Genomic DNA, 110,546 nt, shown 5'->3' on the forward strand with positions numbered 1-110,546 from the left:
GTGACCTCGACGAACTTGGTGGCCATGCCGAGCAGGCCGCACAGGATCATCCAGAAGGTGGCGCCGGGGCCGCCGATGGAGACGGCGACGGCCACACCGGCGATGTTGCCGAGGCCGACGGTGCCGGAGACGGCGGCGGTCAGGGCCTGGAAGTGGTTGACCTCGCCGGCCGACCCCTTCTCGTCGTACTTGCCCCGCACGACGTCGACGGCGAGTTTGAACTTGCGGAGCTGGAGGAATCCGAACCAGCCGGTGAAGACCAGACCGGCGACGACGAGCCAGGCGACGATGAGGGGCAGGTCGGTTCCGCCGACGGGGACGGCGTAGAAGACCACCTCCCCCAGCCACTTGGCTATGGGCTCGAAGAATCCGCTGACTGCTTCGTCGACGGACTGGGTGACGGAGTCGAGTGACACTTGGCTACCTCGATGACGCGGGGCTGGCGGGCTGGGGAGTCTCGCCGGGTGAGCGGTCTCTGAGCGAACGTCGTTGTCCGGTGATCGAACCCGAGCGCACGGGCCGGTTTCGGACCGTGATCGTCCCGGGCTGTGGTGCGCGTATGCGGGCTGACCCTCCGCAGCACGGCCATCAGTCGATCCACCTGCGGAGTTGCGCAGTTCTACCATGCCTTTGCCGAACTTTTAGTGACGCAAATCACGTGACGGTTCGTGACCAGCGAAAGTCCCAGCAGGTGAGACCGGACCGTTATCCGGACGGCGGGATACGTGGTGTGGGCACGAATATGTGGGCGCGATTACGTGGGCGCGAACCTGTGGAAAAAGCTCGGAAACGCGAGAACTCGCGGCAAAGCGGACCCTGGGCACAGGTGGCTCTCGCGGAATCGGAGCGGCCATCGTCCGCGGGCTCCTCGACGCGGGCTCCTCGACGCGGGCTCCTCGACGCGGGCGCCGAGGTGCTCACGACCACCCGGTCGGCGACGAGCACGGTGCCGGACGGAGCCACCCTCGTGGCCGCCGACGCACGGACACGGGCCGGAGCGGAGGCGCTCGCCGCGGTGGCGCCGGAGGTGTACGGCGGGGTGGACCTCCTGGTCCACAACGCGGGCGGGGCGCGACCGCACGAGAGCGCCTCGGTCATCCCGGACGACGCGTGGGCAGGACGCGCTGGACCTGAACTGCCTGGCGCCGGTGTGGCTGGACTCGCTGCCGGCACCGGGGATGCGGGAACGGCGGTCGGGGGTGATCGTGCACGCCTCCTCGGCCGCGGTCCCCCTCGCGCCGGCCCCGTTCCTGCACCACACGGCGGCGAAGGCGGCGCTGGAGAACTACAGCCGGGGACTGGCCTCGGAGCTGGCCCCCTTCGGAGTCCGGGTCAACACCGTGACTCCCGGCAGGGTCGCCACCCCAGCGGCGAACTGACGCGGGAGCAGTGGGCGCGACAGCCGGAGGCCCGACCTTGTGTCCCCCTTCGCAGTGGACTTGTTCGCGGACCCGCTCAGATCGGTCAACGACGCACCCGATAGCGCAGGTGAAGCACCCGGTTGCCCTGCACCACCACGTCAGGATCCTCCAACAGGCGCTGCGCGTCGACCGAACCGAAGTAGCGCTTGCCAGACCCGAACACCACGGGTACGATGTCCATGCGCACCTCGTCGACCAGACCCGCGGCAAGTACCTGGCCACCGACCTCGCCAGCGGCGACCTCGACCGTGCGGTCGCCCGCAAGCCCCTGCGCCTTGGCCATGGCTGCCTCGACCCCGTCGACAAAGTGAAACGGTGCCTTGAGGTCCCAGCCCTCGGGCTCCGGCCGGTGCGTCACGACGACCACGTGGTCGATCCCGCTCGGGGGCTTCCCGTCCCAGCCGTCCGTCATGTCGAAGACGTGGCGGCCGACGACTGTCACCCCGATCTGGTCCCAGTACGGCCGGGTGTAGTCGTAGGACGTCTGCGACACCTTCACCTGGCCGCTCTCGTCCAACGGGACCTCACCGCTGGACAACCAGTCGAACAGCGGTCCGGGCTGGTCATTCTCATCCGCGATGAAGCCGTCCACCGACACCGAGCTGTACATGACCACCTTGCCCACAGGGCTCTCCTCTGCTTCGGGGTGACCCAAATTAGCGTGTCGTGAGTTGTCGCTCTTGTAAGAAATCAATCGGCCGGCAGCGGCCAGCCGTCCATCACGTGGCCGGGATGTTCGCGCAGGAACCGCCGTCGGACTTCGACGTACCGGGTAGGCGTGAGCCCGGTGAACGCCCGGAATTCGTGGCCGAAGTGGGCCTGGTCGAAGTAGCCCGCGCCACCGGCGAGGTCGCCCCAGTCGATCGGTCCGGCGGGGTTGATCGCGAACACGGCGGTGGCGAAGCGGTAGGTGCGGGCCAGCCGCTTCGGCGTGACGCCGATGACCTCCTTGAACCGCTGCGTCAGATGAGTGCTGCTGACACCGGCTGCCACGCTCAGATCGCCGATCGCCACCGCCCCACTGGTCGCCGCGATGACGCTGCTCGTATGACGGACCAGCCCCAGACCGGTGGTCTCGCACAGCCGTCGCATCAGCTCTTCCTCGAGCAGCGTCAGCATCTCGTGCGGCTCGGCCGCTGTGGCCAGGCGGTCTCGCAGCTCAGCAATGGCGGCCCGGCCCCACACCTGCTCCACTGTCACCGGCCGGTCACACAGCTCGGCCGCGGGCATGGGCAGGAACGGCGCCAGCCCCCACGGCTTGAAGTGCACGCCGACGGATCGGGTCCCCGGCGGATAGCCGAACTCGAAGGCGCGGGTGGGCATGGTGACCACGCAGCCGTCGGCGTACTCGGCCGTCTCGATGTCGGTGCCGGCGCGGATGCGGAAGGGCGCCCCGAGGTTGACGATGAGCAACGCCGCTGGCATCGGCGGCAGCGTCAGCCTGGCGTACGGCGGCGCACCCTCCAGGTAGTAAAGGTCGTCGATCAGCCCGTCCAGCGGCGGTCGCGGCACTCTGGACACGTACTCCACGCCCATAGCATCGCAGACGCCATCAACGCCACCGAAGACACCATTGTGAAGAGCACTGTTGTCCATCGACAGGCTGGGGCACGGCTTTTGCTCCTACCTCCTGCGTAGGCCCAATGATTGTTTCGGAATACTTCCGCGCTTCGTACTCGGGGCCGGAGATCCGCAGGGCGGGTCGGTTGCGCTGGTGGCCGGCGTTGAGCAGGCCGCGAATTCCTCGTTCGTCTCGGCGGCCTTGACGCTGCCGAAGATGGTGTCGGCCTCGTCCACGAGCAGGGTGGGCGAAGTCGTTGCCGATGGCCCGGAAGACGACGGCCGGGCTGGTGTTCACGGTGATCAGCGGGTCGTGCGCCGTCTCCGTGATCACGTCCAGCAGGCGGGACTTGCCGCACCGCTTCGTCGGCCCGGCCACCGCCAGGCCGTCCCATCCGCTCGGCCTGGCGATCACCAGGGGAGCCGCGCCCGAGTCGGCCAGCGGATGCGCTCGCGGTCGCCCCGGCCACCTTCAACACGGTCAACAAGTGGGCCGCCGGCATCTCCGGCAATCTCGTGCCGGGGGCCCTGTGCGAAGCGCCCGCCATGGGCGACCCGTCCGCCGTACTCCCGTACCTGAATTCCGCCCAAGCCGTCCCCCGGCATACCGCCAGAGCCTGGAACGGCTGCGCGAGACGAGTGTCCTGATCGGCTCCTACGAGCTCACCGGGCGAAGGCGGGCGCCGGGGCCGACCGCCACCGCTGGGAGGAAGTGCTGGAGCGGCTTGCCCCGAGGCTGTCCGTGCGGTCGTGATCAACGCCGCCACCCGCTGGCGGCGGGCGCGGGGGCCGCCCGCACATGACGAGGGCGGAGCCCGGAAGCCCTCGCCCGAACCCCACGAAACTCCAGGTCAGGCTCCGGCTCAGGGCCACACCAGGCAGTACGCCTGATGTCCCGCGTCGTGCAGCCGGTGCGAGAAGTCCTGCCACTCGTGCAGCGAATGGGAGGGGCCGGGTGTTGACCTGGGGTTTCCTGGCGATACGGGCGCCGACCAGCGAAAACTACTCTCGGTAGTTCTCGCTGTTCGGCGTCATTTCCCAGGCTCATGTGCCCTGGATGTGCCCTCGCGCGGGTAGTCCACCAGCCGCAACTGCTGAAGCGCCGCCCACTCCGTGGGACACGGCCGGTCACTGAGGCGGCTTGACCAGGAAGGTGGTGCTGGGGTCGACGTCAGGGGCACATTCGAGGGTCGGCAGTTCGTGGTCCGGCAAACCAGCTAGTTCCACGGCCGCTCGGCCCAGGTTATGCGCTGCCCGGACCGACTGGCCGTCGGCGACAGCGGCGTAGAACCGAGCGGCATACGTGATCGCGTCGCCGTCGCCGATTTCGTCCGCCATACCGATGGCGAAGGGCACCGTTTCGACCAAGTTCTTGATCTGGGCGGCGGAGTGGCAGGAGTTCAAGAGGACCAGCAGCGGTGGATCGTCGGTGGCCTTGATGGCGCTTGCGAAGGCCCGATCTGTAACGATCGCGCCCTCGTGCGGCTCGTCGAGGTCTTGCTCGAAGACGATCAGATCGGTGTCACTGTGGCCAGAGAAGTGCACCACGTGAGGGCGGAACCTGGTGAGGCCGTCGAGTAGATGCTCTGTCGTAGCGGCGGGGTGGACGTCCAACTCGACGAGGTCGCGGTGCAGGGCTCTTTCGACCGCTGTCCGGATACGCGCCTGCTCGCGACTTACCCGCAAGTCGCCTTCCGACGCGGCACCCAGCATCAGAACGCGCAGCTTCTCGGGCTTCGGCTCCCGCAGTTGCCGCAGCACGATGCCGACCTGTTCTTCGGTCGTGGCCAGACGGCTTTGGATCTTCTTATGTTCTGCCGTGGCCCGGCGCTCGGCCTCCTTCTGCTCACGCTGATGCGCCCGCTCGGCCGCTTTCTGCTCGGCCTGCTCTGCCTTCGCCAGCTTGACCTGCAGGTCTGCTGCTTCCTTTCCGTACTTCGCGGCCTTGGCGGTCCAGGAGGCAGCGTCACGAGCCGCAGTGTTCGCCTGGTCCTCGTACCTGTCCGCCTCCCGGAGCTTGCTCCGCACCGTCCCAGCGTTCTTCGACTTCGCGGCAGAGGCGCGAGCTTTCGCAGCGGCGGCGCGCTTGTCGGCCTCCTTACGGCGATACTCGCCGGCCTTCTTCTCCGCGTCAGTGCGTGCCTTGTTCTTGCGTTCCAGCTGACTGCGGTAGTAGCTCGCATTCATGCCCGTAGCCTCCCGAGGTTCTGGTACCACCACGCTACGGACGACCACTGACAGCGCCCTCCGCAACCACCTCTTCGTTCCACACGCGAGCATGGTGCGGTCGGGATCACGAACGCTGTGGTGCCGTGCTGCCTCGGATGACGAGCTGAGTAGGTACGACGACGTCCTGTCGGTCTCCTTGCTGCGGAGGATGTCCAGGAGCACGCGTCTAGCCAGTTCGCCCTGCTCGCGGACGGCAGCCTCTCCTGTCCGTCGGACGAATGGCCCCTAAGCCCGACGACACCAAGGAGCCCCCATCCTCGGCGGCCGTCCCGGCGGGCGACGAGTAGCCGCCCTTCGCCGCGTGCGAGTCGCCGTAACCCCGTCGGGTCAACCCGACTGAGACGGGGCTAACTTATGCCATTTCGGAGTTGTCCTAGCACGGCCGTCGTCTCTGCCCGGGACTGCTGCATGATCGGGTGACAGCGGGGTTTATGCAGCCAGGGCTGTGGGTGAGGTCATGATGGTCTCGTACTCGACGGGGGTCAATCGGGCCAGGCGTCTTTGACGCCGGCGTTGGTGGTAGGTGCGCTCGATCCAGGTGACGATCGCGATCCGCAGGTCCTGGCGGGTGGCCCAGGTACGGCGGTCGAGGACGTTCTTCTGCAGCAGCGCGAAGAAACTCTCCATGGCCGCGTTGTCGCCGGCCGCACCGACCCGGCCCATGGAGCCGACCAGGCCGTGACGTGCGAGAACGGACACGAACTTCCGTGAGCGGAACTGCGACCCGCGATCGGAATGAACCGTGCATCCGGCGACCTGGCCGCGGCGGGCCACCGCGGATTCAAGGGCTCTCACCGCGAGGCTGGACTTCATCCGGGCGTCGATGGAATAGCCCACGATGCGGCCGGAGTAGACGTCCTTGACTGCGCACAGGTACAGCTTGCCCTCGCCGGTTGCGTGCTCGGTGATGTCCGTCAGCCACAGCCGGTTCGGCCCGGCTGCGGTGAAGTCCCGCCGCACCAGATCATCATGGACAGGCGGCCCGGCCTTGGCGTTCTTCCCACGGCCCCTGCGCTTGCCGAAGGCACTCCACCAGCCGTTGTCCCTGCAGATCCGCCAGGCGGTCCGCTCAGCCATCGGCTCACCGGCGGCCCGGGCCTCGTCGAGAAGGAAGCGGTGACCGAACTCGGGATCGTCGCGGTGCGCGTCGAACAAGGCGTTGGCCCGGTATGCCTCGGCGTGCTCGGCATCGGTGACCGGTGAGGCCAGCCACCGGTAATAGGGCTGGCGGGCCAGCCCAAGCACCCGGCACGTCACCGCCACCGGCACCCGGCGAGGGGCAGCGGCGGCGGCCAGCTCGCGGACGAGCGGGTACATCATTTTGACGGCAGGTTCGCCTGCGACAGATACGCCGCCGCCCTCCGCAGAACCTCGTTCTCCTGCTCCAGCAGCCGGATGCGCCTGCGGGCCTCGCGCAGCTCGGCCGACTCACCCGACGCCGTCGCGGGCCTGGCGTCCTCGTCGGTTTCGGCACGGCGCAGCCACTTCGACAGCGTGATCGGGTGGACGCCGAAGTCGGCGGCGATCTGTTCCAGCGTGATGCCGGGCTCGCGGTTGCGCGCGACCCGTACGACGTCCTCGCGGAACTCCTTCGGATACGGCTTGGGCACTGCGACATCCTTCCAGGCCGCCTCTCAGCAAGCCAGGTCAGGTGTCACCTATCCGTGCAGCAGTCCCCCCTAATATCAAGGTGGCGTGCGAGGTAGCTGCGAACTCCATGCACGCCGGTTGAAGGGCCTATGTGTTGCCCGGGCTTGCGCAGTGCGCAGGATTCCAACGGGCGTGGCTGGGGTTTGCCTAACGGGTTAGTGAACGTGCGGCAGATCCAATCGATGCCGGTCGCATAGACACTGGGGGTGCCTGCAACCACCATGACGAGGAATACCTAAGGCCGGGCTCCACACCCGGCCACTGAGACACCCGACGTTGCGTCGAGCGTGGGGCTTCTCAGTTCGAGCCACTCAACCAGTGGCCGAGCTGACGAATGCCCTGCGCATGAGCCACGGCTCGGTCACCCGATTGGAAGGTACCGAGACCGTTGGACGGGGCCATGACGCTCTCCATCCTCGCCATTTTCGGCGTTATGTCGATCCTCCTCTACGCCCTCAAGGGCTTCATTGATCAGCTGCCCGAATTCTTCGCGTCCATCCGGCGCGCCTGGGAGGCGTGGCAGGAGCTTAAACGGGCCCGGAGGGAAGCAGCCCAGCGGGAGGGATCACAGTCCCACCCGTCCGCGTAGGCCCGCCCGGGGCACGGGATCCATGATCACCGCTTCGACTGCGGCCCGGCCAGTCCAGGCTAGGAGCGAGTATAGGAGCGAGTAGAGGACCCACCTGGCTCCCAAGCGGTCATTGGCGCTCCGGACGGGAGATGGCGTCGCTGGCCTACTTCGGACCGCGGTCGAAGGTGCCGTACCAATTCCACGGGCTACCTGTTGCCGGGCAGGGCATGCAGGTGGGCATGGAAGGCGACCGCGTGGCCGGCCATCGAAGCCTTCCAGGGCGCGGCATCGGCGTGGGCGATCTCCTGCCACGCTGCAGCGTTGGTGGCGGCGAACGCCTCCTTGGCCGCCGCTGGTGCGGTGCGCCAGGAGGAGAATCGGCGGGCGAAGGCGTCCGCCTCAACGAGCGTGTGTCCGGCTTCGAGCAGGCGCAGGATGAGGATGGCGGGATCGATCCAGGCTGCACCGCGTGTGGGCCAGGCCCAGTCGATGATGTGGGCACGGTCGTCCACGATCAGGTTGTGCGGGGCGAGGTCGGTGTGCAGGAGGGCGTCGCCGGAGAAGAGGGCGGCGGATCCTGGCGGGGCGTAGGCGGCCCAGCGCTGTTCGGCGGCCTTGATGGGAACGTCCGTGGGAGCGGTGGTCTCCTGGAGTTCCGCAAGAGCGGCAGCAACGAGGGGCAGGTCTGGGGAGCCCGGGCTGTAGTCGGCGTGCCGCCCCGGGAGGACCTCGTATCCGAGGAGGTCCCAGCCGGCCACCTCAATGTGCCAGTACAGGCGGGGGCAGGCACGGGGGAGGTGTGGGTTGATCGCGGCCTCTCGACGCTGGGCCGGGGCCTGTGGGTGGTCGGTGGGGATGCCCTTGACGAAGACCGGGCCGTGATCGGTCTCGAGGAACGCGGCGATGCCCGAGTTCAGCCCTCCGTCGGCGGTGCGGGCGGCGTGGACGGGGCCCGCCTTGTCGGCGATGGCCTGGCGTGCCTCCACGGGAAGGTCGTGGAAGTGGCGGCGGATCATGGACACGGCGCGGTTCCTCGGAGAAGACGATGGGCTGCCCCGGCCAGCGTACGGCCGGGGCAGCGCGCCGGAGCGGGGCCCCGGTCTAGTAGGGCTGGTCGTCGCCGGCCGAGCAGCTGCACCCGGCGGACTCGGCGACGTCGACGTCCAGGTCGCCGATGATCCGGAACGTGCCCTCAGGGACCGGGGGCGCGGAGATGGGCACGGGCAGGGTGCCGGTGGCCTCTGTGGGCGGGCGCAGGCCGATGGTGACCGGGACCGGTGCGGGCCGGGTCAGGGTGGCGCTGGTGGGAGTCATGCTCCGTAACCTCCGTGTTGGCAGTAGAGCGATCGGTTGTCCCCCGCCTCCTGGTGGAGCTTGGCCAGCGGTCGGCATGTCCTGCAGGTGCCGACCTTCGAGCAGCCGGAGCATCCACCGGTGCGGAGCTGGAGGGACTCGGCGATGCCGCCGAGTCGGGGGAGGGCGGTCAGGCCCTCCGTCATGAGGTTCACGCTGGGGTCGCGGCCGATCTTGCAGACCGAGGCGATGCCGTGCGGGTCGACGTGGAAGAAGGTGTGACCGGCGTTGCAGCCGGTGAAGACACGGCGGGCGCGGACGTACTTCTGAGCCTGTGAGGCGAGCGGCTTCGCCTCTCCGTCGATCGTCGGGGACATGTTCGTGAAGACCTGGAACGGGAAGCCCCAGCGGTCTTCCACCAGGCAGACCATGTCGTCCACCTCGTGGGCGTTTTCCTCGGCGACGATGATGTTGATCCGCACGGGCAGTCCCGCCGCGCGAGAGGCGTCCAGGCCGCGGGTGAACCGGTCGAAGGCGCCGCGGTTGCGGGTGACGGCGTCGTAGGTCTCTCCGGTCGCTCCGTAGAGGCTCACCGTCAGTCGGTAGGGCCGCAGGCGGGCGAACAGCTCCTGCATCCTCACTTTGTGAAGCTGGCTGCCGTTCGTCGAGACCTGGATCATCATCCCGAGGCCGGTGGCGTACTCGTACGCGGCGGCGAACTGCGGGTCGATCAGGGCCTCGCCGCCGGTGATCTGAAGCCACAGGACGCCGGCATCGCGCAGCATGGTGAGCAGGCGCGTTTTGTCGTCCCAGTCCAGGCCCTCGAACCGCTTCTCGCCGAGGTAGCAGAAGCCGCAGTCGTGGTCACAGCCGAGGTTGATCTCCCATGACGCCTTCGCGTACCCGTAGGTGGAGCGTTCCCGGACAAGGAGGGCCTCCCCCAGGGGCCCGGTGGGCATGGGCATCTGCCATGCGGCCGTGGTCGCCTCGGCGAGCCAGACCGGGGCCGACCGGTCTTCGGTGACCGCCGTACGCAGTTCCTCGAATCGGGACTCGGGAATGGCTACTCCCGTGGCGTGACCGGGTCGGAGGAGGAGGTACTGGCCCAGGAACGGGCTCGCGATCAGTTGGTGCACGTTGCCTCCATGTCGTCTGGCAGGGGGTGGGGCGGGTCCGTGCAGAGGTGGAGTCGGGGGAACTCCTCGGACCCGCCCCGCTCACCGGCCCCCTGTCCTTCGGTTGGCCGGCCGGTGAGGCTGGAGGGCCCCGACGCGGGGAGCTACGAGGCAGTGGCCAGATCGTTGAGCAGCTCGTCGAGGCCGACGACGCGGAACGACTGGAGGCGGCGAACCAACTGAGAGGCGAGGAACGTCCCGAGGTTCGGATGGCCGTACCGCAAGGGCGCATCCGGCTGCGCGACGACCTTCACACCGCCCGCGTCCCGGCCGTACAGAGTGCCGTGCACGCCGTACAGGGGTGCGCTCCTGGCCAGGAACACCGTCGGGTCGTCCTCCAGGTGTGGACAAAGCCTCGCGGTGCCACAGGTGTGCTTGCGGCACACCGGAGGCTGATTGGTGAGGGTGCTCGGCTGACTTGGGTCGTGATCCCGGGGGCCGGCGAGGAAGATGAAGCCGAGGGGCGTGCGGGCGGGACGTGTGCGGACCTGGCAGGTGAGCGTCTGCATGCACACCATCTGCCGGTGGGGATGCATCAGCTTCCACTGCGGCTCACCGGTGATCCGGCCTTCGGCGTCGATGGGGTTCCACCCGCACCGGGCCCAGAGCACGCCTCGTGGGTCTCGGTCCCGTGGGTCTTCGTCCGCGTAGTAGAGCCGCGGGCCGGAGGGGTGATACGTGATGACGAGGTTGTCCGGCGCCGCCTCCTCCCCGGCCCTCTGGGTGATGTACGGGACCAGGGAGAGGCTCTTGTCTCTCGACTCGACGGCCCGCGGGTTGTACGTGAGGCGGAGAGGCGGGAAGGTCACGGCGCCTCCGTAAGGCACTGGTGGGCCACCAAGCGTTCGAGGAGTTCGTGGAGCGTCCACGCCATGCGCCGGAGGTGTCCGACGGCCCGGCGGTGGTCGGTGGGTACTTCGTCGGTCCCGATGGTGCGCCCGCGCTCGATGAGGTCGGCCACCTGCCCGTCCTGCTCGGCCACCTTGGAGCACACGGCGAGGTGGACGAGTCGCATCAGGTGACCACGAAGGCGCTGCGCGTGCTCGTCGACTTCGTGTTCGGTGGGCGTGTAGTCGTCCAGGACGGCTGCCACGTCATCGAGCAGCAAGCCGTCGACATACGGGGCCCAGCGCTGCACCTTCTCCAGCACCCTTCTCAAGCCGACCTCGGTGAAGGGCGGTACGGCGGCTCGCACGGGATGGGACCAACCGGGGCGGAGGGTGGTGGCCGTCATCGCCCCGACTCCTCTGGCACAGCGAGGCGGAGCCGGTTGGTAGCTCGTACGGGGGCGGGCACGGTGATCTCCTCTACTCGAAGTCGGCGATGTGGACGCCCTGGAGAGGGCCGACCATCGGATTCGAGGCTCCCGTTGCGGTAGTGGCGTTTCCACGCCGTCGCTACGCCTTTTCCCCGCCGTCTGGACGGTGGAGAAGCGTCGGTCGAGCGGCGTGGAGACGCGCTGGAGACAAGCGGAACCTGTGGGTCACACCTGTTCGTACGACCGGAGGAGCGACCGTGATGCTGAACGACTCACGCCCGGCAGTCCACAGTTCTCCCACACACTGGGTGGCCCTGGCCGGTCGGCGCGAGCCGCTTGCCTCCGCCCGTGACCACGCTCGTACAGTGCTGGCCGGTGTCGTGCCTTGCGTGGACGACGCGGTGCTGGTCGTATCCGAGCTGGTGGGTAACGCAGTGCGTCACACGACGGCCGGCCCCGACTGTCTGACTATCGAGATTGACGGGGATCAGGTCGTTGTCGCGGTTCACGACCCGGAGCCTGACGGTGGTGGTGTGCAACTGTCGCAGACGGCTGCCGATCCCCTTGCTGAGTCCGGCCGTGGGCTGTGGCTGGTGCAGGCGCTGGCACGGCGGTGGTACGTGGAGGCCACCGCCGTCGGCAAGGCGGTTGTTGCCGTCCTGCCGCGCGGGAGGGCGGCGGTCAGCCGAGCGGCAGGCTCTTGACGACGTCCCACCGATAGGCGCGGTCCTCGCGTCGCAGCTCCACCAACTGCACCTCACGGACGTCCAGATCAACTGGTGCAAGCCCGCGAAGCGGGGACGAAACGGCCACGGTCACCGAGGCCGGTACTCAACGCTGCCCGCGTCGTCACCCGTCCGACTGGAAGACGGGGCCGTTCGGCCTGCGATCGGCTGGGTGCGGGCGCGGTCCCGTATCGGAGCGAACTACTTTCCACGAGGGCTGGACACACCCTGCCCGAGACGCAGGGCCGGAGAGGCGGACCGTCGCCGTCCAACGGCCGGCCACCAAGCGCTCCGCCGAGTGATGAACGTGATGGCGACCCATACCGAGCCGGTGGCTCCCGTCCCCGTGGCCGAGCGCCGTGGCCGGGGCCACGTCGTGGTCACCTGGCTGACCACGACCGACCACAAGAAGATCGGCCACCTCTACCTGATCACGTCGTTCGCGTTCTTCCTGATCGGGGGAGCGCTGGCCATGGTGGTGCGGGCGGAGCTGGCGCGGCCCGGTCTCCAGATCGTGTCGGCGGAGCAGTACAACCAGTCCTTCACGATGCACGGCACGATCATGCTCCTGCTGTTCGCCACCCCGACGTTCGCCGGGTTCGCCAACGCGATCATGCCGTTGCAGATCGGGTCCCCGGACGTCGCCTTCCCCCGGCTGAACATGCTGTCGTACTGGCTGTTCGCCTTCGGTGGCCTGATCGTGCTCGGCAGTTTCCTCACCACGCAGGGCGCCGCCGACTTCGGCTGGACCGCCTATCCACCGCTCAGCGGCGGTGAGCGCACCCCGTACACCGGCGGTGACCTGTGGATCATGGGGCTGGCGCTCTCCGGCTTCGGCACCATCCTCGGCGCGGTCAACTTCATCACCACGATCATCTGTATGCGGGCGCCCGGCGTGACCATGTTCCGCATGCCGATCTTCACGTGGAACGTGCTGCTGACCTCGGTGCTCGTCCTGCTGGCCTTCCCCGTGCTGGCCGCCGCCCTGCTGGTGCTGGAGGCGGACCGCCAGTTCGGTGCTCACGTCTTCGATCCGGAGAACGGCGGAGCGATTCTGTGGCAGCACCTCTTCTGGTTCTTCGGCCATCCCGAGGTCTACATTCTCGCCCTGCCCTTCTTCGGGGTGATCACCGAGATCATCCCCGTCTTCTCGCGGAAGCCGATCTTCGGCTACATGGGGCTGGTCGGTGCCACCATCGCCATCACCGGCCTGTCGGTGACGGTGTGGGCGCACCACATGTTCGCCACCGGTGCGGTGCTGCTGCCGTTCTTCTCGTTCATGAGCTTCCTCATCGCCGTGCCCACCGGGGTGAAGTTCTTCAACTGGATCGGCACCATGTGGCGGGGCTCGCTGTCGTTCGAGCCGCCGATGCTGTGGGCGGCCGGCTTCCTGGTCACGTTCCTGTTCGGCGGACTGACCGGCGTGCTGCTGGCCTCGCCGCCGATCGACTTCCACGTCACCGACAGCTACTTCGTCGTGGCGCACTTCCACTACGTACTCTTCGGCACGATCGTCTTCGCGATGTTCGCCGGCTTCAGCTTCTGGTGGCCGAAGATGACGGGCACCATGCTCGACAGCCGGCTGGAGAAGGTGCACTTCTGGACGCTGTTCGTGGGCTTCCACACCACGTTCCTGGTCCAGCACTGGCTCGGCGCCGAGGGCATGCCCCGCCGCTATGCCGACTACCTGGCCGCCGACGGCTTCACCGCCCTCAACACCATCTCCTCCATCGGTGCCTTCCTCCTGGGTCTGTCCACACTGCCCTTCCTCTACAACGTCTGGAAGACCGCTCAGCGCGGCGAGCGGATCGACGTCGACGACCCCTGGGGTTACGGACGCTCGCTGGAATGGGCGACCTCCTGCCCGCCGCCCCGCCACAACTTCGTCACCCTGCCCAGGGTCCGCTCCGAGTCCCCCGCCTTCGACCTGCACCACCCTGGCCTCGCCGGCCTCGACCAGGCGGAGAACACCGGGCAACGCGACGCGTTCGACACGAGTGGCCACAAGGGCGACCGGAGATGACGGACGGGCACCTCCACGGTCCGGTCCCCGGTGTCGCCCCGGGCATCGCGGCGGAGGCGGAAGGCTTCCTCCTGGCGCGAGAACACCAGCAAGACGCACACCGGGAGGCGCAGGCGCTCTGCGACGCCCTCCCCTGGCTGACCACCGCGCAGGCGGAGGAACTCACCCGGCACTATGTCGCCCACCGTCTCCGCCTGTCCCGGCAGATGTTCGAGGCGACCCTGCGCCGTGCCGACGAGCTGGGCCGGGAGTACGAGGCCCGGTATCTGCGGCTGCGACGCGACCTGCTGAGGCGCCAGGGCGTCTGGGCGTCGTGCCTGCTGGTCTGCACGGCCGTTGCCAGCGGCGCGCTGTGTACGGTGGCCCGCTGAGCGGACCCGGACGGGCCCGTCCGGGTCCGCCCGAGGCCGGGGAGCCGGTGAGCCGGGGCGCGCTGGGTACTCGCCGCCGCATGATGAAGCGCGCACTGTGGCAGGGACTGCTGGCCGGTACGACCGGAGTGCTGGTGATGACGCTGGGCGAGAAGGCGGAGCAACGGCTGACCGGCCGGCCCGACTCCCACGTCCCCGCCCGCACACTGGAACGCCTGACCGGGATGCGGGAGTACTCCGGGCGTCAGCCGGTGCCGGTGAACCTGGCCATGCACGTGGGGCAGGGCGCCCTCCTCGGGGTTCTGCGGTCGGTGATGGCGCAGGCCGGGCTGCGCGGGCCCTGGTCGTCGGGGAAGTTCGCCGTCGTCCGGGTCACCTCCGACCAGATCCTGGAGAACGCCACCGGCGTCGGCGCCCCGCCCCAGACCTGGCCCCGCCGAGAACTCGCCGTCGACCTGCTGCACAAGACGGTGTACGCCTTCGTCACCGGCGCGGTCGCCGACGCCCTGGCCGCCCGGTCGGGCCCCGGCCCCGGGCAGCGGCACGCGGCGATGCGTCCCGGCCGCCGATCCGACGTGGGACCTCTGCCCCGGGGGCGGTGACCGCCACGTGCGCCCGCGCGGCCGCGAGGCGGTCGGGCGGGCGCGGTGTGGCGTGGTCAGTCGCCGGTCGTCCTGGCCACCAGCGCGCTGTACGTCAGTTGCAGGGCGTCCGCGCCGGCCAGCGCGGTGAGTGCGCCCATGGCGGTGCGGGTGGCGCGTGGCCAGAGCAGCTGTCCGGCGGTGAGGGTCGAAGCCACCCAGACGCTCATGCAGAACGGGCACGTCACCAGCTCGCCGGCCGTGTCCTTGGCCCCCTCGGACCGCGCCTCCTCGTGCAGCTCGGCCGGTCCCTCAGGGCCCTGGAACGTGGTGAAGGGAGCCCTCAGCGGACTCGTCACCGACGCCTTGCTCAGCAACCGGCTCAGCCGGAACGTCGCCACCGCCGTCAGTGCCACGTCCCAGGGCTCGGGCCGGTCCGGCAGCGGACGACCGCGCATCCTGACCACCGCCGCCCACCCCGCCGTGTAGACACCGAAAGCCGCCATGGCCGCCGCGTAGCCGCGCAGCGGGCGGTCCTCTCCCGCCGAGTAGGTGCGTTCGGTGCGTCGCAGCCGTCGCCTCAGTCGCTCCGTGAGACGGCCATCAGATGCCGTGTCCATGACCTTCGTTCTCTCCTGTCCGCTCCTGCGCCACGGCCGCTCGATCCGGGTCCGGTCCCTCCGTCTCACCCTCACGGCGCAGCCTGATCTCCACGCGTCCTCCGACGACGCGGGTGTCGAAGGCGGGCTGGGGCGCGGTGGCGGGGCCCCAGACGTTCCAACCGTCCGAGAGCCGGAAGACGCTGCCGTGCCAGGGACATTCGACACACCCGTCGGCGACCGTGCCCTCGGACAGCGGGCCCGCCAGATGACTGCACCGGTCGGCCAGTGCGTGGAAGGTGCCGCCGGTCTCGCGCACCACCAGGACCGGCACGTCGTCCACGGCACGCCGCACGGGCCGCCCGGCGGGGAACTCGTCCACCGTGCCGACCCGGTGCCAGCCTTCGCCGACGACGTGCGGTACCTCTTCGGCGTGGTTGGCTCCGGAAGCCTGCCGGTAGGCGAGGTGGCCGCCCAGCATGCCGCCCAGGCCGACCGCAGTCAGCCCGAGGAAGCCGTAGGCGCGGCCCGCTGTGGCCCGTCCGGTGAGGCGGCACAGGAGCGAGGCGCCGTACAGTCCCACGGCCGCCGTGTTGGCCACGGCGTGCACCAGCCCCACCCGGGTCTGCTGCCGGTGCAGCTCGGCCCAGTCGACCGCGCCCGCCAACGCGGCCGGACCGGCCGCCGCCAGCCCGACCCCCACCAGGAGGCCGGCCTCCCGGGTGCGGCCGGGCCACAGGTCGAGCACGGCGGCGGACATCCAGCTGCCGACCGGCACCTGGACCATCAGGGGGTGCACGGGATGGCCGAGCCACCTGCCGCACAACGCGTCTCGGGCCCGGCCCAGCGGAAGCGCCCGCACGCCCTTGGTGAGCTTGTCGATCGCCGCGTCCGCCCTGGGATCACGCTCCAGGGCGTCGAGCAGCCACAGCATCCGGTTCTGGCCCATACGGTGACGACCTGGCTTCTGGCTCATGGGCGCAGGGTCCCCCGGGGGGCAGGGGGCAAACAGCGGCCGGGCCGGGACGCCGGCTCCGCCCTCCCGGCCGCCCGGGCGGATGCCCCGGCCGGCCAGAAGGACGCGGAGTCAGCCCTTGCCCATGGCCTGGCGCACGGCGTCCTTGGTGCGGTCCATCAGCGCGGCGACCGGTCCGAGGGCCATGTTCTTCGCCCCGGACTCGACACCAGGGTGGGGCCGAGTCGGTGCCATCGCCTCGGCGGCCTTGATCGCCTTGGCCATCGCGGCCAGGTTGGCGGTGTCGGTGCTGCGGCGGATGTGGGTGAACTCGTAGCGTTCCTCGGCCCGCGCGTGCTCCTGGACATCCCTGCGCAACTTGAGCAGCTGGGGCATGAACTTCGGGTCGTCGGTGTCCATCTCGTCCAGCGCGGACAGGGTCTCCTTGGCCGCCTTCTCCTCGGCGAGGCGGTCCTTCACGACCTGCTCGCCACCGGGGAAGCCCTTGCGGGCGAAGGGGTGCACCACCTCCTCCTCCGCCGTCTCGTGCACCGCCAGCAGGCGCACCAGGCGGCGGAAGGCGTCCCGGCGTTCCTCGCCCTTGGCGGCCTCGACCTCGTCGAAGAGGTTGCGGATGTCGCCGTGCTGGCGCATCAGCAGGGAGACGACATCGTCGTCCTTGGCCATGTCGTCCCCGGCATGCGGGGTCTTCAGCTCGGACATCGCGGCCTCCCTACTTCTCGCGCTGGGAGGCGTCGGGGTGCTCGCCCTCGGTCTGGACGCGGTACTCGCGGCCGAACATCTCCTGGTGCTCGGTCATCACCCGGTCGCTCGGCGGGGCCTCGCCGCCGTGGATCTGCTCCTGCATCTGCTCGAACCGCTCGTGCGCCTCACGCACGTAACCGGCGCCGAGCGTCGTGAGGTCCATCTGGGTGTCGAGCAACTCGCGCAGGTAGCCCTTGTTCGGCTCGAAGGTGAGCACGTTGGGCAGCGCGGGCGCGAGCACGGAGGCGGGGTCGCGGCCGTCGTGGCGGCGCATCAGGTCGCAGGCGGCGTGCAGGTGCTCCAGCTCCATGTTCAGGTGCAGCTCCCAGATGGCCTTGACCTTGGGGTCGCTCTCCTGCTCCATGAAGGAGTAGTACAGGTAGCACTCGTTGTACTCGTGGTTGACCAGCTGCTCCCACCACGTCTCACCCGGGTCCACCAGGGACTCGTAGTGGGTGACGTGCTCCTCCTCGATCAGCCCGATCTCCTGGTAGAGCTGGCGGGCGATCGGCTCCATGTAGGTGGGGCCGGTGTTCATGTAGAAGTTCATGGTCTGCTGCTCCGCCGACATGATCGTCAGCGCGTGCAGCTTCGACAGCGGGTTCGTCTCGTCCTTGGCGTAGGGGTCGCGGACGTTGTCCACCGGGTCGCGGTGGTGGAACCGGGTGGGCCGGCCGGGCATGACCTCGGTCAGGTTGTCGACGATCGACTCCGCCTTGCGGTGCTCGATCATCTCGTACAGGTTCGCGTACCGGTACAGGTGATCGAAGTCCTCCAGCACACCGAACTGGTACGCCTGCTTCAGGTACGGGTCCGGCTCCATCCGCGCCACCCACGCCGTCAGATCCACCGCCACCTGCTCATAGGCGATCGTCGTCTCCAGCACCGACGAGACACCCGGCAGCAGCCAGTTCACGACCTTCTGCTGCTGCGCCTCGATGTAGCGGACCCGCGCCAGCTGCCGCTTGACCTCCGGGTCGACCGTGTTCCGGGCGAGCTGGTGGCTGAACAGGATCGCCTCCACCTCGATCCCGTTCATCGTGATGATCCGGCACCGGGTGTACGGGTCGCAGTGGTCCGGGTCGATCGGATCCACGTTCAGCTCGCGCCAGCTGCGCAGCTGCCGGTCCAGCGGGATACCCCGCTGCTCCAACGGATTGAACGTCATGGGCCGTGCCTCCTGATGACGAGGGGGATCCGCGCGCCGCCGGAGTACCCCGTTTCAGGCGACGAGCACAGACGTGGTCCTCAGTCTGTTCACCACGGGCGACTTCCAGCCACCGCACGCGCCCGCAGGCGGCAGGGTCCCCTCTGGTGGGCCAACCGAGCGGGTGATGCCGAGCTCATCGGCGAGCGACCGGCGACAGGCGATGGCGCCGCCCGGCCACCCGGGGCACATCATCACCGCCCCCCGGCGAAACCAATGTGCCCTCAATGTGCCCTGGCCGCTTGACGGCCCCTCACCGGCAAGCAAAAGGGCGAGGCCCGAAGACCCCGCCCAACCCCTACGAAACCCCAGCTCAGGGCCACACCAGGCAATACGGCTGATGCCCGGCTTCATGCAACCGGCGCGAGAAGTCCTGCCACTCGTGCAGCAACTGGTACACATTGAACGCGTCCCGCGGACCGCCCCGGTCCGGGACCGTCGACCAGATGAAGGCCGCCGCGCCGACCGACTCCTCGCCGATGCCGCGCAGGGGGTCGACGACGGTCATCGGGAGTTTCACGACGGCGTAGTCGGGGTGCAGGACGACCAGTTCCAGCGGGGGGACCTTGTGCAGGGGGACGCCCTCGATGCCGGTGAGGACCATGGCGGCCATGGTCTCCGGCTTGATCTTGGTGAACATGCCGTTCATCCCGAGCTCGTCGCCGCCGAGTTCCTCGGGGCGCATCGAGATCGGGACGCGGGCCGCGGTCGCGCCGTCGGGCGCGCCGAAGTACTTGTAGGTCACCCCCACCCGACCACCATTCCTGCTCCCCGCCCCCACCCGGTCGGCCCGCTCCCCGAACCGGTCGGGTTCGCTCGGCGTGCCGTGTGCCTGACGTGCTTCGGTCGATCCCTCCGCCTCGCGTCGGTGCCTTCCCCGCCGGGCACGTCGAGGACCCAGGTCGTCGGTCCCCTCGCCCAGTCCGCCACCGCGATGCATATCTCCACCCGACTGCTTTTCTAGGACGCGTGGCCCCCGCCGCGCAACCCGATCATCGTGTCAGTGACCTCCCCCACGGCCGCTCGCCGAAACGTGCGGCCGGACATATGCCCGTCGTATGTCCGTCACACGTCCGCGGAACGGTCGGCAGCCCCTCTCCGCGCCGCTCGCGTGAGCTGCGTGGATGGACTCCAGTCTGGCAGACGGCACGGCGGTCGGGCGGGTTGTCTACCCTGAATGAGGTCACCCAGGGCAACCAGGGGCCGAGCGGGAGCCGAGCAGGGGCCGAGCAAGGTCCACGCCGGGTCCGAGAAGTCGGAGAAGGTCGAGAAGGTCGGAGAAGTCGCAGGTCATGAGCGAACTGGCATATCCATACGAAGCACCGGCCTCGCAGGCTCTGTTCGACCGCGCGGCGGCCGTCACGCCCGGCGGCGTGAACTCCCCGGTGCGGGCCTTCCGCGCCGTGGGCGGCACGCCCCGGTTCATGGTGTCCGGCACCGGGCCGTACCTGACCGACGCCGACGGCCGGGAGTACGTGGACCTCGTCTGCTCCTGGGGGCCGATGATCCTCGGGCACGCCCACCCCGAGGTGATCGCCGCCGTGCAGGACGCGGTCGCGCGCGGAACGTCGTTCGGCACGCCCGCCGAGGGCGAGGTCGCCCTCGCGGAGGCGATGGTCGAGCGGGTCGCTCCGCTGGAGCAGGTGCGGCTGGTGTCCAGCGGGACCGAGGCCACCATGTCGGCCATCCGGCTCGCCCGCGGGTTCACGCGGCGCACCAAGGTGATCAAGTTCGCCGGGTGTTACCACGGCCACGTCGACTCGCTCCTCGCCGCGGCCGGCTCCGGCCTCGCCACCTTCGCGCTGCCCGACACCCCCGGTGTCACCGGCGCCCAGGCGAGCGACACGATCGTGCTCCCGTACAACGACATCGACGCGGTGCACGCCGCCTTCGCCGCCCACCCCGGCGAGATCGCCTGCGTGATCACGGAGGCCTCGCCCGGCAACATGGGCGTCGTGCCGCCGCTGCCCGGGTTCAACCAGGGGCTGAAGGACGCGTGCGCGGCCAACGGCGCGCTGTTCGTCTCCGACGAGGTGATGACCGGGTTCCGGACCAGCCGGGCCGGGTGGTACGGGGTGGAAGGGGTCGTTCCCGACCTCATGACCTTCGGGAAGGTCATGGGCGGCGGGTTCCCCGCCGCCGCGTTCGGCGGGCGTGCCGACGTCATGGCGCACCTCGCCCCGGCCGGGCCCGTCTACCAGGCCGGCACCCTCTCCGGGAACCCGGTCGCCACCGCCGCCGGGCTCGCCCAGCTGCGGCTCCTCGACGACGCGGCGTACGCCAAGGTCAACGCCGTGTCGGAGCAGATCCAGGGCCTCGTCACCGAGGCGCTCGGCAAGGAGGGCGTCGCGCACACGCTGCAGACCGCCTCCAACATGTTCTCCGTCTTCTTCACCGACCGGCCGGTGCGGAACTACGAGGACGCCAAGGCGCAGGAGTCCTTCCGGTTCACCGCCTTCTTCCACTCGCTGCTGGAGAACGGCGTCTATCTGCCGCCGTCCTCCTTCGAGTCCTGGTTCGTGTCCACCGCGCACGACGAGCGGGCCGTCCAGCGCATCGCCGACGCCCTCCCGGCGGCGGCCCGCGCGGCTGCGGAGGCGACCGCGTGAGCGCCGGGGACGAGAAGGACGACCTCACCGTCGTCCACGTGATGCGGCACGGCGAGGTCGAGAACCCCACCGGCGTCCTCTACGGCCGGCTGCCCGGTTACCACCTCTCCGAGCTGGGCCGGCGCATGGCCGACCGGGTCGCCGAGCACCTCGCCCCGCGCGACGTCACCTACGTCGTGGCCTCCCCGCTGGAGCGGGCGCAGGAGACGGCGACGCCGATCGCCAAGGCGCACGGACTCGACCTCGCCACCGACGCGCGGCTCATCGAGGCCGACAACGTCTTCCAGGGCAAGACCTTCGGCATCGGCGACGGCGCGCTGCGCCGGCCCGCCAACTGGAAGCACGTGGTCAACCCGTTCAAGCCGTCCTGGGGCGAGCCGTACGTCGACCAGGTCGTGCGCATGATGGGCGCGCTGGACGCGGCCCGGGACCGGGCCCGCGGGCACGAGGCCGTGGTCGTCAGCCACCAGCTGCCGATCTGGACGCTGCGGTCGTACGTCGAACGGCGGCGGCTGTGGCACGACCCGCGCAAGCGGCAGTGCACGCTGGCGTCCCTGACGACGTTCACGTACCGGGGCGACCGGATCGTGTCCGTCGGCTACACCGAGCCCGCCCGTGACCTCGTCCCGGCCCACCTCCTCGCCGGGGCCAAGCCGGTCAAGGGGCAGGGCAAGGCGTACGGGGCCTGACGGCCGGTCCGACCCCCACTCGCGCAACTGCCCGTACGTGACCCTCGTTACGGAATCCGCACAAATATCCGGAACCCGCACGTTCGTCACGTCCTCTGACTGGGTGACCACCAGAGGACGTGACGAACGAGGTTGCGATGCGCACTTCCACCCGCACTCTCACCCGTAGGGGGATGCTCGGACTCGGCGCGGGCGCCGCGGCCGCGGTCGGGCTCGCGGGCTGCGGTTCCGGCTCCGGATCCGGCTCCCACACATCGTCGGACGGCTCGCACGAGGCCGGCGGTTCCGGGAAGCCCTCGCCTTCCGGCAGCAGCGAGGCCCCGGCCCGGCCCATCGGCGACGGTTCCACGTCGTACACCGGCAAGCAGCCGCACCAGCCGGACGCGCCCGTGCCGCTGGAGCCCGGCCAGACCCCGCCGCAGTTCGTCGTCTTCTCCTGGGACGGGGCGGGGGAGGTCGGCAACGGGCTCTTCCCGCGCTTCCTCGACCTCGCCCAGGAGCACGGCGCGCACATGACCTTCTTCCTCTCGGGCCTGTATCTGCTGCCCGAGTCGAAGAAGCGCCTCTACGAGCCGCCGAACAACCCGCGCGGCGCCTCCGACATCGGCTATCTCACCGACGCCCACATCAAGGACACCCTCGAGAACGTCCGCCGGGCCTGGCTGGACGGGCACGAGATCGGCACCCACTTCAACGGCCACTTCTGCGCCGGCGGCGGCTCCGTCGGCAACTGGACCCCGGCGCAGTGGCGCAGCGAGATCGACCAGGCGAAGTCCTTCGTGAAGGAGTGGCGGACCAACACCGGCTGGACCGACCTGCCGTCCCTGCCCTTCGACTACGACAAGGAACTCGTCGGCGGCCGCACGCCCTGCCTGCTCGGCCAGGACAACCTGCTGCCCACCGCCCGCGAGCTGGGCTGGCGCTACGACGCCTCCTCGCCCGGCGGCCGTCAGGTGTGGCCGGCGAAGAAGGACGGGATCTGGGACCTGCCGTTGCAGCAGATACCTTTCCCCGGACACTCCTTCGAGGTGCTGTCCATGGACTACAACATCCTCGCCAACCAGTCGGTCAACTCGACCAAGGCGCCCGCCCACAACTACCCGGGCTGGCGCGAACAGGCCACGAAATCATATATATCGGGCTTCAGGCGGGCGTACGAGTCAAACCGGGCGCCCTTCTTCGTCGGCAACCACTTCGAGGAGTGGAACGGCGGCATCTACATGGACGCCGTCGAGAACGCCCTCAAGCACATTGCGCGGGAGAAGGAGAAGGGCGAGGACATCCGGCTCGTCTCCTTCCGCCAGTTCACCGACTGGCTGGACGTGCAGAAGCCGGAGGTGCTGGCCAAGCTCCGCACCGTCGAGGTGGGGCAGCGGCCGGCCGGCGGCTGGACGGCCTTCCTCAAGGAGACACCGGCTTCCGAGGAGGCACCGGCTTCCTCCGGAAACGCCGCCTGAAATGCGGGTTTCCGCCCGTGAGGGGGGTGCGCAAGATCCCCGGAACGGACATGCGAAACTTTTCACATGAGTGCCGCCAGCCGCGCCCCCCTGCGCTCGAACCGCACCGCCGCCCGCGCCCGTCGCCGCGTCGCCCTGACCACCGGCGCCGCCGCGTTCGCGCTGCTCGCCACCGCCTGCGGCTCCGGCGGCACCTCGGGCGGCGGCGGCAACACCGGCTTCGTCACCGGCGCGGACGGTATCTCCACCGTCGACAAGGGTGAGCGGGCCGACGCCCCCGACCTGTCCGGTGAGACGGTCGACGGGGGGCAGCTGGACGTCGACGACTACAAGGGCAAGGTCGTCGTGCTCAACGTGTGGGGCTCCTGGTGCCCGCCCTGCCGCGCCGAGGCCAAGAACTTCGAGAAGGTCTACCAGGACGTCAAGGACCAGGGCGTCCAGTTCGTCGGCATCAACACCCGCGACACGTCCACCGGCCCGGCCCGCGCCTTCGAGGAGGAGTTCGGGGTCAGCTACCCGAGCCTGTACGACCCGGCCGGCAAGCTGATGCTCCGCTTCGAGAAGGGCACCCTCAACCCGCAGGCCATCCCCTCCACGCTCATCATCGACCGGGAGGGCAAGGTCGCGGCCCGCACCCTCCAGGCGCTCAGCGAGGAGAAGCTCCGCAAGATGCTGGAGCCGTACCTCACGGACGGGTCCGACGGGTCCGACGGATCCGGCGGATCCGGCGAGTCCGCCGGGGCCGCCGAGTCCGGTGAGTCGGGGAAGTGACGTGAGCGCACTGTCCACGCTCGCCGTGGCGGGCACCAACGGCACCGTGCTCAACGGCGCCCTGCTGGTGGCCCTGCCCATCGCGCTGCTCGGCGGCCTCGTCTCCTTCTTCTCGCCCTGCGTCCTGCCGCTCGTCCCCGGCTACCTCTCCTACGTGACCGGCGTCACCGGCACCGACCTGGCCGAGGCCCGGCGCGGCCGGATGGTCGCGGGCGCCTCGCTCTTCGTCCTCGGCTTCACCGTCGTGTTCGTCTCCAGCGGTGCGCTGTTCGGCTTCTTCGGCGAGACACTCCAGGAGAACAGAGGCGTCCTGACCAAGGTGCTGGGCGTCTTCATGATCCTCATGGGTGTCTTCTTCATGGGCCTGATGCCCTGGCTCACCCAGCGCGAGTTCCGCTTCCACAAGAAGCCCGTGAACGGCCTGATCGGCGCCCCCGTGCTGGGCGCGCTGTTCGGTATCGGCTGGACGCCCTGCATCGGCCCGACCCTCTCGTCCGTGCTGGTGCTCTCCGCCAGCCAGGGCACCGCCGGCCGCGGCGCGATATTGACCGTCGCCTATTGCGTGGGCCTCGGCCTGCCCTTCGTGCTCGCCGCGGTCGCCTTCCGCAAGGCGCTCGGCGCCTTCGGCTGGATCAAGCGCCACTATGTCTGGGTGATGCGGGCCGGCGGCATCATGATGATCGCGACCGGACTGCTGCTCCTCACCGGCGTGTGGGACAGCATCGTGCAGGACATGCAGACCTGGTCCAACGGCTTCACTGTAGGGATCTGACCGATGAGCAAGACCACCACGGGCAAGACCCCGACGGACGCCCCGACGGACGCCTCGACGGACGCCCCGGAGGGCACCCCGGAGGACATCCCGACGGCCGGCGAGGACCAGGACCTCGGCGCCGCCGGATCCCAGCTCTCCACCGCCCCCAAGGAGGAGGCGCCGGGCCTGCCCTCCCTCGGGGTCATCGGCTGGGCCCGCTGGTTCTGGCGGCAGCTCACGTCGATGCGGGTGGCGCTGCTGCTGCTCCTGCTGCTGTCGCTGGGCGCGATCCCCGGCTCGCTGATCCCGCAGGAGGGCGTCGACGCCCTGAAGGTCGAGGACTTCCGCGAGAAGCACGAGATCCTCGGGCCCCTCTATGACGCGCTCGGCCTCTTCCACGTCTACAGCTCGGTGTGGTTCTCCGCGATCTACATCCTGCTGTTCGTCTCCCTCATCGGCTGCATCGTCCCGCGCACCTGGCAGTTCGTCGGCCAGCTCCGCGGCCGCCCGCCCGGCGCCCCCCGGCGCCTGACCCGGCTCCCGGCGTACACCACCTGGCGCACCGACGCCGAGCCCGAGCAGGTCCGCGAGGCCGCGCTCACGCTGCTGAAGAAGCGCCGCTTCCGCGCCCACACCGTCGGTGACGCCGTCGCCGCCGAGAAGGGCTACGCGCGCGAGGTGGGCAACCTGGCCTTCCACATCGCGCTGATCGTGATGCTGATCGCGTTCGCCTGGGGCCAGCTGTTCAAGTACGAGGGCAACAAGCTGATCCTGGAGGGCGACGGCTTCTCCAACACCCTCACCCAGTACGACGACTTCAAGTCCGGCAACCTCTTCGACCCGGACCACGACCTCGCCCCCTTCAGCTTCTCCCTGAAGAACTTCCGCGGCACCTACGAGGCGACGGGCCCCAACCGCGGCACCCCGCGCGTCTACGAGGCCAAGATCGACTACAGCGAAGGCGCCTACGGCGAGGAGAAGACGACCACCATCAAGGTCAACGAGCCGCTGGAGATCGACGGCTCGAAGGTCTACCTCGTCAGCCACGGCTACGCGCCCATCCTCACCGTGAAGGACGCCAAGGGCAACGTCGTCATGGACAAGGAGGCGACCGCCCTGCTGCCGCTGGACTCCAACGTCACCTCCTCCGGCGCCGTCATGGTCCGCGACGGCTACCGCAACGCCGAGGGCGAGAAGGAACAGCTCGGCTTCAACGCCTTCTTCCTGCCCACCTACGGCGGCGAGGGCAGCACGATGCTCTCGACCTTCCCCGCGCTGATCAACCCGATGCTGGCGCTCTCCGCCTACCACGGCGACCTCGGTGTCGACGCGGGCTTCGCGAAGAGCATCTACCAGCTCGACAAGAAGAACCTGAAGGAGTTCAAGGACTCCGACGGTGAGCTGTTCAAGAAGCAGCTCAAGATCGGCGAGACCATGACGCTCCCGAACGGTGCCGGCACGGTCACCTTCGACGGCGTCAAGGAGTGGGCCGGCTTCCAGGTCACCCAGCAGCCCGCCAGCGGCTGGGCGCTCGCCGGCGCGGTCGCCGCCATCTTCGGCCTCGCCGCTTCCCTGTTCATCCAGCGCCGCCGCGTCTGGGTGCGGGCCGTCAGGGGCGCCGACGGCGTGACGGTCGTCGAGATGGCCGGCCTCGGGCGCAGCGAGTCCGCGAAGGTCCCGGAGGAGCTCGGCGACCTCGCCGCGGTCCTGTACGAGCAGGCGCCCGACACCCCCGGCACACCGGACACGCCCGGAACACCGGACACCGCCGGCGCACCCGGCGCACCGAAGAACGACGACGACACCCCCGATTCCCCTGACACCCACGTCGTACCTGCCGAAGGGGCTGAGAAGTGACTCTCGCCACCGCAACCCAACTGGCCGCCGCGGCCAACGAGGACCTCGCGAACCTCAGCAACACGCTGATCTACTCCGCGATGGCGGTCTACACCCTCGCGTTCTTCGCCCACATCGCCGAGTGGCTCTTCGGCAGCCGCAGCAAGGTCGGCCGCACCGCCGCCGCGCTCACCGCGAACGGCGAGGGGAAGGCGAACGCGAAGGGTGCCCCGGCCGTCACCGTGAAGAAGGCCGGCGGCACCGCCGTGCTGGAGCGGCCGAAGGTCGTCGTCCGCGCCGCGGCCGGCACCCGCGACGTGCCCGACGGGCCCGGCGCGCACGGCGGCACCGAGAAGGGCGACCTCTACGGCCGTATCGCCATCTCGCTCACCGTGCTCGCCTTCGCCATCGAGGCGGGCGGCGTGCTCACCCGCGCCCTGTCCGTGAAGCGGGCGCCGTGGGGCAACATGTACGAGTTCAACATCACGTTCACGACGGTCGCCGCCGGCGTGTACCTCGTACTGCTCGCCCTGAAGAAGAACGTCCGCTGGCTGGGCCTGCCGCTGACCACCACCGTCCTGCTCGACCTCGGCCTCGCGGTGACGGTCCTCTACACCGCCAGCGACCAGCTGGTCCCGGCCCTGCACTCGTACTGGCTGTACATCCACGTCTCCACGGCGATCTTCTGCGGCGCGGTCTTCTACGTCGGCGCGGTCGGCACGATCCTGTACCTCTTCAAGGACAGCTTCGAGAACAAGCTCGCCACCGGCGGCGAGCCCGGCCGCTTCGCCAGCTCCGTCCTGGACCGGCTGCCCGCCGCAGCCTCCCTCGACAAGTTCGCCTACCGCGTCAACGCCGCCGTCTTCCCGCTGTGGACGTTCACGATCATCGCGGGCGCGATCTGGGCGGGCGACGCCTGGGGCCGCTACTGGGGCTGGGACCCCAAGGAGGTCTGGTCCTTCATCACCTGGGTCGCCTACGCCTGCTACCTGCACGCCCGCGCCACTGCCGGCTGGAAGGGCCGCAAGGCCGCCTACCTGGCCCTGGCCGCCTTCGGCTGCTGGCTGTTCAACTACTACGGCGTCAACATCTTCGTCTCCGGCAAGCACTCCTACGCGGACGTGGGCCTGGGCGCCCTCCAGTCCGTCGGGTTCTGACGTACCGGACAGGAGGGCCGGCCGGCCCTAGGGCCTGGGACGGGCGACGCTCGTCACGATGTCCCGCAGCCGCTCCACGTAGAGGCTCAGGTTCTTGTGGGCCACGTCGGTGTCCGGGTACCGGGCGGCGAACCACAGGCCCTCCGGGAGCCGGGTGATCCACGCGCACACCTGGTCGCCGTACGACACCCTCAGCAGCGCGTACGCCGACAGGTCCGGCCAGCGGCCGGCGCCGGGGACGTCGCGGGCGTCGACGTAGGACACGATCGAGTACAGGTCGGGTGAGGTGGGGCGGAAGTCCGCACCGAGCAGGCGCAGCACCCGGTCGATCGGCATGCGGGACAGCCGCCGGTTGGCCTGGAGTTCGGCGCGGACGGTGCGCAGGGCGCCCGGGAAGTCCTGGGCGTCCGACGCGGGGACCTCGATCGGAGCGCCGCCCACGTACCAGCCCACCGACTCCGTCCACTGGGACCGCGACCTGGTGTGGAACGGCACGATGGTGCGGTAGACGGGCTCCCCGCCGATCTCGTGGACCACCAGCGCGGTGGCGGCCAGGACACCGACCAGGCTGCCGCCGTAGGGACGGCAGTACGCCTCGAACGCGGCGGCGTCGGCCGCGTCCACCAGCGGTTCGCGCATCAGCTTCTGCTCGGGCAGCGCCCCGCCGGGCTCCACGCCCAGGTCGACGGGGAAGGACGGCAGCCGCCCGTCGCACCGCCGGATGAACTCCCGCCAGCGGGACACGACGTCGTGGTCGCCGTCGATCCGGTCCGCGTCCGCCCGCTCGGCCTCGCAGAAGTCGACGTAGCTGCCGACCCGCGGACGCGGCACGATCCGGCCCGCGACGCCGGCCGTGTACAACTCGTGGATCTCGGCGGGGATGCGGTAGATGGAGTAGGCGTCGACGTTGCTGTGGTCGAAGGCCATGTACACGCTGACGCCGTCGTCGCGGACGACCGCCGTGTAGATGAGGTTGGGCCAGCGCAGCGCGTCCGCGACGCCGTCGAAGCGGTCCCGGAGGTGGCGGGCCAGTTCGGTCGCGTCCGGGAAGTCGCCGACGTCCTCGCGGTGCAGGGACACCGCGTCCGCCGCCAGCGTGAACCGGCGCATCGCGTCCCCGGTCCCGCCGCTCCAGCGGAAGCCGCTGCGCAGCGTCTCGTGCCGCAGCGTCCAGGCGCGCAGCGCCTCCTGGAGCGCGTCCAGGTCGACCGGGCCCGGGATGTCGAAGGCCGCGCCGAGCCAGGTCGGCACGAACAGGCCGCCGTCGCGGACCGACCGGGCCGTCCGGATGTGCGACTCCTGGATGTACGCCGGTGGCCGCGCGTCCTCGGGCAGCGCTGCCGCGACCTCGACGGTGGCCGGACTGAGCGTCCACTCGACGAGGCGCCCGGGCCGGATCTCGCAGCGGTGGATGTCGGTCAGTCGCACGAGGGGTCTCCGTTCGCAGATGTACAGACCCGACCAAGGGAATGCCGAGCCCGCGCCCCCGCACCTGGTGTGTCGGCACGTTTCAACGGAACGGATGGCCCCTCGAACGGCGGTACGCCCCCGCTACCGGGCCGCCGTTACCTCCAGGTAGGCGTGGAGTGCACCCGCGCCCGCCAGCATCGCCCGGGTCCGCGCGGTGAGGAGGTGCCCGCGCGCCGCGACCGCCTCCCGCAGCGCCTCGCTGTTCCCTTCCCGCCGCAGCCCGTCCAGGACGGGCCGGATCTGGTCGAACAGGTAGTGGCTCCGGCGCAGCGTGCGCACGACCCGCGCGTCGCGCACGTCGGCGGGCCCGTACACGCGGTACTGCGTGCCCCGCTCCCGCCCGGGCGCGAGCAGCCCCGCCGCCTCCCACACCCGCAGCGCGGACGTCCGCACGCCGGTCAGCGCGGCCACCTCACCGATGCGCAGCCCGCCGGAACGGGGCGGCGGCTCGGCCTTCTGCCCGGCGAGCGCGGTCAGCGCCTCCCTCGCCGCCCGCAGCGAGACCCGCTCCTCGTGCAGGGCGGCGTGCGCGGCGTCCACGAGGGCGAGCGCGCCGGGCACGTCGCCGTCGTGCACGGTCCGCATGACGCTCTTCGCCGTCACGGGCCCGTACCCCTCCCGCAGCTCGCGGTAGGTCAGCAGCGCCTGCCGGTGCCGCTCGCCGAAGACCCGGTAACCGGACTCGGTCCGCCCGGCCGGTGGAAGGACGCCGGCGTCCTCGTAGTTGCGGATCTGCTGGGTCGAGAGACCGACGAGGCGGGCGAGGTCGACGGTGCGCAGACGGCGGTCGTTCGTCATCGCGTCGAGGGTAGGGGGCCGTGGGCGGGACTGGTGATTCACGCGATGCGGAGAGGGCGTCGGGACGTCGACACTGCGGTGACCGTGCCACCCGACCCGCACCCGGAGGTGCCGATGTCCGCTCCGCTCACGAGACCCGAGGCAGGAAGGGCGACGCGAGGCCCGTCGTCGTGGAGGCGCCGCTTACGCGGGGCGCTGGCAGGCACACTCCTGCTGTCGGCGGCCGGTCTGGGCGCCGCACCCGCCGCCGCGGCGGGGGACACGACCGTCACCACCCGGTACGGGCAGGTGCGGGGCGAGACGGGCGAGTCCGCGAACGCCTACCTCGGCATCCCCTACGCCGCACCGCCGGTCGGCGACAGGCGGTGGACGCCACCCTCCCCGCCCGCGCGCTGGACAGGCGTCCGCGACGCCACGGCCCCCGGCAACCCCTGCATGCAGGCGAACTCGTCCACCCCCTGGGGCGATCTGGCCGGACCCGGCACCCCCAGCGAGGACTGCCTCTACCTCAACGTCCACACACCCGCCGAGCGCTCCCCGCGCGAGAGGCCCGTGATGGTCTGGATCCACGGCGGCGGCTTCACCATCGGCTCCGGGACCTTCTACGACGGCGGTGAGCTGGCCGCCCGGGGCGACGTGGTCGTCGTCACCCTCAACTACCGCCTCGGCGCCTTCGGCTACCTCGCCCACGCGGGACTGGCCGGAGAGTCGCCGGAGGGCGTCTCCGGCAACTACGGCCTGCTCGATCAACAGGCGGCCCTGCGCTGGGTGCGGCAGAACATCGCCGCGTTCGGCGGCGACCCGGACAACGTGACGATCTTCGGCGAGTCGGCGGGCGGCGGCAGCGTCTGCCAGCACCTCGTCTCGCCCCGCACGCTCGGCCTGTACGACCGCGCCATCGCCCAGTCGGGCTGCGGCTTCCCCCTGCCCACCCAGGAGTCGCAGCAACGCACCGGCGCCTCCTGGGCCGAGTCGCTGGGCTGCGCGGACGCGGCCTGCCTGCGGTCAAGGCCGGCCGGTGAACTGCTCATCGCCTCACTGGACCCCGGCACCCGCTGGGTCCCCAACGTCGACGGCCGCGTCCTGCCCCTCCAGATCCCGGACGCGCTGGAGAGCGGCCGCTTCCACCGCGTCCCCGTCCTCCAGGGCACCACCGCCGACGAGGGCCGCCTCACCGTGGCGACCACGTACGACCTGGCCGGACGGCAACTCACGCCGGCCGGATACCCGGTGGCCGTCCGCGCCCTCTACGGCGACCGGTCCGACGCGATCCTCGCCCGCTACCCGCTGTCCCGGTACGGCACCCCCGCCGAGGCCCTGGGCGCGGTCTTCACCGACTCGCAGTTCGCCTGCCTCCAGTCCCGCACGGCGGAGCTGATGGCCGACCACACCCGCTCGTACCAGTACGAGTTCGCCGACCGCCAGGCCATGGACCACCTGAACCTGCCGATCAGCTTCCCCCTCGGCGCCCCGCACGGCTCCGAGATCCGGTACGTCTTCGGCGGCGTGTCGGGCACCCCCGCCCAGAACGCCCTGGCGGCGAAGATGCTCGGCTACTGGACCAACTTCGCGCACACCGGCGTCCCGTACGCGGCGGACGCCCCGCGCTGGCACCAGTACCCGAAGGTGCAGGTGCTCGCCCCAGAGGCGATCACCCAGTCGACGACCTTCCCCGAGGACCACAGGTGCGACCTGTGGCTCCAGGGGAGCCCGGCCGGCCCATGACCGGCTCGGGCACGGCGTAGTCCATGACCGGCTCGGGCACGGCGCAGTCCGCGAAGAGGCACCGGCAGCCCAGGTGCCGGGTCTCCCGCGGGTGCCCGCGCTGCCGCTCCTCCGCCTCCTCCGGGCCCTGACACGGCCCGGAGGAGGCGCTGCCCGGAGTGTCCGCGGGGCGTCCGGCGGGCACGGCCCCGCTCGCCACGACCTGGCGGTGAGCCGCCGGCACTCCGCCGGAAAGCGGACGCTCGGTGACCTACATCGCTCCTAGCGTGCGGTCACGACAGCCGGCCCCGCCGACCAGGAGCGAAATCCGTGAACCTCGTCTCGATCCGCATCATCACGGGCGACGTCGCCCGCCTCGTCGACTTCTACGAGCGCGCCACCGGAGTCCGCGCCGACCGGGTCACCGAGGACTTCGCCGAACTCCGCACCGCCTCGGGCACCCTCGCGATCGGCAGTACCCGGACCGTTCCGCTCTTCGCGCCGGGCTCCGCCCGCCCGGCCGACAACCGCAGCGTCATCATCGAGTTCCGCGTCGACGACGTGGACGGCGTGCACCGCAACCTGACCGGCCTCGTGGACGACATCGTCAAGGAGCCCACGACGATGCCCTGGGGCAACCGCTCCTTCCTCTTCCGCGACCCCGACGGCAACCTGGTCAACTTCTTCACCCCGGTGACTCCGGAATCCGTGAAGAGGGCCGGGTGACGAGGCATCACCGGACATCTGCGACAACGGCCTCGGGGCTCGCGTACTGAAGACGCGGCTTCCCGTGAGTGGTCATGGCGGCCCCGCGGGGGCTCGCGGCGGGAGGACCGGGGCGCCTCAGGCCCCGTCCCGCTTGCCGCCCCTGCGGTCCTCGTCGTCCTCGGGGCCGCTCCGGCCGGTGTCCCGCGGACCGTCCTCGCCCCGGTCCTCGTCCGCTTTGCCGGGCTGGTCGCCCAGGGACTTCAGGAACTCCGGATTGTCGTCCGGCGCCACGAACTGCCGTCGCCCGCCGCCCTGCCACGGCGAAGCGCCCGCCGCCTGCCGCTTCTTGCCGGCGATGAGCCAGGAGATCGAGCCGACCAGCGGAAAGAGCAGCACGAGGATCGCCCACAGCGGCTTGGGCATGTGGCGGATGTCGGCGTCTTTCGTACTGATGCAGTCGATGAACGCGTAGACGCTCAACGCCAGTGGCACGAGGAACATCAGCACCCGGAGCATGGGCGTCTCCAGCGGAAGCGACGGGGTGGGGACGCGTCACGGCCCCCAGGTACAGGGCCAGGGTAGCCGCTCGGGGATACTGGACGGCATGGCTTACGACGATCTTCGCTCGCTGCTCAGGGCCCTGGACCGCGAGGGTGACCTCAAGCGCATCACGGCCGAGGTGGATCCCCACCTGGAGATCGGGGAGATCGTCGACCGGGTGAACAAGGCCGGCGGCCCCGCCCTGCTCTTCGAGAACGTGAAGGGCTCCGACATGCCCCTCGCGATGAACGTCTTCGGCACCGACCGGCGCCTGCTCAAGGCCCTCGGCCTGAAGTCGTACTCCGACATCTCGGACAAGATCGGCGGGCTGCTCCGCCCCGAGCTGCCGCAGGGCTTCGTCGGCGTGCGCGAGGCCTTCGGCAAGCTCGGCGCGATGACGCACGTACCGCCGAAGAAGGTGAAACCGGGCAGCGCGCCGGTGCAGGAGGTCGTCCTCACCGGCGACGACGTGGACCTCGACCGGCTCCCCGCCCTCTTCACGTGGCCCGACGACGGCGGCTCCTTCTTCAACCTCGGGCTCACCCACACCAAGGACCCCGAGACGGGCATCCGGAACCTGGGCCTCTACCGCCTCCAGCGCCACGACAAGCGCACCATCGGCATGCACTGGCAGATCCACAAGGACAGCCGGAACCACTACCAGGTCGCCGCCCGGCGCGGCGAGCGCCTGCCGGTCGCGGTCGCCTTCGGCTGCCCGCCCGCCGTGACCTACGCCTCCACCGCCCCCCTCCCCGGCGACATCGACGAGTACCTCTTCGCCGGGTTCCTCCAGGGCAAGCGGATCGAGATGGTCGACTGCAAGACGGTCCCGCTCCAGGTCCCGGCGCAGGCCGAGGTCGTCATCGAGGGCTGGCTGGAGCCCGGCGAGATGCTGCCCGAGGGCCCCTTCGGTGACCACACCGGCTTCTACACGCCGCAGGAGCCGTTCCCCGCCCTGAAGATCGACTGCGTGACGATGCGGAAGCGTCCGCTGCTCCAGTCGATCGTGGTCGGCCGCCCGCCGACGGAGGACGGCCCGCTGGGGAAGGCGACGGAGCGTTTCTTCCTTCCGCTCCTCAAGATCATCGTCCCGGACATCGTGGACTACCACCTCCCCGAGGCCGGCGGCTTCCACAACTGCGCGATCGTCTCGATCGACAAGAAGTACCCCAAGCACGCGCAGAAGGTCATGCACGCCATCTGGGGCGCCCACATGATGTCCCTGACCAAGCTGATCGTGGTTGTCGACTCCGACTGCGACGTCCACGACCTGCACGAGGTCGCCTGGCGGGCGCTGGGCAACACGGACTACGCCCGCGACCTCACCGTCGTCGAGGGCCCGGTCGACCATCTCGACCACGCCTCCTACCAGCAGTTCTGGGGCGGCAAGGCGGGCATCGACGCGACGAAGAAGCTGCCCGAGGAGGGGTACACCCGGGACGGGGGCTGGCCGGACATGGTGCTGTCCGACCCGGAGACGGCGGCGAAGGTCGACCGCCGCTGGAAGGAGTACGGACTGTGACGTCGGCTTCCGCTGCGCTGCCGCAGCAGCCGGGGCGTACCAAGGCGTTCCTGCGCCTGGTGATGATCGAGCACTCGGTCTTCGCGCTGCCCTTCGCCTACATCGCCGCCCTGACGGCGATGTACGAGTGGGACGAGAACATCCACTGGGGCCGGCTGCTCCTGGTCACCGTCGCCATGGTCGGCCTGCGCACCTTCGCGATGGCGGTCAACCGGATCATCGACCGCGAGATCGACGCCCGCAACCCGCGCACCGCCCACCGCGAACTGGTCACCGGCGCCATGTCGGTCAGGCACGCCTGGACCGGCGCGCTGATCGCCCTGGTCGTCTTCCTGGGCGCCGCGGCCCTGCTCAACCCGCTCTGCCTGGTCCTCGCCCCCATCGCGGTGATCCCGATGGTGGTCTACCCGTACGGCAAGCGGTTCACGAACTTCCCGCAGGCCATCCTCGGCCTCGCCCAGGCGATGGGCCCGATCGGCGGCTGGCTGGCGATCACCGGCGAGTGGTCCTGGGAGGCCGTGATCCTCGGCCTCGCGGTCGGCATCTGGATCGGCGGCTTCGACCTGATCTACGCCTGCCAGGACGTCGAGACCGACCGGCGGGTCGGCGTGAAGTCGGTCCCGGCCCGCTTCGGCGTCCCGGCGGCCATCTGGGGCGCCCGCGCCTGCCACACCGTCACCACGGCCCTGTTCGCCTGGTACGCCGTCGCCACCGACGCCGGCGTCCTGTTCTGGCTCGGCCTGCTGATCGTCGCGGCCGCCTTCGTCTACGAGCACACCATCGTGCGCCCGCACGACCTGTCCCGCCTGAACAGGGCGTTCTTCTCGGTCAACGGCTTCATCGGCATCGCCCTGTTCGTGTGCGCGCTGCTGGACCTGCTGGTGCGGGGCCTCACTGTCTGAAAACCATGAGCCTGCGACTAGGCTCGGCATCATGAAGCCAGGACAGACGCAGCGCGCGCCTTGGATCGTGGGGGTGTCGGGGGCGTCCGGCACGCCGTACGCCGCGGCGGTGCTGCGGGCGTTGCTCGCGGCGGGCGAGAGCGTCGACCTGGTGGTCAGCCGGGCCTCGCGGCTCACCCTGCTCGACGAGACCGGCATCTCCTTCCGTGACGCCCACTGGCGGACCGACCTGCACACCTGGCTGTCTCGGGGCGCCGACGGCAAGCCCGGCACCTTCGACGCCGACCTGGCCGGCGACCGGGTACGGCACTGGAGCGCGGGCGACCTCGCGGCCGGGCCGTCCTCCGGGTCGTACCCGGCCAAGGGCATGCTGATCGTGCCCGCGTCGACGGCCTCGGTCGCGGGCGTCGCGCTCGGGCTCTCGAAGGACCTGCTGCAGCGGTCGGCGAGCGTGACCCTGAAGGAGGGGCGCAAGCTGGTCGTGGCCGTACGGGAGACCCCGCTGGACGGCCGGACGCTGCGGCACCTGGTGACACTGGACGACGCGGGCGCGTCCGTGGTGCCCGCCTCGCCGGCCTTCTACGCGGGGGCGACGCACATCCAGGACCTGGTGGACTTCGTCGCCGGACGCGTCCTCGACGCGGCGGGTGTCGAGCACGACCTCTACCGCCGCTGGCGCGGTGACCTCGGCGGGGCACGCCCCACCACCTGAGCACCACCTCCCCCCACACGTTTGTTACCCACATCTTCAGAACTCTTCAGCGGAAGGCTTCGATCGCATGGACGCGGTGGACAGGCAGCTCATCCAGGCCCTCAGGGAGAACGGCCGGGCCTCCTACGCGGAGCTGGGGCGCCTCGTCGGACTGTCGGGGCCCAGCGTCACCGACCGCATCAACCGGCTGGAGGCGGCCGGTGTCATCACCGGTTACCGGGCCACCGTGGACGCCGCCTCGCTCGGCCTCGGCGTCACCGCCCTGATCGGCGTCTCGCTCTCCGACGCCGCCGACCACGAGGACGTGGCGCAGCGCCTGCGGGACCTGCGGGAGATCGAGGACTGCTGGTTCATCGCCGGCGACGACTCCTACATGCTCAAGGTGCGCGCGGCCGACGTGGACGGCCTGGAGAGCATCATCCGCCGGCTGTCGGGCACGAAGGGCGTGTCCAGGACCCGTACCACCATCGTGCTCTCCACCAAGTGGGAGAACCGGGTGGGCGAGCTGCCGGAAGAGGTCCAGTAGCCGGGGCGTACGGTTGACGAGTCAGTCTCAGAAAGAGGTATCGCATGGACGCCGGGCTCAAGCGGGAGCTGGAGCAGAAGGTCCGCTCCGGGGAGCGGCTGACCCGCGAGGACGGCATCGCGCTGTACGAGTCGGACGATCTGGCCTGGCTCGGCGGCCTCGCGCACGAGGTGCGGACGCGGAAGAACGGCGACGTCGTCCACTTCAACGTCAACCGCCACCTCAACATGACCAACGTGTGCACCGCCTCCTGCGCGTACTGCTCCTTCCAGCGCAAGCCGGGGGAGAAGGACGCGTACACGATGCGCATCGAGGAGGCGGTGAAGCTCGCCAAGGCGATGGAGGGCGAGAACCTCACCGAGCTGCACATCGTCAACGGCCTGCACCCGAACCTGCCGTGGCGCTACTACCCGCGCTCGCTGCGGGAGCTGAAGGCCGCGCTGCCCGACGTGTCGCTCAAGGCGTTCACGGCCACCGAGATCCACCACTTCGAGACCATCTCCGGGATGTCCGCGTCCGAGATCCTCGACGAGCTGATCGACGCCGGTCTGGAGTCCCTGACCGGCGGCGGCGCCGAGATCTTCGACTGGGAGGTGCGGCAGCACATCGTCGACCACCGCACCCACTGGGAGGACTGGTCGCGCATCCACCGCCTGGCGCACGAGAAGGGTCTGAAGACGCCGTGCACCATGCTCTACGGCCACATCGAGGAGCCGCGCCACCGCGTGGACCACGTACTGCGGCTGCGTGAGCTCCAGGACGAGACGGGCGGCTTCCAGGTCTTCATCCCGCTGCGCTACCAGCACGACTTCGTGGACATGCGGGACGGCAAGGTCCGCAACCGGCTCCAGGCCCGGACGCAGATGGCGACCGGTGCGGAGGCGCTGAAGACCTTCGCGGTCTCGCGCCTGCTCTTCGACAACGTCCCGCACGTCAAGGTCTTCTGGGTCATGCACGGCGTCCAGACGGCCCAGCTGGCCCTCCAGCACGGCGCCGACGACATGGACGGCTCGGTGGTCGAGTACAAGATCACGCACGACGCGGACGACTTCGGCACGCCGAACAAGCTGACCCGCGAGGATCTGCTCGACCTGATCCGCGACGCGGGGTTCCGGCCGGTCGAGCGCAACACGCGGTACGAGATCATCCGGGAGTTCGAGGGGCCCGACGCGGGGCGTCGGGAGTCGCCGCAGCCGATGCGGGTCTGATTTCCGCGGTTGTTGTCCGGCTGCGGGCCGGTGAGGGCTGGTCGCGCAGTTCCCCGCGCCCCTTTCAGGGGCGCGGGGAACTGCGCGAGCAACCACAGACCACCCGCAGTCGACACGGGTCCGACCCCCCGCGGCGGGTAGTCGGACCACATGGCCGGTACCGAGGACGCTTACACCGCCGAACCCTTCGTTCCGAAGCGCGGCGGCCTCCCCGCCCTGCGCAGGGCCGCCGCCGGGTGCAGGGGCTGCCCCCTGCATCGGGACGCCACGCAGACGGTCTTCGGCGCCGGCGGGGCGACCGCCCGCGTGATGCTGATCGGCGAGCAGCCCGGCGACCAGGAGGACCGGCAGGGCAAGCCCTTCGTCGGCCCCGCCGGGGGCCTGCTCGACCGGGCGCTGGCGGACGCCGGCATCGACCCGGCGGACGCCTACGTCACCAACGCCGTCAAGCACTTCAAGTTCACGCGGGCGGAGCCCCGCAAGCGCCGTATCCACAAGGCGCCCACCCTGCGCGAGATGACCGCCTGCGGCCCCTGGCTGGCCGCCGAGCTGGCCCTCGTGGAACCCGAACTGATCGTGGTGCTCGGTGCCACGGCCGGCAAGGCGCTGCTCGGCTCCTCCTTCCGGGTCACGCAGGTGCGCGGCACGCTGCTGGAGGAGGAGATCCACGGGCGTCCGGAACGGCTGGTGCCGACCGTGCATCCGTCGGCGGTGCTGCGGGCCGAGGACCGGGACGGGGCGTACCGGGGACTGGTCTCGGACCTGCGGGTGGCGGCACAGGCACTCGCGTAATGGCTACTATGGACTAGTGTCCCTTACTTTCACCTTCGATCCAGCCGTCACCCCCGACCTCCGCGACGGTGTACTCGACCTGTGGACCGACGTCTCCAACGCGGGCGGCTCCGTGGGCTTCGTGCCGCCGGTGACGCGGGAGGACATCCGCCCCGAGCTGGTCAGGCACCTGGTGGGCATGGCCGAGGGCCGCACCCGCCTGCTCGTCGGCCACGACGAGGAGGGGCGGGTGGCCGCCACCGCGTTCCTCGCCCTCAACACGCACCGGCTGATGACCCACTGGCTGTGGTTCTACACGGTGATGGTCCACCCGCGTCACCAGGGCCGGGGCTACGGCCGGGACCTGATGGCCGCCGCCGCGGACGCGGCCCGCACCGTCCCGGGCATCGAGGCGATCCGGCTCACCTGCCGGGGCGGCCTCGGCCTGGAGCGTTTCTACGAGTCCTGCGGCTACAAGGAGGTCGGCCGGGTGCCCGGCGCGATCCGCGTGGCACCGGGGGACGACCGGGACGACGTCTTCATGCTGCTGCCGCTGACCTGAGCGCGTTCCCGTCGCGGACCGACCCCGCCGAAAGATCGGCGACCCGGCATGTTTCACTGGACAGTGCCTCTTTGTGCCAGAAACGGAAGAGTGGATTGAGATGCTCCGCTACACGCTGATGCGCCTCGGGATCTTCGTGGGCTGCCTCGTCGCGGTCTGGGGGCTCGTCTACGTCGGCGTGTTCCCGCGCGGCCTCGGTGACTCCAACGGTATGTGGATCGTCCTGCTCTCCCTGCTGATCTCGGCCCCCATCAGCTACGTCGCGCTGCGCAAGGAGCGGGACCGGGCCTCGGTCCAGGTCGTGAGCCGCGTGGACCGTATGAAGGCCAACCTCGAGGCCAACCGCGGCCAGGAGGACAGCGCCGACGACACGGCGCGGGCGCAGGGCCAGACCTCGTAGTCAGACCTCGTAACGTCCGTCACACACGCGCAGGCCCCGGTTTCCGAATGCGTAGGAAACCGGGGCCATCTGCGTTTTACGGGCGGTAGGCGTCTCCTGCCTCTCAAAGAGAGGCTTTGGGGGTCTCAAAGCACAGGTGTTAAAGTCGTGTGCATGAAGCACGCAGCCGCGCCCCACACACCGCCGAGCCTCGCGCTCGTGGCGCGCCTGCACGTGGACCTCTGTCGGTGCGCGTCCGCGAACTGTCGCCCCTGACGTTCCCCCTCATCCGTCGTTCTCCACGTCAGCCCAGCGCGTCCGTCCCCGCGTCCCGTCCCCCTACGGAGCATGTCCGTGTCTTCAGTCACGAACGTCAAGAAGTACCTCAAGGTGCCCTTCTGGGCCCAGATACTCGCCGGTCTCGTGCTCGGTGTCCTGCTGGGCTGGCTGGCCCGCAGCCAGGACATATCCTGGCTGGTCACCACCCTGGAGAAGGTCGGTGGCACCTTCATCGGCCTGCTGAAGCTGGCCGTCGCTCCGCTCGTCTTCTTCGCGATCCTGGTGTCGATCACCAACCTGCGGAAGGTCAACAACGCGGCCCGCCTGGCGTCCCGCACCCTTCTCTGGTTCATGATCACGTCGCTGATCGCGGTGGCCATCGGCCTGACCATCGGCCTGGTCACCAACCCCGGAGCCGGCACCGGCCTCACTCCGGCCGACGGCGCGAAGCCCGAGAACACCGGTTCCTGGATCGACTTCCTGACCGGCATCGTGCCGACCGACGTCATCACGCCGTTCACCGACCTGAACGTCCTGCAGATCGTCTTCATGGCCGCCGTCGCCGGCATCGCCGCCCTCCAGCTCGGCGAGAAGGCCCAGCCGATCCTGAACCTGAGCGAGTCGATCCTCGCCCTCCTCCAGAAGGCCCTGTGGTGGGTCATCCGCCTCGCCCCGCTCGGCACCGTCGGCCTCATCGGCAACGCCATCGCCACCTACGGCTGGGACCTCATCGGCAAGTACGCCACCTTCACCGCCGACATCTACGTCGGCTGCGCGATCGTGATGTTCGTGGTCTACCCGGTGCTGCTCGCCACCGTCGCCAAGGCCAGCCCGCTCCAGTTCTTCAAGGGCGCCTGGCCCGCGATCCAGCTGGCCTTCGTCTCCCGCTCCTCCGTCGGCACCATGCCGCTCACCCAGAAGGTCACCGAGCGCCTCGGCGTGCCGAAGGAGTACGCGTCCTTCGCCGTGCCGTTCGGCGCCACGACCAAGATGGACGGCTGCGCAGCGATCTACCCGGCGATCGCCGCGATCTTCGTCGCGCAGATCTTCGACATCCAGCTCGGCATCGGCGACTACCTGCTGATCGCCTTCGTCTCGGTGGTCGGCTCCGCCGCCACGGCCGGCCTCACCGGCGCCACGGTCATGCTGACCCTGACCCTGTCCACGCTGGGCCTGCCCATGGAGGGCGTCGGCCTGCTCCTCGCCATCGACCCGATCCTGGACATGATGCGCACGGCGACGAACGTGGCCGGCCAGGCGCTGGTCCCGGTCATCGTCTCGGCCCGCGAGGGACTGCTCGACCGCAAGGCCTACGACACGGCGCACAGCTCGCCGATCGACGAGCCGGAGCGCGAGCGGGAGCCGGAGAAGCAGGCGCCGGAGCCGGTTCCGGCCGCCGTCTGACCGACGTGTTCCAGGTGCCGGCGTCGCGCTGACGTCCTGATCACCGCCGCACGGACCGTACGCTGATTCGCATGGGTGCTGGGAAGACCAAGCGGATGCCGCGTGCGGTCCGTGAGCAGCAGATGCTGGACGCCGCGGTGAGCGTCTTCGGGCAACGCGGGTACATGGCGGCGTCGATGGACGAGATCGCCGAACTGGCGGGTGTCTCCAAGCCGCTGGTGTACCTGTACCTGAACTCGAAGGACGATCTCTTCACCGCCTGCATCCGCCGCGAGGCCCGCGCCCTCACCGAGGCGGTGCGGGCCGGTGTGCGTCCGGGACTGTCCGCCGACGGGCAACTCTGGTCGGGGCTGCGGGCGTTCTTCACGCACACCGCGCGGAACCCGGACGCCTGGCGGGTGCTGCACCTCCATGCCCGTACCCACGGCGAGCGGTTCGCGGCCGAGGTGGCGGCGATGCGGGAGGAGATCGTCACGTTCGTGACGCAGCTGATCGCCGCGGCGGCGCGGGACGCGCACCGGGACCCGCACCTGCCCGAGGACGAGGTCGCCGGGCTGGCCGAGGCGCTGGTCGGCGCCGCCGAGTCGCTCGCCGACTGGGCCGGCGCCACGGAGGGTGTCACCGCCAAGCAGGCGGCGGCGACCCTGATGAACTTCGCCTGGGCCGGCCTGGGCGACCTGATGGGGGGCCGGCCCTGGTCCCCGCCGGAGGACTCCGGGCCGGAGCCGCCGACACAGGCCGTCCCGGTCCGGGCCGGGTAGGGCGGCCTCGCCGGACAGGCAGGGCCGGCCTCGTCCGGGCCGGGTAAGGGCCGCCCTCGTTCAGGCCCCGCGGGGGCCGACACCGTTCGGGCCGGGTAGGGCCGACTCGTTCAGGCCCGGTAGGGCCCGACCTCGCCGGACAGGTGCGGCCGCCGCCCCTCACCGTCGCGCAGCTCGAACCGCCCGCCCTCCCCGGCCCCGTACGTCACCGTCCCCGGCAGCGCCACCGGCGCCCGGAAGTCCGCCCGCACCACGGCCGCGTCCGGCGTCCCGTGCTCGGCGAGGCACCGGGCCACGGTCCACATGCCGTGCGCGATGGCCCGCGGGAAGCCGAACGGGCGGGCGGTGAGCGGGTGCAGGTGGATCGGGTTGCGGTCACCGGACGCGGCACCGTAGCGCCGTCCGACGTCACCGGCGAAGCGCCATCGGGCGAGGGTGGGGAGGGGCTCGGGGTTCCGGGGGGAAGGGGCCTCGGGAGGGTGTCCGGCTGTGCGGTGCCTCGCCAGGTACGTACTGCGGGACTCCCACACGAGGTCCGCGCCGGACCGCAGCTCCGTCACGACCGTGGCCTCGGTCCCGCGCCGGTGCGGCGCCAGGCCCTCGACGTACGTGGTGAGTTCGTACTCGGCGGTCGCGGGCATGGTGGCCCGCCGGGTGATGCCGATCGACGTGTGGACGAGCCCGAGCAGCGGCAGCGGGAAGTCCCGGCCGCTCATCAGCCGCATGGCCAGCGGGAAGGCCAGCACGTGCGGATACGTCACCGGAAGCGCGTCCGCCCCGGTCGGGAACCCGCACACCCTCTCATAGGCGGCCAGCCGGGCGAGGTCCACGCGCAGGCCGGGCAGCACCAGCCGGGTACGGGGGAAGTCCGCGTCGGGGCGGGGCCGCTTGAGGGGCGACAGCAGGGCGCCGCGCAGGAGGAGCGGCGGGAGGGCGGGGACGCCGGTCAGCGTGTTCGTCGTGCGGGCCGCGGTGGTCATCAGGCCCCCAGCAGGCTCTGGCCGCAGACCCGCACGACCTGGCCGTTGACCGCCCCCGAGGCCGGGTGCGCGAGCCAGGCGGTGGTCTCGGCGACGTCGGCCGGCAGTCCGCCCTGGGCGAGGGAGTTCATGCGGCGGCCCGCCTCGCGGATGAACAGCGGGACCGCCGCGGTCATCCGCGTCTCGATGAACCCCGGCGCGACCGCGTTCACCGTCACCCCGTGTTCGGTCCGTGCGCGCGGCGCGAGGGAGCGGACCAGGCCGACGATGCCCGCCTTGCTCGCGCCGTAGTTGGTCTGGCCCGCGTTGCCCGCGATACCGGCGATCGAGGCCGTCGCCACGATCCGGCCGCCCCGGTTCAGCGCACCCGCCGCGAGCAGCGCGTCCGTGGTGCGCAGGACGCTGGCGAGGTTGACGTCGAGGACGGAACCCCAGCGTTCGGCGTCCATGTTGACCAGGCGCCGGTCGCGGGTGACGCCCGCGTTGTGGACGAGGACGTCGAGGCCGCCGGGCAGGGCGGCGGCGATGCGTTCGCCCGCGTCGGCGGCGGTGATGTCGAGCGCGAGGGCGGAGCCGCCGAGGCGCTCGGCGACCTTCCGCGCCTCCTCCTCGGCCCGCGGCACGTCGAGGACGACGACGTGGGCGCCCTGCCCGGCCAGCGTGGCGGCGACCGCCGCGCCGATGCCGCGCGCGGCGCCGGTGACCAGCGCGGTGCGTCCGGCGAGGGGGAGGTCCCAGTCGTCGGGGATGGTGACCGGGGTGTCGGCCGCCCCGACCTCGATCACCTGGCCGCTGACGTAGGCGGAGGCGGGGGAGAGGAGGAAGCGCAGGGTGGACTCGGCGGCGTCGGCGTCGCCGAGCCGGACGAGGTTGACCGTCCTGCCCCGCCCGATCTCCTTGCCGAGCGAGCGCGTGAAGCCCTCCAACGCCTGCTGGACGGCCGCCTGATGATGGTCGGCGGGGTCGAGCGGGGCGCCGAGCACGACCACCCGGCCGCTCGTGGCGACGGACCGTACGACGGGGTGCAGCGCGGCGTGTACCTCGGCGAGCGCGTCGACGTCCCGGACGCCGGTGGCGTCGAGGACGACGGCGGCGGGGCGTCCGGCGACGTCCTCGCCGAGTCCCGTGCGTGCCAGTACGGGCGCGAGCCCGAGGTCCGGCTTGCCCGCGGTGAGGTGCAGCAGGCCGCCGTCGAGGGACCGGCGTTCGAGTTCGGCGGGCTGCGGCAGCCCGAGGCGGCGGGTGAGGAAACGGCCGGGCGCGGTGCCGGTGAAGCTCAGATAGCGGTCGGCCATGTGTGACTCCCAGCTCCGTAAAAGGCCGTACGGGGGCTCCGGACGATGCCCACTTGTGCTTACTCTGGAGTAAGGTTACCGGAGGTAAGCCCGTGGAACGAGAGCAGGTCGAGGTGAGGTCGGCATGAGCCCCCTGAAGTCGCCGAAGGCGCGGCGCGTCGCGGTCGTCGGCGGCGCGCGCATCCCGTTCGCCCGCTCCGACGGGCCGTACGCCACCGCCTCCAACCAGGAGATGCTCACCGCGGCCCTCGACGGCCTGGTGGAGCGCCACGGCCTCCAGGCGCCGGGCGCGGTCGGTGAGTTCGTCGCCGGCGCGGTCCTCAAACACAGCCGCGACTTCAACCTCGCCCGTGAGACGGTCCTCGGCTCGGCCCTGGACCCGCGCACCCCCGCGTACGACATCCAGCAGGCCTGCGGCACCGGCCTCCAGGCCGTGATCGCCGCCGCCAACAAGATCGCCCTCGGCCAGACCGAGTCGGCGATCGCGGGCGGCGCGGACACGGCGAGCGACGCACCCCTGGGCGTCAACGACCGCCTGCGCCGCGTCCTGTTGGAGGCCCGCCGGGCGAAGTCCCTCGGCGGCCGGGCGAAGGCGCTGGCCAAGGTCCGCCCGGGCCACCTGGTCCCCGACATCCCGCGCAACGCCGAACCGCGCACCGGCCTGTCGATGGGCGAGCACGCCGCGGTCACCGCCCGCGCCTGGGGCATCACCCGCGAGGCCCAGGACGAACTGGCCGCCGCGAGCCACCGGCGACTGGCGGCGGCGTACGAACGCGGTCTCTTCCGGGACTTGGTGATCCCCTTCCGGGGCCTGGCCCGCGACCAGAACCTGCGCCCCGGCTCGACGGTGGAGAAACTGGCCGCGCTGCGACCGGTGTTCGGCCTGGACGGCGCCGCCCCCACGATGACGGCGGGCAACTCGACGCCCCTGACGGACGGCGCGGCGACCGTGCTGCTGGCGAGCGAGGAGTGGGCCGAGGCGCGCGGCCTCGAGCCCCTCGCCTTCCTGACGGCGTACGAGACGGCGGCCGTGGACTTCGTCGGCGGCGATGTCGCGGGCGGCGAGGACGGGCTGCTGATGGCCCCGGCGTACGCGGTCCCGCGCATGCTGGAGGGCGCCGGGCTCGGGATCGAGGACTTCGACCTGGTCGAGATCCACGAGGCGTTCGCGTCCCAGGTACTGGCCACGCTGGCGGCCTGGGAGAAACGGGGCCTGGCTCCGGTGGACCGGGCCCGCCTGAACGTGGCCGGCTCCTCCCTCGCCACCGGCCACCCCTTCGCCGCGACCGGCGCCCGCATCGTGGCGACGCTTGCCGGACTGCTCGCCGAGCGGGGCGGCCCCGGGCGCGGGCTGATCTCCGTCTGCGCGGCGGGTGGTCAGGGCGTCACGGCCATACTGGAACGAACGTGACCTACTGGCAGGTAACCCCCGAGACTGCACACGTCCGGCGCGGGACCATCCCCGAACCCGCACCAACTCCCCACGAGGGCACCGTACGATCCCGACACTGACCGCCGGTAACCCAGGTCCACGTGACCGGCGATGAACGCCTCGGCGCGCGAGGCACGTACGTCATGCGGCAGAGCAGCGACAGCCGAGCCAGTGACAGCAGAAGCAGTCTCGCCGCTGCACGTCCCAGGAGCCGCCCGTGTCCACCCCGCTTCCCTCCTTCGCCGCATCCGCCGCCTACGCCGACTCGCCCGGCCCCACCCTGGTGGCGCCCGAGACGCGGCGGCTGGACGGGGCCGTACGGGAGGCGTACGTACCGCCGTTCGCCCCGCCGGCGCGGCGCGGCTCGCTCGCCGACCTGCCCTTCGACAACGCGGCCGCGGCCGCGGACCAGGTGGTCCTCAGCCGCCGATCGCCGGACGGGGACTGGTCCGACGTGACGGCGGCCGGGTTCGCCGAACAGGTGCTGGCGGTGGCCAGGGGCATGATCGCCGAGGGCCTGGCGCCGGGCGACCGCATCGCGATCATGGCCCGGACGACGTACGAGTGGACGCTGCTCGACTTCGCCGCGTGGGCGGCCGGCCTGGTCACCGTCCCCGTCTACCCGACCTCCTCCCTCTTCCAGACCCGCTGGATCCTCCAGGACTCCGGCGCGGTCGCCCTGGTCACCGAGACCAGCGCGCAGGCCGCGGCCCTCGGCCCCGAGCTGGACCGCATCCCCGACCTCAAGCACCTGTGGGTCATGGAGAAGGGCCATGTGGAGCGACTGGCCGAGCTGGGTGAGCGGGTGCCGGACGCGGAGGTGGAGGTCCGCCGGGGCATGCTGAGCCCGAGCACGCTGGCCACCCTCGTCTACACCTCGGGCACCACCGGCCGCCCGAAGGGCTGCGCGCTCACCCACGGGAACTTCTTCGCCGAGGTCGACAACGCGATCGAGCTGCTCTACCCCGTCTTCAAGGCCAAGACGGGCGACGACCCCTCGGTCCTGCTCTTCCTCCCCATGTCCCACGTCTTCGGCCGCATGGTCGCCGTGGCCTGCGTCCGTGCCCGGGTCCGCCTCGGCCACGCGCCGAGCCTCAAGCCGGCGGACCTGCTGCCCGACCTGGCGGCCTTCCGCCCGACCTGCCTCCTCACCATCCCGTACATGCTGGAGAAGGTCTTCAACAGCGCCCGCGCCAAGGCCGAGTCGGGCGGCCGGGCCTCGGCCTTCGACCGCGCCGTCTCGGTGGCCGAGCGCTACGGCGAGGCCATGGAGGCCCGCCAGGCGGGCACGGGCAGCGGCCCGGGCCGCGCCCTGAAGACCGCCCGCTCCTTCTACGACCCCCTCGTCTACCGGAAGATCCGCAACGCCATGGGCGGCCGGGTCCGGTACGCCATCTGCGGAGGCTCCCCGCTCGGCCGCCGCCTGGCCGCCTTCTACGCCGGGGCCGGCATCGAGATCTTCGAGGGCTACGGCCTCACCGAGACGACGGCCGCGGCGACGGTGACGCCCCCGCTGAAGCCGCGCCTCGGCACGGTCGGCTGGCCGCTGCCCGGCACCCGCGTCCGGATCGCCGCCGACGGCGAGATCCTCATCGCCGGCGACCAGGTCCTGCCCGGCTACTGGGACCCGCAGGCGGGCGGCGTCGTCCCGGCCGCCCCCGACGGCTGGTTCGCCACCGGCGACATCGGCAGCCTGGACGACGACGGGTATCTGACGATCACCGGCCGCAAGAAGGAACTGCTGATCACCGCGGGCGGCAAGAGCGTCGCCCCGGCCCCGCTGGAGAACTGGCTGCGCTCGCACCCCCTGATCTCCCAGTGCATCGTCCTGGGCGACCGCCGCCCGTACGTCAGCGCGCTGATCACCCTCGACCCCGACGGCGTCACCCACTGGCGCCGCATGAACGGCAAGCACCCGGTGCCGCCGGAGTTGCTCACCGACGACGAGGAGGTGCTGGCGGTGCTCCAGCGCGCGGTCGACGAGGCCAACAAGCTCGTCTCCCGCCCGGAGTCCATCCGCCGCTTCGCCGTCCTGCCGAGGGACTTCACGGAGTGGGAGGGCCATCTGACCCCCTCGATGAAGCTCCGGCGCGACGTGATCATGCGGGACTTCGCGGGGGCGGTGGAGGGGCTGTACGACACCCCGTAGGGGCGGTACGACGCGTCCCCAGGGCTGTGCGCGACGCCCGAGGCCGGTGTGCGCTCAGCGGCGGGCGATCAGGCAGGCCTGCGGAACCTTCGAGGACGTGTCCTCCTCCTGCACGCGCACCGTCCGGGACAGGACCGTGAAACCGGCCTCCTCCAGCAACTCCGCCATCGGCTCCGGTCGCCGCCGTTCGAAGTCCAGGGTGACCGGGTGACCGAAGGGCCGGTCGAGGCGGCTCGGCTCGTCGCCGACCTGGAAGGCGAGGAGCAGGTGCCCGCCGGGGGCCAGCACGCGCCGTACCTCCGCGAAGAGGTCGGGCAGCCGCTCCCACGGGGTGTGGATCGACGAGTACCAGGAGACGGCCCCCGCGAGCGCGCCGTCGGGCAGGTCCAGCTCCAGCATGGAGCCCTGCTCGAACCGCAGGCCCGGATTCTCGCGGCGCGCGATCGCGAGCATCGAGGCGGAGAGGTCGAGGCCGAAGACCCGCAGGCCGAGCGAGGCGAGGTGGGCGGTGACCCGGCCGGGCCCGCAGCCCAGGTCGGCCACCTGCCCCTCCGGTCCCACCAACTCGGCGAAGGCGCCCATCAGCGCCCGGTCCAGCGGTGTGCCGGCGCCCATGGAGCGGAAGCGGTCCGCGTAGTCCTCGGCAATGGCGTCGTAGAAGGTCCGGGTGGTGTCCAGGAAGCCGGCGTCGTGGCGGATGCCGTGTCCGGTGTCGTGGAGAGTCTCGTCGGTCATGGCGGGGACCCTAGTGCCCGGCACCGACGGTCGGCCGTCGGAACGAGCCGCAGCCGGAACGCACCGAGGATTCAGCGAGGATTCAGCGAGGATTCAGAAAGAAAGGCCCGAAAAGGGCAGGAGCCCCGTCGCCGAGAACGGCGCGGGGCTCCTTGGGTACTGCTGTCAATCAGACAGGAGTGACATTCTCCGCCTGCGGGCCCTTCGGACCCTGCGTGACGTCGAAGGACACCTGCTGGTTCTCCTCGAGGGAACGGAATCCCTGAGCGTTGATCGCGGAGTAGTGGACGAAGACGTCCGGGCCGCCGCCTTCCTGGGCGATGAAACCAAAGCCCTTTTCGGCGTTGAACCACTTCACGGTTCCGGTAGCCATAAGCCCTCCTTGGGCCCAAAGGGTTGCCCTGCTCCAGAACCAGCAAGTGTGAAGACTGGAATGCTGCACAACTGCATACGTCTGAGAACGACGAGAGCCCGCGGTCACATGCTCCGCAGGCTCTGTACTGCAAGGGAAACCAAACTGCAACTTGCTGTGAGCCTAGCACGCAGGCACCCGAGCGCAACAGAGGCCAAGATCACTTCACCCGAATGTTTGAACGCCTCCGCCGTTCGGCTGACGCCGGGGGGCGGCGGCGGACGGGTGCCGGGGGAGGGCTAGCCTCGCGATGTGGACAATTCTCGCACCCGGCCGCGCGTCGGCCACATCCAGTTCCTGAACTGCCTGCCCCTGTACTGGGGGCTCGCGAGAACAGGCACGCTCCTCGACTTCGAGCTCACGAAGGACACCCCGGAGAAGCTCAGCGAGCAGCTGGTGCAGGGCGACCTCGACATCGGACCCGTCACCCTGGTCGAATTCCTCAAGAACGCCGACGATCTCGTCGCCTTCCCCGACATCGCCGTCGGCTGCGACGGTCCGGTGATGTCGTGCGTGATCGTCTCGCAGGTCCCGCTGGAGAAGCTGGACGGCGCCCGCGTCGCCCTCGGCTCCACCTCGCGCACGTCCGTCCGCCTCGCCCAGCTCCTGCTGGCCGAGCGCTACGGCGTCACGCCCGACTACTACACCTGCCCGCCCGACCTGAGCCTGATGATGCAGGAGGCCGACGCGGCCGTCCTCATCGGTGACGCGGCCCTGCGCGCGAACATGATCGACGGTCCGCGCTACGGCCTCGAAGTGCACGACCTGGGCGCGCTGTGGAAGGAGTGGACGGGCCTGCCGTTCGTCTTCGCGGTCTGGGCGGCCCGGCGCGACTACGCGGAGCGCGAGCCGGTCATCACCCGCAAGGTGCACGAGGCCTTCCTCGCCTCCCGCAACCTCTCCCTGGAGGAGGTCGGCAAGGTCGCCGAGCAGGCGGCCCGCTGGGAGGCCTTCGACGAGGAGACCCTCGCGCGGTACTTCACCACCCTCGACTTCCGCTTCGGCGCCCCGCAGCTGGAGGCGGTCACCGAGTTCGCGCGCCGCGTGGGCCCCACCACCGGCTTCCCGGCGGACGTGAAGGTGGACCTGCTCCAGCCCTGATTCCGCCGGGCCCCCGGTACGGGCGGCCCACTACCCTGCTCCCAGGTACCGGCGTACGGGGGAGGGGTGGCGCCATGCGGCCGCTCGATGTCGACGAACCCACCGTCGTGGGGCCCTACCGGCTGCTCGGCCGGCTCGGCTCCGGCGGCATGGGCCGGGTCTACCTGGGCCGCAGCGCCGGCGGCCGCACGGTCGCCGTGAAGATCGTGCACCCGCACTTCGCGCTCGACGAGGAGTTCCGCGCCCGGTTCCGGCGCGAGGTGGACGCCGCGCGCCGGGTGGGCGGCGCCTGGACCGCGCCCGTACTGGACGCGGACCCCGAGGCGCGCGTGCCGTGGGTCGCCACGGCGTACGCGGCCGGTCCGTCCCTGACGGCGGCCGTCGCGGACGGCGGCCCGCTGCCGGCCCACTCGGTACGGGCGCTCGGCGCGGGCCTCGGCGAGGCGCTGGCCGCGGTGCACGAGCTGGGCCTCGTCCACCGGGACGTGAAGCCGTCCAACGTCCTCCTCACCCTCGACGGCCCCCTCCTGATCGACTTCGGCATCGCCCGCGCGACGGACGGCACGGCGTCCCTGACCTCGACGGGCGTCTCGATCGGCTCGCCCGGTTACATGTCCCCCGAGCAGATCCTCGGCAAGGGCGTCACGGGCGCGGCCGACGTGTTCTCGCTGGGCGCCGTCCTCGCCTTCGCGGCGATGGGCGCGCCGCCCTTCCCGGGGGACTCCTCGGCCGCCCTCCTCTACAAGGTCGTCCACGAGGAGCCGCGGCTCGACGCCCTGGACGGCGCGACGGACGGGGCGACCGACGGAGGGCTACGGGACCTGGTGGCGGCGTGCCTGGCGAAGGACCCGGCCGCCCGCCCGACCCCCGCTGAGGTGGCCCGGCGCCTCGCACCCGAGGGCGCGGCACGCCTGGTGACCGGCGGCTGGCTGCCGGGGGCGCTGGTGGAGCGGGTCAGCCGGAGCGCCGTACAGCTGCTGAACCTGGAGGCGGCGGAGTCGTCGTCCGGGCCGGTGTCGGGACCGGTGGGGTTCAGCCGGCCGTCGGTGGGAGCGGCGGGCTCGGTCGGCGGGGCGGGCTCGGTCAGCGGGATGGGCTCGGTCGGCGGGGCGGCGCCCGGCGTCTTCGGGCCCCCGCCGGTGATGCCCGCGCCGACGGCGCCCGCCGCCGACGTACCGTCCCCGCGCGAGGGCGACCGCTCGCCGGGCAAGCTCGCCCTGTCCGTCGCGGCGACCTCCACCCGGGGCGCCGGTGGCCGCGGCCGGCGGCTGAGCTGCACCGTGGCGCTCGCGGTGGCGGGAGCGCTGGCGGCGGTGACGGTCGGCTCGGTGTTCGTCCTGGACCTGCTGCCGGGCGAGGGCGGCAAGAACCGCCCGTCCGGTCAGGACACCGCCTCCCAGACACCCTCCACGCCCCGCGCCGTCCCCGCCCGCTACGTCGGCACCTGGGAGGGCCAGGCCGCCGCCGTCGAGGGCAACCTGCCCCTGGGCACCTTCCGCCTGACCGTCCGCGAGGCCGAGGTGGGCGAGAAGCTGGGCACCGTGCGCCACACCGACCTCTTCGGCGGCACCTGTGACGACGTACTGACCCTGAAGAAGGTGACGGAGAAGCAGGTCGTCGCCGGCGCCGTGGGAGCCGAGGGCAACCGCGACGTCTGCAACCAGGCCCTCCACACCGTCCGCCTCACGCCCGTCGGCGACGACCTTCAGTACGAGTCCGACAGCAAGGACTCGGGGCGGCCGAAGGCGCGGTTGTCGAAGGTCGAGTAGGCGAGGGCTTCGCTTCCTCGGGTCAGAACTCCGCGCACAAGGCGAAGCACCGCCCCCGCCGCCCTCCTCCGCCGGGCCGGCCCGAACCGTCGCCACTCACCCCGGCACCACGACCGTACGCAGCTCCCCGTCCCCGAGGTGCAGCATGCCCTTGCCCGGGGCGATCTGGCCGCCGACCATGCCGCGGGAGACGCGCAGGCCGATGAGGTCGCCGCTGGAGGACTCCTGCGGACAGAGCAGGATGCCGCGGCGGGCCTTCTTGGCGTCGACCTGCCAGCCGGAGAAGCCGCTGCACACGTCCTCCTCGTCACCGGCGATGACGAGGGCGAGGCCGCGTTCGGCACCCCGGGACACGATCTTCTTCATCTGGCTCTCGGCGTCGCAGTCCTCGAGGATCTCGCCGTCGTCGACGAGGACGGCGATCGGCTCCTCCAGGCTCGCCTGGTCGATGAGCTCCTCGAACTCGTCCTCGTCGATGTCGTCGCCGGTGAAGACCTTCAGCACGCCCTCCGCGCCGTCCAGTTGACGCAACGGCGACTGGCGGGGCGCGGCGACCACGAGGCGGGCGCCCTGCGCGAGGAAGGAGTGGGCGACGTTCATCAGCACCGTGGAACGGCCCGACTTGGCCGGACCCGCGATGACGAACGCCGGTACGCCGTCCGCGAGGTCGGGGCCGAAACCGACGATCTCGTCGCCGCCGATGCCGACCAGCGCCCACAGCTTGGAACGGGACGCCTCCGGGTCGCGCAGTTCCCACGCCTCGGCGAAGGAGATGCGGCTGGGCAGGCTGTCGACGCGGAACGGACGCCGGGCGCGCGGCACATCCGCGTCCCGGGCCGCGGCCGCCTCGCCGATCGCGGTGATCGCCGCCGCCTGCCCCTGACCGGTGGTGTCCTCGGCGAGCAGCGCGAACTGCGTCTCCGTACCGGCCTCGTTGCGGAAGGCGCGGCCCGGCGGGATCTCCTCGGGAACCTTGCGGGTCGGGATGCCGAGCGACGAGAAGTCGCTGCGGTCGGCGAGCCGCAGGCCGTACTTGTCCTCGGTGAGGGTCGCGATCCGGCCGACCAGCAGCGTGCGGTCACCGGTCAGGACCAGGTGGATGCCGATGCTCGCGCCCTCGCGCATCATCGTCTGCAACGCGTCGGTCAGCGAGCCGTGGTCGACCTCGCCGAGGGTGGGCACCCAGCCCTCCCAGCGGTCCAGCAGGACGACGATGTGCGGCAGCCGCTCGTCCTCCTCGACCGCGGCCCGCTGCTCGCCGATGTCGGCGAAGCCCTTGTCGGCCAGGAGGTTCTGGCGGCGGTCCATCTCCCCCTTGAGCCGGTTGACCAGCCGGACCACCCGCTCCGTCTGGTTGCGGCTGACGACCGCGCCGCAGTGCGGCAGCCGGGTCAGCGCGTTGAGGGCGCCGTTGCCGCAGTCGATGCCGTACAGGTGCACGTCGGCGGTGGAGTGGGTGCGGGCCAGCGAGCCCGCGATGGTGCGCAGCACCTGGGACCGGCCGCTGCGCGGGGCGCCGCCGATCATCAGGTGGCCGAAGCTCGCGAAGTCGACCACGACCGGGCGGCGGGCCTGGTCGGAGGGCAGGTCCTCGATGCCGTACGGGGCGGGCGGCAGCTTGCCCGGGGCGGCGCCGACGAGGGCCGGCACCTCGATCTCGTCCAGCAGCAGCGTCTCGTCCAGCGCCGGCAGCCAGGGGCTGTGCTGGGCGGGGATGCCGAGCGAGCTGTTGGCGTCGCGCACCGCGTCGACGAGCACCTTGAGGTCGGTGATCTCGTCGTCCTCGCGGGACTGGGTCTTCGGCTTGGCCAGCGCCGCCCGGCCCAGGTCCTCCCAGCCCAGCGGCCCGACCCAGGGCGCGAGCGCGGCCGGGTCGGCGGCACCGGGCCGACGGCCCCCGACCCGCCCGGACTGGAAGGGAACGAGGGAGGCGTGCCCCAGCCGCACGTAGGCGCGGCCCGGGGTGCTCTTGGAGATGTGCCCGGCCTCCGGCGAGTCGATGACGTCGCTCGACTCGCCGCCGTCGGTCACCCGCAGCGCGATACGGAGGTTGGTGTTGGCGCGGATCTCGGGCGAGACGACACCGCTCGGCCGCTGCGTGGCGAGCAGCAGGTGAATGCCGAGGGAGCGACCTCGCTGGGCGATGTTCACGAGCCCGGTCACGAAGTCGGGCAGGTCCCGCACCATGGACGCGAACTCGTCGATGACGATGAGCAGCCGGGGCACGGGAGCGTGCGAGGGGTCGCGTCGGACGAGGTCCTGATAGTCCTCGATGTCCTTGGCGTCGGCGGCGGCGAGGATGTGCTCGCGCCGCTTCAGCTCGGCGCCCAGCGACTCCAGGGCGCGCTCGACGAGGTGGGCGTCGAGGTCGGTGACCATGCCGACGGTGTGCGGCAGCTTCACGCAGTCCTTGAACGCGGACCCGCCCTTGTAGTCGACGAGGACGAAGGTCATGTTCTCGGGCGTGTTCGCGACGGCCAGCGCGGCGACGATCGTCTGGAGCAGCTCGGACTTACCCGAACCGGTCGTACCGGCGATGAGCCCGTGCGGCCCGTCCTTGCGCATGTCGATGCCGAAGGGACCGTCGTACGACTCACCGATGACGGCCATCGTCGACTGCCCGCCCATCCGCCACCGCGCGCTGATCGCGTCGGCCGTCGGCGGCTCCAGTCGCAGCACGTCGAGGAGCCGGCTGGAACCGGGCAGCGCGGAGTCCTCGGTCTCGCCGCTGATGTCCCGCAGCGCGGACAGCGAACGCGTGAGCCGCAGACACCAGGCGGGCGTGACGAAGTCGGGCCGCACGTCCGCGATGCGCTCGGCACCCGCCTCCTCGACCCGCAGCCGCAGTTTCTCGGCCCGCGCCCGCTGCTCGGGCTGGGCGGCGGCACCGGTGTGCCAGGCCTGGAAGGACGGAAAACCGCCCGCGACCTGCTGAGCCTGCCGCTGCTCGCCCTGCTGCGGCCCCGTCTCCTCGGCCTTGGGCTCGGCGACGACGAACGCCTGGCACTCCCCGGGCAGGAATCGCTCCTCGGCGTCGAGGCAGAGCGCGTACATGGACACGGCCGGCCCCTCGCGCAGCAGCCGTACGACCCCCGGCAGGGACCGCAGCCGCCGCGACCCGTCCCATACGACGACGATGTCCGGGTCGCTGAAGGTCGCCCCGGGGCCGCCCTTCTGCTGGGCGGCCTTCTTGCGCGCGTCGAGGATCTGCGTCAGCTCGCCGATGCGGGCACCGACGGTCTCGGCGTCGGTGCCGATGAGGACGTTGACGTCCTGGCCGCCGGAGGGCCGGGAGTGCGGCAGCCAGCGAACCCAGTCCCACTCGGTCCGGGCGGAGTTCTCGCTGAGCACGTAGAACTGCACGTCCATGGGGCTGTGCAGCGCGGCGGTCTGCGCGACGGCCCACCGCCCGAGGGAACGCGCCGAGTCCCCGGGCCCCGCGATGCCGATGACGCCGAGGCCGCGCAGCGACAGCGCGACGGGAGCGTCCTCGATCTTCCAGGTGACCTGCCGGCGGTGGTCGTCCTGCTCGGGGTCGTCGAGCACGACCTCCGAAGGCAACTGCCCCGTGCCGACCCTCAGCAGCAGATGATCACGGTCCGTCCGCCGCCGCTCCCACAACCGCGTCCGAGGCCCCGTCCCCACCGACAGCACGACCGCGGGATCGGGAATGGCGTGCCGCCGGTCGTTCCGCTCGGTGACGAGCGCGTCCTGCGCGTCCTTCTCGATCCTCTCCTTCTGTTCCTCGTACTCCTTGACCTGCTTGGCATGGGACTTGCGCCCGTGCTTCTTGTCGTTGAAGTAGTTGGCGAACAGCAGGACGGGACTGAGCGCCGCCATGATCAGGTAGTACCAGCGCCCGAAGATCGCCACGGCCACGACGGCGCCGACGATCGGCGTGAACGCCATCAGCCAGGGCAGCGGCCGGGGTTCGTACTCGCGGGGCGGCGACGGCAGCCGGAAGGTGGTCTGCCGCTCGGGCGGACGCAGCCGCGGCGGCCGGTTGTAGTCGAGTCCGATGCCGTCCTCGGACCACTTCAGCGCCGCGTTCGGAGGCGAGTACCGGGCGAGTTCGACGAGGGAGTTCCCGAACGCGATCTGCGCGCCGAGCGGCCAGTCGCCCTTGTCCTCCTCAATGGCGGCACCATCGAGGGTGACGCCCTCCTTGTCGGTGTGCACGGCGAACTCGCAGGTGCCGTCGGTGGCCACGGACAGGGTCAGGGCACGCGCGTCGACCTCGGGATCGTCGATACGGACATACGCCGCCGCCCCGCTGCCGATGTCGTACTTCCCGACCCCCAGCCGGTGCACGAACCCGGCGCCCGGCCCGCCGACGACCCGCAACTCCACGAGCCCGCTGGGCTCTCCGGGCAGGCACCCCGACGGATCCTGGAGCGAGACGACCGCGCCCTCGCGAAGCGGCGACCCGATGACGGTGGCCGACGGATCGACGGCGTACCCGTCGACGTAGACGAGCGGCGCGTTGCCCGCGCCCCCCTGCCGCTGATGCCCGATGGGAATGACCTGCGCCCCCGCGACGCCGACCTGCTTGGCCAGCTCCTCGGCGATGTCCCCCACGGTGGACTCGGGATCGGCATCGAGCACGACGTCGGCGGTGCCCCCGCCGAACGGGTCGACGACGGTCAGGCTCAGTCGCACGCTTGTCCTCCCCCAACGGCCCCCGCGGCCGCTTCCGCAACACGGCACACAGTCCAGGCGACGATATCCGTTGGCTGTCGCGGTGCGGCAACAGGGAGGTGACCGAACGTTCCCTAAGGCAATGCAGGGATGTGCCACCACAAGTCACCCCCGTAAGCTGCTGCCTCAAGAGCGGAAGATCACACCGGTCGTCACATGCGACACATGCGACCGGTTTGACCGGTGCGCCGGTTCGATCCGCAAACAAGGAGCCACGGGGGTTGGCCCTGCGGCGTTGTGAGAGGAAGCGGCTTCATGGCCAAAGACCTTGACATCACATATCAGGACATGCGGGATGCGGCCAAGCATGTCGTGAAGGAGAAGGAAAAGCTCCAGGAAAAGCTCGACGGCCTCCGCAAGTACATCGCCAACCTGGTCGAGTCGGGCTACGTCACGAAGTCCTCCTCGAAGGCCTTCGACGAGAACTTCGACGAGTTCACCAAGGGCGCCAAGACCACCCTCGACGGCCTCGACGGCATGGGCGACTACCTGACCATGGCCGCCGACAAGTTCGAGCAGATCGACGAGGAACTGGCGAAGCAGGCGCGGGGCTAGCAGCGCCGGCGCGAGCTGGGCGAGTGATGGTGCGGCGGGGTGCGCGCCCCGCCGCACCGGCGGCTGGCAGGGCGAGGTGGGTCGGAGCAATCCACGCTGCAGCCAGTTGTCAGTACGTCACTCACTCCGGGTTGGGGTTGAGCCAGATGCTGCGGGCGAATTCATCGAAGATGTCCATGTTGAGACCCAGCCATCCGAGTTCGTCCGTCACTGTGCGCACAGAGGCGTAGATCTGAAGCTCCTCCGACCACCAACCGTAGTTCAACGAGACACCAAGGCCAGCGTCATCGCGGAAGTAGCTTAGACAGCGCAGGCCTTCACCGATCCGGCCCGAGTCGAATGCGGTGACATCCGGAGGGCGAACCGACCCCTCTTCGGTCGCCTGGACGAGTGTCCTGAGGTCGGACTCTCGGCCCGCGCCCTCTCCCTGCATCAGGAGAGCATAGAAGGGTTGCGGGACTCTACGAGGATCACCTCCGTACAGGAACACTTGGTGTGCCGGGACCCCCGGGTGCGGGTGAGCTTCGATCAACTGCCGGAAGCGATCAGTCAACACAGTGCGGTTGGGGCTGCGCCACCATTTCCGGTGGCGCTGATGCACGATGTCCGCACACGTGGCGGCCCACTCGTCGATTTCCGTCCGCTGCTGCTCCGTCCAGTGGAGCGGCATCAGGAACCATTCGGTGGGGTCTGCCTCAGTCTCGAAGAAAATCACTCGTAGCTCCAGCGGAATGTCATCATGTCCGTCCGTCATCATGGGATCTTCCTTATGTGGACTCCTCGATCGCTTCGAGCTGGTCATGGAGGGAGAGCGTCTGGAGAATGGTGACGTCATTTGGTAGATATCGGGCCAGTGATCCATCGATGCCAGGAGGTCGACCCAGATGGCATCGTTGTACGGATCACTAGCCAGGGTTGCGAGTATCCACTGAGCCGCGACGTCGGAATCGTCTCCGGACTGGTCCGTGGGGGCGATTCCATTGGTGAAGGGGCACTGCGCGACGTCTTTAGCAGGTTCATGCCGGTGCACGTCAGCTTCTTGGCGAGATCGCGGGTGTCCCTGATATCTCCCGGTGTTGGGTCTCAGCGTATGTGCGGGGACGTGGGGTGCTTGCCGGCCACGGCTGCTTTCCCTTCCTCTTCGCGTGAGCCGTCTTGAGGGACTCGGCGAGGTCCAGGTCGAGCTTGCCGAACGTGTCGCCGATGTGGTTGATCAACTCGACGGTGCCGTGCGTGTGCTTGCCGAGCTGCATGACGCCGTAACTCCACTCGCCGACGAAGTCCTGGATACCTGACACCAGTTGGCCCTCACCCACGACCGACGCGCCCGATCCGCGCAAGCCGCGACGTGTGGCCTCCACGCGATCGCTGATAGTGAAGAATGTCTTCTTCAAGGACTGGAAGACAGCCTCGTTGAGGCTGAGATCACTCATGCGGCGTTGGGGTCTCTCCAGGCGCGAGGGGGCGTGCGGTCGGACGCTCGGTTTCGCCAGTGCGAACAAGCCATGAGCTGCCGTGTTGTCGCCCCGGTCAGTGCCGGATAGCGGTAGTGGCGGTGCCCGTTCAACCCGCCGTGCGCGACGTACGGCTGACCCTCACAGCTGATCTGGGTGCAGTTGTGAATACGCCCCAGCGGTGCCGGTCAGAGGGGCGCCCCAGGAAGCCGGAGCGTCCGCGCGAAGTCGTCCAGGGGCTCCATGGCCGCGGCGACGACTTCCGGATCATCGTGGTGGCCGCGGAGCACGACGTCTGGGAGGCCGGGCCGGGTGTGCCAGTGGTACGACACAGAGGTCATCATGATGCTGCTGTCCGCGGGGTAGGAGCGGGTGACCCGAACTCCGTCCGGGCCCAGGTGCGGAGAAGGGAACGGAATGCTGCCGGTTCGCTGCTGCCACTCGGGGATCTCCGGGTGCGGCACCGTGAATGCGGTGCTTCCCTCGCAGGAAGCCGCGTCATCGGCCTCGCAGTGGAAGCGGGTGGCGTGCAGCACCAGGGGCATGTAGGTGAGCGGAACGGGGTGGTAGATGAACGCCTCGTCGGCCTGGAGTCTGTCCCGGAGCGTGACGATCGTCTGCTCGTAGAAGGTCTTGTGGAAGCGGCGGAGCCTGCGGGTGAGTTCGATGTCGTGGATGGCGGCCAGGCCGGTCAGGTGCAGGCCCAGCCATTCCTTGAAGTTCTTCCTGTCGATCTGGAGGTGAAGGTAGCCCCAGAGGTCTGGGTTGGCATCCGTGTCGACGTGGAGCGGGGCGCCGAGGTCGTCGCTCCACAGAGTGCCTTCGGGCACGAGCGCTCCCTTTCTTCGGGGACACGGCGGAAGGGAGCCTTCAGGCGTGGCTCCAGCGGAAGGTGCCCCATCACGGCCCGGCGTAGCCGGACTTTCGGTCAGCCCTGGTCCTCGGACGGCTTCCGCAGTCGCACGCTCCTGGCGAAGTCGTCGATCGCGTCGAAGGAAGCCTCCAGAAGGGCCGGGTCGTCGTAGTGGCCCTTGAGGAGCAGGTCGATGTTGCTGGACGGGTCGTTCCACGCGTAGCTGACGGAAAGCATCAGGTGCCCTTCGGGGGCCGTCCAGCTGCGCAGGCAACGCAGGCCGGTGCCGAAGTGCGGGGAGTCGAAGGGCGTCGTCTCCACTCGCTCGCTGGCCTCCGCGGTCCCCGGGTCGGGCTCCGCCAGCATGCTCAGGTGCAGTTCGCTGTGCTCCTCGTCGCAGGCGAACTGCTTGGCGAAGAACACCAGCGGGGCCGCCTGCGGGGGCATGGGTCCGAAGAGGAACGCCTGGTCGGCCTCGACGCGCCGGCTCAGCATGGCCGCCGAGCCCTCCAGGAACCTCTTCATCTGCCGCTTCTCGCGCCAGGTGAGTTTGCGCTGGTGGAGCAGGCCGGTCGCCTCCAGTTGGAGGTCCAGCCACTCGGCGAACTCCGTCTTGCCGAGCCGCAGGGGCATGTGGAACCAGAGTCCCGGGTCCGCGTCGGTGTCGACGATCATCATGTGTGGCTCCAGCGAAAGGTGGTCATCACGGCGTCGAACAGTTCGACCAGTGTCTCGGTGAACTCGGTGTCCATGTCGGGGGCGACCAGCGTGCTGAAGGAGAACGTCAGCCACTTGGCCGGGGCGCTGTGCGGGACCGGCACCGTGTACTGCACTCGCCAGGAGGGGACCTCGATGCCCCGGTCCGGGTCGGCGGGCAGCTTGCGCAGGGTGCGGACGGCAGCCGTACCGTCGAGTTCGCGTGCCGAGGCCTCCTCGGCGTCACGCGCGAGATCGACCAGTACCGACTCGTGCTTCGCGCCGCCCGTCGGCGAGGCCAGCGGTACGGAGGCGACGAGCGAGGCCGGAATGAGCATGCCGTGCACGCGCTCGACGGGGAGGTACAGCGTCAGCCCGTCGGAGTCGCGGGCCTTGCGGACCGTCTGCTTCAGTTCCTTGACCAGTTGCATCCTGGCCTTGGGGATGTCGTCCTTCGGGAAGCCGGCCGGAAGCTGTGCCACGGAGGCGCGCACGATCCGCTGGATCGCTTCCTTCGTGCCGGACTGAAGCGGAATGGTGTCCCAGCCGGGCGGCGGAACGAGGTTGAAGCCGGTCGGGACGGCCACGGAGTCCATCGCCTCCGGGTCGTCCACGGCGTTCTCACGATGCGGCACTGCGGTTCCGGATCCTTTCCGCGACCGACGTCGCACCGACCAGAACGGTGAACAGCGGGGCTCCGACGATGCCTGGCCAGAAGGAGGTGAAGAGGCTCGGCAGCAGCAGGGCCCAGCCCATGGCGAGGTCGCGGGTCAGCAGGGGCGGCCGGGCGCTGGGCGCCGGGTGTTTGATCAGGATCCAGAGCAGATGTACGAGGCAGCCCGCCAGCATGATCCAGTAGATCCAGAACAGGACGTCCCGGCCGGAATCGGGCAGCAGCAGCGCGATACCGATCAACGGGACGATCGACACCAGGGCGCCGATGATGGTCACCCGAACCCTGAAGTTCGCACCTGTACCCAACTGTTCTCTGACCGAGCCTGCCATGTCTCCCGCTCTTCCTGCCGAGTGCGTCCTACTGTTCACCGGCGCCCTGTCCGAGTGATCACCAGTGAGTGTCCGGTGCCGGCATCCAGCCGCTCTCCTTCCAGGTGTTGAAGTCCTCGTTGTAGGGCTTGTCCCCGGGAAGCAGATCGTGTTCGGCCAGCCATCCCATCGAGTCGCTCTTGCTGAGCGATTTGTCCATGACGTCGACGGCCATGCCACCGTACCCGGCGGTCATGGCGGCCCCGTAGCCCAGGTTTCCGAGTGCGGTGGTGCCGCTCGACACCGCTCCGGGGAAGACTCCCTTGTTCGCGCGGAGCTGACCGTAGAGGCCGGCCGCTTCGTCGTCCCCCAAGTGCGCCCACTTCGAGACCGTCGAGACCGGCGTGGGGCCCTTCGCGACCAGGCCGGCCTCCCTGGAGATCTTCTTCAGCGTGAAGTGCCGCAGGTCGGAGAAGAACTTCCGGGAAACGTCGTCCTGTGCGCCCGCCATGGCCCGGCTCAGGTCGTTCAGCATCCCCTTGTGGGAGCGGAGCCCCGCCTTGAGGCCTGCGGTCCTGCTTGTCTGCGCGGCGGTGGAGGCGGCCTTGTTGGCGCCCTTGAGCGCGTTGATGCCGCCTCGGCCGATGCCCATCAGGAGCAGGCCGCCGACGTCGAAGGCCAGATCGGTCCAGGACGCGTCACCGGAGGCGACCAGCAGGGATCTGGTCAGGATGGTGAGTACGGCGATACCGAGGACCAATAGGTTCAGTCCGGGAATCCAGATGGCGACGATCCCGGCGATGGTCGCGATCCACCCGAGCCCGTCCAGGACGGTCTTGATCCAGTCCGCGTTGTCGTGCACCCATCCCTTGACGTCGTCCCACCACGAGTCCTCGATCACGTCGTCGATCTCGTCGCGGATCTTGCCTGCGTGGTGGTTGGCGCGGGAGTCGCGGTCGCCGGTGACGGTGTGCAGGCGGGTTCGGTACGGCTGGAGGGGGTCGTCGGCGGGACTGGTGCCGCTGGGCGACGCGTGCGGGACGTCCTTGTCCTCCGAGGCGGACTTCTTGGCCTTCTCGGCCTCGACTTCCTCCTGCTTCTCCTTGGCCTGACGCAGAATCGTGTCGGCGTCGCCCTGGAAGTCCTCCAGCTCGTTCGACCACTTGGTGAGATGGCCGTGCACACGCTCGTACCGTCCGGCCACCTCCCGCATGTGCTTCTCCAGCGTGGAGGACTGCTCGCGCAGTGCCTTTACGTACTTGCCCTTGAGGGTCTCGTCGTCGCTGATCGCCTTGAGGTTCTTGGCCTGGTCCCGGAGCTTCTTGGCCACCGAGATCATGTGCTTGACCTCGGCACGGATTTCCTCCGGGTCACCGGGCACGGGGTCGGAGTCACAGAGCGGCTGCCAGTCCACCGGACGGCGCTTGGAGGTCGGTGTCACGGCGTCACTTCTTCTTGTCCTTCTTGGCCAGCTGCTCGTCCAGATCCTCGAACGCCTTCTTGCTGCCGGCCACGAGCTTGCCGACCGACTCGAGGGACTCGACGAGTTTGGTGCGGTAGTCGTCCCAGTTGTCGACGAAGTCCTCCATGGCCCCGGCGACGGCACCGGAGCCCCAATGCTCCTTCATGTCGTCCCGGCGGTCCTCGATGTCCTCGAAGGTCTTCTTGAGCTGACCGAGCTTGCGCTCGCAGTCCGCAAGGAACTCGTAGTCGACTGTCAGGTCCGAGTCGCCCATGGCCGGCCCTTCCCCCGTGTGTGTACTGATTGTCGTGTGTTCACCGGTTGACGGCCTGTATCTCCTGGACGGTGACCGCCTGGTCGTTGCCGAAGGTACCGTCGGGCAGGTCGCCGACCGCGCCGCCGCTGCCGGTCCAGGCGACGTCCCAGGTGACCGTGGCCTGGAGCTTGAAGGTGCCGTCTCCCGAGGAGCGGAGGTACTTGATGCCGCAGGGCGGGTTCTGGTCGGCCTTGCCCTTGGCGTACGGCTCCCCGATCGAATCGTCGTCGTTGATCGTGCACTCGCCGGAGGCGGGGTAGGTCTCGGCGTCCGGAGTGCCGGGCTCCAGTTTGAGGGAGACCGGGGTGGCGGTGGTGGTGGCCTCTATGTTCACGCCACCGACGTCGAGTGACGCCGTGACCGACACCTCGTCGAACTTCGCCTTGTCGAGCCAGGCCCAGGTGGGCAGGTTGACCTTGGTCGCGTCCGCCGGGGCGAGGGTGACCGCGGTGTCGGGGACCTTGATCCTGGCGTAGGCGAGTTGAGCGAGGATCTCCGGAGTGACGGCGTTCTCGACGGTCGGCGCTTCCCCGTTCTCGACCCAGAACGTCTGGGTGTCACAGGCGAAGGCCGCCGGGTCGCCTGCCTCGGCGCGCTTCTCGTCCCGGACCGAGTCCCACCAGATCCCCTTTCCCGCCTCCTTCTTGTTGAAGTCCTTGTAAGGCTCTCCGTTGATGTAGTGGTCCTGCGAAAGCCGGTACGCCTCTCCCACGCCACTGGCATGGGGTATGTCCCAGCGCTTGCGGAACTCGTCGGCGAACTCGTCAGGAGTCCACTTGGGCTCGTACCAGCAGGCGGGTGGGCTCCAGTCCTCCGCGGGCGTGAACCCGCCAGAGGTCTGCCCTCCGTCTCCTCCGGTCGAACCGGTGAAGACGATGCGTGATTCGAGTGTCTGCCCCCCGTCCTTGTCGTTGTTGCCCTCGACATCGAACTGGGACCCGCCGGGATCCTTGGCGAACACGGTGCCGGCCGTGGCGAGCACACAAGTGGCGGCCAGAGCCCCCGCCGCCGTTATGAGCCGTGCCTTCCTCACTGAACGCATGTCTCGCTCCCCCGCACAGAAGTGCCGTCGGTCGTCTGCCAGACGCCCTGTTCGTTCTTCTCCAGCCGGGTGTTGTACAGCACGTAGGAATCGTCGGTGGCCGGAGCCTTGTCGACCTTTCCGGTCTTGCGGTCCTTGTTGTAGGCCTTTGTCTCGTCGGCGCAGAAGGAGACACCCGCGGACTTCTCATCGAAGAGTTCGACCTTGGGGCCGAAGTACCGGGTGGTGCCGGTATAGGTGATTCCGGCATCCAGCCACTTCTGCACCCACTTCACGGACGTGGTGAGTGCCTTGCCCTCGTAGTAGAAGGTCAGACCCGGAGTGTCCGTCTTGCCCTGGGTGATGGCGTGGTTCATCGCGGTCTGTGCCCGCGCGGCGTCGGACAGGACGGCGTCCTTGGTCGCGTCGCCCGTCTCCCACTTCTCGAAGACGTCCTCGACACCCTTCGGCAACGTGATCTCCGGGCGGTCGACGGAGTCCGACGCGGCCGCACTCGGCGCCGTGGCCGAAGGCGAGGTGTCGGTGTCCGCGCCGGCGATCTTGTCGTTGTCCTCGGACTTGTCGTCCCCGCCTCCGCAGGCCGTCAGGAGCAGCGCTGCCGTTGCAGCAAGCGCGGTGGCAACGGGCAAAGAACGGCGCTTCACAGTGGGCTCCCCGTGAGACAAAGAATCGGTCAAGAGAACTGACGGTAGTCGTGGGGTTGTTGGTTTCGCCAGAGCGAACTTCCCTGAAAACACGGACAATGCCGGGCGTACCGCGCGCTTGGGGGAATGGTCGTGTCCTGTCCGTGTCCCGATCGGTGACGGTTCAGGACAAGCGGAGCCCTGTCCGGGCTCCGCTGTCCTTCTCTATCGCCGTTCGGTGGGTGGCTCGCCGGTTCGGTCGCGTCGGCGGGCGGCGGAGTCCAGCAGTTCCAGCACGTCGGTCATGGGCGGGTAGTGCTCCGCGCACTCAAGGCACGCGTAGACGTTGAAGCCGGGGCCCGTGGCCGCGTGGACCTCGTGGACCAGGACCGGTTCGTCGGTGGTGCGCCGGCAGCGGGCGCACATCCGCAGAGGAGGCCGTCCGGTCATCGGGTCGCCGCCGGGATCCGTACGCCGTGGATGTGCCTCGGGCCGACGTCGATGCCGAGGGTGGCCAGGTGTGCGGCGCGGCGGCGTTCGCGTTGGTGGCGGCGTTCGGCGGGGTCCAGGACGTGGGGGCGTACGAGGCGGGACGCGTTGCCGTCGAGGATCTCGGTGAAGCGGGGCGGGGGCGCCGGGATGAAACGCAGGGGCGGCGCGGTGCCGAGGCGGTGACGGCCCCGGGGGCTGGGCGTGCAGATGCTCAGCATCCAGGCGAGGAGGCGGGCGGTAAGGTCCAGCATGTTGGCGCTCCTTTGCAGCGTCGGCCATGCCCCGGGACGGCTTGCCTCCGTCGCCGGGGTCTTCTGTGTGCAGCGTACATTGCTGCGCATGTCAGTGCATAGCAGTACGCAGCAATGCGCCTATTGCTGCAGCTCAGAGCTGTTTTACGGTGACTGGTATGGCAGCAGACACGGGCGACTCGCCGATCGACCCCAACAAGATCGCGTACGTCTATATGCAGGTGGCCGACCACATTGCTGCCCGTATCGCGTCGGGTGAGCTGAGGCCCGGAGCGCGGTTGCCGGGCGAGCGAGACCTCGGCGAGGAGTATGAGGTCGCCTACCTCACCGCTCGTCGCGCTGTTCGCGAACTCCGCGAACGCGGCCTCGTCGTCACCCTCCCCGCCAAGGGCACCTTCGTCGCGTACCCGCCGGAAACCGGCCAGGTGGCGGACGACGACGCCGAGGCGTAGGTCTGCCGGGCGCGGATCTCGCGGGCGTCCGCGGCCGTGCCGTGCTCGTTAGGGTGGGCGCGTGGCAGACGACATATCCGGGGCGGGGGCCGCTGTCCGGCCGGAGCGGGGTGGCGGTACGGGCGGGTGGTGGCGGGCCGATTGGGTGCGGTGGCTGCTGTTCAGCCTGGTGTGCGCCGGCGGTTCGCTGGGGCTCTCCTGGCTGGGGCCCGTGGTGCCGCTTCCGTCTGTGCTGCGGGGCGCGGGGCTCCTGCTCGCCGTCCTGGTGCTTCCGCTGGCCTCGCTGCTGGTCCCGGTGTTCGTGTTGCGGCGGGTGCCGCGCAAGAAGAGAAAGCTCGCGTGGCAGCTCATCGTGCCCCTGATGGCAGGGGTGGCCATGGGTATCTTCGGCACCGACGCCGGTGGTCAGGTCGCTCTGGCGAACCGGGGTGAGTGGGCCGACGTGGTGGTCGTAGGCATGGATGACAGCAGTACCAACCACTGCGACCTGCGCTCGGTCGACGGGTGGGCGATATCCCCCTCGCTCTCGGAGGGCGACGGCTGCGAGGACTGGGTGTCGAAGGGCGACAAGCTGCGCGTGCGCTACGACCCGGAAGGCATCGCCAGTCCGACCGAGGACCGGGACGGCGACTCGAACGGAGTGTTCCTCGCGACGCTCTTCGGGGCGGCCGTCGTGATGGGCACGTGGGGTGGCGTTCGGCAGAGCAGGTGGGACCGGGAGTATGAGGAGCGGGCGAGCTGGGCCCGACGGGCGTGAGGACGCCGCTCGCGACGCTCGGCTCGTGTCGACGCCCCCCGTGCGTGGCTTCAGCGGAAGGCGTCGTCTCGGCTTCGGCGCTCAGCGGGCCGTCGGTTCCGCGTCCCGTGACGGCTCACCGAATTCGAGGGTGCGGCCTATGTACGCCAGGCGGGCACTGTAGGAATCGAGCAGGAAGACGGACGGTGTGGAGATGGTGACGTACACGCAATAGCCGTGGGGTGCGGGCACGATCAGCTGCCGAGCGGCCACCGGGAGGGGCGGCACGCTGATTCCGGCCTTGAGGGCAGGCAGGCGGAGTGTGCGAAGCGACGTCGACATCACGCCAACCGCACGGCAGCTCATCGCGGCGGGGATCTGGCTAGCCTTCTTCGCGCTCAACCTGATCGGCCTCTGCGTGTCGCGGTACCAAAGGGCCAAACACCTCGCACGCCTTACCGCGGCGGGTGTGGAATGGCCTCCCCGAGTGGATGCGTGAGTGGTCACTTCTTGTTCTTGGCCCCGGACTTCTTGAGCTCGACGAAGAGCGTCTGATCCATTTTGAGGAATTCGTCGGAGGCTTTGTTGGCGAACTTCGAGATGCCCTAGGTCAACTTGGACAGTTGGCCGAAGCCGTAGTCCCAGGAACCGGCGAAGTCGTCGCATGCGGACTGGAGGCCGGAGGCCGGAGTGGCCGACCTGACTCGAGTCGGCGCGTGACAGGGGTGCCTGCTCCTGCCCTGGTCAGTGGTTGCTGGACTGCATTTCCTGCACGACGGCCTCTTGGTCGTTGCCGAAGGCCCGGAACCCGAAGGTCCCGTCTCCGGAGGAGCGGAGGTACTTGATGCCGCGGGGCGGGGGCCGGTCGGCCTCCTCTCCGGCTCCACGAGCATGGGACACGGCCCAGCGTTCGCGGAACTCGTCGGCGAACTCCTCCGGAGTCCACTGGGGCTCGTACCAGCAGGCTGGCTCCAGGCGCCCGCAGGCGTGAACCCTCCGGAGGCCTCCGTTGCGTCCGCGGGGCCGGACGCCGGCGCCGCCCCGTTCACGGGAAGCAGGCCCATCGTCTTCCCCCCTGTGCCGTGCCGGCCCTTCATCAGTCCGAGCGAAGATCATGGCACGGGCCGTCCGCGCCTTCGTGAGTGAATCGTGCAGGCATCATGGCCGCGCCGTGATGAACAGCACGCGCACGGTGTCCGGTCGTAGCGCGATCGGATTCGCATGCGCACAGTTGGACCGGGCGACTCCGGGCCGGTCCTCAAGGGGGCTGTGGGGGCGAGGAGTTGCAGATGATTAACGGTGGGAGATGTGAGGTGCGAGGGGGTGGGCACGCCTTGAGGGGCTTATGTGCGGCTGATACGGTGCGATGGCTTGACACTCGCCTCACTGCTGGTTATTCGCCCAGGTCGGGCGGGTGCGTCAGGGGATGTCCCTGGGCGCCACCGGTCGGGCAGGCACGGGTGGAGTGTCCGAATTTGCAGAGAATTCTGCGCACTTGAGCAATGCATGCTTGAGGGCAATTTCGTGGCAGACAATTTCTTGGGTGTACGGGGAGCGGTTGCGTGAAGATCCAGGAGCGTACGGGGGCGGGCGCGGGACGTTCCGCGGCTCCGGCTCAGCCGTCGGTCGGTGACCGGCTTCCCAGCCCTCCTCGCGAGCGCAAACCGGCGCTGGCCGCGCTGGCGGTGCTGCTGATCCTGCTGGGCGCGCTCGGCGCGACGACGCTGGTGCTGCGGGTCGGGGACCGGGTCGAAGCCATCCAGCTGACGGCCGACATCAAGGCCGGCGAGTCCATCACCAAGGACAACGTCAAGGTCGTCATGGTGAACGGCGACTCCGGTGCCAACTTCGTGCCGTGGTCCCAGCGCACGGGCCTGATGAAGCTCCAGGCCAAGTCCAGGCTCTACAAGGGCACCGTCGTCGTCGGTGAGATGTTCGCCGGCAAGGCCGACATGGAACAGGGCAAGGCGACCGTCGGCCTGTCCCTCAAGGACGGTCAGTACCCGGCCGGTCTGGACGCGGGGGACAACGTGGCCGTCTACCGCGTCGGCGGCAAGTCCTCCAGCGGCGACCAGGACAACTCCTCCGGTTCGACCGGTGGTGACAACTCCCTCCTGGTCGAGCGCGCGGTGGTCGAGTCCGCCCCGCGGACCGGTGGCGACAGCATCGCCAGCACGAGCAAGGCCGTCACGCTGACCGTCGACGCCGCCGACGCCTCGGCCGTCGCTCAGGCCGCGTCCGCCGGCGAGGTCGCCGTCGTTCTGATCCCCGGCAAGTAGAAGGCGACCCCCGCAGCCATGGCCCTCATCGCCCTCGCCGCCGACAAGGGTTCCCCCGGCGTCACCACCGCGGCCGTCGCCCTCGCGGCGGTCTGGCCGCGCCGCGTCCTGCTCGCCGAGACCGACCCGGCGGGCGGCGACCTGGTGTACCGCTCCGCCGCCGCGCACGGCGGTCCGCTCAACCCCAACACCGGCATGCTGTCGATCGCCGCCACCGCGCGGCGCGGCCTCGTGCCCGACCAGCTCTGGGACCACGTACAGCCGCTCAGCGGCGGCCTCGAAGTCCTCGTCGGCCTCGGTATCTCCGAGCAGGCCGCCGGCCTCGCGGGCCTGTGGCCCACCCTCGGCCGGGCCTTCGCCTCGCTCGCCGACTCCCCGAACGCGCCCGCCGACGTCATCGCCGACTGCGGCCGCGTCAGCGGGGACACCCCGGCCGCGGAGCTGTTCCCGCACGCCGCGCTCGTGCTCCTCGTCTCCCGTACCGAGCCGGAGGCCATCGCCCGCGTCCGCGACCGCGCCGCCGCCCTCTCCGCCAAGCTGCACGGCGGCCCGCGCGGTGCCGCGAGCCTCGGCATGCCGATGATCGGCGTCGTGCTCGTCGCCGACACGAACAACGCCGCCAAGCTCTCGGGCCAGGTCAACGACATGCTCGTGCACGCCCAGACCGGCGCCCGCGTGGTCGGCACCATCGCCGACGACCCGGCGGGCGCCGACCAGCTGGCCGGGCGCAAGCGCGGGCGGCTGGACAAGTCGCTGCTCATCCGCTCGGCCCGCAAGGTCACCTCGGACCTGTACCAGCAGTTCGGCGCCGCCTGGTCCATGCCCACCGGACCCGCCGGCGCCGACATGACCGGCCACGCGGGGGCCGGCCGATGACCGCTGTCGACCACTCGTTGGTCAAGCGGTTCCGGCAGGACGCCGGCGACCGCATCTCCGAGCAGCGCCGCCAGGACCAGGTCAGCGGCGTCACACCGATGTCCACCGAGGACGAGCGGCAGTACGCGCGCGCCGTCATCGCGCAGATCTTGGAGGAGTACGCCCGCGCCGAGATCAACGCCGGGCGCACGCCGCTGGACGCGGAGACGGAGGAGCAGTACGCCGCCGCGGTGCACGCCGCGCTGTTCGGCGTCGGACGGCTCCAGCCGCTCCTCGACGACCCCGAGGTCGAGAACATCGACATCAACGGCTGCGACCACGTCTTCGTCGGCTACTCCGACGGGCGCGAGGAGCGCGGCGAACCCGTCGCCGAGACCGACGAGGAGCTCATCGAGCTGATCCAGATCCTCGGCGCCTACTCGGGCCTGTCGTCCCGCCCCTTCGACTCCGCCAACCCGCAGCTGGACCTCAGGCTGCCGGACGGTTCGCGTCTGTCGGCGGTCATGGACGTCGCCCGCCGCCCGGCGCTGTCCATCCGCCGCGCCCGCATGGGCAAGGTCTTCATCTCCGACCTGGTCGGCAACGGCACCCTCGCCCCCGAGCTCGGCCACTTCCTGGCCTGCGCGGTGCGCGCCCGCAAGAACATCATGATCGCGGGGGCCACGAACGCCGGCAAGACGACGCTGCTGCGCGCCCTCGCCAACGAGATCCCGCCGCACGAGCGGCTGATCACGGTGGAACGGGCGCTGGAACTCGGCCTCGACACCTTCCCCGACCTCCACCCCAACGTCGTCGCCTTCGAGGAACGGCTGCCCAACTCCGAGGGCCAGGGCACGATCAGCATGGCGGAACTCGTCCGCCGCTCCCTCCGTATGAACCCCTCCCGCGTCATCGTCGGTGAGGTGCTCGGCGACGAGATCGTGACCATGCTGAACGCGATGTCACAGGGCAACGACGGCTCGCTGTCCACGATCCACGCCAACAGCTCGCACGAGGTCTTCAACCGCATCTCGACGTACGCCCTCCAGGCCACGGAGCGGCTGCCCATCGAGGCCAGCCAGATGCTCGTCGCCGGCGCCGTCAACTTCGTCGTCTTCATCCAGCGGCGCAACAACTTCCAGAGCGGCGGGCGCCTCCAGCGCGTGGTCACCTCGGTCCGCGAGGTGAACGGCGTCGACGGACGCGTGCTGTCCAGCGAGATCTTCGCCGAGGCGCCCGACGGCCGGGTCGTACCGCACGCCCCCATAGCCTGCCTGGAGGAACTCATCGCCTACGGCTACCGCCCCAACGGAACGTGGGGGTGAGACGGACATGACGACCCCCACGACCACCTCGGGTACGACACTCGCGGCACTGGACTCCCTCGGATCCATGGGCGGCCTGTTCTCCACCACGGTCCTGTACGCGCTCGGCTGCGGCGTCGCCGTCGGCGGCGGACTCGCCCTCTTCCTGGTCGCCGTACGCGGACTGCCCGCCAAGCCCGAGCACGAGAAGCGCCAGGCCAGCGAGCGCGCGAACGAACTGATCCGCTGGGCGGGCCGGCGCGGCTCCCTGGCCGCCATCGTCGGACTCGTCGTCCTGCTCCTCACCCGCTGGGCGGTGCTGGGCATCGCGGCCGGCATCCTCGTCTTCTTCTGGGACCGCCTCTTCGGCGGCGCCGCGGAGGAACGCGCCGCCATGAAGCGGGTGGAGGCCCTCGCCTCCTGGACGGAGTCGCTGCGCGACACCATCGCGGGCGCGGTCGGCCTGGAGCAGGCCATCCCGGCCTCGGCCCGCGCCGCCGCCCCGGTCCTGCGCCCGCACCTGGACGCCCTGGTCGACCGCCTGCGCTCCCGCACGCCGCTGCCCGACGCGCTCCAGCACCTCGCCGACGAGATCGACGACGCGTCCGCCGACATCATCGTCGCGGCGCTCATCCTCAACGCGCGACTGCGCGGCCCGGGTCTGCGCCAGGTCCTCGGCGCGCTCGCCAAGTCGGCGCGCGAGGAGGTGGACATGCGCCATCGCGTGATGGCGCAGCGCGCCTCGACCCGCCGCTCCGTCCAGATCGTCGTGGCGGTGTCGGTCCTCTTCGTCCTCGGTCTGTCCATCTTCAACCGGGACTTCGTCGAGCCGTACGGCTCGCCCGTCGGCCAGCTCGTACTGGCCTGCGTGTGCGGCCTGTTCGCGCTGGGCTTCTGGTGGATGCGCAAGCTGTCGACCATCGAGACGCCCGACCGCTTCCTGGTCCGGGACGGCTCCGACGTCCAGTTCGTGCGCCCCCGTACACCGGGCCAGCCGGGCCAGCCGGGCCAGCCGGGCCAGCCGGGCCAGCCGGGCCAGCCGGGCCAGTCGGGCCAGCCGGGCCAGCCGGGCCAGCCGGGCCAGTCGGGCCAGTCGGGCCAGCCCGTGCAGCGGCTGCCGCAACCGTCACAGCCGTCGCAGGCGTCTGGGGACGAGGGGGTACGACGATGAACCTGACAATGCCGGTCCTGGTCGGCGCCGTCATCGGCCTGGGCGTCTACGCCCTGGTCCGCGCCCTGATGCCGAGCAGACGCAGCCCGATCCAGCAGGTCGCGCGGATCGACGCGATGCGGGCCCGCGGGACCGCCTACGAGTCGGCCCGCGCGGCGAAGGACACCAGCCGCCTCGGCTCGCTGCGCGCCCAGGTCGGCGCACGCGTCGCCGAGTTGTACATGCAGCAGGGCTGGGAGCTGCGGTCGCTGCGCGCGGACCTGGCGGTGCTGGACCGAAGCTGGGAGAAGTTCCTGGCGACGAAGGCGCTGCTGGCCGTCGGCGGCCTGTTCTTCGGCCCGCTCCTGTTCGCGATCGTCTGGACGCTGGGCTTCGGCGACAGCCCGATCATCCCGGTCTGGCTGGCCCTGCTCTGCGCGACGCTCTTCTTCTTCCTCCCCGACCTGGAGGTACGCCGGGACGCGGCCGACAAACGCCGTGACCTGCGACGCGTGATCGGCGCGTACCTGGACCTGGTGTCCATGAGCCTGGCCGGCGGACGCGGCCTGCCCGAGGCCCTGATGGCGGCGGCGGAGGTGTCGGACGGCTGGGCGACCCACCGCATCCGCAACGCCCTGTCCGACGCGCGCATCACGGGCATCAGCCAGTGGCAGGCACTCGGCCAGCTCGGCGAGGACCTCGGCGTCGAGGAGCTCAAGGACCTCTCCGCCTCGCTCGCCCTGGTGGCCGACGACGGCGCCAAGGTCCGCGAGTCCCTCGCCTCCCGCGCCGAGACCATGCGGCACCGCGAACTCGCCGAGATCGAGGGCAGCGCGGGTGAGAAGTCCCAGTCGATGCTCGTGGCCCAGCTCCTGCTGTGCGCCGGGTTCCTGGTGTTCCTGATCTATCCGGCGGCGATGCGGGTGTTTCAGGTGTGACGCAGCTTTCCCAGCTTCGCTTCAGCAGCTCCGAGCCGCTTCGCTCAGAACTGACACGAGAGGACAACTCACCATGAACGGACGGAATTTCCGCACCGGCACCACCGGCATCGTGCCCGTGGACTTCCTGATCACCTTCCTGCGGGCCCGCGTGGACCGCGCCCGCTCCGGCGAGCTGGACCGCGGCGCGTCCGCGGTCGAGTGGGTCATCATCTCCGCGGTCGTCGTCGCGATCGTCGGCGTGGTGGCCGCCATCATCAACGCCGCGCTCAGCGAGGGCGCCAACAAGGTCGGCGACTGCATCAAGGGCGCGGACGCGGGCAGCACCTGCTGACCGCAGGTACGGGTTCCGCTGCTACGGGGAGTACGGGGAGTACGGGGGTGTCAGTGCGCGTACGTGGTTGGGTGCGCCGACGCGTGGAGGCTGCCTCCGCGCGCGGCGATTCCGGCATGACCGCGATCGAGTTCGTGCTGCTCACGCCGGTCCTCTTCTTCATGATCTTCGCGACGGTGCAGTTCGGGCTGTACTTCTTCGCCGACCACGTGGCGCAGGCCGCGGCCCAGGCGGGCGCACGCAAGGCCCGCGCGACGGCCGACGCCCAGCCCGGTGGCTGGCGGGGCGAGGCGCAGGACGTGGTCGACAGCTACATCCGTCAGCTGGGCCCCCAGTTGGTCCTGTCACCGGACGTGAAGATGCTCCAGCCGGAACAGGACACGGTCGGCGTGGAGATCACGGCCCGCATCCCGACGGTGTTCCCGGGCCTGGACCTGACGGTGCACGCGCAGTCGATGGGACCGGTGGAGCGGTTCGTGCAGGAGGGGGAGAACTAGATGGACCTCTCCCGCGTCACCTCCCGCACGCGGCAGGCCGAGGCCGGCGACCGGGGCCTGTCGACCATCGAGGTGGTGATCCTGGCCCCGGTGATGATCCTCTTCATCCTCGTCCTCGTGGCCTTCGGCCAGCTCGTCGACGGCCGCGGCGCCCTCGACGGCGCGGCCCGGGACGCGGCACGCGCGGGCTCGATCCAGAAGGACCACGGCACGGCGATGGCGGAGGCGAAGAGGGCAGCCGAGGCCAACCTGGCGGACGTCTGCTCCGGCCCGGTCTCCGTCGTCCAGAAGAGCGCCGGCTTCGAGCCCGACACCCTCTTCACGGTCGAGGTGAGCTGCGAGGTGCGGGGCCTGGCCTCGCTCGGCCTGAACATCCCCACCACCCTCACGGCGAGCTTCAGCTCCCCGCTGGACCCGTACCGGAGGACGGCGTGAGATCCCTCGCACGCGAGTGGCTCGCGGACCGGCGCGCCCGGCTGGACGACCGCGGCTCGGGCGCCGGCGCGGTCATCGTCTTCGCCCTGGTCTTCCTCGCCCTCTCCGCCTTCGTCATCGACGGCGGCATGTCCATCTCCAAGCGCGAACGCGCCGCGGACATCGCCGAACAGGCCGCCCGCTACGCCGCCCAGGACATCGACCGCGAGGCCCTCTACGACGACGTGGGCGGCCCCGCCCCCATCAACTACGAGAACTGCGACGCGAGGGTCAAGGCCTTCGCCGCGGAGATGGGCATGACCGGCCCGGACATCGCCGCGACGCACTGCGTGGCGGCCGACGCCCAGCAGGTGCAGGTCGAGGTCCGGCTCACCTACTCCCCGGTCTTCACGGGCATGTTCTACGGCGGCGACGTGGCCGTCCACGGTCAGGCGGTGGCGGAGAACGAGGTGGGCTGACCCGACGCCGCCCTGCCTCTGACCGCGCCCCATCCCCCCCACCAACGGAGGTACCACTCCCATGCGCACACGCACGACCACCGCCACCGCCGCGGCCACCCTGGCAACGGCGGTGGCCCTCCTGCTGTCCGGCTGCGGCGGCTCGGACGGCGAGGACTCCGGGAAGGACGAGATCGCGGGCGCGGACACGAGGGCTTCGGCGTCCGCGTCGCCGTCGGCATCCGCGAGCGAGGACGGCATCGAGCGGCCGGAGATCAAGCTCCCGAAGGACATCGAGAACGTCTTCGAGGAAGGCTCGACCGGCGACGCGAAGAAGGACGCCGTACTGGCCGACAACGAGAGGCGTGTCAACTCGATCGACGAGGCGATCGTCGTGGATGCGGAGAAGCACCCGGCGCTGGAGTTCTACTCGAAGGACGACGCCCTCATGTCGGCCGTCACCTACGTGAAGTCCTTCTACGACAACGGCCGCAGCTTCACGGGCAAGACCCGCTACTACGACCGTGAGGTCACGTTGGCGAAGGACGGATCGGCGTCGGTCACCTACTGCATGGACGCGACCGGCACCTACCCGAAGGACCGCGCGACCGGCAAGGTCGACCGGTCGGTCAAGGCGTCGCCCAGTGACTACGTCTTCTACAACACCCGGCTGGAGAAGAACTCCGAAGGCGTGTGGCAGACCACGAGCGTGTCGTCGACCGAGGCGGCGAAGAGGTGCATGTGATGCGTCCTGCGACCTCCACTCGCAGGCTTCTCGTCCCCGCCCTGGCCCTCGCCGTGGCAGCGGTACCGTCCGTGGCGCTCGCCGGCGGCGGCCGCGACGGTGGCGGCGGAACGGAGGGCAGCGGGAGCGGTTCCGCCCAGGACGGCGTCATCAGGGCGGAGACCAAGGTCACGACCAGCGTGAACGGCAGTTCGGAGCCGGCCGGCACGGGAACCCTCACGCCGGAGAACAGCAACTGGACGCCACCGGCCTGCTGGTACGAGCCCGCCTTCTCGCCCAAGGAGATCGAGAAGACCGTAAAGCTGTGGCGAAGCATCGACGGTCTGCCGTTCCTGGGCGGCGTAGGGGATTTCGTGGGTGACTCGCTGGACGCGTACTACAAGGATGGCGACCCGTACGAGAACTACAACCTCGACAAAGAGGGCGAGGGAATGTTCTGGGCGGCGGTGAAGAACCCCAACCGCAAGGACGACCCCGAGGCCAATTCCTGCAACGAGCAGCCGTTCTGGGTGGACGAGGGCGATGTCCCCGATGAGCCTCTCGCCCTCACTCCTCAGATCCTCGCCGAATACGCCTACGACGAACTCCCGGTCCCCGGCACCGAGATCGAGATGAAGCCGGCCGGAGCGACGAAGGTCAACCTCCCCACCTGGATCTGGCTGGACAAGGCCAAGTTCAAGAAGATCTCGGTCACCGCCAGTCTCCCCGGCACCGGCCTCTCCGCGACCACCACCGCCGAACCCGTCTCCCTGCACATCGACCCCGGCACGAGCGACGCCCGGACGTACCCCGCGTCCGGCGACTGCGAGATCAACGCCGACGGCAGCATCGGGGAGCCGTACGCGCAGGGCAAGGCGAACGACACCCCGCCCTGCGGCGTCACCTACCTCCGCGCCTCCGGCTCCGACGGCTCGTACCCCTTGCAGGCGACCGTCACCTGGAAGATCTCGTGGACCAGCACCACGGGCGAGGGCGGCGACCTCCCGGAGGGCACGTTCGGCGCGACGCAGGACGTGACGGTGCAGGAGATCCAGTCGGTCAACCGCTGACACGACGGCAGGGAGGAGTAGGCCATGGGCGACCAAGAAGCGGACATCGACCGGATCCGGGAGAGTGCCCGGGCGCTGAAGCGGATCCGGGGCACCTTCGCCGAGCGCGCCAACCCGGCCGAGGGATACGGCGTAGGCGAGATCGGGTCGGAGAAGATCCTGGAAGCCTTCGAGAAATTCGGTAGCAACTGGAAGATTCACCGCAGACAGCTGACCGACGAGTTGGAGAAGCTCCACGGGATCACCAAGGGCGCGGCGGACTCGTACGACAAGATCGACCACGAACTGGCCGAGGCGCTGCGCCGCGCGGACGAGAAGGCCAGGGACGGAGAGAAGGGGGGCGGAAAGTGACGCGTCCCGCAACCCACCGCTGGGCCGTTCTCGACGAGAGCTCCGACCCGATACCGGGCGACCCTGAGGAGGTGGCGCGACTCGGCCGGCAGCTGCGCAAGACCGCCGAGGCCATCGAGAAGGAAGCCCGCGAGATCAAGGAGCTGGCCTCCGTCGAGAACTGGAAGGGCAAGGCCGCCACCGAGTTCCGTGGAGCGGCCGAAGGCGCCGGGGACAAGCTCCGCAAGGCGTTCAAGCGGTATGACGAGGCAGCCGACGCACTCGGCACTAGTGTTGTGGACGGGGTATGCAGCACCGAGTTCGCCTCGGAGCTGCACCGCGCGCAGCGGATGGCCGACAAGGCTTTGCGTGACGCGGAGACCGCGGACGGTGACCTCGGCGCCGCCCAGCGCTCGCTCGACGGGCAGCCCGACGACGCGCCGAAGGACGACCCGGACACCAAGAGGTACAAGGAGCAGAAGGAAAACGCCTCGTCGGCTCTGTCGGCGGCCAAGGACGCTCTGCGGACCGCCAAGGAGGTCCGTGACGCGGCTGCGCGCCGGGCGGCGGACGCGATCCACGACGTCATCGAGAACGACGGGCTCAAGGACGGCTGGACGGACAAGTTCAAGAACTGGGTCCACGAGAACGCGGGCTGGCTCACCCAGATTTCCAAATGGGCGGGACGTATCGCGCTGTGGGCGGGGGTGGCGGCGCTCGCTCTGGGCTGGATCCCGGTGATCGGACAGGCCATCGCGGTCGTCGCGAATGCCGTGGCCCTCCTTGCCGGCGTCGTCGCGCTCGCCACCGACCTGGTGCTGGCTCTGGGTGGAGAGGGAAGCTGGAAGTCCGTGATGCTGGACGCCGTCGGGGTCGCCACCTTCGGCCTCGGGCGGGCGGCGATGGCGGGAGCCAAGGGGGTGGCCGCCGGCAGCAAGGCGCTCGCCCGGAGCAACCTCTACAAGAACGCCGTCGCCTCCGGAATGAAGCCCAACAAGGCGTGGAACCTCGCCAACCGAGGTGCTCAGGGTTCCGTCCGGGGCAAGGACGCCGCGCGGGCGATGGCCAACATGCCCAAGGGAAAGCTGCCCAGCTGGAGCAACCTCAAGGAGGGGTTCAGCCCCGTCTCCATGTACCGCGATAGCGTCGACGGCGTGAAGTCCATCGGCAGCGCGTTCTCGAAGCAGGGCTGGCGGGACGGGCTCCGGGGGGTGGCCGCGCCCCGTTCGGCGGGCACACTCGATCCCGACCTGGCCAGGGCCGCCGCCGACCTCGACGGCATCGCGCCCGCCGCGACGCAGATGCCGGCGGTCAGCAGCGCACTGGGCAACTTCTCCGGCCAGACCAACGTCTGGGCGGGGGCGACCGCAACGGGTGTGGCCGCCGGTTCCGAGGGAGCCTACGGCGCCGTCACGACCCTGTACGACGGAGCCACGGGATGACGGCCCCCGGGCCCGCGCTCAGGCCTGCCGCATCGCGTGGCCCCGGCCTCGAGCGGTGCCATGTCTCCCGGCTCTTCGCACAGGACGGCGAGCTGGTGCTACGCACCCACCGTCGCACCACCCGCTACCCGGTGGGCGGAAACGGTATCGCGCGAGCGGTTTTCGTCGACGCCCCCGGTGAGGACAGGGAACGCATGGGGCCGACTCTCCCGGGCTCCTGGGGAGAGGTGCAGCTGCAGGACGCGGAGGGGGCGTTGATCGGCCGGTTCGACGTGGAAGACTGGCTGCCCGAGTCGCCCGTGCTGCCCAAACGGTCCGTCCAGGGCGAGCAGCTCCTCAGCCGCTCGGGTGTGGCCGGCCTGCTCAAGGCGGCGGGCATCCCCCTGCACGTGGTGCGGGACAGAAACGATCCGCTGGTGGCCCCGAGGGGCAGGGGGGCGGTGCTCGGGCCGGGTGGCGACTTCCCGTCCTGGTACTGGGGCGTCCGTGCCGTCGCCGGGGGCGCGTGGTTCGCCGCGTTCACGATCGTCGTCTTCTCCGGCACCACAGCGCCCTGGGCCATCCTGCTGCTGGCCGCCACCGCCTTCCTCGCCCCTGTCGCACGGCTGGCGCTGCGCGCCTGGTCCCGGCTGCGCCTCGGACGCCACGATCCCGTCGTCCGTGAGCGCGTCAGCCCCTCGCCTGCGAAGAGCGTCGGCGCGACGGTCAGGTTCTGCCGGGACACAGAGGTGCGGGTGCAGGACAAGGACCTCGTCCTGCGTGACCTCGGCGGGCAGGAGTACTGGTTCCCGTTGACCGGCCCGCACGCGGTGACCTCGCTGGTCCGGGTCAGCGACCGCACCGGCGTCGTGCTCGGGGTGGAACTGCGGGGGCCGGGGGAGCAGGTGCGGGCCGTGCTCCCGTGGGCTGCCTGGTTCGGCGGTGAGACGGGAGCCGACGGGTGGGCACGGTTGCGCCGCGCCGCCGGGCTGGCGGTGTCCGAACGCCGACTGAGCGGAAAGGCCGTCTGGCCCAAGGGGCCGGTGCTGGGCCTGCGCCTGCTGCCCGAGTCGGGCCGGGCGGCCCGCCGCATGTCGCGGTTCCCCGGGACCATCGCGGGAATGTCGTCCACGGCCGTCATGGCCTTCGGTTCCGTGTTCTCCGTGGTCCAGGGACTGCGGATCACGGACTCGCACCCCGGTGCGTCGCTTGCCGCGGTGCTTATGGGGGCGGTCGGCCTGGTCCTGCAGAGCACGCCGTACGCGGCCCACCAACTACGCAGTCGCCTCCGTCTCGACCGGAAGGCCCGGGACCGGACATCCAGGGATGATGCAACGTGACCGCTACCGGGAAGCCCGTGGACTCCTCCGAGAACCCCGCGGCTCCAGCCGACTACCGACTGCTCCTGCCCGAGGGTTGGTTCCGGATCCTGCTCGACCCCGACCGGCGGGACAGGTCCGTCGACGCGCTGGTGGAACGCCAGTTCTACGGCATCGACAACGCCCCGCACCTCAAGGAGGAACTACGTGCCGACCTGCGCCGCCGTGCGGCCAAGGCGCACCGCAGCGGTGGGATCGAGCTTTACCTGAGCCTCCAGGAGGTGGGCCCGTTCACCGTCCCCGCCTCGCTGCTGGTAAGCCTGGCGCCGCTGCGCCACGCCGAGCCGCTGCCCGCGGAGGACCTGGCGCGAGCCTTCGCCGAGGAGGCGGAAGAGGCGGATCCGGGCGAGGCACCGCAAATCACTGTCGAAGAACTGGTTGCGGGAACCGCAGTACGGGTCCGCAGACTGTCGCGGCAACCCGGCGAGAACGGGCCGGACGGGGACCACGTCTCCGTCTCGGTGGAGTACCACCTGCCCGTCCCGGGCACGATGGCGTTCCTGCTGCTCACCTTCTCCACGCCCCTGGAGCCGATCGCCGACACCATGGCCGGCCTCTTCGACGCGATCGCCGGCTCGCTGACCTGGACGGAGTGACTACCGACATGACCACCGTCGACCTGTCGAACCTCGGCCTGGAATGCTCGGAGGACTGGGTGCCGTTCCCCGTCGCCGGGCAGTTGGACCTGGGCTACTGGGCGAAACACCAGGCGGGGGACCTCGTCGAACGGTACGAGCGCGACGGGGAGAAGGGAAATGCCCGGCTCCTCGCCCGCGACCTCAGACGCGTGGCGGCCGACAGCCGTACCCGTGAACCCCTCGGTGCCTTCGGCTGGTACATCAGCGGTCATCACACCGTCGCGGCCGTCCTCGAACTCGACGCGATTCATCCGGACGGCACCTTCCGCGAGGTCACCCTCCCGCTCCTCACCGAGCACATGTCGGCGCGCGACTTCGGTGAACCGGACGTCCGCGAGGTCCGGCTGCCGCTCGGCGACGCGGTCCGCATCCGGCAGAACCTGATCGAGGAGAAGAAGCGCCTCCTCGGGCCGCGCCCGGTGGTCCGCACCCTCTTCTACGGCGTCCGCCCACCAGCGACGGACGCCGCCGTCACCCTGCTGGTCTCCTGGACTGAGCCGGTACTGGACGAACCACTGGAGGGCATCGTGGACGGCATCGCTCACACGCTGACCCTGTGAGGCACGAGCGGAGCCCCACCGGAACGCCCGGTCCTTCAGTCGCCCCGCCGGACCCTGCCGTATCGCTCCTCGGCGAGGCCGGCCTCCGCTCCCAGCAGGCCGAGGGCCCTGCGGCGCCGGTACCCGGAGAGCGCGCCGCTCACCGCGCCGGTGGCGATCGAGGCGGCCGAGAGGTAGGTCAGCTCCCGCTCCGGACTCACGTTCTCCGGGCGGTTCAGCCGCGCTCCCGCATCGTCCGAGGGGTCGGCGAAGACCCGGGCGTGGTCCCCCGGCCGAAGGGGGCAGTCGCTGAGGGTCGTCTCCAAGGGCCGTACCCCTGGAGCGGTACCCACTTCACGCAGGGCGCAGTGAGGGGTTCCGCGCGAGGTGGGCTCGTCTCTGGAGACCACGACCACGTCCGCCCAGCGGCCACGCTCGATCAGCACCGAGGTGTGGAAGGTGACGGCCGCACCGAAGAAGAGGTAGAGGCCGCCGAGGACGATCAGAACGACCGGGCCGGGCCGGCTGCCGTAGTGCGCGATCTCGGGCAGCAGCAGGAACAGCAGGCATATCGCGGACGTCACCAACAGCGGCCACAGCAGTGTGCCACCGACCGACTCGGGGACCGCGAGAAGGACCAGGGGCGGCAGCCAGGCGGGCACGCTCACCGCGAACGCGGCGCACAGCACGGCGGCGCGCGGCAGGACGGGGACCCGGCGGGTGAGCCGTCCGCTGAGACGGTGCGGGGCGCGGGGCGTGGCCCGCTTGGGGTGGAGTCGCCGCATCCGGTCGCGGTACTCGTCCTGCGTCAGCTGTGTTGTCATCCGCCGGTGCTCCGGCAGGAAGGCCCGGACCGGTGCGGCACCCCGGTCGTGAGGTGGGCCGACACCGTCACGTCACGTGCCACCGCCGCCCTTCCCGCCCCGCTTGTCCTCCGTCTTCACGGCCTCGTTGACCTGCTTCGTCAGCTCGTCGTCGAGCTTCTTGAACTCCCGGACGACGGCGTCGGACATGTCGCCGAGCGCGTCGAGCTGCTGGGTGATGTCCTCGCGGCCGTCCTCCCAGTTGGACTCGAAGTCGTCGAGAGCGTCGTTGACGCTGCCGTCGCCGATGTCGTCCTTGTACGACTCGAAGAGCTTCTTGGTGTGGTTCAGCCGCGTCTTGAGCGAGCGCAGTCGGCGCCCGTAGTCCTCCAGCTCGGTCAACGGCAGTGCGAGGTCGCTCTTGCCCATGGCGCGGAGTTCCTCTCTGCGGATCGGGTCAGACGAAACGGAAGGTGCCGGTCACGGCATCGAAGATGTCGTGGAACGCCTCGGCGAGGTCCAACACCGGGCTGGCCCCGGAGACGAGCACGACCTGGTCGGTGGTTCCCGGTACGGGGATGTACGTCTGCGTCAGCACCATACGCAGGGTACGACTGTCACCCGGGGCGACGGGTACGTCCTCGACGCCGTACGTCCGCGCGGCCGTGCCGACTTCGGGGACGTCCACGGTCGTGACCTTGCGCCAGGCGTCGTCCTCGCGTCGCGGGGTGATCGTACGGAGGCTCTCGGCGATGGCCCGGGGGTCGGTGGAGAGGGCGACGCCCTGCTTGTTCTTGGCGCCAAGGGCGGACACGGTGACGGTCGCGGAGAGCGGAACGCCGTCGAAGTTCTCGGCCATGCAGCCGAGGTAGAGGGCGCCGGAATCGTGGGCGTCCTTGGCCATTTTGCGGAGCATCGCGGTCAGGTCCGTGCGGTACGGGGCCAACTCGGGCGACTCTCGTACCCGTTCGTCCACCAGTGTCCGTACCGTCGCTTCACGTCCCTCCGGGCGGATGTCGAACTCCCACCAGGAGTCGGGAACGGCCAGTGAGAAACTCGGCATCACAACCACTCTTTCTGAATATTTCGTGAACGACTAACCGAGGTCCATTCCGAGATCCTCTGTAGCGATCTCGGTGAGTCTGCTGTCCGGTACCGTCGGGGGTGCGTAGTTCAAGTCTCTGATCCGCGTGAGAAATTTCAGGGGGAGGGCGACATGGTGAGTGGATACGTAATGCGAAAGATCGCCGCGCCAGATCCATTCGCCATCTGTGTAGAGGGAGCCGATACCGGTCAACAGCGGTCCGTCAGGATCCAGCACGTCGGGCCCGGCGCTCATCTCGCTCCATAGTCCTGTCCCGTTCATGAGGTAGGAAACAATGTCCGACTCGTCCGGCTCACCAGATGGCCGCACCGCATCCTTGATCGAGCCGTCCATCGGCAACCCCCAGCCGGGAGAGAGTTCTGCGAAGAAGCCTGCGGGGCGAATCATTGGAGCTCCTCGTTGTTGCGGCTCGCTCAGACCATGGGGAGGAATGTGAGCCACACCCCACCGTCTTTGATGTGAGGGGTGAACGGACCCGCCCCGAAGCTGGGGACACCTACCGCGTTGGTCGGCGCCTTGACTGGTACGCCGAGGGAATTGGCCATCGTGCACATGCGATGCCTACCGCTTGGAACGCGCGTACGAACTTATCGCATATGCTCTCGCGCTTTGTGCTGGATGGGGCTAGATCAGGTAGAGACTGTCTTGAGGCTCTGGATCAGGGCGGTGAAGGATCCGGCCGGGGCGGTCACCATGCCCAGGGACGGGGCCTTCGAGTCGCGTATCGCGACGCGCGTTCGCAGAGGTGCTATCTCTACGCAGGTGTTGCCGTCACCGCCACCGGAGTACGAGGACTTCCGCCAACTCACGGTCTCGGTCATGACGCGCCTCATCCTTCGCCAAGCGGTGGACGAAGTCTCGTGACGCCGCACGGGTGAGCGACGCTTTCTCCACCCTGCGGAACAGTGTTCGAAGCTGCTTCAGCTGGGGCTCTGCGTCGATGAGAGTAACCGAGAGACGCCGTCGTGCCGCCGTCGAGCACGGTGACCTTTGGGTCGGAAGCGGGGAGTTTGCCGATGACCGTCACGTTCTTGTCCGTGTACGACTTGATCCACTTCTTGCTCTGGGAGCGGCCGGAATCGGTGTCGCAGAAGGCAACGGCTGCGCTGTCGGGGTCGTTGGCGATGATCGCGGCGTACCCCGCCCGGAGTTCTTCCTTGGCGTCGTTGAGCACGGCCTGTTCTTGAGCGTCGCTGCTCGTCCAGTCTTCGAAGGTCAGTTGGAAGCTTGATCACCCGCCGCTCGACGCCGGACGGCGCCGACCCGGACGCCGAAGCCGACGGAGCGGAACTGCTCGCCCCCGCCCCCGCGGTGTCGTCCGGCGCCGAGTCGTCGCCGCCTCCGCCGCAGGCGGTCAACAGCAGGGCCGCTGTCGCGGTGAAGGTGGCGGCGGTGGTCGTGAGGGCGCTGCGGGCCACGGTTGGCCCCCCGGGGTACGGCGTGTGCGACAGGGGACGAAGCCATCAGGGGGAGGTGCAGGGGCCCTGGGCGGTTTCCGGGGATTGTGTGGGGGACGTGAAGGGTGACCGGCGAGTGGTCGACGTCATGGGGCAAAGGCCGTAAAGGGGGCCGGGGTTGCGGTCGGGTCTCGTGGCGGGCCTTCGACGGTGTCGGTGTGAGTCCATAAGATCTCTGTAGGCTCAGCACACCCCTCATACCGGACGCTCCAGCCGCCCTCCACACACGTCCACACACACCCACACACGACACACGACCCGGGAAACCCGCCATGCCTCGACGCCGCACCACCAGCTCGTCAAGCTCGACGGGAAGTTCGCCGGCTCCGAGGAACCGGACACCCCAACCGGTGCGGGTGCGGCGGCGGTCGTTCGGGGACTTCGTCAAGGCGTTCCTCGCCTTCGTGGTGCTGCTCGTGCTGGTCGTCGGGGTCCCCCTCGCGCTGGCCACCCAGATCGGCTGGCCCCTGCCGGACGGCATGCCCGGCCTCGACTGGCTGCAGCGTGAGATCACCGTGCGGACCTTCCTGAGCATCCTGACCGTCGTCGTCTGGTTCGCGTGGGCGCAGTTCACCGCCTGCGTGCTCGTCGAGGTCAAGGCCGCGCTGTCCGGCGTCGGGGTGCCGGGGCGGGTGCCGGGGTCCGGGCCCAGCCAGCTGCTCGCCCGGCAGCTCGTCGCCGCCCTGCTGCTCGTCGGTGCCACCGCGGCGAGCCTCACGCCGGGGCTGTCGCAGCTCGGGCAGAGCATGGAGGGCAACCAGAAGCCGTCCGTCGCCGCCGCCCAGCAGACGCCGGGACTCTTCGCCCAGCAGCAGGAGCAGGCCGCCAGTACGGCGAGCGCCCTCGCCGAGCAGGCCGGGCAGGCCGCCGCCCGCGCCGACAGCGGCTCCGCCGCGCACGGCGACACGAAGTACTACCGGATCCAGCCGCCCGAGGGACGCCACCACGACTCCCTCTGGGAGATCGCCGACCGGCACCTCGGTGACGGACGCCGGTACAAGGAGATCTTCGAGCTCAACAAGGACCGCGTGCAGCCGGACGGGTCCAAGCTCTCCGAGGCGTCCCTCATCCGGCCCGGGTGGATCATGGAGATGCCCGGCGACGCCCGCGGCGGCGAGCTCGTCGAGTTGCCCGACGAGGCGCCGAACGTCTCCGAGCAGGTGCAGCGGCACATCAGCGACTACGCACAGACCGGGGACCAGGCTCAAGGCGGGGGAGGAGCCCAGGGAGGAGGAGCCCAGGGCGGCGGTGACGCCCAGGTCTCCCTGCCCGAGCAGCGGCCCGCGCCCGCCCCCGTCACGCCCGCGAACCCGGCCCCCGCGCCCAGCACCGGCCGGGAGCACGCCGCCACCCCCGCGGAGGCCGGGCACTCCTTCGGGCTGCCCGAGGCACTCCTCGCCGCGCCTCTCCTCGCCGCCGGTCTCCTCGGCGCCCTCGGCCGCCGGCGCCGGCAGGCGCTGTGGCAGTCGGCGCTCGGCAACGTCGGCGGGCGGCGCGGCATGGAGCCGCCCACGCCGACCGGCGACGCCCAGGACGCGCAGGACGCGCTGCTCGTCGGCGCCGACCCCGAGGGCGTACGCCTGCTGGACCGGTCTCTGCGCGGACTGGCCGCCGCCCTCGCCGCCGAGTCGCGTCCGTTGCCCGTCGTGTACGCGGCCTGGATGAGCGGCAACGGCGACCTGCACCTGCAGCTCGCCCAGCCCGCAGGCAAGCCGCCGGCGCCCTGGCAGCTCGGGCAGGACCAGACCTTCTGGTTGCTGGCCCGCGCCGACGCCGAGGGACACGAGGACGCCGACACGGCCGCGCCGTATCCGGGTCTCGTCAGCCTCGGCACCATGGACGACTCCCGGCTGCTGCTCAACCTGGAGGCCGTGCCCGGCCTCGTCTCGCTCAGCGGTACGGAGGCCGACCGGTCCGCCGTGTTCGCGTCGGTCGCCGCCGAACTGGCCACCAACGGCTGGTCGGACCGTATGACCATCACGCTCGTCGGGTTCGGGGACGACCTCACGCCCCTCGCGCCCAACCGGATCCGTCACCTCGACGGGTTCGAGGACCTCTTCGAGACGATGTCCGCCGAGACCCGGCAGCGGCGCGGCGCGCTGGGTGCCGCCGGGCACGACTCCGTCCTCACCGGCCGTACCGGGCCCGCCCAGCACACGCGTTGGGCGCCGCACCTCGTCCTGCTCGCCGCCCAGCCGTCCGACGAGGACGCCCTGCGGCTCGCGGAACTCGCGGCCGACGCCAGTCGTCTCGGCATCGGCTACCTCGTCGGCACCGAGGGCACCGATCTGCCCGGCGCCGCCTGGGAGATGGAGATCACCGGCGAGGGGAAGCTGCTCGCGCCGCTCCTCGGGCTGGAGCTGAAGGCGCAGTCGCTGCCGGCCGCGCAGCAGCGGGCCGTCGTCGAGCTGTTCAGCGACGCCGACCCCGGACGCGGGCCCGGCGGACCGGCCAACACCCCGCCGTTCCTCGTCGACGTCAGCGAGCAGGGGCGGCCCGCGGTGTACGCCCGCCTCGTCGGGCCGTACGAGATCATCGGCCTGGACGCGCCCGACGGCGACCGCAGCGCCCAGCTCCACGAGGCGCTCGCCCTGCTCCTGCTGCACCGCGAGGGCGTCCATCCGCGCGTGCTGGCCTCCGCGCTGTGGCCCCGCGGCGTGACGGCGGACGTGCGCGACGCGCTGCTGGAGCGGTTGCGGGCCTGGCTGGGCACCGACCCCGACGGCAGCGCACGACTGCGTACGGACGCCGGCGGACGTCTCACCCTCGCCGAGTCCGTCGTCTCCGACCTCGACGTGCTGCGCTCCCTCTACTACGAGGCCACGCAGGGCCGGGGCGTCGACAGCCGCCAGGTGCGCGGACGGCTGCTCACCGACGCGCTGGTGCTGGTGCGGGGGCCGCTGCTCGCCGACCGGCCCGAGGGCCGCTACCGCTGGCTCACCCACGAGATCATCGACGCTCAGCTCCCGCTGCTCGTCGCGGACACCGGACTGGCGCTCTCCGATTTCCACCTGGAGAAGAACCGCGCGGAGAAGGCCATCGAGGCGCTGAACGCGGCGCTGCGCACGGCCCCCGCCGACGAGCGCCTGTGGCACGAACTGCTGCGCGCCACGCACGCCACCGAGGACACCGGACGGCTCCACGCGCTCGCCGCCGACCTCATCGGCCGCAGCGGCGCACGCGGCCTGCCGCCGCGCACCGAGGCACTGCTCGACGAGCTGCTGCCGACCTGGCGCGACGGCGTCGCCGCCGCCGGATGAGCATCGATCTCCTGGCCGCCCTGATCGTCCCGGTCGCCGCGCTCTGGGGCGCGGCGACGGGCGCGCTGCTGCCCCGCGCCGCCTACCGGTTCTCCGCCCCCTCGGGGGAGGCGTGGCGCGAGCGGTGTCCGGGTGGCGCGCATCCCGTCCGGGGCTGGCTCGGACGGGCGCGCTGCGGGCAGTGCCAGGCCGAGGCCGCCTTCTACGGCCCTCGCGCCGCCGTGCCCGCCACCGTCACCGCCGTCGTCTGCGCCGCCCTCGCCGCCGCGACCGGCATCCGTCCCGAGTTGGCGGTCTGGCTGCTGCTCGCCCCGGCCGGCGTGCTCCTCGCGGCCGTCGACCTCCGGGTACGGCGGTTGCCCGACCCCCTCACCCTGCCCCTCGCCGGCACCGCACTCGTCCTCCTCGGCCTCACCGCGCTCGTGCCCGAGCACGCCGGGGAGTGGACCACCGCCCTGCTGGGCGCCCTCGCCCTGGGCGCCGGCTACTTCGTGCTGTTCCTCGTCAACCCGGCCGGCATGGGCTTCGGCGACGTGAAGCTGGCCCTCACGGCCGGTGCGGTCCTCGGCTGGTACGGCTGGCCGACGGTGATGCTCGGCACGTTCGCCGGGTTCCTGCTCGGCGCGCTCTACGGCGGCGCCCTCGTCGTCGCCCGGCGGGCGGGGCGCAAGACGGCCATCCCGTTCGGGCCGTTCCTGATCGCGGGCGCGTTCCTCGGCGTCCTCGCGGGCGCCTACGCGGCCTGAGGACGCCTGCGGATCACCGGCCGAAAGGGCTGGCGTAGGCTGGCCTGGTCCGTCCACAACCCTTACGAACTCTGCGAAAGGGACGCCGGTGACCGAGAAGGCCGACCTTCAGCCCATCCTCGACCGCGCCGCCGCCGGTGGGCGGATCACCCCCGAGGAGGCGCTCGTCCTCTACCGCGACGCCCCGCTGCACGCGCTGGGCGCCGCCGCCGACGCCGTACGCAGGCGCAGGTACGCCGGTACCGAGCACATCGCCACGTACATCATCGAGCGCAACATCAACTACACGAACGTGTGCGTCACGGCGTGCAGGTTCTGCGCCTTCTACGCCGCGCCCAAGGACACCGCCAAGGGCTGGACCCGCGACCTCGACGACATCCTGCGCCGCTGCGCGGAGACCGTCGAGCTGGGCGGCACGCAGATCATGTTCCAGGGCGGCCACCACCCGGACTACGGCGTCGAGTACTACGAGAAGCACTTCGCCGCCATCAAGAAGGAGTTCCCGCAGCTCGTCATCCACAGCCTGGGGGCGAGCGAGGTCGAGCACATGGCGCGGATCTCGAAGGTGTCGGTCGAGGAGGCGATCCAGCGGATCCACGCGGCCGGGCTCGACTCCTTCGCCGGGGCCGGTGCGGAGCTGCTGCCCGAGCGTCCGCGCAAGGCGATCGCTCCGCTGAAGGAGTCCGGCGAGCGCTGGCTGGAGATCATGGAGATCGCGCACCGGCTGGGTGTCGAGTCGACCTCCACCATGCTCATGGGCACCGGCGAGACCAACGCCGAGCGCATCGAGCACCTGCGCATGATCCGGGACGTGCAGGACCGCACCGGGGGCTTCCGCGCCTTCATCCCGTACACCTACCAGCCCGAGAACAACCACCTGAAGGGCCGCACGCAGGCCACGCTCTTCGAGTACCTGCGGATGATCGCCATCGCCCGGCTGTTCATGGACAACGTCGCCCACATCCAGGGCTCCTGGCTCACGACGGGCAAGGAGGTCGGCCAGCTCTCCCTGCACTACGGCGCGGACGACCTCGGCTCGATCATGCTGGAGGAGAACGTCGTGTCGTCGGCCGGCGCCAAGCACCGCTCCAACCGGCTGGAGATCATCGACCTGATCCGCAAGGCGGGGCGGGTACCGGCGCAGCGTGCCACGACGTACGAGCACCTCGTCGTGCACGACGACCCGGCCAACGACCCCGTCGACGAGCGCGTCGTGTCCCACATCTCGTCCACGGCCATCGAGGGCGGCACGGCCCATCCGGAACTGAAGCTGCTCGCCTCCAACTGAGGCCGTCGTGCTGACCGTTCACGTCTCCGAAGCCTCGCCCGAGGCCGCCGTCGTCGTCGACGGCGCGCGGCTCGCCGCCGTCGGCCCGTACGAGGCACTGGCCGCCGACCACCCGCGGGCGCGGGTGCGCCGGTGGCCCGGCATCCTGACGCCCGGACTGCTCAACCCGTACGGCCCGGAACTGCTGGAGCAGGCGTACCACCCCGACCCGCGCGAGGCGAACCGGCTGGGCACCGAGCCGATCTTCGGGGAGCGGGCCCTCGCCCTCCTCGGTGCCAATCCGTCCGCGCGGGGCGCCAGCGCGCGCCGAGGAGTACAGCGCATGCTCGCGCACGGCACGGTCGCCGTCGCCGGTGAGCTGCGAGGCCGCGCGGCCCTCGACGCGGTGCGCGGAGCGGGGCTCGCCGTGGCGGCGCGTCCGCCCGCCCTGCCCGGGCCCGCCTCCTTCTCGCCGGTCCCGCTGGTGCTGCTTCCCGCGCTCGCCGCCGGGAAGCCCGCCCGGTTCGCGGTGTTCGACGTACCCGACCGGGCCGCGCTCGTGCGGGCCGGCGCGTCCACGTGCGTGGCCACCGTCGTGGGCGGCCGTCTGGTGTACCGGGGGCGCTGAGCGCGCCGTCCCACGGGGCCGGCCCGACGGGCCTATGCGCCGAACGCCGCGCCGAACGCCCCGTCCTCCTGCTCCACGCCGCTGCACGTGGTGAGCGCGTCGGTGGCCGACGCGTCCTCGGCGCACCGCCTGTCCCGGAAGGCGGCCCAGACCGAGACCCACGCGATGCCCTTCTCCTCGGCGAACGCGCGCACCTCCGACGCGTCCGCGAGGGTGAAGGTCTCACCGGCGACGTCGTTGACGCCGAGCATCGAGGTGAGCGCCATGCCCCGCCAGGCGTCCGCGTCCGAGGTGCCGAAGACCTCGCGGAGCTGCGTGTGCGCGGCCTCGGCCGAGGTGAGGGCGTACTCGCCCATGTCGCCGTCGTAGGACTCCCCGTAGTTCATGGTCATGAGGTTGACGGTGGCGACCTGTACGCCGTGGTCGTTGGCGGACGCGAGCAGCGTCAGGGAGTCGGCGTCCAGGCCCGAGGGCATCACCGGGAGGGTGAAGGACACCTCCAGGCCGTCGCGTTCCTCCTGGAGCAGCGCGATCGCCTCCGAGCGCAGGACGACGGAGTCCGTGTCGGTCAGCGCGCCGCCCTCGATGTCGAAGTCGGCCCGGGTGGAACCGGCCGCGTCCAGGGCCTCGCCGTACGCCTGCGCCAGGTCGGCCGCGCTGCCGCAGGCCGCCGCCAGTTCCGTCCCGGAGGCGCCGCCGAAGGAGACGCGGACGTCGGCGCCGGACTCCGTCAGCTGCGCGAGGCGTGAGGCGACGGAGGTGTCGTCGATGTCCTGGACACCGTTCCAGCGCGGGACGCAGTCGTCGCCGGAGGAGATGACGAACGCCAGGTTGTACGTCGCCGGGGAGCCGCCGGAGTCGGTCGCGGAGGCCGTGGTGGCGCTGACGTAGGGGGCGTAGGCGGTGACCGGCGCGGGCGACTCGGACGGTGCCGTGCTGGCCCTGTCCTCCGTGGCGCCTGTGTCGCCCGCGCCGTCGTCCCGCCCGGCGCAGCCCGCGGTGGCCAGGGCGAGCAGCAGGGCGCACCCGGCCGCCGCCTTCCGATATGCCCTCATGTGCGGCACGCTCCCGTTCTCGTCGTCGGACGTTCTCGTCGTCGGACGAGTGAACCTCTCACGCGTTGCTGGGGCTTTCCTGAGGAAAGGGCGCGGTTTCCCGCCGTCGCACAGGGGGCGGACAGGCTGCGCGGCTTTTCACCGGGATCTCACAACGAGGTCAGAGCCGGCGGCAGGCAAGGCTCCCTAACGTCCGGGGCATGCAATCCGAGCCTGTCCTCGCCTCCCGCGCCGCGCCGCGCGGTCGCCGTCGCAAACGCGGCAACGGGTCCGCGGAAGGGCCCGTGTTCGTCGACAACTCCGGACGCCGGGCCCGGCTGCTGCGCCGGCTGGGACTCCTCGTCGGCGTGGTCTGCGTCGGCTACGCGGCCGTCCTGGGCCTTGCCTTCATGGGCATCGGCACCTCGGTGTCCCCGTCCTCGCTGCTGCCCTTCGGGGGCGGCCAGGACGCTGGCCCGGGTCCCGGCGGCGGTGCCGGGCCGCAGGGCGGCCCGATGCCGACGGGCACGCCACCCACCGGCGCGACCACCCCGCCCACGGACGGACCCAGCGGCGCGCCCACCGCACCCACCGGCGCCACCACCGGCGCCACCACCGCCGCCGCCGCCGCCACCGCCGCCGTCCCGAGCACCACCGCCTCCGCCACCCCGAGCGCCGGCACCTCCGCCCCCGCCAGTGCCGCCACCTCCGACTGACCGGAACGCCCCCACTCCCATGACGACGTCCTCACCCACGCCCCCCTCCCCGCCCTCGCGCGGCCGCCGCCGCGCCCCCTCGCGCATCGAGCGGGCCGCCGGCCGGGCCGCCGCGCTCCAGCGGCCGCGGGTCCTGCTCGCCCTGTTGCTCCTGCTCGCGCTGACCTGCGTGATGCTGCTCGACGGCTATCTGCGCGCGGAGGTCGGCGGCGACCAGCGCGTACGCACCGGCGCCAGCGCGAGCGACGTACCCGACGAGGTCCTCGACGGCGGGCCGATCCTCACCTTCCGCGGCGGACAGGCCACCACCGTCTCCGTCCCGGACAAGACGATCGCCCTGACCTTCGACGACGGCCCGAACCCCACCTGGACGCCGCAGGTGCTGGACATCCTCGAGAAGTACGACGTGCCCGGCACGTTCTTCCTGGTCGGGTCGATGGTCTCGCGCTACCCGGACATCGTGGAGGACCTGGTCGAGCAGGGCAACGAGGTGGGCATCCACACCTTCACCCACGTCGACCTCTCCTATCAGAGCGACGCCCGCGTCACGCGCGAGATCGAGCAGACCCAGCTCGCCCTGGCGGGCGCGGCCGGCATCACCACCACGCTGTTCCGGGCGCCGTACTCCTCCGAGACGGACGCCATCGACAACTACAGCTGGCCCGTCTACGAAGAGCTCGGCGAGGACGGCTACACCAGCGTCTTCGTCGACACGGACAGCGACGACTGGAGGCGGCCCGGCGTCTCGGACATCGTCAAGTGGGCCACGCCGGAGGACGACGAGGGCGCGTCCGTCCTCTTCCACGACGCCGGCGGCGAGCGTTCGCAGACGATCGAGGCGCTGCCGAAGTACATCGAGAAGATGAAGGCGAAGGGCTACACCTTCACCACCATCAGCGGCGTCATGGCCGAACAGCAGCCCCAACAGCAGACTCAGCAGCAGTCCGGCCAACAGTCCGGCCAACAGTCCGGCCAGCAGACCGGACAGCAGGCCTCCGACGGGCCCGCGGCCGGGGCGTCCGGCGCCGACGGCGGTCGGAGCGACCTCCAGGCCGCCCACCACCAGGCCACCGGCGCGACCCTCTACGAAGGCAAGGCGCTCATCGCGGCTGTCGCGGTCGCCGAGTGGACGGTCCCCGCGCTGTCGATCGGACTCGTGATCGTGGGCGTGGCCGTCATGGGCCGGTTCGGGATGATGCTGATCCTCGCCCGCCGCCACTACAGAAGGCGCAACAGACGCCGCTTCAGCTGGGGGCCGCCCGTCACCGGGCCGGTGAGCGTGATCGTCCCGGCGTACAACGAGAAGGAGTGCATAGCCAACACCCTCCAGTCACTGGCGCGCAGCACCCACCCGATCGAGATCGTCGTCGTGGACGACGGCTCGACGGACGGCACCGCCGAGATCGCCGAGTCCCTGCGACTGCCCAACCTCCGCGTCGTCAGGCAGGCCAACGCGGGCAAGCCCGCCGCCCTCAACAACGGCGTCCGGCACGCCCGGTACGACATCGTCGTGATGATGGACGGCGACACCGTCTTCGAACCGGACACCGTACGGCACCTGGTGCAGCCCTTCGCCGACCCCGGCGTCGGCGCGGTCGCCGGCAACGCCAAGGTCGGCAACCGCCGCACCCTCATCGGCGCCTGGCAGCACATCGAGTACGTGATGGGCTTCAACCTCGACCGGCGCATGTACGACCTGCTGCGCTGCATGCCGACCATCCCCGGCGCGATCGGTGCGTTCCGTCGCCGGGCGGTCCTGGAGGCCGGCGGCATGAGCGACGACACCCTCGCCGAGGACACCGACATCACCATCGCCCTGCACCGCGCCGGATGGCGGGTCGTCTACCAGGAGCACGCCCGGGCCTGGACGGAGGCGCCGGGCTCGCTCAAACAACTCTGGTCGCAGCGCTACCGCTGGTCCTACGGCACCATGCAGGCGCTCTGGAAGCACCGCCGCTCCCTGACGGACAAGGGGCCCTCGGGCCGCTTCGGGCGGGTCGGCATGCCGCTGGTCGTGCTCTTCCAGGTGGTCACGCCGGTCTTCGCCCCGCTCATCGACGTGTTCACCGTCTACTCGATGGTCTTCGTCGACTTCCGGGCGGCACTGCTCGCGTGGCTGGCGGTGCTGGGCGTCCAGCTCGTGTGCGCGGCCTACGCCTTCCGCCTCGACCGGGAGAGGTACCGGTACCTGCTGATGATGCCGCTCCAGCAGTTGGCGTACCGGCAGATGATGTACCTCGTCCTCATCCACTCCTGCGTCACCGCCCTCACCGGCGGCCGGCTGCGCTGGCAGAAACTGAAGCGGACGGGTGAGGTGGGGACGCCGACCGGGACCGCGGGTACCGGGTGATGGGCGCGCACAGCAAGGGAGCAGCGCGCCGCACCCCCGACGTGAGCACGGCACCGGCGGCTGCCACGGCGGGGGCCGCGACCGGTGGGCGGGACCACTACTTCGACACCCTGCGCGCGCTCGCCCTCGTCCGGGTCGTCGCGTACCACGTCTTCTGCTGGCCGTGGGCAGGACTGGTCTTCCCCTCCATGGGGGTCATGTTCGCCCTGGCCGGCACCCTGATGGCCAAGTCGCTCGGGCGTCCGGCCCCGGCGGTGATCCGGGGCCGGCTGCGCCGCCTGCTCCCGCCCTTCTGGTGCTGGGGCGTCTTCGTGGTGGGTGCGATGCTGCTGCGCGGCTGGATGCCGGGGTGGCAGATCGTCTTCTGGGTCGTGCCGGTCGGCGACCCGCCGGGCAGTGCCTGGGGCGAGCAGGCCTGGGAGGTCCTCTGGTACCTGCGCACGTACCTGTGGCTGGTCCTGCTCTCTCCGTTGCTGCTGCGGGTGTTCCGGCTGGCTCCGGTGCCGGTGCTGCTGCTGTCCCTCGCCCCGATCGTGGTCCTCCAGTACGTCCGGCAGCCGCCGGACAACCGCCTCGGGACCGGGCTGCTCGACCTGGCGACGTACCTCTTCTGCTGGCTCCTGGGCTTCGCGCACCGCGACGGCGTCCTGGGGCGCCTGAAGCCGGCCGCGGTCGTCGCCCTGTCGATCGCCGCGCTCGCCTACGGCGGCTGGTACGCGTTCGCGCACCGGGCCGAGTACGGCACCTACGACCTCGACGACATTCCGCTCGCCCAGGCCTTCTGGTCGGCCGGTTTCGTGACGCCGCTGATGTACGCCAAGGCCCGGTTCGGCACCGGCTTCGCCGGGCTGACCCGGCTGCGACCACTGAGGTGGCCGGCCCGGCTGGTGGGTGTCCTCAACGCGCGAGCCGTCACGGTCTACCTCTGGCACGAGATCGCGCTGGTGGCCGCCGTTCCGCTGATCGACCGGTTCTGGGAGGTGCCCGCCTTCGAGGCGTACCTGCCGTTGGGCAGCCAGTGGTTCCTGCTGGGGGTGGGCTGGGCCCTGATCGCGGCGTTCGTGCTGCTGTTCGGATGGGTGGAGGACGTCGCCGCGCGGAAGAGGCCGCGCCTGCTGCCGTGAGCCCGTGCTGCAACAATGGGCCCGTGACCCGCGCTTCCCTGAACAAGCAGCCGCACGAAGTCGCCTCGATGTTCGACCACGTCGCGGAACGGTACGACCTGACGAACGCCGTGCTCTCGCTCGGCCAGGACCGGGCGTGGCGCAAGGAGGTCGCCCGAGCCGTCGACGCCCGTCCCGCGCAGAAGATCCTCGACCTGGCGGCCGGCACCGCGACCTCCTCCCTGCCCTTCGCCCGCACCGGCGCCTACGTCGTCCCCTGCGATTTCTCCCTCGGCATGCTCCAGGTCGGCAAGGAGCGGCACAGTTGGCTGCCGTTCACCGCCGGCGACGCGACGAGGCTGCCGTTCAAGGACGACGTCTTCGACGCGGTCACCATCTCCTTCGGGCTGCGCAACGTGCAGGACACCGACGCGGCGCTGCGCGAGATGTACCGGGTGACGCGGCCCGGCGGCCGGGTCGTCATCTGCGAGTTCTCGCACCCGACCTGGACGCTCTTCCGGACCGTCTACACCGAGTACCTGATGCGCGCCCTGCCACCGGTGGCCCGCGCGGTGTCGTCCAACCCCGACGCGTACGTCTACCTCGCCGAGTCCATCCGCGCCTGGCCCGACCAGCCGGCGCTCGCGGAGCGGCTGGGCAAGGCCGGCTGGTCCAGGGTGGCGTACCGGAACCTGACGGGCGGCGTGGTGGCACTGCACCGGGGGTTCAAGCAGGGCTGAGGGGAAGCAGGGAGAGAGCTGAGAGGACGCAAGGAGAGCTGAGGGGAAGCGAGGGAGAGCCGAGGGGACTCAAGCAGAGCTTGAGGGTACTCAGGGAGAGCTGAGGGTCGCGCAGTAGGGCGGCCCGCCCTCGCTTGGCTCGCCCGGCTCGGCCAGCTCCCGCCGGAGCCCGCCCCGGGGCGGCCCCGGCACCCGCGGTTCCCGGATGCCTCCACCGCCCTCGCCCTCCCCGAAGTCGAACCACACGTACACCATCGACTCCCGCGGCACCTGCGCGCCGGGCTGCGGATACTGGCGTACGACGTAGTCGACGACGGTGAGGTGGAGGTCCGGCCGGTCCGGCGCGTGCAGAAACAGGCCCTGCGCCCCGGCCGCCTCCCGCGCGTCCACGGCCATCAGGCCGACCAGGCGCGGTACGCGAACGTCGGATTTCTTGGGTACCAGGCGCACGGACGTCACCCCCAGCGGTACCCGGCAGAGTAGCTTCGCGGGGCACCGCCGGGAAGCGCCAAGTGGCTTACTGTGACACTCGGTTACTGTCTGTCATGCATTGTGCAGAGGAAGCCGGTAGCAGTGCCCCTGCTGCTGCGAGACCGGGGTCGTGAAGACCTCGTCGAGCCGCATGCCCAGCCGCTCCGTGACCGCGATGGACCGGACGTTGCGCGCGTTGACCATCGCGACCACCTCCGCCACACCCGCCGCCCGCACCCGCTCCAGGGTCTGCCGGGCCGCCGCCGTGACGTACCCCTTGCCCCAGTGCGCCCGCCCGAGGCGCCAGCCGATCTCGATGTCGCCCTTGGGGCCCCAGTCCTGCGGCCACGGCTGGGCGCCGGTGAAGCCGACCACCTGGCCGTCCTCGTCCACCATGGTCCACAGGCAGAAGCCGTGCTCGGCGTCGTGCCGGCGCTGGCGGGCGGTGAGTTCCTCGTAGACGGACAGCTCCGCGGACCTCCCGCCGTGGAACTCCATGACATCCGGGTCGTCGAAGATCCGGTGCCAGGCGACGGCGTCCTCGTCGGTGGGGACGCGCAACCGTACAACGGGGAGAGCTCGGTTCACTGGGCAGCCCTTCAGCCGGGTGATCGGTGACGCTGAATAGACTGCCCATGTCCAGTGCCCGTCGGCACGCAGATTTTCGAACTCTGGGGAGATCCCGCCGTGACCGAGCCCCTCTCCGACAACACCGCCGATGTGATCGTCGTGGGCGCGGGGCCAGCCGGCTCCACGACCGCGTACCACCTGGCCAAGGCCGGGCTCGACGTCCTCCTGCTGGAGAAGACCGCGTTTCCCCGGGAGAAGGTCTGCGGTGACGGCCTGACCCCGCGCGCGGTCAAGCAACTCGTCGCCATGGGCATCGACATCTCCGAGGAGGCCGGCTGGCTGCGCAACAAGGGCCTGCGCATCATCGGCGGCGGCTCCCGTCTCCAGCTGGACTGGCCGGATCTGGCCTCCTTCCCGGACTACGGACTCGTCCGCAAGCGCGACGACTTCGACGACCAGCTCGCCCGGCAGGCCCAGAAGGCCGGCGCGCGCCTCTATGAGCGCTGCAACGTCGGCGCCCCGATCGTGGACGACCGCACCGGCCGCATCACCGGCGTGCACGCCAAGCTGGGGGAGGACAAGCGCGAGGTCGCCTTCCACGCCCCGCTGGTCGTGGCCGCCGACGGCAACTCCACGCGGCTGTCCCTGGCGATGGGCCTGCACCGCCGCGAGGACCGCCCGATGGGCGTCGCAGTCCGCACCTACTTCACCTCCCCCCGCCACGACGACGACTACCTGGAGTCCTGGCTGGAACTCTGGGACCGCCGCGGGGCCCAGGACCGCCTCCTGCCGGGCTACGGCTGGATCTTCGGCATGGGCGACGGCACCTCCAACGTCGGCCTGGGCGTGCTGAACACCTCCAACTCCTTCAAGGAGATCGACTGGCGCGAGATCCTGAAGGCCTGGTGCGCCTCCATGCCGGAGGACTGGGGCTACACCCCGGACAACATGACCGGCCCGATCCGCGGCGCCGCCCTGCCCATGGCCTTCAACCGCCAGCCCCACTACACCAAGGGCCTGCTGCTCGTCGGTGACGCCGGCGGCCTGGTGAACCCCTTCAACGGCGAGGGCATCGCCTACGCCATGGAGTCCGGCCAGATCGCCGCCGACGTCATCGTCCAGGCACACGCGCGGGCCACGCCGGCCCAGCGCGAGGTCGCCCTCCAGCGCTACCCGCGCGTCCTGAAGGACACCTACGGCGGCTACTACACGCTGGGCCGCGCCTTCGTGAAGCTCATCGGCAACCCGAAGGTCATGCAGATCGCGACCCAGCGCGGCCTCACCCACCCCATCCTGATGAAGTTCACCCTCAAGATGCTCGCCAACCTGACGGACCCGACGGGCGGCGACGCGATGGACCGCATCATCAACGGACTGAGCAAGGTCGCACCGAAGGCCTGACCGGCCGCTCGGGCTGATCAGTCAAGAGCCGCGGCCTTGGCGGACCGGCGCGCGAGGACCTCCTCGCGCCGGTCCGCCGACTGCCGCAGCGCCGCCTTCCGCTCCCGGCCGGAGAGCCGGTCCAGGTAGACGTGCCCGTTCACGTGGTCGGTCTCGTGGGCGAGGCAGCGCGCGAAGTAGCCGGTGCCCTCGACGAGCAGCGGTTCGCCGTCCCTGTCGAGGCCCCGCACGACGGCCCGGTCCGGCCGCGGTACGGCCATGACTGCACCCGGCACCGACAGACACCCCTCGCCCTCGTCGAGCAGCCGCCGCGCGGCCGGATCGAGGGGCTCCAGCACCGGATTGACGATGTGCCCGACATGTCGGACACCGTCGTCGTCCGGGCAGTCGTACACGAACAGGCGCAGATCGACGCCCACCTGATTCGCCGCCAGCCCGCAGCCGTCGGCGACGTACATCGTGCGGAACATGTCGTCGATGAGCGCGGCGAGGTCGGGCCCGAACTCGGTGACGTCCCGGCACGGCTTGTGCAGCACCTCTTCGCCGACCTCGGTGACACGCCGCACCGACCCGCGCCGTGCCTCCGGGGCGAGCGGGGGAAATGCGGCGGCGGGCCGCCCCTGTACGAACACGCTGGGCATGAGTTCTCTCCTTCGGCTCGTGGACGGGCCGGTGAGGCCCCGGCCCGCGCCGAGCATGCCAGGAGACACCGGAGAGCCGCGAGGGCACCAAGGGCCGCGAGGGCCCCGAGAGCCGGAGAGTCCGAAGGCCCGGCGAAGTCCTGAGCGCTCGGAGAGCCGCGAGAGACCCCAGGGTCGGCGAGAGCCCGAAGGGCCGCAGCCCCCGAGCGGCTGCGGCCCTTCGTACGGATATGCCCGCGCTCTACAGCACGCGCACCGCGCCGCTCGGCGGGTCGTACGACAGCGGCGCCTTGACGACGCCGGTGGACGAGTTCTGCGCGCCGACGAACATGCCGTCGCCGACGTAGACGCCGACGTGGTACGCGCTGCCCGCGCCGCCCCAGTACAGGATGTCGCCCGGCTGGAGGTTGTCCAGCCCGACCTGGGTGCCTGCGGTCGACTGGGACTGGGAGACGCGCGGCAGGTCGACGCCGACCGACTTGAAGGCGGCCTGCACCAGACCGGAGCAGTCCCAGGAGTTGGGGCCGGTGCCGCCGGAGACGTAGGCGTCGCCGACCTGGGACTGCACGAAGGCGACGACCGCGGCGGCCGAACCGGTGGCCGTGGACGTGGACGTGGACGTGCTGCTGCCGGCGCTGCTGCCCGAGCTGTCGGAGGACCCGGTGTCCGCCGAGGCGCTCAGGGTGGCGCGCTCGGCGCTGCGCGAGGCGCGCTCGGCGGCCGCCTTGCGCGCGGCCTCCTCAGCCTTCTTCTTCTCCTCCGCGGCCTTCTTCTTGGCCTCGGCGAGGTCGGCCTTGGCTTCCTTGGCGGCCTTCGCGGCGGCCGCGTCACGCTCGGCCTGCAGCTCGTAGCTCGCGGCCGCCTGCTGCGTGACGTCCGCGGACTGGGCGACCTGAGCGGCCAGGTCGGCCGTCAGGGTGGGCAGTTCCAGGGTCTGCGTCACCGGTTCGGCCGCGTTGGCCGAACCCGACGCCCCGGCCACTGCAAGGGTGCTGAGGACGCCACCGGCAACTCCGGCCCGCATCGCGATGGTCGACGCGCTGCGGCGGGGTTTCCGGTGGCTGCGTATGTGAGCGGTGTGGGACATAGGGACAACCGGTATCAGGAGCTCCTCCATACCTTCAAGAAACGTGTGCTGTGCCACAGTTGTTCAACCGAGCCTCGAATCCCGGGCGTGTCGCTCCTTATTGACGTCCTAACGGACATTGCGGGCGGCCCGTAACCAGCCTGTGATCACGCTCTTTGATCGTTACGCCCGAATTGCCCCGCGCTTACCACTTGTTGGGACAGTTGGCCAAGCCCGGTTCTCAGACGTCTCTCATGAATGTGGCGCACGTCACGGAACGGTTGCTCCGTCGGCCGCGTCCGTGGCGCGCGACCGGTCCCGCGGTGCTCGTGAACGCGTGCACGTGTCCACATCGCACCCTGCCCCTCCCTCTGATGTGTGAACGCGTCCTCTATCAAGGGTCGGCGTCCAGCACCAATTTGCATGCAAGGGAAGCATCTTGATATTGAGACGCTCGCCGCTCGCCCCCTCTGGCCAGCGGCGACGAGCGAAAATGTCACCTCTGGTGATCACCTGAACGCTTCTTGTGTGAAGATCACCGCTCATCCGACTTCATGATCGTTCGTCAGGTGGTGGAGATCACAAAGCTTGTGCAATACCCCGTGTCGCAGATCACAGAGCGGCAGGCATAAGATGCGAGGCAGTTGGGCTTGTGACCTGCTTCACATGTTCGCGATCTTCGCCGGGACGAGCGGGGCTCGTGGGGCTGTTGGAGCGGCTGTGAGTCCGATGCAACCGCCAGCAGTCAGTGCCGACTGAGAGGAGCGAGGAGCGGTGAACGCGTATGCGCCCATCCTCGTACTGGGAGCCCTCGGGGCAGGCTTTGCGATCTTCTCCGTGGTCATGGCCACGCTGATCGGTCCGAAGCGGTACAACCGGGCGAAGCTCGAGGCCTACGAGTGCGGCATCGAGCCGACCCCCACGCCGGCCGGCGGCGGGCGCTTCCCCATCAAGTACTACCTGACGGCGATGCTCTTCATCATCTTCGATATCGAGATCGTCTTCCTCTACCCCTGGGCCGTCACCTTCGACGCCCTGGGGATTTTCGGGCTCGTGGAGATGCTGCTCTTCGTGCTCACCGTCTTCGTCGCGTACGCGTACGTATGGCGGCGCGGCGGCCTGGAATGGGACTGAGGGGCCTTTGACATGGGACTCGAAGAAAAACTGCCGAGCGGCTTCCTGCTGACCACCGTCGAGCAGGCCGCGGGCTGGGTACGCAAGTCGTCCGTCTTCCCCGCCACGTTCGGCCTCGCCTGCTGTGCCATCGAGATGATGACCACCGGCGCCGGCCGCTACGACCTGGCGCGCTTCGGCATGGAGGTCTTCCGCGGTTCACCGCGGCAGGCGGACCTGATGATCGTCGCGGGCCGGGTCAGCCAGAAGATGGCGCCGGTGCTGCGGCAGGTCTACGACCAGATGCCGAACCCGAAATGGGTGATCTCCATGGGGGTCTGCGCCTCCTCGGGCGGCATGTTCAACAACTACGCCATCGTCCAGGGCGTCGATCACATCGTCCCGGTCGACATCTACCTCCCCGGCTGCCCGCCGCGGCCCGAGATGCTGATGGACGCCATCCTCAAGCTCCACCAGAAGATCCAGAGCTCCAAGCTCGGGGTCAACGCCGAGGAGGCGGCCCGCGAGGCGGAGGAAGCGGCGCTCAAGGCCCTGCCCACCATCGAGATGAAGGGGCTGCTGCGGTGAGCGACGCGAACAACACGGCAGGTGACGCGAACGGCGTCAACCCCGAGAAGGACCTGTCCGCGGAGAACCTCCCCGGCCAGCGCGGTCAGGGCGGGGAGGAGATCCGCGTCCAGCGCGGAATGTTCGGCGCCAACAACGGCGGCGACACCTCCGGCTACGGCGGTCTGGTCCGCTCCGTCCGGCTCCCCGGGCCGGCGAGCAGGCCCTACGGCGGTTGGTTCGACGAGGTCGCCGACGAGCTCGAGGGCGCGCTCGACGAGCAGGGGCTCCTGCCCGACAACGCCATCGAGAAGACGGTCGTCGACCGAGACGAGCTGACCTTCCACATCGAGCGCGAGCACCTGGTCCGTGTCGCCCGCACCCTGCGCGACGACCCGGCCCTGCGCTTCGAGCTCTGCACCGGCGTCAGCGGCGTCCACTACCCGCACGACAAGGGCCGCGAGCTGCACGCCGTCTACCACCTGCGCTCGATCACCCACAACCGGCTGATCCGCCTCGAAGTCAGCGCACCCGACAGCGACCCGCACATCCCGTCGCTGGTCTCCGTCTATCCGACGAACGACTGGCACGAGCGCGAGACGTACGACTTCTTCGGCATCGTCTTCGACGGTCACCCGGCCCTGACGCGGATCATGATGCCGGACGACTGGCAGGGCTTCCCGCAGCGCAAGGACTACCCCCTCGGCGGCATCCCCGTCGAGTACAAGGGCGCCCAGATCCCGGCTCCGGACCAGCGGAGGTCGTACTCGTGAGCAGCACACAGTCAGCGTCCGCGGCTTCGGCGCGCGAGACGACCGAAGGCACCGTCTACACGGTCACCGGTGGTGACTGGGACGAGGTCGTCCAGTCCGCGGCCCGCGCCGACGACGAGCGCATCGTCGTCAACATGGGCCCGCAGCACCCGTCCACGCACGGCGTGCTCCGCCTGATCCTGGAGATCGACGGCGAGACGGTCACCGAGGCCCGTTGCGGTATCGGCTACCTGCACACCGGCATCGAGAAGAACCTCGAGTACCGGACCTGGACGCAGGGCACCACCTTCGTGACGCGCATGGACTACCTGACGTCGTTCTTCAACGAGACGGCGTACTGCCTGGGCGTCGAGAAGCTGCTCGGCATCGAGGACGAGATCCCGGACCGGGCCTCGATCATCCGGGTCCTGCTGATGGAGCTGAACCGGCTCTCCTCGCACCTGGTGTGCATCGCCACCGGCGGCATGGAACTCGGCGCCACCACGATCATGATCTACGGCTTCCGTGATCGTGAACTCGTTCTCGACATCTACGAGCTGATCACCGGCCTGCGCATGAACCACGCGTTCATCCGGCCGGGCGGACTCGCCCAGGACCTGCCGCCCGGGGCGGTGGACCACATCCGCGAGTTCGTGAAGAAGATGAAGAAGAACCTCCCGGAGTACGACAAGCTCGCCACCGGGAACCCCATCTTCAAGGCCCGCATGCAGGACGTCGGCTACCTCGACCTGGCCGGCTGCATGGCCCTCGGCGCCACCGGCCCGGTCCTCAGGTCCACCGGCCTGCCGCACGACCTGCGCAAGGCCCAGCCGTACTGCGGCTACGAGACGTACGACTTCGACGTCCCGACCGCCGACACCTGCGACGCCTACGGCCGCTTCCTGATCCGGCTGGAGGAGATGCGCCAGTCGCTCCGGATCGTCGAGCAGTGCCTGGACCGGCTCCAGCCCGGCCCGGTCATGGTCGCCGACAAGAAGATCGCCTGGCCCGCCCAGCTCGCCCTGGGACCGGACGGACTGGGCAACTCCCTCGACCACATCAAGAAGATCATGGGCACCTCCATGGAGGCCCTGATCCACCACTTCAAGCTGGTCACCGAGGGCTTCCGCGTGCCGCCGGGCCAGACCTACGCGGCGGTGGAATCGCCCAAGGGCGAGCTCGGGGTGCACGTCGTCTCCGACGGTGGCACCCGCCCCTTCCGGGTCCACTACCGCGACCCGTCCTTCACCAACCTTCAGGCCATGGCGGCGATGTGCGAGGGCGGCCAGGTCGCCGACGTCATCGTCGCCGTGGCGTCCCTCGACCCCGTGATGGGAGGCGTCGACCGGTGACCACCTCTTCTTCGGAGCGGGGCGTCAGCCTGGGCATGCCGGAACTGCCCGCGCCCGCCTACCCGGACGACGTCCGGGCCCGGCTGGAGACCGACGCGCGCGAGGTCATCGCCCGCTACCCGGACTCCCGATCCGCCCTCCTGCCGCTGCTGCACCTCGTGCAGTCGCAGGAGGGACACGTCACGCGTACCGGCATGCGGTTCTGCGCGGACATGCTGGACCTCACCACGGCCGAGGTCACCGCGGTCGCCACCTTCTACAGCATGTACCGGCGCAGGCCGAGCGGCGACTACCAGGTCGGCGTCTGCACCAACACGCTGTGCGCGGTCATGGGCGGGGACGCGATCTTCGAGTCCCTCCAGGAGCACCTCGGCGTCGGGAACGGCGAGACCACCGAGGACGGCAAGGTCACCCTGGAGCACATCGAGTGCAACGCGGCCTGCGATTTCGCACCGGTCGTGATGGTCAACTGGGAGTTCTTCGACGACCAGACCCCCGCGAGTGCCCGTCGCCTCGTCGACGACCTGCGCGCGGGGCGGCCGGTGACGCCCACGCGCGGTGCGCCCCTCTGCACCTTCAAGGAGACCGCCCGGATCCTGGCCGGCTTCCCCGACGAGCGGGACGGCGCCGTCGCGGCCGGCGGCAGCGCGGGCCCCGCCTCCCTGGCCGGCCTGAAGCTGGCCAAGGGCGAGGCGTCCGCCGCGCGCGTGGTGCACCCGCGGGACGGCGGACCGCACGAGGCGCAGCAGGACCGGGCCGTGCACGACCCGTCCCCGACGGAACACCTGAGCTCGCACGACGCGCCGCAGGACACCTCGGCCTCCGACCCTGCCCACCCGTCGCCCACCACCACCCGTGATGGAGGGGCTTCGCCCCGCCCTGCTGACTCGGCAGGGCCTACCGCCGAGGAGGGGGAGTGATGACCGTGGCAGCCGAGATCAAGGGCACCAGCCCGGAGAAGCTGCTCGCACCCGTGCTGTCGGCCTTCTGGGACGAGGAGGAGTCCTGGACTCTGGACGTCTACCGGAGGCACGAGGGGTACGAGGGGCTCCGCAAGGCGCTGGCGATGTCGCCGGACGACCTGATCGCGTACGTCAAGGACTCCGGTCTGCGCGGACGGGGCGGCGCGGGGTTCCCGACGGGGATGAAGTGGCAGTTCATTCCCCAGGGGGACGGCAAGCCTCACTATCTAGTTGTCAACGCCGACGAGTCGGAGCCGGGGACCTGCAAGGACATCCCGCTCCTCTTCGCGAACCCGCACAGCCTCATCGAGGGCATCGTCATCGCGTGTTATGCCATCAGGTCGTCGCATGCCTTCATCTATCTGCGTGGTGAAGTCGTCCCAGTGCTGCGGCGGTTGCACGAGGCCGTGCGCGAGGCCTACGCGGCCGGCTTCCTCGGCGAGAACATCCTGGGCAGCGGACTCGACCTCACACTCACCGTGCACGCGGGCGCGGGCGCGTACATCTGCGGTGAGGAGACCGCGCTGCTCGACTCGCTCGAAGGCCGCCGGGGTCAACCGCGGCTCCGTCCCCCCTTCCCTGCGGTGGCCGGCCTCTACGCCTGCCCGACTGTGGTGAATAACGTCGAGTCGATCGCGTCGGTTCCCGCGATCCTGAACAAGGGCAAGGACTGGTTCAGGTCGATGGGCAGCGAGAAGTCCCCGGGCTTCACGCTCTACTCCCTCAGCGGCCACGTCGCGGGCCCCGGCCAGTACGAGGCACCGCTCGGCATCACGCTGCGCCAGCTCCTCGACATGAGCGGCGGCATGCGCCCCGGTCACCGGCTGAAGTTCTGGACACCGGGCGGCTCCTCGACGCCGATGTTCACCGACGAGCACCTCGACGTCCCTCTTGACTACGAAGGAGTGGGCGCCGCGGGTTCCATGCTCGGCACGAAGGCACTCCAGTGCTTCGACGAGACGACCTGCGTCGTGCGGGCCGTCACCCGCTGGACCGAGTTCTACGCGCACGAGTCCTGCGGCAAGTGCACACCGTGCCGCGAAGGCACGTACTGGCTCGTCCAGTTGCTGCGCGACATCGAGGCCGGCAAGGGCTCGATGAGCGACCTCGACAAGCTGAACGACATCGCCGACAACATCAACGGCAAGTCCTTCTGTGCCCTCGGCGACGGTGCCGCCTCGCCGATCTTCTCCTCGCTGAAGTACTTCCGCGAGGAGTACGAGCAGCACATCACGGGCCGCGGCTGCCCCTTCGACCCGGCCAAGTCGACGGCCTGGGCCGACCGCACGGAGGTGAACGCATGACCGTGACCACCAATGCTCCCTCGGGAGGGGGAGAGGCGGCGGTCCCGCCGGAGGATCTCGTATCGCTGACGATCGACGGCGCCGAGATCAGCGTGCCCAAGGGCACCCTGGTCATCCGGGCCGCCGAACAGCTCGGCATCGAGATCCCCCGGTTCTGCGACCACCCCCTCCTCGACCCGGCCGGCGCCTGCCGCCAGTGCATCGTCGAGGTCGAGGGCCAGCGCAAGCCCATGGCGTCGTGCACCATCACCTGCACCGACGGCATGGTGGTGAAGACCCACCTCACCTCGCCCGTCGCCGAGAAGGCCCAGCACGGTGTAATGGAGCTGCTGCTCATCAACCACCCGCTGGACTGCCCGGTCTGCGACAAGGGCGGCGAGTGCCCGCTGCAGAACCAGGCCATGTCGCACGGCCAGTCCGACTCCCGCTTCGAGGGAAAGAAGCGGACCTACGAGAAGCCCGTGCCGATCTCCACGCAGGTGCTGCTCGACCGCGAGCGGTGCGTGCTGTGCGCCCGGTGCACCCGGTTCTCCAACCAGGTCGCGGGCGACCCGATGATCGAGCTGATCGAACGGGGCGCGCTCCAGCAGGTCGGTACCGGCGAGGGCGACCCCTTCGAGTCGTACTTCTCCGGCAACACCATCCAGATCTGCCCGGTCGGCGCGCTCACCTCGGCGGCGTACCGGTTCCGCTCCCGCCCCTTCGATCTGATCTCCTCGCCGTCCGTCTGCGAGCACTGCTCCGGCGGCTGCGCGACCCGCACCGACCACCGGCGCGGCAAGGTCATGCGGCGGCTCGCGGCCGACGAGCCCGAGGTCAACGAGGAGTGGATCTGCGACAAGGGGCGCTTCGCCTTCCGGTACGCGCAGCAGCGGGACCGGCTGACGACGCCCCTGGTGCGCAACGCCGAGGGCGAGCTGGAGCCGGCCTCCTGGCCGGAAGCCCTGCAGATCGCCGCGCAGGGGCTGCTCGCCTCGAAGGGCCGGACCGGTGTCCTGACCGGCGGGCGGCTCACCGTGGAGGACGCCTACGCGTACAGCAAGTTCGCACGCGTGGCGCTGGACACCAACGACATCGACTTCCGCGCGCGCGTGCACAGCACCGAGGAGGCCGACTTCCTGGCCGCCCGGATCGCAGGACGCGGCCGGGACCTCGACGGCACGGGAGTCACCTACACCGCGCTGGAGAAGGCGCCCGCCGTCCTGCTGGTCGGGTTCGAGGCCGAGGAGGAGGCGCCCGGCGTCTTCCTGCGGCTGCGCAAGGCCTGGCGCAAGCACGGGCAGAAGGTCTTCGCGCTGGCCACGCACGCCACCCGAGGCCTGGAGAAGGCCGGTGGCACGCTGCTGCCCGCCGCTCCCGGCACCGAGACCGAGTGGCTGGACGCGCTCGCGAGCGGCGTCGGCCTGGAGACCGGTGGTGCCCAGGCCGCCGAGGCGCTGCGCGCCGAGGGCGCCGTGATCATCGTCGGCGAGCGCCTGGCGTCCGTGGCCGGTGGCCTCACCTCGGCCGTACGGACCGCCTCCGCGACCGGCGCCCGGCTGGTGTGGATCCCGCGCCGGGCGGGGGAGCGCGGCGCGATCGAGGCGGGTGCGCTGCCGTCGCTGCTGCCGGGCGGGCGCCCGGCGACCGACCCGCGCGCGCGTGAGGAGGTCGCCGCGGTCTGGGGCCTGTCCGACCTTCCGCACCGCTACGGCCGCGACACCGGCGAGATCGTCGAGGCCGCGGCCCGGGGCGAGCTCCAGGCACTGCTGGTGGCGGGCGTCGAGGTCGCCGACCTGCCCGATCCGGCACGCGCGCGTGCGGCACTCGCCGAGGCCGGTTTCGTGGTGTCGCTGGAGCTGCGGCCCAGCGAGATCACCGAACTCGCCGACGTCGTCCTGCCCGTCGCCGCGGTCGCCGAGAAGGCCGGGACCTTCCTGAACTGGGAGGGCAGGGTGCGTCTCTTCGAGGCCGCGCTCAAGCCCGACCAGATGACCCGCCGTCTCGCGCCCGCCGACGCCCGGGTACTCCAGATGCTGGCCGACGCCATGGACGTACACCTCGGCCTGCCGGATCTGCGCACCACGCGCGCGGAGATCGACCGGCTCGGCGCCTGGGACGGGCCGCGGGCCGGCGACCCGCTGGGGACCGCGAGCGCGCTGCCGCGGCCGGCCGCCGGAGAGGCCGTGCTGGCCGGGCACCGGCTGCTGCTCGACCAGGGACTCCTCCAGCAGGGCGACGAGGCGCTCGCCGGCACCCGGCATGCCGCCCGCGCGCGCTTGTCGGCCGCCACGGCCGCCGAGGCGGGCGTCAAGGACGGCGATCTCCTGGCCGTGACCGGCCCCGCCGGCGTCGTCGAACTCCCGCTGCGGATCACCGAGATGCCCGACCGGGTGGTCTGGCTCCCGCTGAACTCGGCCGGCACCGGCGTCGCCTCCGACGCAGGGGTGCTGCCCGGAACCCTCGTCCGCATCGGCCCGGCGACGCTCGCGGGCGCAGCCCCCAAGGAGGTGGAGGCATGAGCCCGTACCTCGCCGCTGAAGACCTCTCGATGTTCGGCACCGACCCCTGGTGGCTGGTGGTCGTCAAGGCGGTCTTCTGCTTCGCCTTCCTGATGGTGACGGTGCTGTTCTCCATCGTGTGGGAGCGCAAGGTCGTCGCCTGGATGCAGCTTCGCGTCGGCCCCAACCGGCACGGCCCCTGGGGCATGCTCCAGTCCCTCGCCGACGGCATCAAGCTGATGCTCAAGGAAGACGTCATCGTCAAGCGGGCCGACAAGGTGGTGTACGTCCTCGCGCCGATCGTCGCGGCCATCCCGGCTTTCATGGCGATCGCGGTGATCCCCTTCGGGCCGGCCGGCAACGAGGTCTCGATCCTCGGCCAGCGCACCACCATGCAGCTCACCGACCTGCCGATCGCGTTGCTGTACATCCTCGCGGTCGCCTCGATCGGCATCTACGGCATGGTGCTGGCGGGCTGGAGCTCCGGCTCGACCTACCCGCTGCTCGGCGGGCTGCGGTCCTGCGCGCAGATGATCTCCTACGAGATCGCGATGGGCGCCGCGTTCGCCTCGGTCTTCCTCTACTCGGGGTCGATGTCGACCTCGGAGATCGTCGCCCAGCAGAACGACCGCTGGTACATCGTGCTGCTGCCGGTCTCCTTCGTCATCTACATCGTCACCATGGTCGGCGAGACCAACCGCGCCCCCTTCGACATGCCCGAGTCCGAGGGCGACCTCGTGGGCGGCTTCAACACCGAGTACTCGTCGATCAAGTTCGCGATGTTCATGCTCGCCGAGTACGTGAACATGGTGACGGTCTCGGCGGTCGCCATCACGCTCTTCCTCGGCGGCTGGCGGGCTCCCTGGCCGATCAGCACCTTCTGGGAGGGAGCCAACCACGGCTGGTGGCCGCTGCTCTGGTTTGTGCTCAAGGTCCAGTTGCTCCTGTTCTTCTTCATCTGGCTGCGCGGCACGCTGCCCCGGGTCCGCTACGACCAGCTGATGAAGCTCGGCTGGAAGGTCCTCATCCCGGTCTCGCTGGTCTGGCTGATGCTGGTCGCGACCGTGCGGGCGCTGCGGAACGAGAACTACGACTTCGCCGACATCGCCCTCTACATCGGCGGCGGCGTCCTGGTCCTGCTGCTGTTGTCCTTCGTCGCGGACATGTACCGCGACAAGGGCAAGCAGGCCGAGGCCCCGGCCGAGGAGCCGGTCGGCTTCGACCCGATGGCCGGCGGGTTCCCCGTGCCACCGATGCCCGGACAGGAGTTGCCGCCGGTGCCGCGACGCCGTCCGCGCCGGGAACGGGAGCTGATTGTCAGTGGTGGGCCCGATACTCAGAGTGACGAATCTCTGGGCGGATCGACGGATGGAAAGGAGGCGTCCGATGGCTGAGGAACCCAAGGAGACCAACCCCGGTTTCCTGAACCCCGTGGCCGGCTTCGGCGTGACCTTCAAGGCCATGTTCAAGAAGCGGCTGACCGAGCAGTATCCGGAGCAGCAGAAGACCACCGCTCCGCGCTTCCACGGACGGCACCAGCTCAACCGCCATCCGGACGGCCTGGAGAAGTGCGTCGGCTGCGAGCTGTGCGCCTGGGCGTGTCCCGCCGACGCCATCTACGTGGAGGGCGCGGACAACACCGACGAGGAGCGCTACTCGCCGGGCGAGCGGTACGGCCGCGTCTACCAGATCAATTACGCCCGCTGCATCCTGTGCGGCCTGTGCATCGAGGCGTGCCCCACGCGCGCGCTGACGATGACCAACGAGTTCGAGCTGGCCGACTCCAGCCGCGCCAGCCTCATCTTCACCAAGGAGCAGCTGCTCGCCGGCCTGGAGGAGGGCATGGTCGACTCGCCCCACGCCATCTATCCGGGGACGGACGAGCAGGACTACTACCGGGGCCTGGTGACCGAGGCGGCGCCCGGCACGGTCCAGCAGG

Annotated in this window: 114 protein-coding genes and 3 pseudogenes (1 of these 117 running past the window's edge); 68 read left to right on the plus strand and 49 right to left on the minus strand. The window is 70.3% G+C overall.

What is annotated here, in order from left to right:
• Positions 1-416, minus strand: a 416-nt coding sequence (locus ACIQ6R_RS00005) for an alanine:cation symporter family protein (RefSeq protein ID WP_404217611.1), incomplete at its 3' end; no start/stop codon positions are given.
• A 337-nt stretch (positions 417-753) separates the two neighbouring features.
• Here ACIQ6R_RS00005 and ACIQ6R_RS00010 point away from each other — a divergent pair.
• Positions 754-1,396, plus strand: a pseudogene (locus tag ACIQ6R_RS00010) (SDR family NAD(P)-dependent oxidoreductase); the annotation flags it as partial.
• Positions 1,397-1,464: 68 nt separating this feature from the next.
• Here ACIQ6R_RS00010 and ACIQ6R_RS00015 read toward each other — a convergent pair.
• The 3 genes and pseudogenes from ACIQ6R_RS00015 to ACIQ6R_RS00025 all read right to left on the minus strand — a co-directional run.
• Complete coding sequence (locus ACIQ6R_RS00015; RefSeq protein WP_404217613.1) at positions 1,465-2,046, minus strand: dihydrofolate reductase family protein; 582 nt, start codon at positions 2,044-2,046, stop codon at positions 1,465-1,467.
• A gap of 65 nt (positions 2,047-2,111) precedes the next feature.
• Complete coding sequence (locus ACIQ6R_RS00020; RefSeq protein WP_404217615.1) at positions 2,112-2,957, minus strand: helix-turn-helix domain-containing protein; 846 nt, start codon at positions 2,955-2,957, stop codon at positions 2,112-2,114.
• Positions 2,958-3,078: 121 nt separating this feature from the next.
• Positions 3,079-3,366 (minus strand): annotated as a pseudogene (locus ACIQ6R_RS00025) (hypothetical protein); the annotation flags it as partial.
• On the opposite strand from ACIQ6R_RS00025, the pseudogene ACIQ6R_RS00030 reads away from it, so the two are divergent.
• Positions 3,366-3,735: pseudogene (locus ACIQ6R_RS00030) on the plus strand (flavoprotein); the annotation flags it as partial. The pseudogenes ACIQ6R_RS00025 and ACIQ6R_RS00030 overlap by 1 nt on opposite strands.
• Positions 3,736-4,109: 374 nt before the next feature.
• Here ACIQ6R_RS00030 and ACIQ6R_RS00035 read toward each other — a convergent pair.
• Both ACIQ6R_RS00035 and ACIQ6R_RS00040 read right to left on the minus strand, forming a co-directional pair.
• Positions 4,110-5,168, minus strand: coding sequence for a CHAT domain-containing protein (locus ACIQ6R_RS00035; RefSeq protein WP_365634066.1), 1,059 nt, complete (start codon positions 5,166-5,168; stop codon positions 4,110-4,112).
• Positions 5,169-5,639: 471 nt separating this feature from the next.
• Positions 5,640-6,820 (minus strand): IS3 family transposase gene (locus ACIQ6R_RS00040; RefSeq protein ID WP_404217617.1). Its coding sequence is split into 2 segments (ribosomal slippage): positions 5,640-6,533 and positions 6,536-6,820, totalling 1,179 coding nucleotides; the frame shifts between segments, so codons are not numbered across the junction.
• A 440-nt stretch (positions 6,821-7,260) separates the two neighbouring features.
• Between ACIQ6R_RS00040 and ACIQ6R_RS00045 the strand changes: the two genes are divergently transcribed.
• Entirely contained in the window at positions 7,261-7,449 is a 189-nt protein-coding gene (locus ACIQ6R_RS00045) for a hypothetical protein (protein WP_233226803.1), read from the plus strand.
• 188 nt (positions 7,450-7,637) lie between these two features.
• On the opposite strand, the gene ACIQ6R_RS00050 is transcribed toward ACIQ6R_RS00045, so the two are convergent.
• From ACIQ6R_RS00050 to ACIQ6R_RS00070, 5 genes are all read right to left on the minus strand, one after another.
• On the minus strand, positions 7,638-8,447 hold the full coding sequence (locus ACIQ6R_RS00050) for an aminoglycoside phosphotransferase (RefSeq protein WP_404218626.1): 810 nt from the start codon (positions 8,445-8,447) through the stop codon (positions 7,638-7,640).
• 85 nt (positions 8,448-8,532) lie between these two features.
• Positions 8,533-8,745, minus strand: a complete 213-nt coding sequence (locus ACIQ6R_RS00055) for a hypothetical protein (protein ID WP_107479957.1) — start codon at positions 8,743-8,745, stop codon at positions 8,533-8,535.
• On the minus strand, positions 8,742-9,860 hold the full coding sequence (locus tag ACIQ6R_RS00060) for a radical SAM protein (protein ID WP_404217619.1): 1,119 nt from the start codon (positions 9,858-9,860) through the stop codon (positions 8,742-8,744). The genes ACIQ6R_RS00055 and ACIQ6R_RS00060 overlap by 4 nt, the downstream gene beginning before the upstream one ends.
• A 143-nt stretch (positions 9,861-10,003) precedes the next feature.
• The gene (locus tag ACIQ6R_RS00065; protein ID WP_404217621.1) at positions 10,004-10,708 is read right to left on the minus strand and encodes a hypothetical protein; all 705 of its coding nucleotides are present in this window, start codon (positions 10,706-10,708) and stop codon (positions 10,004-10,006) included.
• A complete protein-coding gene (locus ACIQ6R_RS00070) occupies positions 10,705-11,133 on the minus strand; it encodes a DUF6415 family natural product biosynthesis protein (protein ID WP_404217623.1) in 429 nt (142 codons plus the stop codon). Before ACIQ6R_RS00070 ends, ACIQ6R_RS00065 begins: the two co-directional genes overlap by 4 nt.
• Before the next feature lie 413 nt (positions 11,134-11,546).
• Here ACIQ6R_RS00070 and ACIQ6R_RS00075 point away from each other — a divergent pair, with 413 nt between their 5' ends.
• The 4 genes from ACIQ6R_RS00075 to ACIQ6R_RS00090 all read left to right on the plus strand — a co-directional run bounded on the left by ACIQ6R_RS00075 (position 11,547) and on the right by ACIQ6R_RS00090 (position 14,878).
• Positions 11,547-11,861 (plus strand): ATP-binding protein, encoded by a 315-nt coding sequence (locus ACIQ6R_RS00075; RefSeq protein ID WP_404217625.1) that lies wholly within the window; start codon positions 11,547-11,549, stop codon positions 11,859-11,861.
• Between the two features lie 331 nt (positions 11,862-12,192).
• Positions 12,193-13,905: a cytochrome c oxidase subunit I gene (gene ctaD, locus ACIQ6R_RS00080; protein WP_404168522.1), complete on the plus strand. Its 1,713-nt coding sequence runs from the start codon at positions 12,193-12,195 to the stop codon at positions 13,903-13,905.
• Positions 13,902-14,276, plus strand: coding sequence for a hypothetical protein (locus ACIQ6R_RS00085; RefSeq protein WP_404217628.1), 375 nt, complete (start codon positions 13,902-13,904; stop codon positions 14,274-14,276). Before ctaD ends, ACIQ6R_RS00085 begins: the two co-directional genes overlap by 4 nt.
• Before the next feature lie 80 nt (positions 14,277-14,356).
• Positions 14,357-14,878: a hypothetical protein gene (locus tag ACIQ6R_RS00090; protein WP_404217630.1), complete on the plus strand. Its 522-nt coding sequence runs from the start codon at positions 14,357-14,359 to the stop codon at positions 14,876-14,878.
• 56 nt (positions 14,879-14,934) lie between these two features.
• On the opposite strand, the gene ACIQ6R_RS00095 is transcribed toward ACIQ6R_RS00090, so the two are convergent.
• From ACIQ6R_RS00095 to ACIQ6R_RS00115, 5 genes are all read right to left on the minus strand, one after another.
• Complete coding sequence (locus ACIQ6R_RS00095; RefSeq protein ID WP_404217632.1) at positions 14,935-15,477, minus strand: DUF1360 domain-containing protein; 543 nt, start codon at positions 15,475-15,477, stop codon at positions 14,935-14,937.
• Complete coding sequence (locus tag ACIQ6R_RS00100; RefSeq protein ID WP_404218628.1) at positions 15,461-16,405, minus strand: Rieske 2Fe-2S domain-containing protein; 945 nt, start codon at positions 16,403-16,405, stop codon at positions 15,461-15,463. The genes ACIQ6R_RS00095 and ACIQ6R_RS00100 overlap by 17 nt, the downstream gene beginning before the upstream one ends.
• A 138-nt stretch (positions 16,406-16,543) precedes the next feature.
• Positions 16,544-17,134 carry a hemerythrin domain-containing protein gene (locus tag ACIQ6R_RS00105; RefSeq protein ID WP_404217634.1) on the minus strand — a complete coding sequence of 197 codons (591 nt, stop codon included), beginning with the start codon at positions 17,132-17,134 and terminating at the stop codon, positions 16,544-16,546.
• Between the two features lie 10 nt (positions 17,135-17,144).
• A complete protein-coding gene (locus tag ACIQ6R_RS00110) occupies positions 17,145-18,344 on the minus strand; it encodes a hypothetical protein (protein WP_404217636.1) in 1,200 nt (399 codons plus the stop codon).
• 352 nt (positions 18,345-18,696) lie between these two features.
• Complete coding sequence (locus ACIQ6R_RS00115) at positions 18,697-19,323, minus strand: hypothetical protein (RefSeq protein WP_404217638.1); 627 nt, start codon at positions 19,321-19,323, stop codon at positions 18,697-18,699.
• A gap of 352 nt (positions 19,324-19,675) precedes the next feature.
• Between ACIQ6R_RS00115 and hemL the strand changes: the two genes are divergently transcribed.
• The 7 genes from hemL to ccsB all read left to right on the plus strand — a co-directional run bounded on the left by hemL (position 19,676) and on the right by ccsB (position 27,656).
• The gene (hemL, locus tag ACIQ6R_RS00120) at positions 19,676-20,992 is read left to right on the plus strand and encodes a glutamate-1-semialdehyde 2,1-aminomutase (RefSeq protein ID WP_404217640.1); all 1,317 of its coding nucleotides are present in this window, start codon (positions 19,676-19,678) and stop codon (positions 20,990-20,992) included.
• Between the two features lie 41 nt (positions 20,993-21,033).
• On the plus strand, positions 21,034-21,681 hold the full coding sequence (locus ACIQ6R_RS00125; protein WP_404218630.1) for a histidine phosphatase family protein: 648 nt from the start codon (positions 21,034-21,036) through the stop codon (positions 21,679-21,681).
• 137 nt (positions 21,682-21,818) lie between these two features.
• Entirely contained in the window at positions 21,819-23,138 is a 1,320-nt protein-coding gene (locus ACIQ6R_RS00130) for a hypothetical protein (protein ID WP_404217642.1), read from the plus strand.
• Between the two features lie 66 nt (positions 23,139-23,204).
• Positions 23,205-23,909, plus strand: coding sequence for a TlpA family protein disulfide reductase (locus ACIQ6R_RS00135; RefSeq protein WP_404217644.1), 705 nt, complete (start codon positions 23,205-23,207; stop codon positions 23,907-23,909).
• A gap of 1 nt (position 23,910) precedes the next feature.
• The gene (locus tag ACIQ6R_RS00140) at positions 23,911-24,681 is read left to right on the plus strand and encodes a cytochrome c biogenesis CcdA family protein (RefSeq protein ID WP_404217646.1); all 771 of its coding nucleotides are present in this window, start codon (positions 23,911-23,913) and stop codon (positions 24,679-24,681) included.
• A 3-nt stretch (positions 24,682-24,684) separates the two neighbouring features.
• A complete protein-coding gene (locus ACIQ6R_RS00145) occupies positions 24,685-26,520 on the plus strand; it encodes a cytochrome c biogenesis protein ResB (RefSeq protein WP_404217648.1) in 1,836 nt (611 codons plus the stop codon).
• Complete coding sequence (gene ccsB, locus ACIQ6R_RS00150) at positions 26,517-27,656, plus strand: c-type cytochrome biogenesis protein CcsB (RefSeq protein ID WP_404217650.1); 1,140 nt, start codon at positions 26,517-26,519, stop codon at positions 27,654-27,656. The genes ACIQ6R_RS00145 and ccsB overlap by 4 nt, the downstream gene beginning before the upstream one ends.
• Positions 27,657-27,683: 27 nt before the next feature.
• Here the strand turns inward: ccsB and ACIQ6R_RS00155 are convergent, their stop codons facing one another.
• The gene (locus ACIQ6R_RS00155) at positions 27,684-29,084 is read right to left on the minus strand and encodes a condensation domain-containing protein (protein WP_404217652.1); all 1,401 of its coding nucleotides are present in this window, start codon (positions 29,082-29,084) and stop codon (positions 27,684-27,686) included.
• A gap of 123 nt (positions 29,085-29,207) precedes the next feature.
• Positions 29,208-29,924: a MerR family transcriptional regulator gene (locus ACIQ6R_RS00160; protein ID WP_404168559.1), complete on the minus strand. Its 717-nt coding sequence runs from the start codon at positions 29,922-29,924 to the stop codon at positions 29,208-29,210.
• A gap of 114 nt (positions 29,925-30,038) precedes the next feature.
• Here ACIQ6R_RS00160 and ACIQ6R_RS00165 point away from each other — a divergent pair, with 114 nt between their 5' ends.
• Together ACIQ6R_RS00165 and ACIQ6R_RS00170 are read left to right on the plus strand one after the other, a co-directional pair.
• Positions 30,039-31,649, plus strand: coding sequence for a carboxylesterase/lipase family protein (locus ACIQ6R_RS00165; protein ID WP_404217654.1), 1,611 nt, complete (start codon positions 30,039-30,041; stop codon positions 31,647-31,649).
• Between the two features lie 309 nt (positions 31,650-31,958).
• Complete coding sequence (locus ACIQ6R_RS00170; RefSeq protein WP_404217656.1) at positions 31,959-32,354, plus strand: VOC family protein; 396 nt, start codon at positions 31,959-31,961, stop codon at positions 32,352-32,354.
• Positions 32,355-32,471: 117 nt separating this feature from the next.
• Here ACIQ6R_RS00170 and ACIQ6R_RS00175 read toward each other — a convergent pair whose 3' ends face one another.
• Entirely contained in the window at positions 32,472-32,852 is a 381-nt protein-coding gene (locus tag ACIQ6R_RS00175; RefSeq protein WP_404217658.1) for a PLD nuclease N-terminal domain-containing protein, read from the minus strand.
• 88 nt (positions 32,853-32,940) lie between these two features.
• Here ACIQ6R_RS00175 and ACIQ6R_RS00180 point away from each other — a divergent pair, with 88 nt between their 5' ends.
• The 11 genes from ACIQ6R_RS00180 (at position 32,941) to ACIQ6R_RS00230 (ending at position 41,902) form a co-directional block, all read left to right on the plus strand.
• Positions 32,941-34,398 carry a menaquinone biosynthesis decarboxylase gene (locus ACIQ6R_RS00180; RefSeq protein WP_404168570.1) on the plus strand — a complete coding sequence of 486 codons (1,458 nt, stop codon included), beginning with the start codon at positions 32,941-32,943 and terminating at the stop codon, positions 34,396-34,398.
• Positions 34,395-35,300, plus strand: coding sequence for a menaquinone biosynthesis prenyltransferase MqnP (mqnP, locus tag ACIQ6R_RS00185; RefSeq protein ID WP_404217660.1), 906 nt, complete (start codon positions 34,395-34,397; stop codon positions 35,298-35,300). The genes ACIQ6R_RS00180 and mqnP overlap by 4 nt, the downstream gene beginning before the upstream one ends.
• A 31-nt stretch (positions 35,301-35,331) precedes the next feature.
• Positions 35,332-36,012, plus strand: a complete 681-nt coding sequence (locus ACIQ6R_RS00190) for a UbiX family flavin prenyltransferase (protein WP_404217662.1) — start codon at positions 35,332-35,334, stop codon at positions 36,010-36,012.
• A 67-nt stretch (positions 36,013-36,079) separates the two neighbouring features.
• Positions 36,080-36,538, plus strand: a complete 459-nt coding sequence (locus ACIQ6R_RS00195) for an Lrp/AsnC family transcriptional regulator (RefSeq protein WP_121748517.1) — start codon at positions 36,080-36,082, stop codon at positions 36,536-36,538.
• A gap of 44 nt (positions 36,539-36,582) precedes the next feature.
• Positions 36,583-37,746, plus strand: a complete 1,164-nt coding sequence (gene mqnE, locus ACIQ6R_RS00200; RefSeq protein ID WP_404168578.1) for an aminofutalosine synthase MqnE — start codon at positions 36,583-36,585, stop codon at positions 37,744-37,746.
• 150 nt (positions 37,747-37,896) lie between these two features.
• The gene (locus ACIQ6R_RS00205) at positions 37,897-38,538 is read left to right on the plus strand and encodes a UdgX family uracil-DNA binding protein (protein WP_404217664.1); all 642 of its coding nucleotides are present in this window, start codon (positions 37,897-37,899) and stop codon (positions 38,536-38,538) included.
• Positions 38,539-38,554: 16 nt separating this feature from the next.
• Entirely contained in the window at positions 38,555-39,079 is a 525-nt protein-coding gene (locus tag ACIQ6R_RS00210; protein WP_404217666.1) for a GNAT family N-acetyltransferase, read from the plus strand.
• A 100-nt stretch (positions 39,080-39,179) separates the two neighbouring features.
• Positions 39,180-39,479 (plus strand): DUF4229 domain-containing protein, encoded by a 300-nt coding sequence (locus tag ACIQ6R_RS00215; protein WP_404218632.1) that lies wholly within the window; start codon positions 39,180-39,182, stop codon positions 39,477-39,479.
• 153 nt (positions 39,480-39,632) lie between these two features.
• Positions 39,633-39,734: a putative leader peptide gene (locus ACIQ6R_RS00220; RefSeq protein WP_328287003.1), complete on the plus strand. Its 102-nt coding sequence runs from the start codon at positions 39,633-39,635 to the stop codon at positions 39,732-39,734.
• Between the two features lie 72 nt (positions 39,735-39,806).
• On the plus strand, positions 39,807-41,141 hold the full coding sequence (locus tag ACIQ6R_RS00225) for a dicarboxylate/amino acid:cation symporter (RefSeq protein WP_404217668.1): 1,335 nt from the start codon (positions 39,807-39,809) through the stop codon (positions 41,139-41,141).
• 71 nt (positions 41,142-41,212) lie between these two features.
• Complete coding sequence (locus ACIQ6R_RS00230; RefSeq protein WP_404217670.1) at positions 41,213-41,902, plus strand: TetR/AcrR family transcriptional regulator; 690 nt, start codon at positions 41,213-41,215, stop codon at positions 41,900-41,902.
• 110 nt (positions 41,903-42,012) lie between these two features.
• On the opposite strand, the gene ACIQ6R_RS00235 is transcribed toward ACIQ6R_RS00230, so the two are convergent.
• Both ACIQ6R_RS00235 and ACIQ6R_RS00240 read right to left on the minus strand, forming a co-directional pair.
• Positions 42,013-42,882, minus strand: a complete 870-nt coding sequence (locus ACIQ6R_RS00235; RefSeq protein ID WP_404217673.1) for a MaoC family dehydratase — start codon at positions 42,880-42,882, stop codon at positions 42,013-42,015.
• Positions 42,882-44,177, minus strand: a complete 1,296-nt coding sequence (locus ACIQ6R_RS00240) for a 3-oxoacyl-ACP reductase (RefSeq protein ID WP_404217676.1) — start codon at positions 44,175-44,177, stop codon at positions 42,882-42,884. The genes ACIQ6R_RS00235 and ACIQ6R_RS00240 overlap by 1 nt, the downstream gene beginning before the upstream one ends.
• Before the next feature lie 124 nt (positions 44,178-44,301).
• On the opposite strand from ACIQ6R_RS00240, the gene ACIQ6R_RS00245 reads away from it, so the two are divergent.
• Positions 44,302-45,588 (plus strand): acetyl-CoA C-acetyltransferase, encoded by a 1,287-nt coding sequence (locus tag ACIQ6R_RS00245; RefSeq protein ID WP_404217678.1) that lies wholly within the window; start codon positions 44,302-44,304, stop codon positions 45,586-45,588.
• 238 nt (positions 45,589-45,826) lie between these two features.
• Positions 45,827-47,758 (plus strand): AMP-dependent synthetase/ligase, encoded by a 1,932-nt coding sequence (locus tag ACIQ6R_RS00250; protein WP_404217680.1) that lies wholly within the window; start codon positions 45,827-45,829, stop codon positions 47,756-47,758.
• Between the two features lie 54 nt (positions 47,759-47,812).
• On the opposite strand, the gene ACIQ6R_RS00255 is transcribed toward ACIQ6R_RS00250, so the two are convergent.
• Both ACIQ6R_RS00255 and ACIQ6R_RS00260 read right to left on the minus strand, forming a co-directional pair.
• The gene (locus ACIQ6R_RS00255) at positions 47,813-48,493 is read right to left on the minus strand and encodes a class I SAM-dependent DNA methyltransferase (RefSeq protein WP_404217683.1); all 681 of its coding nucleotides are present in this window, start codon (positions 48,491-48,493) and stop codon (positions 47,813-47,815) included.
• 169 nt (positions 48,494-48,662) lie between these two features.
• Positions 48,663-48,866, minus strand: coding sequence for a cold-shock protein (locus ACIQ6R_RS00260; RefSeq protein ID WP_003974443.1), 204 nt, complete (start codon positions 48,864-48,866; stop codon positions 48,663-48,665).
• 291 nt (positions 48,867-49,157) lie between these two features.
• Between ACIQ6R_RS00260 and ACIQ6R_RS00265 the strand changes: the two genes are divergently transcribed.
• Positions 49,158-50,006, plus strand: coding sequence for a menaquinone biosynthetic enzyme MqnA/MqnD family protein (locus ACIQ6R_RS00265; RefSeq protein ID WP_404168608.1), 849 nt, complete (start codon positions 49,158-49,160; stop codon positions 50,004-50,006).
• Between the two features lie 74 nt (positions 50,007-50,080).
• On the plus strand, positions 50,081-51,775 hold the full coding sequence (locus tag ACIQ6R_RS00270) for a serine/threonine-protein kinase (protein ID WP_404217684.1): 1,695 nt from the start codon (positions 50,081-50,083) through the stop codon (positions 51,773-51,775).
• A 96-nt stretch (positions 51,776-51,871) separates the two neighbouring features.
• Here ACIQ6R_RS00270 and ACIQ6R_RS00275 read toward each other — a convergent pair whose 3' ends face one another.
• Positions 51,872-56,434: an FtsK/SpoIIIE domain-containing protein gene (locus ACIQ6R_RS00275; RefSeq protein ID WP_404217687.1), complete on the minus strand. Its 4,563-nt coding sequence runs from the start codon at positions 56,432-56,434 to the stop codon at positions 51,872-51,874.
• Positions 56,435-56,728: 294 nt separating this feature from the next.
• Here ACIQ6R_RS00275 and ACIQ6R_RS00280 point away from each other — a divergent pair, with 294 nt between their 5' ends.
• Positions 56,729-57,028 (plus strand): WXG100 family type VII secretion target, encoded by a 300-nt coding sequence (locus ACIQ6R_RS00280; protein WP_063787499.1) that lies wholly within the window; start codon positions 56,729-56,731, stop codon positions 57,026-57,028.
• A 121-nt stretch (positions 57,029-57,149) separates the two neighbouring features.
• On the opposite strand, the gene ACIQ6R_RS00285 is transcribed toward ACIQ6R_RS00280, so the two are convergent.
• The 12 genes from ACIQ6R_RS00285 to ACIQ6R_RS00340 form a co-directional block, all read right to left on the minus strand.
• Positions 57,150-57,785, minus strand: a complete 636-nt coding sequence (locus ACIQ6R_RS00285; protein ID WP_404217691.1) for a hypothetical protein — start codon at positions 57,783-57,785, stop codon at positions 57,150-57,152.
• Between the two features lie 274 nt (positions 57,786-58,059).
• Positions 58,060-58,461, minus strand: a complete 402-nt coding sequence (locus ACIQ6R_RS00290) for a hypothetical protein (RefSeq protein ID WP_404217694.1) — start codon at positions 58,459-58,461, stop codon at positions 58,060-58,062.
• A 209-nt stretch (positions 58,462-58,670) separates the two neighbouring features.
• A complete protein-coding gene (locus ACIQ6R_RS00295; protein WP_404217696.1) occupies positions 58,671-59,312 on the minus strand; it encodes a hypothetical protein in 642 nt (213 codons plus the stop codon).
• Positions 59,313-59,410: 98 nt separating this feature from the next.
• Complete coding sequence (locus tag ACIQ6R_RS00300; RefSeq protein ID WP_404217698.1) at positions 59,411-60,013, minus strand: hypothetical protein; 603 nt, start codon at positions 60,011-60,013, stop codon at positions 59,411-59,413.
• A complete protein-coding gene (locus ACIQ6R_RS00305; RefSeq protein WP_404217700.1) occupies positions 60,010-60,666 on the minus strand; it encodes a hypothetical protein in 657 nt (218 codons plus the stop codon). Before ACIQ6R_RS00305 ends, ACIQ6R_RS00300 begins: the two co-directional genes overlap by 4 nt.
• Positions 60,653-60,982 carry a hypothetical protein gene (locus ACIQ6R_RS00310; RefSeq protein WP_404217702.1) on the minus strand — a complete coding sequence of 110 codons (330 nt, stop codon included), beginning with the start codon at positions 60,980-60,982 and terminating at the stop codon, positions 60,653-60,655. Before ACIQ6R_RS00310 ends, ACIQ6R_RS00305 begins: the two co-directional genes overlap by 14 nt.
• Positions 60,983-61,094: 112 nt before the next feature.
• The gene (locus tag ACIQ6R_RS00315) at positions 61,095-62,456 is read right to left on the minus strand and encodes a hypothetical protein (RefSeq protein ID WP_404217704.1); all 1,362 of its coding nucleotides are present in this window, start codon (positions 62,454-62,456) and stop codon (positions 61,095-61,097) included.
• 4 nt (positions 62,457-62,460) lie between these two features.
• Positions 62,461-62,751, minus strand: a complete 291-nt coding sequence (locus ACIQ6R_RS00320; protein ID WP_345634571.1) for a hypothetical protein — start codon at positions 62,749-62,751, stop codon at positions 62,461-62,463.
• A 40-nt stretch (positions 62,752-62,791) separates the two neighbouring features.
• Positions 62,792-63,835, minus strand: a complete 1,044-nt coding sequence (locus ACIQ6R_RS00325; protein WP_404217706.1) for a hypothetical protein — start codon at positions 63,833-63,835, stop codon at positions 62,792-62,794.
• A complete protein-coding gene (locus ACIQ6R_RS00330) occupies positions 63,823-64,464 on the minus strand; it encodes a hypothetical protein (RefSeq protein WP_404217708.1) in 642 nt (213 codons plus the stop codon). Before ACIQ6R_RS00330 ends, ACIQ6R_RS00325 begins: the two co-directional genes overlap by 13 nt.
• A gap of 219 nt (positions 64,465-64,683) precedes the next feature.
• Positions 64,684-64,908: a hypothetical protein gene (locus ACIQ6R_RS00335; protein WP_404217710.1), complete on the minus strand. Its 225-nt coding sequence runs from the start codon at positions 64,906-64,908 to the stop codon at positions 64,684-64,686.
• Entirely contained in the window at positions 64,905-65,201 is a 297-nt protein-coding gene (locus ACIQ6R_RS00340) for a hypothetical protein (protein WP_404217711.1), read from the minus strand. Before ACIQ6R_RS00340 ends, ACIQ6R_RS00335 begins: the two co-directional genes overlap by 4 nt.
• Before the next feature lie 158 nt (positions 65,202-65,359).
• Between ACIQ6R_RS00340 and ACIQ6R_RS00345 the strand changes: the two genes are divergently transcribed.
• Both ACIQ6R_RS00345 and ACIQ6R_RS00350 read left to right on the plus strand, forming a co-directional pair.
• On the plus strand, positions 65,360-65,653 hold the full coding sequence (locus tag ACIQ6R_RS00345; RefSeq protein WP_404217713.1) for a winged helix-turn-helix domain-containing protein: 294 nt from the start codon (positions 65,360-65,362) through the stop codon (positions 65,651-65,653).
• A 61-nt stretch (positions 65,654-65,714) separates the two neighbouring features.
• Complete coding sequence (locus ACIQ6R_RS00350; RefSeq protein WP_404217715.1) at positions 65,715-66,410, plus strand: hypothetical protein; 696 nt, start codon at positions 65,715-65,717, stop codon at positions 66,408-66,410.
• Between the two features lie 81 nt (positions 66,411-66,491).
• Here ACIQ6R_RS00350 and ACIQ6R_RS00355 read toward each other — a convergent pair whose 3' ends face one another.
• Together ACIQ6R_RS00355 and ACIQ6R_RS00360 are read right to left on the minus strand one after the other, a co-directional pair.
• Positions 66,492-66,731, minus strand: coding sequence for a hypothetical protein (locus ACIQ6R_RS00355; RefSeq protein ID WP_404217717.1), 240 nt, complete (start codon positions 66,729-66,731; stop codon positions 66,492-66,494).
• Between the two features lie 402 nt (positions 66,732-67,133).
• Positions 67,134-67,289: a hypothetical protein gene (locus ACIQ6R_RS00360; protein ID WP_404217719.1), complete on the minus strand. Its 156-nt coding sequence runs from the start codon at positions 67,287-67,289 to the stop codon at positions 67,134-67,136.
• A gap of 662 nt (positions 67,290-67,951) precedes the next feature.
• On the opposite strand from ACIQ6R_RS00360, the gene ACIQ6R_RS00365 reads away from it, so the two are divergent.
• The 16 genes from ACIQ6R_RS00365 to ACIQ6R_RS00440 all read left to right on the plus strand — a co-directional run bounded on the left by ACIQ6R_RS00365 (position 67,952) and on the right by ACIQ6R_RS00440 (position 80,740).
• On the plus strand, positions 67,952-68,668 hold the full coding sequence (locus tag ACIQ6R_RS00365; protein ID WP_404168644.1) for a hypothetical protein: 717 nt from the start codon (positions 67,952-67,954) through the stop codon (positions 68,666-68,668).
• A gap of 18 nt (positions 68,669-68,686) precedes the next feature.
• Complete coding sequence (locus tag ACIQ6R_RS00370) at positions 68,687-69,544, plus strand: hypothetical protein (RefSeq protein ID WP_404168647.1); 858 nt, start codon at positions 68,687-68,689, stop codon at positions 69,542-69,544.
• Entirely contained in the window at positions 69,541-70,848 is a 1,308-nt protein-coding gene (locus ACIQ6R_RS00375) for a CpaF family protein (protein WP_404168650.1), read from the plus strand. The genes ACIQ6R_RS00370 and ACIQ6R_RS00375 overlap by 4 nt, the downstream gene beginning before the upstream one ends.
• A gap of 67 nt (positions 70,849-70,915) precedes the next feature.
• Positions 70,916-71,998, plus strand: coding sequence for a type II secretion system F family protein (locus tag ACIQ6R_RS00380; protein ID WP_404218634.1), 1,083 nt, complete (start codon positions 70,916-70,918; stop codon positions 71,996-71,998).
• Positions 71,995-72,915 (plus strand): type II secretion system F family protein, encoded by a 921-nt coding sequence (locus tag ACIQ6R_RS00385; protein ID WP_404217722.1) that lies wholly within the window; start codon positions 71,995-71,997, stop codon positions 72,913-72,915. Before ACIQ6R_RS00380 ends, ACIQ6R_RS00385 begins: the two co-directional genes overlap by 4 nt.
• Before the next feature lie 73 nt (positions 72,916-72,988).
• On the plus strand, positions 72,989-73,249 hold the full coding sequence (locus ACIQ6R_RS00390; protein WP_019328443.1) for a hypothetical protein: 261 nt from the start codon (positions 72,989-72,991) through the stop codon (positions 73,247-73,249).
• Between the two features lie 47 nt (positions 73,250-73,296).
• Positions 73,297-73,746: a TadE family protein gene (locus tag ACIQ6R_RS00395; RefSeq protein WP_121748547.1), complete on the plus strand. Its 450-nt coding sequence runs from the start codon at positions 73,297-73,299 to the stop codon at positions 73,744-73,746.
• Positions 73,747-74,181: a TadE/TadG family type IV pilus assembly protein gene (locus ACIQ6R_RS00400; RefSeq protein ID WP_404217725.1), complete on the plus strand. Its 435-nt coding sequence runs from the start codon at positions 73,747-73,749 to the stop codon at positions 74,179-74,181.
• Complete coding sequence (locus ACIQ6R_RS00405; RefSeq protein ID WP_404217727.1) at positions 74,178-74,639, plus strand: pilus assembly protein TadG-related protein; 462 nt, start codon at positions 74,178-74,180, stop codon at positions 74,637-74,639. The genes ACIQ6R_RS00400 and ACIQ6R_RS00405 overlap by 4 nt, the downstream gene beginning before the upstream one ends.
• A gap of 61 nt (positions 74,640-74,700) precedes the next feature.
• A complete protein-coding gene (locus ACIQ6R_RS00410; protein ID WP_404217729.1) occupies positions 74,701-75,363 on the plus strand; it encodes a hypothetical protein in 663 nt (220 codons plus the stop codon).
• Entirely contained in the window at positions 75,363-76,412 is a 1,050-nt protein-coding gene (locus tag ACIQ6R_RS00415; RefSeq protein ID WP_404217731.1) for a hypothetical protein, read from the plus strand. Before ACIQ6R_RS00410 ends, ACIQ6R_RS00415 begins: the two co-directional genes overlap by 1 nt.
• Before the next feature lie 24 nt (positions 76,413-76,436).
• Entirely contained in the window at positions 76,437-76,763 is a 327-nt protein-coding gene (locus ACIQ6R_RS00420) for a hypothetical protein (RefSeq protein ID WP_404168672.1), read from the plus strand.
• On the plus strand, positions 76,760-78,184 hold the full coding sequence (locus tag ACIQ6R_RS00425; RefSeq protein WP_404168675.1) for a putative T7SS-secreted protein: 1,425 nt from the start codon (positions 76,760-76,762) through the stop codon (positions 78,182-78,184). The genes ACIQ6R_RS00420 and ACIQ6R_RS00425 overlap by 4 nt, the downstream gene beginning before the upstream one ends.
• Before the next feature lie 194 nt (positions 78,185-78,378).
• Complete coding sequence (locus tag ACIQ6R_RS00430; protein WP_404168678.1) at positions 78,379-79,503, plus strand: hypothetical protein; 1,125 nt, start codon at positions 78,379-78,381, stop codon at positions 79,501-79,503.
• Positions 79,500-80,138, plus strand: coding sequence for a hypothetical protein (locus ACIQ6R_RS00435; RefSeq protein WP_404168681.1), 639 nt, complete (start codon positions 79,500-79,502; stop codon positions 80,136-80,138). The genes ACIQ6R_RS00430 and ACIQ6R_RS00435 overlap by 4 nt, the downstream gene beginning before the upstream one ends.
• Positions 80,139-80,146: 8 nt before the next feature.
• Positions 80,147-80,740 (plus strand): hypothetical protein, encoded by a 594-nt coding sequence (locus tag ACIQ6R_RS00440; protein ID WP_404217733.1) that lies wholly within the window; start codon positions 80,147-80,149, stop codon positions 80,738-80,740.
• 35 nt (positions 80,741-80,775) lie between these two features.
• Here the strand turns inward: ACIQ6R_RS00440 and ACIQ6R_RS00445 are convergent, their stop codons facing one another.
• The 6 genes from ACIQ6R_RS00445 to ACIQ6R_RS00470 form a co-directional block, all read right to left on the minus strand.
• The gene (locus ACIQ6R_RS00445; RefSeq protein WP_404217735.1) at positions 80,776-81,543 is read right to left on the minus strand and encodes a hypothetical protein; all 768 of its coding nucleotides are present in this window, start codon (positions 81,541-81,543) and stop codon (positions 80,776-80,778) included.
• Positions 81,544-81,615: 72 nt separating this feature from the next.
• Complete coding sequence (locus ACIQ6R_RS00450; RefSeq protein WP_404168690.1) at positions 81,616-81,951, minus strand: hypothetical protein; 336 nt, start codon at positions 81,949-81,951, stop codon at positions 81,616-81,618.
• A gap of 28 nt (positions 81,952-81,979) precedes the next feature.
• A complete protein-coding gene (locus ACIQ6R_RS00455) occupies positions 81,980-82,585 on the minus strand; it encodes a hypothetical protein (protein ID WP_404217738.1) in 606 nt (201 codons plus the stop codon).
• Positions 82,586-82,618: 33 nt separating this feature from the next.
• Complete coding sequence (locus ACIQ6R_RS00460) at positions 82,619-83,014, minus strand: hypothetical protein (RefSeq protein ID WP_404217741.1); 396 nt, start codon at positions 83,012-83,014, stop codon at positions 82,619-82,621.
• A 242-nt stretch (positions 83,015-83,256) separates the two neighbouring features.
• Entirely contained in the window at positions 83,257-83,448 is a 192-nt protein-coding gene (locus ACIQ6R_RS00465) for a DUF397 domain-containing protein (RefSeq protein ID WP_404217743.1), read from the minus strand.
• An 8-nt stretch (positions 83,449-83,456) separates the two neighbouring features.
• Positions 83,457-83,801 carry a hypothetical protein gene (locus tag ACIQ6R_RS00470; RefSeq protein WP_404217745.1) on the minus strand — a complete coding sequence of 115 codons (345 nt, stop codon included), beginning with the start codon at positions 83,799-83,801 and terminating at the stop codon, positions 83,457-83,459.
• Positions 83,802-84,356: 555 nt separating this feature from the next.
• Between ACIQ6R_RS00470 and ACIQ6R_RS00475 the strand changes: the two genes are divergently transcribed.
• The 4 genes from ACIQ6R_RS00475 (at position 84,357) to ACIQ6R_RS00490 (ending at position 89,985) form a co-directional block, all read left to right on the plus strand.
• On the plus strand, positions 84,357-87,344 hold the full coding sequence (locus ACIQ6R_RS00475) for a BTAD domain-containing putative transcriptional regulator (protein ID WP_404217747.1): 2,988 nt from the start codon (positions 84,357-84,359) through the stop codon (positions 87,342-87,344).
• Positions 87,341-88,090: a prepilin peptidase gene (locus ACIQ6R_RS00480; protein ID WP_404217749.1), complete on the plus strand. Its 750-nt coding sequence runs from the start codon at positions 87,341-87,343 to the stop codon at positions 88,088-88,090. Before ACIQ6R_RS00475 ends, ACIQ6R_RS00480 begins: the two co-directional genes overlap by 4 nt.
• Before the next feature lie 88 nt (positions 88,091-88,178).
• Positions 88,179-89,378: a cyclic dehypoxanthinyl futalosine synthase gene (gene mqnC / locus ACIQ6R_RS00485; protein WP_404168699.1), complete on the plus strand. Its 1,200-nt coding sequence runs from the start codon at positions 88,179-88,181 to the stop codon at positions 89,376-89,378.
• Between the two features lie 7 nt (positions 89,379-89,385).
• Entirely contained in the window at positions 89,386-89,985 is a 600-nt protein-coding gene (locus ACIQ6R_RS00490; protein WP_404217751.1) for an imidazolonepropionase-like domain-containing protein, read from the plus strand.
• 32 nt (positions 89,986-90,017) lie between these two features.
• Here the strand turns inward: ACIQ6R_RS00490 and ACIQ6R_RS00495 are convergent, their stop codons facing one another.
• Positions 90,018-91,040: a chitinase gene (locus ACIQ6R_RS00495; RefSeq protein ID WP_404217753.1), complete on the minus strand. Its 1,023-nt coding sequence runs from the start codon at positions 91,038-91,040 to the stop codon at positions 90,018-90,020.
• 200 nt (positions 91,041-91,240) lie between these two features.
• On the opposite strand from ACIQ6R_RS00495, the gene ACIQ6R_RS00500 reads away from it, so the two are divergent.
• Genes ACIQ6R_RS00500 through ACIQ6R_RS00515 form a run of 4 tightly spaced genes read left to right on the plus strand, consistent with a single transcriptional unit; the run spans position 91,241 to position 95,928 of the window.
• Positions 91,241-91,735: a hypothetical protein gene (locus ACIQ6R_RS00500; protein ID WP_404217755.1), complete on the plus strand. Its 495-nt coding sequence runs from the start codon at positions 91,241-91,243 to the stop codon at positions 91,733-91,735.
• 19 nt (positions 91,736-91,754) lie between these two features.
• Positions 91,755-94,085 carry a bifunctional polysaccharide deacetylase/glycosyltransferase family 2 protein gene (locus ACIQ6R_RS00505; protein ID WP_404217757.1) on the plus strand — a complete coding sequence of 777 codons (2,331 nt, stop codon included), beginning with the start codon at positions 91,755-91,757 and terminating at the stop codon, positions 94,083-94,085.
• On the plus strand, positions 94,085-95,209 hold the full coding sequence (locus ACIQ6R_RS00510; RefSeq protein ID WP_404217759.1) for an acyltransferase: 1,125 nt from the start codon (positions 94,085-94,087) through the stop codon (positions 95,207-95,209). Before ACIQ6R_RS00505 ends, ACIQ6R_RS00510 begins: the two co-directional genes overlap by 1 nt.
• A gap of 23 nt (positions 95,210-95,232) precedes the next feature.
• On the plus strand, positions 95,233-95,928 hold the full coding sequence (locus ACIQ6R_RS00515) for a demethylmenaquinone methyltransferase (protein ID WP_404217762.1): 696 nt from the start codon (positions 95,233-95,235) through the stop codon (positions 95,926-95,928).
• 90 nt (positions 95,929-96,018) lie between these two features.
• Here ACIQ6R_RS00515 and ACIQ6R_RS00520 read toward each other — a convergent pair whose 3' ends face one another.
• Both ACIQ6R_RS00520 and ACIQ6R_RS00525 read right to left on the minus strand, forming a co-directional pair.
• On the minus strand, positions 96,019-96,378 hold the full coding sequence (locus tag ACIQ6R_RS00520; RefSeq protein ID WP_404217764.1) for a PASTA domain-containing protein: 360 nt from the start codon (positions 96,376-96,378) through the stop codon (positions 96,019-96,021).
• Positions 96,379-96,471: 93 nt separating this feature from the next.
• Positions 96,472-96,987 (minus strand): GNAT family N-acetyltransferase, encoded by a 516-nt coding sequence (locus ACIQ6R_RS00525; RefSeq protein WP_404168723.1) that lies wholly within the window; start codon positions 96,985-96,987, stop codon positions 96,472-96,474.
• 99 nt (positions 96,988-97,086) lie between these two features.
• Here ACIQ6R_RS00525 and ACIQ6R_RS00530 point away from each other — a divergent pair, with 99 nt between their 5' ends.
• Positions 97,087-98,370 carry a geranylgeranyl reductase family protein gene (locus ACIQ6R_RS00530; protein ID WP_404217766.1) on the plus strand — a complete coding sequence of 428 codons (1,284 nt, stop codon included), beginning with the start codon at positions 97,087-97,089 and terminating at the stop codon, positions 98,368-98,370.
• 17 nt (positions 98,371-98,387) lie between these two features.
• Here ACIQ6R_RS00530 and def read toward each other — a convergent pair whose 3' ends face one another.
• Positions 98,388-99,011 (minus strand): peptide deformylase, encoded by a 624-nt coding sequence (def, locus tag ACIQ6R_RS00535; RefSeq protein ID WP_404217768.1) that lies wholly within the window; start codon positions 99,009-99,011, stop codon positions 98,388-98,390.
• Between the two features lie 241 nt (positions 99,012-99,252).
• A complete protein-coding gene (locus ACIQ6R_RS00540; RefSeq protein WP_404217770.1) occupies positions 99,253-100,098 on the minus strand; it encodes a C40 family peptidase in 846 nt (281 codons plus the stop codon).
• Positions 100,099-100,851: 753 nt separating this feature from the next.
• Here ACIQ6R_RS00540 and ACIQ6R_RS00545 point away from each other — a divergent pair.
• The 9 genes in view from ACIQ6R_RS00545 to nuoI are tightly spaced (at most 12 nt apart) and all read left to right on the plus strand, a layout consistent with a single transcriptional unit that may run on beyond the window.
• Positions 100,852-101,211: an NADH-quinone oxidoreductase subunit A gene (locus ACIQ6R_RS00545; RefSeq protein ID WP_003974383.1), complete on the plus strand. Its 360-nt coding sequence runs from the start codon at positions 100,852-100,854 to the stop codon at positions 101,209-101,211.
• A 12-nt stretch (positions 101,212-101,223) separates the two neighbouring features.
• Complete coding sequence (locus ACIQ6R_RS00550; RefSeq protein ID WP_018528252.1) at positions 101,224-101,778, plus strand: NADH-quinone oxidoreductase subunit B family protein; 555 nt, start codon at positions 101,224-101,226, stop codon at positions 101,776-101,778.
• A complete protein-coding gene (locus ACIQ6R_RS00555) occupies positions 101,775-102,530 on the plus strand; it encodes an NADH-quinone oxidoreductase subunit C (RefSeq protein ID WP_404217772.1) in 756 nt (251 codons plus the stop codon). Before ACIQ6R_RS00550 ends, ACIQ6R_RS00555 begins: the two co-directional genes overlap by 4 nt.
• Positions 102,527-103,861 carry an NADH-quinone oxidoreductase subunit D gene (locus tag ACIQ6R_RS00560; protein ID WP_404217774.1) on the plus strand — a complete coding sequence of 445 codons (1,335 nt, stop codon included), beginning with the start codon at positions 102,527-102,529 and terminating at the stop codon, positions 103,859-103,861. Before ACIQ6R_RS00555 ends, ACIQ6R_RS00560 begins: the two co-directional genes overlap by 4 nt.
• Positions 103,858-104,781, plus strand: coding sequence for an NADH-quinone oxidoreductase subunit NuoE (gene nuoE, locus ACIQ6R_RS00565; RefSeq protein ID WP_404168742.1), 924 nt, complete (start codon positions 103,858-103,860; stop codon positions 104,779-104,781). Before ACIQ6R_RS00560 ends, nuoE begins: the two co-directional genes overlap by 4 nt.
• Complete coding sequence (nuoF, locus tag ACIQ6R_RS00570) at positions 104,778-106,127, plus strand: NADH-quinone oxidoreductase subunit NuoF (protein WP_404217776.1); 1,350 nt, start codon at positions 104,778-104,780, stop codon at positions 106,125-106,127. Before nuoE ends, nuoF begins: the two co-directional genes overlap by 4 nt.
• Positions 106,124-108,628 (plus strand): NADH-quinone oxidoreductase subunit G, encoded by a 2,505-nt coding sequence (locus ACIQ6R_RS00575; protein WP_404217779.1) that lies wholly within the window; start codon positions 106,124-106,126, stop codon positions 108,626-108,628. The genes nuoF and ACIQ6R_RS00575 overlap by 4 nt, the downstream gene beginning before the upstream one ends.
• Positions 108,625-110,001: an NADH-quinone oxidoreductase subunit NuoH gene (gene nuoH, locus ACIQ6R_RS00580; protein WP_404217782.1), complete on the plus strand. Its 1,377-nt coding sequence runs from the start codon at positions 108,625-108,627 to the stop codon at positions 109,999-110,001. Before ACIQ6R_RS00575 ends, nuoH begins: the two co-directional genes overlap by 4 nt.
• Positions 109,994-110,546: the 5' portion of an NADH-quinone oxidoreductase subunit NuoI gene (nuoI, locus tag ACIQ6R_RS00585; protein ID WP_404217785.1), read on the plus strand. The gene runs 89 nt beyond the window's last position; only the first 553 of its 642 coding nucleotides appear in the window; it begins with the start codon at positions 109,994-109,996; its stop codon lies off the right edge, out of view. The genes nuoH and nuoI overlap by 8 nt, the downstream gene beginning before the upstream one ends.

This window comes from Streptomyces sp. NPDC096048, from assembly GCF_044763415.1.
Lineage (GTDB): Bacteria > Actinomycetota > Actinomycetes > Streptomycetales > Streptomycetaceae > Streptomyces.

Bases quoted from the DNA above. Each gene is read 5' to 3' on its own strand.
- ACIQ6R_RS00115 (WP_404217638.1), bottom strand. From the start codon at position 19,323: ATGCATCGCGGTGGCGGACTGGGCGAGGGGACCGACGACCTGGGTCCT.
- ACIQ6R_RS00225 (WP_404217668.1), top strand. From the start codon at position 39,807: ATGTCCGTGTCTTCAGTCACGAACGTCAAGAAGTACCTCAAGGTGCCC.
- ctaD (WP_404168522.1), top strand. From the start codon at position 12,193: ATGGCGACCCATACCGAGCCGGTGGCTCCCGTCCCCGTGGCCGAGCGC.
- ACIQ6R_RS00475 (WP_404217747.1), top strand. From the start codon at position 84,357: ATGCCTCGACGCCGCACCACCAGCTCGTCAAGCTCGACGGGAAGTTCG.
- ACIQ6R_RS00020 (WP_404217615.1), bottom strand. From the start codon at position 2,957: ATGGGCGTGGAGTACGTGTCCAGAGTGCCGCGACCGCCGCTGGACGGG.
- hemL (WP_404217640.1), top strand. From the start codon at position 19,676: ATGAGCGAACTGGCATATCCATACGAAGCACCGGCCTCGCAGGCTCTG.
- ACIQ6R_RS00460 (WP_404217741.1), bottom strand. From the start codon at position 83,014: ATGATTCGCCCCGCAGGCTTCTTCGCAGAACTCTCTCCCGGCTGGGGG.
- ACIQ6R_RS00375 (WP_404168650.1), top strand. From the start codon at position 69,541: ATGACCGCTGTCGACCACTCGTTGGTCAAGCGGTTCCGGCAGGACGCC.
- ACIQ6R_RS00455 (WP_404217738.1), bottom strand. From the start codon at position 82,585: ATGCCGAGTTTCTCACTGGCCGTTCCCGACTCCTGGTGGGAGTTCGAC.
- ACIQ6R_RS00420 (WP_404168672.1), top strand. From the start codon at position 76,437: ATGGGCGACCAAGAAGCGGACATCGACCGGATCCGGGAGAGTGCCCGG.
- ACIQ6R_RS00100 (WP_404218628.1), bottom strand. From the start codon at position 16,405: ATGGGCCAGAACCGGATGCTGTGGCTGCTCGACGCCCTGGAGCGTGAT.
- ACIQ6R_RS00035 (WP_365634066.1), bottom strand. From the start codon at position 5,168: ATGAATGCGAGCTACTACCGCAGTCAGCTGGAACGCAAGAACAAGGCA.
- ACIQ6R_RS00160 (WP_404168559.1), bottom strand. From the start codon at position 29,924: ATGACGAACGACCGCCGTCTGCGCACCGTCGACCTCGCCCGCCTCGTC.
- ACIQ6R_RS00345 (WP_404217713.1), top strand. From the start codon at position 65,360: ATGGCAGCAGACACGGGCGACTCGCCGATCGACCCCAACAAGATCGCG.
- ACIQ6R_RS00450 (WP_404168690.1), bottom strand. From the start codon at position 81,951: ATGGGCAAGAGCGACCTCGCACTGCCGTTGACCGAGCTGGAGGACTAC.
- ACIQ6R_RS00410 (WP_404217729.1), top strand. From the start codon at position 74,701: ATGCGCACACGCACGACCACCGCCACCGCCGCGGCCACCCTGGCAACG.
- ACIQ6R_RS00050 (WP_404218626.1), bottom strand. From the start codon at position 8,447: ATGATCCGCCGCCACTTCCACGACCTTCCCGTGGAGGCACGCCAGGCC.
- ACIQ6R_RS00370 (WP_404168647.1), top strand. From the start codon at position 68,687: ATGGCCCTCATCGCCCTCGCCGCCGACAAGGGTTCCCCCGGCGTCACC.
- ACIQ6R_RS00215 (WP_404218632.1), top strand. From the start codon at position 39,180: ATGCTCCGCTACACGCTGATGCGCCTCGGGATCTTCGTGGGCTGCCTC.
- ACIQ6R_RS00505 (WP_404217757.1), top strand. From the start codon at position 91,755: ATGACGACGTCCTCACCCACGCCCCCCTCCCCGCCCTCGCGCGGCCGC.
- ACIQ6R_RS00175 (WP_404217658.1), bottom strand. From the start codon at position 32,852: ATGCTCCGGGTGCTGATGTTCCTCGTGCCACTGGCGTTGAGCGTCTAC.
- ACIQ6R_RS00110 (WP_404217636.1), bottom strand. From the start codon at position 18,344: ATGACGTTCAATCCGTTGGAGCAGCGGGGTATCCCGCTGGACCGGCAG.
- ACIQ6R_RS00575 (WP_404217779.1), top strand. From the start codon at position 106,124: ATGACCGTGACCACCAATGCTCCCTCGGGAGGGGGAGAGGCGGCGGTC.
- ACIQ6R_RS00280 (WP_063787499.1), top strand. From the start codon at position 56,729: ATGGCCAAAGACCTTGACATCACATATCAGGACATGCGGGATGCGGCC.
- ACIQ6R_RS00480 (WP_404217749.1), top strand. From the start codon at position 87,341: ATGAGCATCGATCTCCTGGCCGCCCTGATCGTCCCGGTCGCCGCGCTC.
- ACIQ6R_RS00090 (WP_404217630.1), top strand. From the start codon at position 14,357: ATGATGAAGCGCGCACTGTGGCAGGGACTGCTGGCCGGTACGACCGGA.
- ACIQ6R_RS00465 (WP_404217743.1), bottom strand. From the start codon at position 83,448: ATGACCGAGACCGTGAGTTGGCGGAAGTCCTCGTACTCCGGTGGCGGT.
- ACIQ6R_RS00230 (WP_404217670.1), top strand. From the start codon at position 41,213: ATGGGTGCTGGGAAGACCAAGCGGATGCCGCGTGCGGTCCGTGAGCAG.
- ACIQ6R_RS00385 (WP_404217722.1), top strand. From the start codon at position 71,995: ATGAACCTGACAATGCCGGTCCTGGTCGGCGCCGTCATCGGCCTGGGC.
- ACIQ6R_RS00415 (WP_404217731.1), top strand. From the start codon at position 75,363: ATGCGTCCTGCGACCTCCACTCGCAGGCTTCTCGTCCCCGCCCTGGCC.
- ACIQ6R_RS00190 (WP_404217662.1), top strand. From the start codon at position 35,332: ATGAAGCCAGGACAGACGCAGCGCGCGCCTTGGATCGTGGGGGTGTCG.
- ACIQ6R_RS00270 (WP_404217684.1), top strand. From the start codon at position 50,081: ATGCGGCCGCTCGATGTCGACGAACCCACCGTCGTGGGGCCCTACCGG.
- ACIQ6R_RS00235 (WP_404217673.1), bottom strand. From the start codon at position 42,882: ATGACCACCGCGGCCCGCACGACGAACACGCTGACCGGCGTCCCCGCC.
- ACIQ6R_RS00045 (WP_233226803.1), top strand. From the start codon at position 7,261: ATGACGCTCTCCATCCTCGCCATTTTCGGCGTTATGTCGATCCTCCTC.
- ACIQ6R_RS00070 (WP_404217623.1), bottom strand. From the start codon at position 11,133: ATGACGGCCACCACCCTCCGCCCCGGTTGGTCCCATCCCGTGCGAGCC.
- ACIQ6R_RS00320 (WP_345634571.1), bottom strand. From the start codon at position 62,751: ATGGGCGACTCGGACCTGACAGTCGACTACGAGTTCCTTGCGGACTGC.
- def (WP_404217768.1), bottom strand. From the start codon at position 99,011: ATGCCCAGCGTGTTCGTACAGGGGCGGCCCGCCGCCGCATTTCCCCCG.
- ACIQ6R_RS00390 (WP_019328443.1), top strand. From the start codon at position 72,989: ATGAACGGACGGAATTTCCGCACCGGCACCACCGGCATCGTGCCCGTG.
- ACIQ6R_RS00260 (WP_003974443.1), bottom strand. From the start codon at position 48,866: ATGGCTACCGGAACCGTGAAGTGGTTCAACGCCGAAAAGGGCTTTGGT.
- ACIQ6R_RS00135 (WP_404217644.1), top strand. From the start codon at position 23,205: ATGAGTGCCGCCAGCCGCGCCCCCCTGCGCTCGAACCGCACCGCCGCC.
- ACIQ6R_RS00355 (WP_404217717.1), bottom strand. From the start codon at position 66,731: ATGTCGACGTCGCTTCGCACACTCCGCCTGCCTGCCCTCAAGGCCGGA.
- ACIQ6R_RS00125 (WP_404218630.1), top strand. From the start codon at position 21,034: ATGCGGCACGGCGAGGTCGAGAACCCCACCGGCGTCCTCTACGGCCGG.
- ACIQ6R_RS00500 (WP_404217755.1), top strand. From the start codon at position 91,241: ATGCAATCCGAGCCTGTCCTCGCCTCCCGCGCCGCGCCGCGCGGTCGC.
- ACIQ6R_RS00340 (WP_404217711.1), bottom strand. From the start codon at position 65,201: ATGCTGGACCTTACCGCCCGCCTCCTCGCCTGGATGCTGAGCATCTGC.
- ACIQ6R_RS00440 (WP_404217733.1), top strand. From the start codon at position 80,147: ATGACCACCGTCGACCTGTCGAACCTCGGCCTGGAATGCTCGGAGGAC.
- mqnE (WP_404168578.1), top strand. From the start codon at position 36,583: ATGGACGCCGGGCTCAAGCGGGAGCTGGAGCAGAAGGTCCGCTCCGGG.
- ACIQ6R_RS00055 (WP_107479957.1), bottom strand. From the start codon at position 8,745: ATGACTCCCACCAGCGCCACCCTGACCCGGCCCGCACCGGTCCCGGTC.
- ACIQ6R_RS00180 (WP_404168570.1), top strand. From the start codon at position 32,941: ATGGCTTACGACGATCTTCGCTCGCTGCTCAGGGCCCTGGACCGCGAG.
- ACIQ6R_RS00105 (WP_404217634.1), bottom strand. From the start codon at position 17,134: ATGTCCGAGCTGAAGACCCCGCATGCCGGGGACGACATGGCCAAGGAC.
- ACIQ6R_RS00400 (WP_404217725.1), top strand. From the start codon at position 73,747: ATGGACCTCTCCCGCGTCACCTCCCGCACGCGGCAGGCCGAGGCCGGC.
- ACIQ6R_RS00540 (WP_404217770.1), bottom strand. From the start codon at position 100,098: ATGTCCCACACCGCTCACATACGCAGCCACCGGAAACCCCGCCGCAGC.
- ACIQ6R_RS00195 (WP_121748517.1), top strand. From the start codon at position 36,080: ATGGACGCGGTGGACAGGCAGCTCATCCAGGCCCTCAGGGAGAACGGC.
- ACIQ6R_RS00300 (WP_404217698.1), bottom strand. From the start codon at position 60,013: ATGATGATCGTCGACACCGACGCGGACCCGGGACTCTGGTTCCACATG.
- ACIQ6R_RS00335 (WP_404217710.1), bottom strand. From the start codon at position 64,908: ATGACCGGACGGCCTCCTCTGCGGATGTGCGCCCGCTGCCGGCGCACC.
- ACIQ6R_RS00220 (WP_328287003.1), top strand. From the start codon at position 39,633: ATGAAGCACGCAGCCGCGCCCCACACACCGCCGAGCCTCGCGCTCGTG.
- ACIQ6R_RS00095 (WP_404217632.1), bottom strand. From the start codon at position 15,477: ATGGACACGGCATCTGATGGCCGTCTCACGGAGCGACTGAGGCGACGG.
- ACIQ6R_RS00085 (WP_404217628.1), top strand. From the start codon at position 13,902: ATGACGGACGGGCACCTCCACGGTCCGGTCCCCGGTGTCGCCCCGGGC.
- ACIQ6R_RS00245 (WP_404217678.1), top strand. From the start codon at position 44,302: ATGAGCCCCCTGAAGTCGCCGAAGGCGCGGCGCGTCGCGGTCGTCGGC.
- ACIQ6R_RS00165 (WP_404217654.1), top strand. From the start codon at position 30,039: ATGTCCGCTCCGCTCACGAGACCCGAGGCAGGAAGGGCGACGCGAGGC.
- ACIQ6R_RS00550 (WP_018528252.1), top strand. From the start codon at position 101,224: ATGGGACTCGAAGAAAAACTGCCGAGCGGCTTCCTGCTGACCACCGTC.
- ACIQ6R_RS00325 (WP_404217706.1), bottom strand. From the start codon at position 63,835: ATGCGTTCAGTGAGGAAGGCACGGCTCATAACGGCGGCGGGGGCTCTG.
- nuoH (WP_404217782.1), top strand. From the start codon at position 108,625: ATGAGCCCGTACCTCGCCGCTGAAGACCTCTCGATGTTCGGCACCGAC.
- ACIQ6R_RS00380 (WP_404218634.1), top strand. From the start codon at position 70,916: ATGGGCGGCCTGTTCTCCACCACGGTCCTGTACGCGCTCGGCTGCGGC.
- ACIQ6R_RS00290 (WP_404217694.1), bottom strand. From the start codon at position 58,461: ATGAGTGATCTCAGCCTCAACGAGGCTGTCTTCCAGTCCTTGAAGAAG.
- ACIQ6R_RS00445 (WP_404217735.1), bottom strand. From the start codon at position 81,543: ATGACAACACAGCTGACGCAGGACGAGTACCGCGACCGGATGCGGCGA.
- ACIQ6R_RS00510 (WP_404217759.1), top strand. From the start codon at position 94,085: ATGGGCGCGCACAGCAAGGGAGCAGCGCGCCGCACCCCCGACGTGAGC.
- ACIQ6R_RS00430 (WP_404168678.1), top strand. From the start codon at position 78,379: ATGGGGCCGACTCTCCCGGGCTCCTGGGGAGAGGTGCAGCTGCAGGAC.
- ACIQ6R_RS00130 (WP_404217642.1), top strand. From the start codon at position 21,819: ATGCGCACTTCCACCCGCACTCTCACCCGTAGGGGGATGCTCGGACTC.
- ACIQ6R_RS00495 (WP_404217753.1), bottom strand. From the start codon at position 91,040: ATGAGGGCATATCGGAAGGCGGCGGCCGGGTGCGCCCTGCTGCTCGCC.
- ACIQ6R_RS00255 (WP_404217683.1), bottom strand. From the start codon at position 48,493: ATGACCGACGAGACTCTCCACGACACCGGACACGGCATCCGCCACGAC.
- ACIQ6R_RS00285 (WP_404217691.1), bottom strand. From the start codon at position 57,785: ATGATGACGGACGGACATGATGACATTCCGCTGGAGCTACGAGTGATT.
- ACIQ6R_RS00240 (WP_404217676.1), bottom strand. From the start codon at position 44,177: ATGGCCGACCGCTATCTGAGCTTCACCGGCACCGCGCCCGGCCGTTTC.
- ACIQ6R_RS00205 (WP_404217664.1), top strand. From the start codon at position 37,897: ATGGCCGGTACCGAGGACGCTTACACCGCCGAACCCTTCGTTCCGAAG.
- ACIQ6R_RS00145 (WP_404217648.1), top strand. From the start codon at position 24,685: ATGAGCAAGACCACCACGGGCAAGACCCCGACGGACGCCCCGACGGAC.